Annotated in this window: 91 protein-coding genes (2 of these 91 cut by a window edge); 22 read left to right on the plus strand and 69 right to left on the minus strand. The window is 35.5% G+C overall.

Features of this window, described 5'->3' with window-relative positions; translation table 11 throughout:
* The 3 genes from ACFE0M_RS02910 to ACFE0M_RS02920 all read right to left on the minus strand — a co-directional run.
* Nucleotides 1–1,055, minus strand: partial view of a tetratricopeptide repeat-containing sensor histidine kinase gene (locus ACFE0M_RS02910; protein ID WP_434544238.1) — the 5' portion only. The gene continues 868 nt to the left of window position 1, outside the view; the window shows 1,055 of its 1,923 coding nt (coding positions 1–1,055); it begins with the start codon at nucleotides 1,053–1,055; its stop codon lies beyond the left edge, outside the window.
* Nucleotides 1,056–1,181: 126 nt separating this feature from the next.
* Nucleotides 1,182–1,673 carry a hypothetical protein gene (locus tag ACFE0M_RS02915; protein ID WP_434544239.1) on the minus strand — a complete coding sequence of 164 codons (492 nt, stop codon included), beginning with the start codon at nucleotides 1,671–1,673 and terminating at the stop codon, nucleotides 1,182–1,184.
* Nucleotides 1,673–2,197: an acyl-CoA thioesterase gene (locus ACFE0M_RS02920; RefSeq protein WP_013455213.1), complete on the minus strand. Its 525-nt coding sequence runs from the start codon at nucleotides 2,195–2,197 to the stop codon at nucleotides 1,673–1,675. The genes ACFE0M_RS02915 and ACFE0M_RS02920 overlap by 1 nt, the downstream gene beginning before the upstream one ends.
* Before the next feature lie 178 nt (nucleotides 2,198–2,375).
* On the opposite strand from ACFE0M_RS02920, the gene ACFE0M_RS02925 reads away from it, so the two are divergent.
* Complete coding sequence (locus ACFE0M_RS02925; RefSeq protein ID WP_434544240.1) at nucleotides 2,376–3,575, plus strand: PAS domain S-box protein; 1,200 nt, start codon at nucleotides 2,376–2,378, stop codon at nucleotides 3,573–3,575.
* On the opposite strand, the gene ACFE0M_RS02930 is transcribed toward ACFE0M_RS02925, so the two are convergent.
* The 3 genes from ACFE0M_RS02930 to rpsT form a co-directional block, all read right to left on the minus strand.
* Nucleotides 3,560–3,928, minus strand: a complete 369-nt coding sequence (locus tag ACFE0M_RS02930) for a hypothetical protein (RefSeq protein ID WP_434544241.1) — start codon at nucleotides 3,926–3,928, stop codon at nucleotides 3,560–3,562. The genes ACFE0M_RS02925 and ACFE0M_RS02930 overlap by 16 nt on opposite strands.
* 15 nt (nucleotides 3,929–3,943) lie before the next feature.
* Complete coding sequence (radC, locus tag ACFE0M_RS02935) at nucleotides 3,944–4,648, minus strand: RadC family protein (RefSeq protein ID WP_434544242.1); 705 nt, start codon at nucleotides 4,646–4,648, stop codon at nucleotides 3,944–3,946.
* Between the two features lie 111 nt (nucleotides 4,649–4,759).
* Complete coding sequence (gene rpsT, locus ACFE0M_RS02940) at nucleotides 4,760–5,014, minus strand: 30S ribosomal protein S20 (RefSeq protein WP_434544243.1); 255 nt, start codon at nucleotides 5,012–5,014, stop codon at nucleotides 4,760–4,762.
* Between the two features lie 267 nt (nucleotides 5,015–5,281).
* Between rpsT and ACFE0M_RS02945 the strand changes: the two genes are divergently transcribed.
* The gene (locus ACFE0M_RS02945) at nucleotides 5,282–6,265 is read left to right on the plus strand and encodes a zinc dependent phospholipase C family protein (protein ID WP_434544244.1); all 984 of its coding nucleotides are present in this window, start codon (nucleotides 5,282–5,284) and stop codon (nucleotides 6,263–6,265) included.
* 171 nt (nucleotides 6,266–6,436) lie between these two features.
* Entirely contained in the window at nucleotides 6,437–7,213 is a 777-nt protein-coding gene (locus ACFE0M_RS02950; RefSeq protein WP_434544245.1) for a DUF4382 domain-containing protein, read from the plus strand.
* A 62-nt stretch (nucleotides 7,214–7,275) separates the two neighbouring features.
* Here ACFE0M_RS02950 and ACFE0M_RS02955 read toward each other — a convergent pair whose 3' ends face one another.
* The 5 genes from ACFE0M_RS02955 to ACFE0M_RS02975 form a co-directional block, all read right to left on the minus strand.
* On the minus strand, nucleotides 7,276–8,727 hold the full coding sequence (locus ACFE0M_RS02955) for a S1C family serine protease (protein ID WP_434544246.1): 1,452 nt from the start codon (nucleotides 8,725–8,727) through the stop codon (nucleotides 7,276–7,278).
* A 166-nt stretch (nucleotides 8,728–8,893) separates the two neighbouring features.
* Entirely contained in the window at nucleotides 8,894–10,864 is a 1,971-nt protein-coding gene (locus tag ACFE0M_RS02960) for an outer membrane beta-barrel protein (RefSeq protein WP_434544247.1), read from the minus strand.
* A gap of 18 nt (nucleotides 10,865–10,882) precedes the next feature.
* Nucleotides 10,883–11,332: a carboxypeptidase-like regulatory domain-containing protein gene (locus ACFE0M_RS02965; protein WP_434544248.1), complete on the minus strand. Its 450-nt coding sequence runs from the start codon at nucleotides 11,330–11,332 to the stop codon at nucleotides 10,883–10,885.
* A 295-nt stretch (nucleotides 11,333–11,627) separates the two neighbouring features.
* The gene (locus ACFE0M_RS02970; RefSeq protein ID WP_434544249.1) at nucleotides 11,628–12,980 is read right to left on the minus strand and encodes an aminotransferase class I/II-fold pyridoxal phosphate-dependent enzyme; all 1,353 of its coding nucleotides are present in this window, start codon (nucleotides 12,978–12,980) and stop codon (nucleotides 11,628–11,630) included.
* A gap of 100 nt (nucleotides 12,981–13,080) precedes the next feature.
* Nucleotides 13,081–13,698 (minus strand): 2OG-Fe(II) oxygenase, encoded by a 618-nt coding sequence (locus ACFE0M_RS02975; protein WP_434544250.1) that lies wholly within the window; start codon nucleotides 13,696–13,698, stop codon nucleotides 13,081–13,083.
* A gap of 192 nt (nucleotides 13,699–13,890) precedes the next feature.
* On the opposite strand from ACFE0M_RS02975, the gene ACFE0M_RS02980 reads away from it, so the two are divergent.
* Entirely contained in the window at nucleotides 13,891–14,649 is a 759-nt protein-coding gene (locus ACFE0M_RS02980; RefSeq protein WP_434544251.1) for a hypothetical protein, read from the plus strand.
* Nucleotides 14,650–14,663: 14 nt separating this feature from the next.
* On the opposite strand, the gene ACFE0M_RS02985 is transcribed toward ACFE0M_RS02980, so the two are convergent.
* Genes ACFE0M_RS02985 through pfkA form a run of 3 tightly spaced genes read right to left on the minus strand, consistent with a single transcriptional unit; the run spans nucleotide 14,664 to nucleotide 17,526 of the window.
* The gene (locus ACFE0M_RS02985; RefSeq protein ID WP_434544252.1) at nucleotides 14,664–15,644 is read right to left on the minus strand and encodes an ROK family protein; all 981 of its coding nucleotides are present in this window, start codon (nucleotides 15,642–15,644) and stop codon (nucleotides 14,664–14,666) included.
* A gap of 49 nt (nucleotides 15,645–15,693) precedes the next feature.
* Nucleotides 15,694–16,551, minus strand: a complete 858-nt coding sequence (locus tag ACFE0M_RS02990) for a hypothetical protein (protein ID WP_434544253.1) — start codon at nucleotides 16,549–16,551, stop codon at nucleotides 15,694–15,696.
* A 3-nt stretch (nucleotides 16,552–16,554) separates the two neighbouring features.
* Nucleotides 16,555–17,526 (minus strand): 6-phosphofructokinase, encoded by a 972-nt coding sequence (gene pfkA / locus ACFE0M_RS02995; protein ID WP_434544371.1) that lies wholly within the window; start codon nucleotides 17,524–17,526, stop codon nucleotides 16,555–16,557.
* A 100-nt stretch (nucleotides 17,527–17,626) separates the two neighbouring features.
* Here pfkA and ACFE0M_RS03000 point away from each other — a divergent pair, with 100 nt between their 5' ends.
* From ACFE0M_RS03000 to ACFE0M_RS03010, 3 genes are all read left to right on the plus strand, one after another.
* Nucleotides 17,627–18,355: an NUDIX hydrolase gene (locus tag ACFE0M_RS03000; protein WP_434544254.1), complete on the plus strand. Its 729-nt coding sequence runs from the start codon at nucleotides 17,627–17,629 to the stop codon at nucleotides 18,353–18,355.
* 80 nt (nucleotides 18,356–18,435) lie between these two features.
* Nucleotides 18,436–20,256: an asparagine synthase (glutamine-hydrolyzing) gene (gene asnB / locus ACFE0M_RS03005; protein WP_434544255.1), complete on the plus strand. Its 1,821-nt coding sequence runs from the start codon at nucleotides 18,436–18,438 to the stop codon at nucleotides 20,254–20,256.
* A gap of 45 nt (nucleotides 20,257–20,301) precedes the next feature.
* Nucleotides 20,302–21,171 carry a flavin reductase family protein gene (locus tag ACFE0M_RS03010; RefSeq protein WP_434544256.1) on the plus strand — a complete coding sequence of 290 codons (870 nt, stop codon included), beginning with the start codon at nucleotides 20,302–20,304 and terminating at the stop codon, nucleotides 21,169–21,171.
* A 193-nt stretch (nucleotides 21,172–21,364) separates the two neighbouring features.
* Here ACFE0M_RS03010 and ACFE0M_RS03015 read toward each other — a convergent pair whose 3' ends face one another.
* Nucleotides 21,365–21,763, minus strand: coding sequence for a hypothetical protein (locus ACFE0M_RS03015; RefSeq protein ID WP_434544257.1), 399 nt, complete (start codon nucleotides 21,761–21,763; stop codon nucleotides 21,365–21,367).
* A gap of 145 nt (nucleotides 21,764–21,908) precedes the next feature.
* Between ACFE0M_RS03015 and ACFE0M_RS03020 the strand changes: the two genes are divergently transcribed.
* Nucleotides 21,909–22,319 carry a hypothetical protein gene (locus ACFE0M_RS03020; RefSeq protein WP_434544258.1) on the plus strand — a complete coding sequence of 137 codons (411 nt, stop codon included), beginning with the start codon at nucleotides 21,909–21,911 and terminating at the stop codon, nucleotides 22,317–22,319.
* A 41-nt stretch (nucleotides 22,320–22,360) separates the two neighbouring features.
* On the opposite strand, the gene ACFE0M_RS03025 is transcribed toward ACFE0M_RS03020, so the two are convergent.
* Nucleotides 22,361–22,912, minus strand: coding sequence for an acyl-CoA thioesterase (locus ACFE0M_RS03025; protein WP_434544259.1), 552 nt, complete (start codon nucleotides 22,910–22,912; stop codon nucleotides 22,361–22,363).
* 132 nt (nucleotides 22,913–23,044) lie between these two features.
* Between ACFE0M_RS03025 and ACFE0M_RS03030 the strand changes: the two genes are divergently transcribed.
* Entirely contained in the window at nucleotides 23,045–23,806 is a 762-nt protein-coding gene (locus ACFE0M_RS03030; protein ID WP_434544260.1) for a tetratricopeptide repeat protein, read from the plus strand.
* A gap of 2 nt (nucleotides 23,807–23,808) precedes the next feature.
* Here the strand turns inward: ACFE0M_RS03030 and ACFE0M_RS03035 are convergent, their stop codons facing one another.
* Entirely contained in the window at nucleotides 23,809–23,958 is a 150-nt protein-coding gene (locus ACFE0M_RS03035) for a hypothetical protein (RefSeq protein ID WP_434544261.1), read from the minus strand.
* 154 nt (nucleotides 23,959–24,112) lie between these two features.
* Nucleotides 24,113–24,508, minus strand: coding sequence for a TerB family tellurite resistance protein (locus tag ACFE0M_RS03040; protein WP_434544262.1), 396 nt, complete (start codon nucleotides 24,506–24,508; stop codon nucleotides 24,113–24,115).
* 282 nt (nucleotides 24,509–24,790) lie between these two features.
* Here ACFE0M_RS03040 and ACFE0M_RS03045 point away from each other — a divergent pair, with 282 nt between their 5' ends.
* Entirely contained in the window at nucleotides 24,791–26,005 is a 1,215-nt protein-coding gene (locus ACFE0M_RS03045) for a bifunctional alpha/beta hydrolase/OsmC family protein (protein ID WP_434544263.1), read from the plus strand.
* A gap of 205 nt (nucleotides 26,006–26,210) precedes the next feature.
* A complete protein-coding gene (locus ACFE0M_RS03050; RefSeq protein ID WP_434544264.1) occupies nucleotides 26,211–27,998 on the plus strand; it encodes a sodium:solute symporter family protein in 1,788 nt (595 codons plus the stop codon).
* Here the strand turns inward: ACFE0M_RS03050 and ACFE0M_RS03055 are convergent.
* Entirely contained in the window at nucleotides 27,982–28,302 is a 321-nt protein-coding gene (locus ACFE0M_RS03055; protein WP_434544265.1) for an Mpo1-like protein, read from the minus strand. The genes ACFE0M_RS03050 and ACFE0M_RS03055 overlap by 17 nt on opposite strands.
* A 277-nt stretch (nucleotides 28,303–28,579) precedes the next feature.
* Between ACFE0M_RS03055 and ACFE0M_RS03060 the strand changes: the two genes are divergently transcribed.
* Nucleotides 28,580–30,610, plus strand: coding sequence for a prolyl oligopeptidase family serine peptidase (locus ACFE0M_RS03060; protein WP_434544266.1), 2,031 nt, complete (start codon nucleotides 28,580–28,582; stop codon nucleotides 30,608–30,610).
* Between the two features lie 279 nt (nucleotides 30,611–30,889).
* Here ACFE0M_RS03060 and ACFE0M_RS03065 read toward each other — a convergent pair whose 3' ends face one another.
* From ACFE0M_RS03065 to ACFE0M_RS03090, 6 genes are all read right to left on the minus strand, one after another.
* Nucleotides 30,890–31,582: a hypothetical protein gene (locus ACFE0M_RS03065; protein WP_434544267.1), complete on the minus strand. Its 693-nt coding sequence runs from the start codon at nucleotides 31,580–31,582 to the stop codon at nucleotides 30,890–30,892.
* Nucleotides 31,583–31,714: 132 nt separating this feature from the next.
* The gene (locus tag ACFE0M_RS03070) at nucleotides 31,715–33,055 is read right to left on the minus strand and encodes an ABC1 kinase family protein (protein WP_434544268.1); all 1,341 of its coding nucleotides are present in this window, start codon (nucleotides 33,053–33,055) and stop codon (nucleotides 31,715–31,717) included.
* A gap of 2 nt (nucleotides 33,056–33,057) precedes the next feature.
* Nucleotides 33,058–33,708 carry a TetR family transcriptional regulator C-terminal domain-containing protein gene (locus tag ACFE0M_RS03075; RefSeq protein WP_434544269.1) on the minus strand — a complete coding sequence of 217 codons (651 nt, stop codon included), beginning with the start codon at nucleotides 33,706–33,708 and terminating at the stop codon, nucleotides 33,058–33,060.
* A gap of 76 nt (nucleotides 33,709–33,784) precedes the next feature.
* The gene (locus ACFE0M_RS03080; protein ID WP_434544270.1) at nucleotides 33,785–34,708 is read right to left on the minus strand and encodes an isoaspartyl peptidase/L-asparaginase family protein; all 924 of its coding nucleotides are present in this window, start codon (nucleotides 34,706–34,708) and stop codon (nucleotides 33,785–33,787) included.
* Nucleotides 34,709–34,960: 252 nt separating this feature from the next.
* On the minus strand, nucleotides 34,961–36,280 hold the full coding sequence (locus ACFE0M_RS03085) for a sugar porter family MFS transporter (RefSeq protein ID WP_434544271.1): 1,320 nt from the start codon (nucleotides 36,278–36,280) through the stop codon (nucleotides 34,961–34,963).
* A gap of 192 nt (nucleotides 36,281–36,472) precedes the next feature.
* The gene (locus ACFE0M_RS03090) at nucleotides 36,473–38,347 is read right to left on the minus strand and encodes an amidophosphoribosyltransferase (protein ID WP_434544272.1); all 1,875 of its coding nucleotides are present in this window, start codon (nucleotides 38,345–38,347) and stop codon (nucleotides 36,473–36,475) included.
* A gap of 228 nt (nucleotides 38,348–38,575) precedes the next feature.
* Here ACFE0M_RS03090 and ACFE0M_RS03095 point away from each other — a divergent pair, with 228 nt between their 5' ends.
* Complete coding sequence (locus ACFE0M_RS03095; RefSeq protein WP_434544274.1) at nucleotides 38,576–40,552, plus strand: ATP-binding protein; 1,977 nt, start codon at nucleotides 38,576–38,578, stop codon at nucleotides 40,550–40,552.
* On the opposite strand, the gene murI is transcribed toward ACFE0M_RS03095, so the two are convergent.
* From murI to ACFE0M_RS03150, 11 genes are all read right to left on the minus strand, one after another.
* Nucleotides 40,539–41,351: a glutamate racemase gene (murI, locus tag ACFE0M_RS03100; protein ID WP_434544275.1), complete on the minus strand. Its 813-nt coding sequence runs from the start codon at nucleotides 41,349–41,351 to the stop codon at nucleotides 40,539–40,541. The two genes, ACFE0M_RS03095 and murI, sit on opposite strands and share 14 nt — an antisense overlap.
* 52 nt (nucleotides 41,352–41,403) lie before the next feature.
* The gene (locus ACFE0M_RS03105; RefSeq protein ID WP_434544276.1) at nucleotides 41,404–41,859 is read right to left on the minus strand and encodes a hypothetical protein; all 456 of its coding nucleotides are present in this window, start codon (nucleotides 41,857–41,859) and stop codon (nucleotides 41,404–41,406) included.
* A gap of 32 nt (nucleotides 41,860–41,891) precedes the next feature.
* A complete protein-coding gene (locus ACFE0M_RS03110) occupies nucleotides 41,892–43,262 on the minus strand; it encodes a YfcC family protein (protein WP_434544277.1) in 1,371 nt (456 codons plus the stop codon).
* The gene (locus ACFE0M_RS03115) at nucleotides 43,259–44,098 is read right to left on the minus strand and encodes a cyanophycinase (protein ID WP_434544278.1); all 840 of its coding nucleotides are present in this window, start codon (nucleotides 44,096–44,098) and stop codon (nucleotides 43,259–43,261) included. The genes ACFE0M_RS03110 and ACFE0M_RS03115 overlap by 4 nt, the downstream gene beginning before the upstream one ends.
* A gap of 149 nt (nucleotides 44,099–44,247) precedes the next feature.
* Nucleotides 44,248–45,387: a PKD domain-containing protein gene (locus ACFE0M_RS03120; protein WP_434544279.1), complete on the minus strand. Its 1,140-nt coding sequence runs from the start codon at nucleotides 45,385–45,387 to the stop codon at nucleotides 44,248–44,250.
* 12 nt (nucleotides 45,388–45,399) lie between these two features.
* Nucleotides 45,400–46,587 (minus strand): PKD domain-containing protein, encoded by a 1,188-nt coding sequence (locus tag ACFE0M_RS03125; RefSeq protein WP_434544280.1) that lies wholly within the window; start codon nucleotides 46,585–46,587, stop codon nucleotides 45,400–45,402.
* A 33-nt stretch (nucleotides 46,588–46,620) separates the two neighbouring features.
* Nucleotides 46,621–47,964, minus strand: coding sequence for a RagB/SusD family nutrient uptake outer membrane protein (locus tag ACFE0M_RS03130; protein ID WP_434544281.1), 1,344 nt, complete (start codon nucleotides 47,962–47,964; stop codon nucleotides 46,621–46,623).
* Nucleotides 47,965–47,976: 12 nt separating this feature from the next.
* Nucleotides 47,977–50,952, minus strand: a complete 2,976-nt coding sequence (locus ACFE0M_RS03135) for a SusC/RagA family TonB-linked outer membrane protein (RefSeq protein ID WP_434544282.1) — start codon at nucleotides 50,950–50,952, stop codon at nucleotides 47,977–47,979.
* Nucleotides 50,953–51,191: 239 nt separating this feature from the next.
* Nucleotides 51,192–53,213: a cyanophycinase gene (locus ACFE0M_RS03140; RefSeq protein WP_434544283.1), complete on the minus strand. Its 2,022-nt coding sequence runs from the start codon at nucleotides 53,211–53,213 to the stop codon at nucleotides 51,192–51,194.
* Nucleotides 53,214–53,766: 553 nt separating this feature from the next.
* Nucleotides 53,767–54,093 carry a HesB/IscA family protein gene (locus ACFE0M_RS03145; RefSeq protein WP_434544284.1) on the minus strand — a complete coding sequence of 109 codons (327 nt, stop codon included), beginning with the start codon at nucleotides 54,091–54,093 and terminating at the stop codon, nucleotides 53,767–53,769.
* A gap of 16 nt (nucleotides 54,094–54,109) precedes the next feature.
* Nucleotides 54,110–54,517 carry a hypothetical protein gene (locus ACFE0M_RS03150; protein WP_434544285.1) on the minus strand — a complete coding sequence of 136 codons (408 nt, stop codon included), beginning with the start codon at nucleotides 54,515–54,517 and terminating at the stop codon, nucleotides 54,110–54,112.
* A gap of 132 nt (nucleotides 54,518–54,649) precedes the next feature.
* Between ACFE0M_RS03150 and mce the strand changes: the two genes are divergently transcribed.
* Nucleotides 54,650–55,054, plus strand: a complete 405-nt coding sequence (mce, locus tag ACFE0M_RS03155; RefSeq protein WP_434544286.1) for a methylmalonyl-CoA epimerase — start codon at nucleotides 54,650–54,652, stop codon at nucleotides 55,052–55,054.
* Nucleotides 55,055–55,237: 183 nt separating this feature from the next.
* Complete coding sequence (thiL, locus tag ACFE0M_RS03160) at nucleotides 55,238–56,272, plus strand: thiamine-phosphate kinase (protein WP_434544287.1); 1,035 nt, start codon at nucleotides 55,238–55,240, stop codon at nucleotides 56,270–56,272.
* A 334-nt stretch (nucleotides 56,273–56,606) separates the two neighbouring features.
* Here the strand turns inward: thiL and ACFE0M_RS03165 are convergent, their stop codons facing one another.
* From ACFE0M_RS03165 to accC, 4 genes are all read right to left on the minus strand, one after another.
* Entirely contained in the window at nucleotides 56,607–57,545 is a 939-nt protein-coding gene (locus ACFE0M_RS03165) for a CPBP family intramembrane glutamic endopeptidase (protein ID WP_434544288.1), read from the minus strand.
* Complete coding sequence (locus ACFE0M_RS03170; RefSeq protein ID WP_434544289.1) at nucleotides 57,542–58,120, minus strand: Maf family protein; 579 nt, start codon at nucleotides 58,118–58,120, stop codon at nucleotides 57,542–57,544. The genes ACFE0M_RS03165 and ACFE0M_RS03170 overlap by 4 nt, the downstream gene beginning before the upstream one ends.
* Nucleotides 58,086–59,390, minus strand: coding sequence for a DUF1015 domain-containing protein (locus ACFE0M_RS03175; RefSeq protein WP_434544290.1), 1,305 nt, complete (start codon nucleotides 59,388–59,390; stop codon nucleotides 58,086–58,088). The genes ACFE0M_RS03170 and ACFE0M_RS03175 overlap by 35 nt, the downstream gene beginning before the upstream one ends.
* A gap of 175 nt (nucleotides 59,391–59,565) precedes the next feature.
* Nucleotides 59,566–61,059: an acetyl-CoA carboxylase biotin carboxylase subunit gene (gene accC / locus ACFE0M_RS03180; RefSeq protein ID WP_434544291.1), complete on the minus strand. Its 1,494-nt coding sequence runs from the start codon at nucleotides 61,057–61,059 to the stop codon at nucleotides 59,566–59,568.
* Nucleotides 61,060–61,232: 173 nt separating this feature from the next.
* Here accC and ACFE0M_RS03185 point away from each other — a divergent pair, with 173 nt between their 5' ends.
* Entirely contained in the window at nucleotides 61,233–62,483 is a 1,251-nt protein-coding gene (locus ACFE0M_RS03185; RefSeq protein WP_434544292.1) for an aminotransferase class I/II-fold pyridoxal phosphate-dependent enzyme, read from the plus strand.
* A 102-nt stretch (nucleotides 62,484–62,585) separates the two neighbouring features.
* Nucleotides 62,586–62,762: a hypothetical protein gene (locus tag ACFE0M_RS03190; RefSeq protein ID WP_013453717.1), complete on the plus strand. Its 177-nt coding sequence runs from the start codon at nucleotides 62,586–62,588 to the stop codon at nucleotides 62,760–62,762.
* Nucleotides 62,763–62,932: 170 nt separating this feature from the next.
* Here the strand turns inward: ACFE0M_RS03190 and fbp are convergent, their stop codons facing one another.
* Entirely contained in the window at nucleotides 62,933–63,913 is a 981-nt protein-coding gene (gene fbp, locus ACFE0M_RS03195; RefSeq protein ID WP_434544293.1) for a class 1 fructose-bisphosphatase, read from the minus strand.
* A gap of 77 nt (nucleotides 63,914–63,990) precedes the next feature.
* Here fbp and ACFE0M_RS03200 point away from each other — a divergent pair, with 77 nt between their 5' ends.
* Nucleotides 63,991–65,265 carry an aspartate kinase gene (locus ACFE0M_RS03200; RefSeq protein ID WP_434544294.1) on the plus strand — a complete coding sequence of 425 codons (1,275 nt, stop codon included), beginning with the start codon at nucleotides 63,991–63,993 and terminating at the stop codon, nucleotides 65,263–65,265.
* An 84-nt stretch (nucleotides 65,266–65,349) separates the two neighbouring features.
* Here the strand turns inward: ACFE0M_RS03200 and ACFE0M_RS03205 are convergent, their stop codons facing one another.
* From ACFE0M_RS03205 to ACFE0M_RS03315, 23 genes are all read right to left on the minus strand, one after another.
* Nucleotides 65,350–65,760 carry a GxxExxY protein gene (locus tag ACFE0M_RS03205; RefSeq protein ID WP_434544295.1) on the minus strand — a complete coding sequence of 137 codons (411 nt, stop codon included), beginning with the start codon at nucleotides 65,758–65,760 and terminating at the stop codon, nucleotides 65,350–65,352.
* Between the two features lie 297 nt (nucleotides 65,761–66,057).
* Nucleotides 66,058–67,251 (minus strand): class I SAM-dependent rRNA methyltransferase, encoded by a 1,194-nt coding sequence (locus ACFE0M_RS03210; protein ID WP_434544296.1) that lies wholly within the window; start codon nucleotides 67,249–67,251, stop codon nucleotides 66,058–66,060.
* Nucleotides 67,252–67,369: 118 nt separating this feature from the next.
* Nucleotides 67,370–68,368 carry a choice-of-anchor J domain-containing protein gene (locus ACFE0M_RS03215; protein ID WP_434544297.1) on the minus strand — a complete coding sequence of 333 codons (999 nt, stop codon included), beginning with the start codon at nucleotides 68,366–68,368 and terminating at the stop codon, nucleotides 67,370–67,372.
* 36 nt (nucleotides 68,369–68,404) lie between these two features.
* Nucleotides 68,405–69,286 carry an endonuclease/exonuclease/phosphatase family protein gene (locus ACFE0M_RS03220; protein ID WP_434544298.1) on the minus strand — a complete coding sequence of 294 codons (882 nt, stop codon included), beginning with the start codon at nucleotides 69,284–69,286 and terminating at the stop codon, nucleotides 68,405–68,407.
* A 3-nt stretch (nucleotides 69,287–69,289) separates the two neighbouring features.
* Nucleotides 69,290–70,105 carry an endonuclease/exonuclease/phosphatase family protein gene (locus ACFE0M_RS03225; protein ID WP_434544299.1) on the minus strand — a complete coding sequence of 272 codons (816 nt, stop codon included), beginning with the start codon at nucleotides 70,103–70,105 and terminating at the stop codon, nucleotides 69,290–69,292.
* Between the two features lie 10 nt (nucleotides 70,106–70,115).
* A complete protein-coding gene (locus ACFE0M_RS03230) occupies nucleotides 70,116–71,573 on the minus strand; it encodes a SusD/RagB family nutrient-binding outer membrane lipoprotein (protein ID WP_434544300.1) in 1,458 nt (485 codons plus the stop codon).
* Nucleotides 71,574–71,577: 4 nt separating this feature from the next.
* Complete coding sequence (locus ACFE0M_RS03235; RefSeq protein WP_434544301.1) at nucleotides 71,578–75,009, minus strand: SusC/RagA family TonB-linked outer membrane protein; 3,432 nt, start codon at nucleotides 75,007–75,009, stop codon at nucleotides 71,578–71,580.
* 136 nt (nucleotides 75,010–75,145) lie between these two features.
* Nucleotides 75,146–76,057, minus strand: a complete 912-nt coding sequence (locus tag ACFE0M_RS03240) for a FecR family protein (RefSeq protein WP_434544302.1) — start codon at nucleotides 76,055–76,057, stop codon at nucleotides 75,146–75,148.
* Nucleotides 76,058–76,239: 182 nt separating this feature from the next.
* Nucleotides 76,240–76,812 (minus strand): RNA polymerase sigma factor, encoded by a 573-nt coding sequence (locus ACFE0M_RS03245; protein WP_434544303.1) that lies wholly within the window; start codon nucleotides 76,810–76,812, stop codon nucleotides 76,240–76,242.
* A gap of 91 nt (nucleotides 76,813–76,903) precedes the next feature.
* A complete protein-coding gene (locus ACFE0M_RS03250; protein WP_434544304.1) occupies nucleotides 76,904–78,013 on the minus strand; it encodes an alkaline phosphatase in 1,110 nt (369 codons plus the stop codon).
* An 83-nt stretch (nucleotides 78,014–78,096) separates the two neighbouring features.
* Nucleotides 78,097–79,053: an alpha/beta hydrolase gene (locus tag ACFE0M_RS03255; RefSeq protein ID WP_434544305.1), complete on the minus strand. Its 957-nt coding sequence runs from the start codon at nucleotides 79,051–79,053 to the stop codon at nucleotides 78,097–78,099.
* 11 nt (nucleotides 79,054–79,064) lie between these two features.
* Entirely contained in the window at nucleotides 79,065–80,897 is a 1,833-nt protein-coding gene (locus ACFE0M_RS03260; protein ID WP_434544306.1) for a family 43 glycosylhydrolase, read from the minus strand.
* The gene (locus ACFE0M_RS03265) at nucleotides 80,894–82,621 is read right to left on the minus strand and encodes a sulfatase family protein (protein WP_434544307.1); all 1,728 of its coding nucleotides are present in this window, start codon (nucleotides 82,619–82,621) and stop codon (nucleotides 80,894–80,896) included. Before ACFE0M_RS03265 ends, ACFE0M_RS03260 begins: the two co-directional genes overlap by 4 nt.
* Before the next feature lie 4 nt (nucleotides 82,622–82,625).
* On the minus strand, nucleotides 82,626–85,157 hold the full coding sequence (locus ACFE0M_RS03270) for a glycoside hydrolase family 2 TIM barrel-domain containing protein (protein WP_434544308.1): 2,532 nt from the start codon (nucleotides 85,155–85,157) through the stop codon (nucleotides 82,626–82,628).
* Nucleotides 85,157–87,442, minus strand: coding sequence for a beta-glucosidase BglX (bglX, locus tag ACFE0M_RS03275; RefSeq protein ID WP_434544309.1), 2,286 nt, complete (start codon nucleotides 87,440–87,442; stop codon nucleotides 85,157–85,159). Before bglX ends, ACFE0M_RS03270 begins: the two co-directional genes overlap by 1 nt.
* Nucleotides 87,443–87,563: 121 nt before the next feature.
* Complete coding sequence (locus tag ACFE0M_RS03280) at nucleotides 87,564–88,559, minus strand: metallophosphoesterase (protein ID WP_434544310.1); 996 nt, start codon at nucleotides 88,557–88,559, stop codon at nucleotides 87,564–87,566.
* Between the two features lie 5 nt (nucleotides 88,560–88,564).
* Nucleotides 88,565–89,353, minus strand: coding sequence for a prolyl oligopeptidase family serine peptidase (locus tag ACFE0M_RS03285; RefSeq protein WP_434544311.1), 789 nt, complete (start codon nucleotides 89,351–89,353; stop codon nucleotides 88,565–88,567).
* A complete protein-coding gene (locus ACFE0M_RS03290; RefSeq protein ID WP_434544312.1) occupies nucleotides 89,343–90,680 on the minus strand; it encodes a glucoamylase family protein in 1,338 nt (445 codons plus the stop codon). Before ACFE0M_RS03290 ends, ACFE0M_RS03285 begins: the two co-directional genes overlap by 11 nt.
* A gap of 111 nt (nucleotides 90,681–90,791) precedes the next feature.
* Entirely contained in the window at nucleotides 90,792–92,744 is a 1,953-nt protein-coding gene (locus ACFE0M_RS03295; protein ID WP_434544313.1) for a glucoamylase family protein, read from the minus strand.
* Nucleotides 92,745–92,828: 84 nt separating this feature from the next.
* Nucleotides 92,829–93,977: a LamG-like jellyroll fold domain-containing protein gene (locus ACFE0M_RS03300; RefSeq protein WP_434544314.1), complete on the minus strand. Its 1,149-nt coding sequence runs from the start codon at nucleotides 93,975–93,977 to the stop codon at nucleotides 92,829–92,831.
* Nucleotides 93,978–94,021: 44 nt separating this feature from the next.
* Nucleotides 94,022–95,560: a RagB/SusD family nutrient uptake outer membrane protein gene (locus ACFE0M_RS03305; protein WP_434544315.1), complete on the minus strand. Its 1,539-nt coding sequence runs from the start codon at nucleotides 95,558–95,560 to the stop codon at nucleotides 94,022–94,024.
* Between the two features lie 16 nt (nucleotides 95,561–95,576).
* Nucleotides 95,577–98,615: a SusC/RagA family TonB-linked outer membrane protein gene (locus ACFE0M_RS03310; RefSeq protein ID WP_434544316.1), complete on the minus strand. Its 3,039-nt coding sequence runs from the start codon at nucleotides 98,613–98,615 to the stop codon at nucleotides 95,577–95,579.
* A 262-nt stretch (nucleotides 98,616–98,877) separates the two neighbouring features.
* A complete protein-coding gene (locus ACFE0M_RS03315) occupies nucleotides 98,878–100,716 on the minus strand; it encodes a 7TM diverse intracellular signaling domain-containing protein (RefSeq protein WP_434544317.1) in 1,839 nt (612 codons plus the stop codon).
* A gap of 219 nt (nucleotides 100,717–100,935) precedes the next feature.
* Between ACFE0M_RS03315 and ACFE0M_RS03320 the strand changes: the two genes are divergently transcribed.
* The gene (locus ACFE0M_RS03320; protein ID WP_434544318.1) at nucleotides 100,936–102,402 is read left to right on the plus strand and encodes a hypothetical protein; all 1,467 of its coding nucleotides are present in this window, start codon (nucleotides 100,936–100,938) and stop codon (nucleotides 102,400–102,402) included.
* A 142-nt stretch (nucleotides 102,403–102,544) separates the two neighbouring features.
* The gene (locus ACFE0M_RS03325) at nucleotides 102,545–107,824 is read left to right on the plus strand and encodes an AAA family ATPase (RefSeq protein WP_434544319.1); all 5,280 of its coding nucleotides are present in this window, start codon (nucleotides 102,545–102,547) and stop codon (nucleotides 107,822–107,824) included.
* Nucleotides 107,825–107,896: 72 nt separating this feature from the next.
* Here ACFE0M_RS03325 and ACFE0M_RS03330 read toward each other — a convergent pair whose 3' ends face one another.
* The 3 genes from ACFE0M_RS03330 to ACFE0M_RS03340 all read right to left on the minus strand — a co-directional run bounded on the left by ACFE0M_RS03330 (nucleotide 107,897) and on the right by ACFE0M_RS03340 (nucleotide 110,172).
* Entirely contained in the window at nucleotides 107,897–108,391 is a 495-nt protein-coding gene (locus ACFE0M_RS03330) for a VOC family protein (protein ID WP_434544320.1), read from the minus strand.
* Between the two features lie 11 nt (nucleotides 108,392–108,402).
* A complete protein-coding gene (locus ACFE0M_RS03335; protein ID WP_434544321.1) occupies nucleotides 108,403–109,011 on the minus strand; it encodes a nitroreductase family protein in 609 nt (202 codons plus the stop codon).
* A gap of 291 nt (nucleotides 109,012–109,302) precedes the next feature.
* Nucleotides 109,303–110,172: an alpha/beta hydrolase gene (locus ACFE0M_RS03340; RefSeq protein ID WP_434544322.1), complete on the minus strand. Its 870-nt coding sequence runs from the start codon at nucleotides 110,170–110,172 to the stop codon at nucleotides 109,303–109,305.
* 129 nt (nucleotides 110,173–110,301) lie between these two features.
* Here ACFE0M_RS03340 and ACFE0M_RS03345 point away from each other — a divergent pair, with 129 nt between their 5' ends.
* Nucleotides 110,302–111,015, plus strand: coding sequence for a response regulator transcription factor (locus ACFE0M_RS03345; RefSeq protein WP_434544323.1), 714 nt, complete (start codon nucleotides 110,302–110,304; stop codon nucleotides 111,013–111,015).
* Entirely contained in the window at nucleotides 110,999–111,793 is a 795-nt protein-coding gene (locus tag ACFE0M_RS03350; RefSeq protein WP_434544324.1) for a helix-turn-helix transcriptional regulator, read from the plus strand. Before ACFE0M_RS03345 ends, ACFE0M_RS03350 begins: the two co-directional genes overlap by 17 nt.
* 98 nt (nucleotides 111,794–111,891) lie before the next feature.
* Here the strand turns inward: ACFE0M_RS03350 and ACFE0M_RS03355 are convergent, their stop codons facing one another.
* Together ACFE0M_RS03355 and ACFE0M_RS03360 are read right to left on the minus strand one after the other, a co-directional pair.
* Nucleotides 111,892–114,369 (minus strand): ribonucleoside-diphosphate reductase subunit alpha, encoded by a 2,478-nt coding sequence (locus ACFE0M_RS03355; RefSeq protein WP_434544325.1) that lies wholly within the window; start codon nucleotides 114,367–114,369, stop codon nucleotides 111,892–111,894.
* A gap of 157 nt (nucleotides 114,370–114,526) precedes the next feature.
* On the minus strand, nucleotides 114,527–115,343 hold the 3' portion of the coding sequence (locus ACFE0M_RS03360; RefSeq protein ID WP_434544326.1) for a ribonucleoside-diphosphate reductase small subunit. Its footprint extends 179 nt past the window's final position; 817 of the gene's 996 nt are visible here — the last part of the coding sequence; its start codon lies beyond the right edge, outside the window — the gene reads right to left on this strand; it ends in the stop codon at nucleotides 114,527–114,529.

The following is a 115,343-nucleotide window of genomic DNA, read 5'->3' on the forward strand; positions in this document are numbered from 1 at the left end:
TAGCGTGTTTTAATTTCTTCGAGCTGGCGGCTTCTTTCTGATGCGATCAAAGAATCTTTTTCTGAACTATGCAATTGATGGTATTCATAGGCCTTTTCAAACAAATCTTGTTTTGCATAATTTTCAGCTATTAATCTGTAAACCTTCTCTTTTTCACGCGATTCAGTGGTTTCATCCATCATCTTTAAAGATTTACCGTAATAATACAAGCCACTATCATAAGATTGCGTAAGCGTATGAATTTCCCCTAAAGTGTAATAACTATAAATTAAAACGGATTTGTATTGATGTTTTTCTTGAATCTTCACAGCCTGATAAAGCAGCTCCAAAGCTTCTTGATATTGACCTAACTCCATTTTAGGTTCAGCAATATTTCCAAGCGTTATCGATAGTTTGAATGTATTATCTCGCCTTTCATTAATTGCTAATGCCTTTTGATAGTTAAAGATTGCATCCTGATATTTAGCCTGAAAACAATCTACTATTCCCAAATATTCATAGTTAGCCGCTATATTAAAAGAATCATTTGACTGAATAGCATAACCCAACATTTTCTGATAAATGGACCTGGCATCTTCATATTTTTGAATACTTACATAAATCCCGGCTAATATATTAGAGGCTTCAATTAAGTTTGAAGTATCTTGAAGTTCTTCAAATATCTGAATCCCTTGCAAGATTTCTTTTATTGATCTCACATTATCAGTCATTCTCCATAAGGAATGAGCTATCCCAATCTGTGCCTTTCCCAGATAAAATTTATTTTGGCTTTCGATGGCTATTGATTTTAATACCTCATATTGTTTCAGGGCATTGGGATATTCAGCCGTTATATATAATGCATCGGAATAATTCAGTTGATATTTTAGTCTTTCATTATCAGATTCAAATTTCATTAAATCCGCATCAATACTATCATAATATTGAATGGCGCACTGATATTCTTCAACGGCTAAGCATGAATCGCCTTTTATAATAAACCCTCGATAATCTTTGACATCTTGATCAAAAATTATGTTAAAATTTAAAATGAGAAGATTTAATATTAATATCACAATAACTCGAAAAAGTAAAAAACACAAATTAAGTTATTGTGATTAAAATCTATAGGTTTTTGAAAATTTATTTTTAAAATCATTACTTACCTTTATGTTAATTGATTATAAATAAATCAATTTTATCTAAACAATTGTTTTAAGCAGATTCCAAAGCATAACTTTTTTAGAAGTGTCTTGATTAAGTTCAGCAAGATCATGTGCATAGATCGCATTGCCTTTATTTATTTTAAGAATTGAGTATTCGGAGGACTGTACAAACTGGTTATGAAAAGAAAGGAATAACTTCAAATGCTGAATAGCTTTCAATTGCTCTGGGTGCTCTTGAATGATTTCATATTGACCCTCTTCTATATTTATAGCTTTTAATAATTTATTAAGCGTATCTTTTTCATGACTACCTAAATTCTGATTCACCAAAATAACAATCTCTTTTTGTGTTTTCTTAGGATCTGCAACTTTGGGTTGTGACTTAATTTCACTTTGAGGCTCCTTAACTTCGTTTGAAGCAGGACTCTCGGTTTCCGCAGCATATACTACTTTATCGCTATCATCTTTGAAAACGTAAAGTTGATCACCATCAAATAGTTGAGCTAAGTAGTCTTTTTCTATTTCCATTATTCATCCAATTTAAAAATAGATTTTAATTCAGTAGCTTCTTCCGGCTTCATTCTTTTACCCAATACCAGTCTTAGCTGCCTTCTTCTTAAAGCACCATCAAATAACTCCTGCTCCTCTTCTGTTTCAGGAATTAATTCAGGAACATCAATTGGTCTGCCTGATTGATCAACTGCCACAAAAGTAAAGAAAGCCGAATTGGAAGGATATTTCTTTCCTGAAGGTATGTTTTCACCTTTCACTACTATATGTACTTCCACAGATGAACTAAAAGCACGGGTTACTTTAGCTTCCAATGTGACTACATCTCCTAAAGCGATAGGGTGCTGGAATGAGATATTATCAACTGAAGCTGTTACCACAATACGGTTGCAGTGTTTTTGAGCTGCTATGGCAGAAACAATATCCATCCAATGCATCAAACGACCACCCATTAAATTATTAAGCGGGTTGGTATCATTGGGCAATACCAGTTCAGTCATGATCGTATAAGTATCTTTAGGGTTTTTTGCTTGCTTTGGCATGTTTATTATGATTTGAAGCAAAGATAAAACATAGTTAGCAAACCGACTTGCTATTATGAGGATTTACTGTTTAAAAAAAGTACCGATATTCAGCTTATTATATTCATTAAATCCTTAGTAATTCTTATCTTGTGTATTTTAAATTCCACCAAAAATTAGAAGAAATTCTCTTGCATCTATGAAACTGGAAGAAAAAGACTGGGTTATTCCCCTCGTTTATTTATCAGCAGGAATTATATGGATTGGATTAAGTGACGCACTATTATTCTTTATTTCAGATGAGCTTAATTTCAGTCAAAATATAATCACCACGATCAGTCAATGGAAAGGCTTCTTCTATGTATTCATCACTTCAATTCTTTTGTATTACTTAATCAAAAGAAAAACAAACCTACTTTTATTAGTTAAAAATGACTTTAAGCGCTTATTTCAAGACAACCCCAACCCAATGTATATTTATGATATAGAATCAAAGGATATACTTTTGGCAAACAAAGCCGCTAGTGATCAATATAAATACAGCCTACAAGAATTATCTCAATTAAACCTTAATCACTTAAGACCTGATTCAGAAAAGGAAAAACTAAAAACGCACCTGGGAAATTTGACCGAAGATTTCAAAGACAGCGGTGAATGGTTACATCAAGACAAAAATGGTAAGTTGTTTTATGTCAATATATTCTCACATATAACTGTTTACAAGGGAAAAGCATGCAGAATTGTCAATGCCATTAATGTCAATAAAAAAGTTATGGCAGAACTGGAACGTGAAAATTTTGAAAAAGCTTTGGATAAAGCCGCTCTGGTATCTGTTACGGGAATTGATGGAAATATTCAAGAAGTCAATAGCGAATTCTGCAGGGTGAGTGGTTACGCCAAAAATGAATTAATTGGCCAACCCATTGAAATTTTGGAATCAGGAGAACATGAACCAATATTTTGGAAGGATATGTGGCAGAAAATTAAAGCTGGGGAAATATGGAGGGCTGATGTAAAAAATAAAAGTAAATCTGGAAAATATTATTGGGTAGATATTGTAATTAGCCCCATTAAAAATCATAAAGGTGAGATATATAAATTTATGTCGATCAGCTATGATATTACCGAAAAGAAAAATTTAGAGCTTAATCAACAAAAGCTATTGGACGACTTCACAGACTATGCTTTTCAAACCTCTCATGAACTGAGAGGCCCATTGACCAGCATGATGGGATTCACTTTACTCTTCGAAAAATATGAAGATCCAACTTTTTTAATAGATAAATTAAAAAACACAACAGCCGAGATGGATAAAGTGATCAGAAAAATGAATGACAACCTAAGCAGAATCGCCTTGGAACTTATTCAAGAAAAAAGAGATAATCAATCCTCTGGATAAGGTACATAAACGAAACTGGTCATATCAGTATCGATTACAAACAAACAACAAAATTCATCAGGGTTTTTGTATGCTTGCTTAAATTCCTCAACTTTATCTTCATCGATTATTTTTCTTTGAATGAATTCATCCAAATAGGTTATAAAATAATTCCATGTTAGGTTTAACTCGCCTGCCCCAATCAGTACCTGCCCAATAGGTTGTTCGGTTTTGCAAATAGGGAAAATCGGATATTCGGAAAAACCTTGTTTCCTGACTGCATAGGACGCCTCTTTTAAAGTTTCAGAAATGGCCACAAAATCCTCCGTGATGGTTCCTAAATATTTTCCGTTCAATTCGGGATTATTATCCATAGTTACATTTCAATTTTAAAGCATTGCTTCATCAGCAAAGCTATAATATTTATCTTCTGCAAAAATTATATGATCTAATACTGGAATATCCAGTATAGTGCCGCTTTCCTTCATTTTTTGAGTTAAACGAACATCCTCATTGCTGGGGTTTCGATTTCCTGATGGATGGTTATGTGCTAAAATCAAGCTAGAGGCCATTTGGTCTATCGCTTCTTTAAAAATAATTTTAACATCCGCCACGGTACCTGAAATACCTCCGCTACTAATCCTTTTCATTCGGATTACTCTATTGGCCCTATTCATCATAATCACCCAAAATTCCTCATGGTGCAAATCCAGCATGACAGATTTCAGCAATTCATAAGCATCTTGAGAAGAAACAATCTTTGGCTTTTCCTGAACAGCTGATTCTTTTCTTCTTCTGCCCAATTCCAAGGCCGCAATTATGGAAATGGCTTTTGCCTGACCTATGCCTTTAAACTTCATCAGTTCTTTCACAGAGAATTTAGCCAAATGATTCAAATCATTATTGACTCCAGCCAATATATTCTTACCCACATCTATAGCGGAAAGAGATTGAGTTCCTGAACCTATCAAAATAGCAATTAATTCCGCATCGGATAAGACAGTACGACCATGCGTCAATAATTTTTCTCGTGGCCGGTCTGCCTCCGCCCAGCTTTTGATGCTTGAAACTGCCGAATACTGTTCGTTTTCCATTTGGGTGTATTTAAAATTGAATTTATAATGCCCAAAAGTTATCAAATAAGTACAAACTAAAAAAGCCTCAACTGATCAAGTTGAGGCTCAAGACTAATGTCTTAAAAATTCTTAAGCTAATTTAGCTACGTACTTTGCTAATTTAGATTTGTTGTTATCCGCTTTTTTCTTGTGGATAATATTTTTCTTCGCTAATCTGTCCAACATTGAAGTTACAGTTTTCAATAAATCCTCAGCTTGCGCTTTGTCTTCTGTAGCCCTCAACTTACGGATATAAGTTCTAGTGGTCTTAGCCTGATATCTGTTTCTCAAACGTCTTGCCGCACTTGAGCGAATTCTTTTTAATGCTGACTTATGATTTGCCATATTGATTTATATTGAATGTATTTCTTGCTTTCTTTTTAAGGACTGCAAATTTAAAAGAATTTGTTTTACTAAACAAAGCCAATTCGTTTTTATCATGAGTTATTTTTATAAAAAATAAGGAATTCTCCGAAATCAACACCTTTTGTCCTAAAAAGCTTTGCAAAAATAGTCTATTTTATTAAAAAATAAGCTGTTTATTGAATTCTGAACCATGGCATTTTAAATTTCTATTTTTACATTAGAAATAAAATTAACCAAAATTATAAGATGAAGCGCTTTCTCCTCAATTGTCTATTTTTAATAATTTTTTTAAACTCATTTCAAGTTAATTCTGATAGAAAACCAAATTGGGGCTTTTTCGCTCACCAAAAAATCAACCGATTAGCGGTTTTCAGGCTCCCACCTGAAATGATTACTTTTTACAAACACCATATTCAATATATTACGGAGAATGCTGTAAACCCTGATAGAAGACGCTATGCTGTGGATTATGAGGCACCCCGCCATTATATTGATTTGGATGTATATGGCGATAGTGCGGTTTATAAAATGCCTAGATATTGGCAAGATGCCGTAGAGCAATATACAGAAGATACTTTACAAGCTTATGGAATTGTGCCTTGGCACGTACATTTGGTCACCTATCAATTAACAGAAGCTTTTAAAGAAAATAATGCAGAGGATATTTTAAGATATTCTGCGGACTTGGGGCATTACATAGCTGATGCTAATGTTCCTTTGCATACCACGGAAAATTATAACGGTCAATTAACTGGTCAATATGGCATCCATGGTTTCTGGGAATCTCGGCTACCAGAACTTTTTTCAGCGGAATATGACTTTTTCATCGGAAAAGCCCAATATGTGGACAATACGCAATTAGCTATCTGGGATGCGGTAAAAGATGCGCATTTAGCCTTAGATTCGGTATTTGATTTTGAAAAAAAATTGACCGAAAAAATGGCTGATGACCGAAAATATAGCTCAGAGCTAAGGGGAAATGTTAATGTAAAAGTTTATTCAAGGGATTTTTCCAAAGCTTATCACAGCCTTTTAGGCAATCAGGTTGAAAGAAGAATGCGGAATTCCATTAAAATGGTGGGGGATTATTGGTACACTGCATGGGTTAATGCAGGACAGCCCGATTTGGATATTTTAATTGATGAACGAGCTATTTTCAATGATGAAGAATTTATTAAGCAAGGCTCTGATGAAGAATTGAGGCGCCATGAAAGTGGGGTAAAGGATTAATTCTCTTGAATTCATAAACTTTTAAGCTCATCAAAAGATTATAACCACTATAAATGAATAGAGGGAGAGAAATAATTGAGTTAGTTTAAAATAAATTACCACTCTATTCGTCTTAGCTTAAATTCCTTTAATGGAATTAACGTGTTTGTGTATGAATAAAAAATCAAAATTATGAAAAAGAACAAATTAAAAAATGCTTTCAACTTTTGGGGATCAAAATTGATGGCAGTGATGATGAGTGCATTCTTTTTGCTATCATGTCAAAATAATGACGTAGAAACAATTCAAGAAAATACAGTCATAAAATTAAGTGCAGCATACAATAACCCAACTCAAAGAACAGCAAATGACATTGTGATTTCTTCTTTTATTATAAATATTGAAGAAATCGAGCTTGAAGTCGATGATGACGATGAATCTGAAGGACCTTTCGTAAGTGATATCGAATTAGACGGACCATTTGTTGTTAATTTAATTGATGGGAATAATGGAATAGAACAAACTTTAGCTGAGGTAGATTTACCAGAAGGAAATTACGAAGAAATCGAATTTACCATTAATGAAAACAATGACAGCAATAGTGAAATATTTGAAAAATCCTTTATTATTACCGGAACAATTAACGGGACTCCTTTTGAGTTTTGGCATGATGAGGATTTAGACTTTGAGATTGAATTTGAAAACGGGATGCTTACCCTTGAGGAAGCTTCCGCTACTCTAATCAATCTTCAATTTGATTTAAACAGCTTATTTTCATTGGTAGATATTTCTGGTGCTACTGACGGAAATGAAGATGGAATTATTCAAATAAATCCTTCGGATGAGGACGGAAACACAGACCTAGCTGATGATATAATAGATGCTATTGATGATATTGCCGATGCATTTGAAGACGAATTTGACGAAGATGATGATGATGACAATGATGACGATGATGACGAAGATTAATATTCTTTAAAATTTAAATGTAAAGAAGGCTGGTTCTAGTAATTTGAACCAGCCTTCTTCCTTTAAAAATAATAAGAATAATAACCTTTTACACCCTTTTTATTCACCCCTCTTACCACTACTTTTCCTTTAATTGATTCTAAAATATTAGATAGTTCTTTTGGACTATTAACTTCCTTTCCATTGATATCGGTGATAATAAAACCTTCATCAATATTAAGTCTTTTAAAAAATCCATTTTTGACATCCACTACTCTCACTCCACTTTTGATGTCCAATAAATTTCTCTCAACTAGAGGTACACTTTCAAATTCAGCTGCTAATGATTTAGAGAAATAAACATCTCGTTTCAGTAATTCGGTTGTATTTTCACTATTGGTTAAAATTAATTCTTTTTGAATGCTTTTACCATTTCTGTCAATCGTCAAATACAGTTTATCACCAGGAGAAAGCATGCTAAGCTTTTCTTCAAATTCGGCATGTGTACTAATATCCTCACCATTAAACTCCCTGATAATATCCCCCTTTTGAAGATTTACTTTATTAGCTGCGCCCTGTTCCTGAATATAACTTACCACTACCCCATCTAAATTTTGAGTGTTTAACTTATCGGCTACCTCAGGTGTTAAACTGGAGACTTCAGCCCCCAAAAATGCCTTTTGCACCATTCCATATTCAATAATATCAGTAGCTATCTTTTTGGCAATATCAATAGGAACCGCAAACCCGTATCCTGCATAAGAGCCCGTTCTTGACAGAATGGCGGTATTGATTCCTACCAATTCTCCTTGAGGATTTACCAATGCCCCTCCACTATTGCCCGGGTTAATGGCCGCATCGGTTTGAATGAAAGATTCTATTGGAAAATTGCTTTTCAGAATATTAAGTTCTCTTCCCTTTGCACTCACAATTCTAGCCGTTACTGTTGATGTTAAATTAAAAGGATTGCCTACAGCCAAAACCCAAGAACCTACTTTTAAGTCTTTAGAAGAACCAATGGAGATTGCCGGCAAATTTTTTTCATCAATTTTTAATACTGCCAAATCAGTGGAAGGATCACGCCCAACCAAGCTGGCCTTGTAAGTTTTCTTTTTCCTTACTACTTCTATTTCATCCGCCCCTTCAATCACGTGGTTATTGGTGATGATATAACCATCAGATTTGAAAATTACGCCAGAACCAGAGCCTACTTGTTGCATGCTTCCGCTTCCGCCTAACCACAGGTCTAACCAAGAACTTCTGCCATAGGCTTCTGAAACAGTTTTGATATAGACCACACTTTCACGGCTATTTTTGGATGCTTCTACAAAATCTAATTCAGGAATTTTATTGACGGAATTTGAAAAATCCTCTTCAAAATTTCGGTTGGCAACATTACTTATAGGGGCTTGAAAAGCATCATTACTTATTTCGGGTTTTTGATGGTTATCATTATTTGTTAAGTGAAGAATTAGTAAAGCGCCTATAACCCCTCCTAAAATTGCACTGATTGTAGTTTTCAAATATTGATTCATATTCTATTTAATTTATCCAATATCTATTTAATGAAATTATATGACATATATTGTACCGAATATTTTTACGGAAAAGAAAATAATTCTGTTTAAGGAAAAAAACAAAAAACGGCAGTCCCAAAAAGACCACCGTTTCACAGCTTTTATTGTTAACCTAAACTGTGTATCATCCTCCAGCCCTGTTTAATTCCTCTAAATTGGTATTTCTTTGTCGGGCTTTGAATTCTTCTCCTTTACTGAATCTATATCTTAATGAAAAGCCGATACTCTGTTGACCGAAATATTGACTTATTTCGTTGATATTGCCATTGAAATTAGAGCTTCCCTCAAATCTTCTGGTTCTGAAAATATCAGTTAAATTCAAAGAAGCATCCAATCGTTTATCTAAAAAGCTTTTCTTTATTGCAAAATCAATTCCCCATTGTGCTCCAATAGCATACAATCCCCAAACTGTATTAGATCTATAATCACCATTAAGCTCCAACTTGAAATCATTTGGCAACATGAAGGTATTTCCCGCTCTTGCAAAAGCAGAAGTAGCATTATTTTCCACTTGGTTCCCATTCAAATAAGTAGTGAACTCTTGATGAAATACTGAAAGATTTGCATTGATTGACCACCATTTGAATGCTTGGAAAGGGATTACGGCTGTTGCACTATAATTCACTTGGTCATCAATATTCTCTTGTATAAAAACGGTTGTTCCATCTTCAGGATTTTGGGTTGGAACCTCCGCGATAAAATCACTGGTTAATCCATAATTCAACACTAAATTATATTGCCCAAAAATTGTTTGAGTAACCGACATCGAGTGCGTAAACTGTGGTCTCAAATATGGATTTCCCTGTGCCCAAGTATAAGGATCTAAATACATTACAAATGGGTTCAGATTACTATAATTGGGTCTGTCAATTCTTCTGCTGTAATTATAATTTACTTGATAGTCTTTAGCTACATTGTGTTGCAAGAAGAAACTAGGAAATAGATTAAAATAATTTCTTTCATTAATGGTGTTAAGTGTTAATGACTCTCCTTCTGAATAGGTTTGTTCTGCTCTTAACCCTAATTTATATGATAGTTTCTCACCTAAATTTCCAGCAAAGCTACTGTAGCCAGCAAAAATCTGTTCTGTATAAACGAAATGATTGGATCTATTGGGATCAAGTGTTCTTTGGTTATCTTCCAACTCATAAAATTCAATTTCATTATCAGAAACTACATGACTAGCTTTAAGTCCAGCTTCAACTTTAACTTTTTCAAATATTTTGCCTTCAAAATCTACTTGGGCCGAGTAAATATCATAAGCAAATGGGTTTTCGTTTTCCAAACGCTCAACTGCATTTGGTTCTGCATTGCCTTCCTGAAAGTATCTATTGGTAAATGTGGAACCACCATCATTAATTAATTTCACATAATTAAAATCCGTTGTGATTTTGGTTCCGTTGGTATCTAATTTATGAACATAGTGTAAATTAGCCTGAGTATTTAAGAATTGATACTTTATCTGATTATCAGAATTGATCTTGAAATTATTAGCACCCTGCTCCAAATCAGTATCAATATTAAAATCATGATGAACGTCCTGACCATAAACATTGACCATTATGCCAACAGATTGTCTATCATTAAAATCGTAATCTGTTCCGATTCTCATAGAAGGGATGACCCTGTTTACCAATTCCTTTCCTGTTTGATCAAAAATTGTCGTGACACCATTGTTTTGAGTAATTTCTCTGTAGAAACCCGCATCTCTGATCCTTCCTCTTTGGGATAAATCGGCATTTACGAAAGAATTCCAATTACCTTTTTTATGATTCAATTGCAATCCAGTATTATAGTTTTGCATTTCATTATATCTATAGCTGGCATTTACACTTCCATTAACTCCCTGAATATTATTTTTCTTTAATGTGATATTAATGATTCCGGCATTTCCTTCAGCATCATATTTAGCAGATGGATTATTAATGATTTCTATAGTTTTAATATTATCCGCTGACATGCCCTGCAACATATTTTGCAAATCAGTGGCTGATAAATAAGATCTCCGTCCATCAATCATCACCTGCACACCTGATTTTCCATTTAGCTGAATATTTCCATCCTGATCCACAAAAACACCCGGGGATTTCTCCAATACCTCATAAGCAGTTGCTCAAGCTGCCATGGCAGTTCCTTCGACTGACACCACCATTTTATCTGCTTCCACAACAACTTGCGGACGCATAGCCTTAACTTCCACCGCATCCATTACTTGCACATCTTCTTGCAATTGAATCGTTGAGAAATCTACAGTTGAATTACTTTCATTTACAGTTATACTTTTAGAAAGATAGGATTCAAAACCTACTGCTGAAATTTTCAAATAATAATCACCGTATTTCACATTGATATTAAATTGGCCTTTAGCATCGGTGATGCTTCCAGTCAATAGACTTGAATCCGAAGATTGATAAACCGCCACATTACTATAAGGAAGCGGTGCCTTCTCGGTGTCGGTCAAGACACCTCTGATCGAGCCAGTTTGCGCTTGGGCAAAACTGCTTAAAAAAAGTGTGAGCATTAAAAAAGTTAAAATAATTTTCATATTCTTGAGCGTTTGCATGTTCTTGTTGTTTAGTTAGTAGATGCATTCATGCTAGCTCTCGATGCACGTAATGTGCCATTTTGTGTAAGTGGCTTATTCTGGGTTTAGAAGGTGATTTGTAGGATATTCTGTAAATATTATGTACGATTGTGAACACGTACCAATTTCAGAAATGAACAATCGTACAAAATATCCATGAAAAAAAGAGGATCAACAAGTGGGGTAAAAGTAAGATAAAAGAGTGTTTATACTTGTAAAAATAAATCACAATAAGAATTAAGACCCTTACCATGATTTATTAAAACGAGGTTTTCTAAATTATTCCCAATTCCCTTCCAATTTCTTCAATTTGATTCAAAGTGTAATCTAATTGCTCGAATGAAAACCCAGCGGTCACTGTCATTCTAACTCTGGTCAATTTTCTAGGAACTGCAGGATATGGGACAGGATTTACAAAGATATTTCGTTGGTGCAACTTGTAAGTCATTTCTTTAACTTTATTGTCATCACCAATAATGATTGGGAAAATGGCCGTTTCGGCATTTCCGATATTAAAGCCTGCTTTCAGTAATCTATCCTTCACATATTGAATATTATCCCAAAGCTTATCTTGACCCGCTTCATTTTTCTCAATCAATTTTAAGCCTTCTAAAGCGGCCGCAACCGCAGGCAAATAAGGAGAAGTGGAAAACATATAGGATCTGCTACTATACTTAAGGTAATTGATTAGCTTTTGGGAAGCAGAAACAAAACCACCCACTGCACCAACGGATTTACTTAATGTGCCTGTAATAATATCCACTTTGCCTTCCAATCCGAAATAATCAACGGTGCCTTTACCATTTTTACCAATCACTCCGGTTGCATGAGCCTCATCCACTAAAACCCAGGCACCATAATAGTGCGCTACATCCAGTATCTCGGGCAAATTACATATATCACCGTCCATAGAATATACACCATCCACCACCACTAATTTATTGATAAATTTATTCTGAACGCTCTTTAGAACCTTATCCAGTGAAGCAGGGTCGTTATGCGCAAAGAACTTTTTATTGGATCCTTTACTGCCATCTATCAAGCTGGCATGAGAAAACATATCATAAATCGCTATATCCTTATGGCCCAGTAAACCTGAAATAGTTCCAATGTTAGCAGCATAGCCAGAAGTATAAACAATGGAGGCTTCCATTGCCTTCATTGTAGAGATCTGCTCTTGCAGTTCTCTGATGATACCCATTGTACCACTTAATAAAGGAGCCCCACCTGCACCTCCTCCATATTGACTAACTACTTCATTAACCTTTTCCCATATCCTTTTATCCTGGGTTAGGTTCAGATAATCATTGGAAGCAAAATTGAGCATTTCCCTTACCTCACGTGTTTCTGGATCAATTACTTTTGAAACCACTTTTGAGCCATCAATTGATTCCCTTTCATATAGAAAACGGTTGCTTTTCTTCATATCAGAAAACCAACTGTTCATCATATCCATTCGGCTATCCCATTCGGCATATTCCAATTTTGGATCTCCCGTAAAGTTATATAGAGAATATTTATTAGCATCTATTTCCCCAGCAGGAGAAATATCAAAATACATGTGGTCTATTTGATGGTCATCGAATAGATGATAGTGCTTCTTTGTAGGGATTGATTTTAGTGACATACCGTAAAGTTTTGGTTTAATAAAGTTATCAATTTAAGGCAGGAAATATTAAAATTCAAGCCTTAAATGCTTAATAAAATAATTTTTATTCATAACTAATTTAGGGGAGAAATGTTAAACTCATGTCTTTGTCTAACATCCAGCCTGTTAGGCTATATCGAGTTTTGTAAGACATTAAAACTTCATGCTCCAGTTCACTCCTAAAAAGAAGTAAACGACCAGCTAAAGGAGCCACCTTCTCGATTTTATGATCTAAATAATTTGCCAATTCCCCACCATGATCCTCTTTCCAATTTTCATTAAGATACAATACAAAAGAGATCACCCTATGGGCATTTTGCTGAAATCGATCTACATGTTTTTTGTAAAAAGTATTTTCAGGATAAATGGCAAAATGAGTTTCAAAATCCTTAATACCCAAATAGCAAGTTTCATTTAAATTGTTTTTTAACAACTCAATTTGATCTAAAAATCTTTGAACAGATTCATGATTGTTTTTCCTGTCCAACCATTGGATATAATCTCCCCTTATGCTTTTATCTAATTGAAAAAGCGCTTGTTTACCTATTCCTGCTTTTTTGAAATCACCCGAATGCTTGCCTTTATTGGCTATTGAAATTAGCGTTTTTATCTCTTCTTTGGAAATGAAATCATCCCAAACAAAATAACCGATTTCACTCAACTGATCTATTGCGTGAAAAAGTGTATTATTATTCATATTCATCTTAGCGCAAAAATAGAATAAATTATGTTTAAAATTGAATTTAAATTATCCTAGCAGTAAATTTTTCATTAAAAAACATAGACCTACTTTTAACGTATTGTATTTTTAGGTAGGTTTATAAACCGCTTAATAAATTTATAATTCAACCATCCCTTACGCTTTTTAAAAAGTAAGAAATTTTTGTTTATGATTTCAAAGAAAGAGGGAGCAGTTTTAGTTTTTGATTTACATTTTAAGCTAATCACCACTACTGACGGGATAATTGCCTTTTTAAACCAATTCAAAAATGCTGAAATAAACCAAAGTGAGTTTTACGGAAAAGTAAAATTCCAAACCATTATGGATATCCTAAACCATAACAAACATCTAAAAGGAAAGGAAGAGGCATTTCAGAAGGAATTGGATGGAATGTTTTGTGAAATAAAATTGGAAATTTGCAGAAGAATGCGGGCATTACTTGCGTTTGAACAATTAAGCAATGCATTAAAAGAAGATTGGCAAAAAATTAAAGTTTTCAATTCTATTTTAATCGATCTAAAACAACAAGGGTTGTTTAATATGATTGAAAGCTTAATGAAGGAGAATAATATCAATCTGGGGAAAAGATTTTCATTTGATGAAAAATATAAACCTTTCACTCCAAATTTGAACGGTAAAAAAAATCAAAATCACTTTAAATCAACCCTGAAGTCCAATTATGAAAAAATCAATTTTAATCATGTATTGTGGTTGAACTCATTGGAGTATGAAAAAGCATTTAAAAATGATCATAAATCAAGGAAAGAAATACCAGTAAATGAACTGCCGGAAGATTTAATCTACGAAAAGATTATTCCAAAAATTATTGATAGAAATTCTTTAGACTTCAATGTGAAAGAAAATAGTATTAATAATTATCAAGAGAATTTTAATCTTGATAATTACTGTTTAATTAAACAGGAATAAAATATTGAGGATTTCTACTTATTCTCAATCAATGTAATTTCATCTTTCTTTAATTTGTCCACTATCAAGCTACTCGCTCCAATGATTGGAGCAGATTGATTTTGCAACTGAGAGGAAATTACCCTTACCTTTCCTTTAAAAACTGGCATTAAATTTAATTCCAAGTGCTCTTTAACTGGATTAAAAATTAAATCTCCAGCTTGTGATAGGCCTCCAAATATAAAGATTGCTTCCGGGTCGGTATGAATAACCGTATCAGCCAATTTGGTTCCCAAAATTCTACCCGTATATTCAAAAGCTTGCTTGGCTATTATATCACCTTTCAGCGCATATTTAGTAATCATTTCAGGGCTCAGTTCATCAAAACTAACAGACCTTAAAGCACTATCTTCTGTATAATCAGCCAATAATTTATAGATGGTTCTTTTGATACCTGTTGCGGATACATAAGTCTCTAAACATCCTCTTTTTCCACATCCGCAAAACCTTCCGTTTCCATAAGTAACCGTAGTATGACCTAATTCCCCGGCAAAGCCATTGGCTCCATTAACCAATTGTCCATTACAAACAATTCCAGCACCCAAGCCAGTGCCTAAAGTGATGACAATAAAATCTTTCATTCCTTTAGCACCTCCAAAAATCATCTCTCCGACAGCGGCCGCATTGGCGTCATTTGTAACGACCACTGGCACGCTAAATTCATCTTCCAATGTTTTGGCTAAAGGCAAAATTCCTTTCCATCTTAAATTAGGCGCATGCTCTATGGTTCCTTTGTGATAATTAGCATTTGGAGCACCTACTCCAATCCCAATCAATTCATGTTTATCATGATCTAGCCCTTTACGGATTTCATTTGACAAAACATGGATATAATCTGTAAAAACAGCCTCTGTTTGAGTTGGAATTGCTCCTTGATACAGAACTTTGCCATCTAAAGTCACTATACCAAATTTTGTTCCCGTACCCCCTATATCGATCCCAATGCTAACTTTCATACCAATAATATTTATAAACTACTTTGCTACCTATCATGAGGCCACAATACTAATCCCTATAATGTTTTTTAATTAAATAGCTCACCAACAAATCAATAGGCTCCTCAACAAAAATCCCCTTCTTCAATTGATGCTCTTCTACTACTTCATTAACTATCTCTTCAAAAAAGTAAGGGACAGAACCAACAAAATGAACTGGAAGATTTTCATAATTTTTTATGCTACATATATACGTTTCCACAAAGTCTGAAACACTTTGCTTTACCATATCGTGCAGGAAAGGATTTTCAATTCTTTCTTTAATGAATTGACTAAAACTGCTCAAATAAACATTTGCATAAGGTTTTATGTAAACATTTAATAAAATCTCTTCCTTATTTAATTGAAATTCACGTTCCAAATCACGCAAAATTTCATCCGGCAATTGCTTTTTTAAGAACTTACTTAATAAAAGTTTTCCAAAATGACTTCTGCTACCTTCATCCCCCAAGATAAAATCCATACCACTGACTTCCTGACGTACTATGTCCCCATCAAAATGGCAAGCATTAGAGCCTGTGCCCATCAGAGCGGTAATAGAAGGTTCACCATTGTAGGTGGCAAATGCTGCTGCCACGATATCTTCCTTTACGTAAAGATGGGATTTGCTGAAAACCATGGATAGTCCTCTTTCCACCATGGCCGCAAAATGCTTGCTTGAACAGCCCGCACCAAAAAAATATACTACTTCAATTTCTCCTTTATGATCAAGAATATCAGACCCAAGGGATTTTACGATATCGCTGATGGCCACATCATCCATAAAAAAAGGATTTATTCCCTTGGTGCTTTTACGTACCAAAGATTTCTGAGCATCTACCAACTGCCAATCACATTTAGTGGAACCGCTTGTGCCTATTAAAATCATAACTTAAATTGATAAAATTTTAGCAATTCTTAAATCATCTTTGTGAATATCTTTTGGTTGATTCATGATATCATCAAATTTATTAAAAATAATATCATGATGTCTGATACCCACCATTACATCTGTTTTTCCCTGATCCAAACCTTCTATTGCCGCAACCCCCATTTTACTGGCTAATACTCTGTCAAAATAAGTGGGAGTCCCTCCTCTTTGCAAGTGACCTAATATAGTCACTTTCGTGTCAAAATAAGAAGACTTTTCTTTCACTTTTTGTGCAATTTCCATGGCAGAACCAGACTTTCCTCCTTCGGCCACAATCACTAAACTTGATGTTTTCTTTTTCTTTCCTCCTCTATTCAACTTCTCCACCAATTCATCTATTGAAGTCTCTTCTTCCGGTATAATAATTGAAACCGCACCCCCCGCAATTCCACTGCTGATGGCAATATATCCTGAATCTCTGCCCATCACTTCAATGAAAAACAGCCGGTTATGAGATAATGCAGTATCCCTAATTTTGTCGATGGCTTCCACAGCTGTATTAGTAGCCGTATCATAACCAATTGTATAGTCTGTTCCCGGAATATCATTATCAATGGTGCCCGGAATACAAATATAAGGAAGGCCATGTTCTAAAAATAAATGATGCATACCTGTGAAGGATCCATCACCACCAATACCGATCAAGCCATCAATATTATGCTTTTTCAGCTGTTCAAATGCCTTTTTCCGACCTTCCGGTGTCCTAAACTCCTTGGACCGAGCAGATTTCAACATGGTACCACCTCTTTGCAAAATATTCGCTACAGAGCGCACATCCATCTCTTCGAAATCACCCTCAATCATTCCTTCATATCCTCGGTATATACCTACTATTTCTTTATTATAAAAAATACCTGCTCTCACCACGGCTCTTATAGCTGCGTTCATGCCTGGGGCATCACCACCTGAAGTAAAAACACCAATTCGATTCATCTTATTCATCTAAAAAATTATTCGCCCGCCAAAGATAGTGTAATGAGTACACTTAGCCAATACTATTTTATTATCTTTGCAATACTAATTGAATAGAAACATGTCAGAATTCCATTACAATCCGCATATATCGGTCGACTGTGTCGTTTTTGGCTTTGATGATGAAAAGATCAATATTTTATTAATAAAGAGAAAGCAAGAAGGAGAAAATGTTTATGCATTACCCGGAGATTTAGTCCAAAAAGGTGAAGATTTAGATGTTGCCGCTAACAGAGTGCTTTTTGAGCTAACAGGTATGGAAAATTTATACCTTGAGCAATTTAAAACATTCGGGTCTCCAGATCGACTCTCTGATCCGGTTGATGTGGATTGGATTAATTCTATTAGAGAACATCCTGAAGTAAGGGTAATCACTGTGGCTTATAATTCATTAGTTAAAACTGATGATTTCGAATACAGACCTTCTTCCTTTGCCGAAGAGGTGCTTTGGCATCCAATAGAAAAACCCCAAAAATTAGGATTTGACCATAATGAAATTGCCAATACGGGTTGGGCAATGTTAAGAGAAAAAATAAAAAGAGAACCCATCATTGCTTTTTCTCTACTGCCTGAAAAATTTACTTTAAGACAATTACAAACACTTTATGAAGCCATAGTAGGGCAAAAATTAGATAAAAGAAATTTTAGGAAAAGGATGCTTCGAAATAAATTCTTAGTGCCCATGAACGAAAAGGAAACAGGCGTTTCTCATAAACCTGCCCAGTATTATCGTTTTGATGACATCAAATACAAAGAAGATTTTGCCAAAGATCAATGGTTCTTGTTTTAAAAAAATTGACTAAATTGAAATGTAATTCTTTACAAAGTACATCAAATTAAGCCAGATAATATTTCCAAAATTTTTTAATTATGTGTGGGATAGCAGGGGTTTGGAGAAGAGAAGAAGCATTGAACAAAGCTCAATTTGACAATGCATTAAATCTCATGCAACATCGTGGCCCTGATGCAAGTCATTCCATCAAAACAAAAAATATAAATTTAGGAACTCAAAGACTAAAAATTATTGGGATTGATAATGGTCATCAACCGCTCAGTGATGATTCGGGAAATCATCTCGCTTTTAATGGCGCAATCTATAATTATCCTGAAATAGCCGAATCTCTTGATTTCTCCTCCAAATCTGATACGGAAATATTATTCCAACTTATTTTAAATAAAGGAATTAAAATAGCATTAGAAGAAATTAGAGGAATGTTTGCTTTTGCTATTTATGATGAAAAGGATGATGTATTTTATCTGGCACGTGATAGAATGGGACAAAAACCATTATATTATTATCAGGATAAGGGCATATTACTTTTCGCATCAGAATTAAAGAGCCTTAAAAAATTAATGCAACTGAATGAAATAGCTGTACGAATCAATCAGAATGCAATTTATCATTATTTGTGTTTCTCCAACATTCCCGAGCCAGAGACCATTTATGAAAATGTATTTGCTGTTCCACCCGCTCATTATTTGAAATTTCAGCATGGTGAAATTGAAATTTCTTCCTATTGGAAGCACGAATATTTGCCAAAAGAGAATATTACATTTTCTGAAGCGAAAGATAAAGTCCAATACACTATTGAAGAGTCTGTAAAAATCAGATTACGAGCAGATGTCAAAAAAGGATTATTCTTATCCGGGGGTTGGGATAGTTCGGTAATCGCGCTGGAAGCATCTAAACATGAACAAAATTTGCAAGCCTTTACGGTTGAATATCCTTTTCAAACCAATCAAAATGAAAGTAAGATTGCGAGTGAAACAGCCCAAAAATTTGGCTTAAATCACGAAATCATTAAAATTGATAAAAACCCTCTGTCATTATTGGTACAATCAATCAGCACTTTTGATCAGCCTTTGGCCGATAGTAGTGCTCTGCCCAATTTAGCCATTGCGGAATCTGCTTCCAAGCATGTGAAAGTGATGCTGAATGGAGATGGAGGAGATGAATTGTTTGGTGGCTATAGAAGGTATTTTACCGCAAAAAACATTCGATATTTAGCCTTAACAAAATATTTAAACAATTTAATTCCAAATGGTGATAGGCGTTCCAATTTAGGCTTTCTTAAAAGAATTTCAAGAATCACTAATTTACCCGCAGCTAAAAGATATTTGCTTTATACAACGGATATGTTCCAAGATGCTGACATTTCTGATTTTTGGAATCAGAAATTGGGAATTAACTCCTCAAGTCTTTTGAAATCCCATTTCAATAAAGATTTATCGGAATTAGATCAATTGATGCATTGGGATCGAAATTTCAATCTGCTTTCGGGAATATTGGTAAAAATGGACAGGGCCAGTATGGCTTATTCTGTTGAAGCTCGATCTCCTTTTTTAGACCACAAATTATTTGAATTAATGAATCAATTTCCTGATTCCTTTAAAGTATCAGGTTTTGATAGAAAGCATATTTTAAAATCCATTTATGCTGAAAAACTACCCCAATCCGTAACACAAGCATCCAAAACTTCTTTTGAGGCACCACTTGAAAATTGGTTAAAAAATGATTTTAAAGCACTCACTAGAGATTTACTCTTCAATCCGCAAGCAAAAATTTATCAGTTTGTAAACTTTACGGAAATAATGCTGATGATGAAGGGCGTGAAATATCAGGAAAGAAATACGCATTATATGATTTATAGCTTGCTGATATTAGAAATGTGGTTGCAAAAAAACGACTAATGAAAATTCTCTTGAATATTCGGAAAACTTTAACAAAATTCGAGCATGAGTTATAAAGAAGTAGATCCGAAATCCATTAAAACAGCTGAATTGCATGGCTTATTATTGGGAGCCATAGCCCCAAGACCAATTGCCTTCGCCAGCACTATTGATAAAAAAGGAAATGTAAATTTAAGCCCTTTTAGTTTCTTTAATGTATTTGGAGCAAACCCTCCTATTTTAATATTTTCTCCAGCCAGAAGAGGCAGAAATAATACTACCAAGCACTCTTATGAAAATGTGAAAGAAGTAGCAGAGGTGGTCATTAATATTGCCAACTATCCAATGGTAGAACAAATGTCATTGGCCTCAACGGAATATGATAAAGGCGTAAATGAATTTATAAAAGCAGGATTTACAGAAGCCACATCTACAAAAGTCAAACCACCAAGGGTTGCAGAATCTCCTGTTGCATTCGAATGTAAAGTTAATCAGGTAATAGAAACTGGTGAAGATGGCGGAGCTGGAAACTTAGTAATATGCGAAGTAATCCATATCCATGTAAATGAGGATATACTGGATGCAAATGGGAAGATTGATCCCGTAAAATTAGATCCGATTGGCAGATTGGGAGGTAACTGGTATAGTCGATCAAAAAAAGCGTTGTTCGAAGTTGAAAAACCTCTGCAGAAGCTGGGAATTGGCGTTGATAATTTACCTGCAGACATTAGAAACAGCAAGATTTTAACAGGAAATGACTTAGGGAAACTGGGTAATATTGAAAGAATTCCTGATGCTGAAAATTTAAAAGCTTTTTCAACACCTGAAAATCATCAAGAAGCTGTAAATGATATGAATAAACTCCACGAAATGGCTCATCAATTATTGAAAGAAAATAAAATAATGGAAGCCTGGAAAGTGCTTTTAAAGGTCTGAAACCTATTGAATTCTACTTTTATAAACAATATAAAAATAGAAGCAGTTAGGGTAATGTTCTGTATTGCAGTAGGTTTACTCCCCTTTCCTTTTCACTTGAAAGTATTAATGAGATGGAATAAGCCGGCAATGTAATTGTTTAATTTAAAACACCGAAAAAAGGGAAATGAAGTAACCAAGCCAAAACTGGATTTTATTGATTAGACTTAAAAGGATATTTCTTGAATTGAATTCTTGACTGACCGTCTTTTATGACATAGGCAATACAATAAGATTGAGCTTCTTGATTTATACCATTCATACTAAGTTTACCTCTTGAATTCTCAAAATCATCTTTCATAAAATAGTAAACTTCAGTACTCCCATATTTGGTATGAGGTAATAAATCAGCATGTTTTTTCATTTCTGACCATAAAGTATCTTCAATTGAAAAAGCATAAACCCGTTTAATTGGGCCAGTATTATTTTCGTTTCTTTCAAAGGCCAGTTCCCTGAAATCTCCTTCCAATGAATTAATATTCTCTGAGGTAAAGAGAGAATAAAGTATTATAGCAATTATAATGACGGCAACTGTAAAAATTATTTTTCTCATAGACTTTTAATATTATTAAACGGTTTATATAAAATTACCGCCCATGTATTAAACATTTAAAAGTTCAACAATATACCATTTATAATTTTAGTTTATTTGATGAAAATATTATTTTAAAGCATGTTTAAACAAAAAATTTATTTCAATGAAATTTAATACCAAAAACAACCTTGACAGAGTAATTTGTAAGACTGAGTATCAGGAAGAAAACAACTGGATTTATTGCGATTGGGAAGGTTATGCCAATGTTGACGCCATCAAAAACTGGGGATTGGAGTTTGCTGACCTTATCAAAAAAACCAAATGTGCCTACTTACTGAATGATGACAGTAAATCAACAGGCCCTTGGACACAAGCAATGGATTGGATAGAATCAGTTTTAATCCCAAAGGTTATAGAAGCTGGATTGAAATATTATGCTCATGTCGTTTCCACCAATACTTTTTCTGAGATGTCGGCAAAAGAGCTTAATATGAATATTGGTGGACAACTGGAAATGGCCACTTTTAAAACAGTGGAAGAAGCAAAAGAGTGGTTGAAATCTAAACAATCATAATTTATTTCAGTAGTCTTTTAAAATCCTTTAAAAGACTACTTTTATTCCTCCATTTTTACTTCACAACGCTGATTATCAATTAATTCTTTTTGCTTTTCAATCGTAAAAGCAGATTTCTCACTTTCCATTTGCTCCTGATAACTTTTTCTTAATTGTTTCCTTTTCACAGCTTCGGCAAACCTTCTCACATCATCTTTTGATTTAAGAATCAATTTTGGAACAGTTTTTAAACTGCCATCCTCATTTTTTGCCACCATGGTGAAATAACTCGTATTGGTATGTTTAACCAAACCAGTTTTTACATTTTCAGCAATTACTTTAATGCCAATGATCATACTGGAATTTCCCACATAATTTACGGATGCCAACATGGATACCAAATCTCCCACCTCAACGGGTTGAAGGAAATCAACATTATCAACTGAAACCGTCACACAATAAGCCCCACTATGCTTAGTGGCCGTTGCATAAGCCACTTTATCCATTAAGGAAAGAAGAATTCCTCCATGGATCTTACCTCCAAAATTGGCATAGGACGGTATCATTAATTCTGTAATGGTAGTTCTAGAGCTTTGGGCTGATTTGGCTTGCATATTCTTTAGAATTGATAAAGCCTCAATTTACTTAATTTTTAATAAAGCATAATCATAAAACCCCTACTCAACAAACAACATTTTCATTCGTTATCGATGCAGAATAATAAAATCAATAAAATTTAGCTTTAAATGCGAATTATATTTTTTTCATTAGTATTCATTCTTTTTGATCAAATCAATATTTTTTCTCAAAGTAATATAGAGGCAGCTGAAGATTTTTTCAATAAGAAATATAATGTCATAGAAAACGAAAAAGCCAATAACCATAACATTGACCAAGCAATTAAATTATTCAAAAAAAGTGATGTTGAACCGGATAAAACTATTGGTTTACTTAAAAGCTATGAATTTAAAGCTTCTTGGACTGATATTTCAGAAGATGAAAAAAGAAAGCTGTATGAAAAAGCCATCGACCTTGCCAAAAATAAATTACCAGAATACCCACAAAACGGTGCTATTGCCTATTGGTATGTTGCCAATTATGCCCGCTGGGCTGATTTGATTGATATTACTGAAGCAGCACAAGAAGGGGTTTTAGATAAAATTAAAAATATGGCAGAGAAGGCAATTGAGCTCGATGAAGAATATAATCAAGCAGGTGCTCTTCGGTTGTTAGGAGGATTGCATATGGAAGCTCCCAATATTCCTTTGGTTTTAAGTTGGCCTTCTAATAAAATGGCTAAGAAATTTTTGAAGAAAGCTTATAAGATAGCTCCTGAACATGCTGCTAATGTCTATTTATATGCTAAAATCCTATATGTTATCGGAAAAGAAAGAAAAGCTAAAAAAGTATTGGAAGAGCTAATAAACAGAGACGCTAGAAAAGATTATTTATTAGTGGATAAGAAATACATACAAAAAGGAGAAGAATTTTATAATAATCACTATTAGAGTCAGTCTCCTAATGAATTCTTAGTGACTATGTAGCGGTATGCTACTATTGCCTTTTCCCATTTCTTGAGCTTGGTCAAATCCTTTTTAGCCATACTTGGCAATATTAATTTATTGATTTTTGCAAGCGCTTTAAAAAAAGTTTGTTTCATGTGTATATTGTTTATTATCAACGGTCACATGCCCCAAAGGGATCCCTAAGGGAGAATTCAATAAATTTTATTCAACCTCGGGTGGTATGTTAAGGATTCTAAAATTTATGCTCATTTCATAAAAAATTAATGCCCCATAAAAAGGGGCATTCAATTACTTTGTTGAGTACTTTCTTAATCTGGTTTTCAGTTCGTCCCTATCACTTGTAATGCTAGGATCGCTATAAATACTCTTTGATAGTTCAGCAACTGCCTTCTTTTTGTAGCCCAATTTTTCTGCAATATGTTGGCAAAAGACTATCTCGCTTTTATATACCTTACCATCAATCTTCATCAACTGAATAATATTATACAAATATTCAAACCTCTGATCTTCTGATAAAGTATCTAAGTTTTTCATTGGTTCAGGATTTTTCATCATTTGATAAATTTCATCCTCTGTAACCCCATTAGCCTTTCCAATTTTTTCAATCAAGTTTGCTTCTTTATCGGCCAACTCATTATCAATTGTGGCTAATTTAATTAAGATTTTTAGCTGTTCTTTTAACATGGTTTGAGTTTTAGACTTTTAAGTTTTAGTATCTATTTATGGTGTTAGACGAGTAATATGAACAAATAAAACCCTGTCTCTAACTAACTGTAATTTTATTATTCGCATCTAAAGTTAATAATACTTTTGAATAATCACATTTTTTTATCCGCTAATGTAATTATTCAATACTTTTTAAAGTAAAATTTGAATTGTCTGCAAAAAGTCATTAAGTCTTTTCTTACTATTCAAATCCGATTCATTTTCATAAATTAGAAAGTCCTATTATAAACCATAAATTTCATGAAAAAGGAAAATATTCAATTTGAAGGTTCAAGAGGTGATAAACTGTCGGCAGTAATTCATTTTCCTGCAGATGACCACCCCCATAATTATGTCATATTCGCCCATTGTTTTACTTGCAATAAAAACCTTAATGCTGTCAGAAATATTATTTTAGGAATGACTAAAAAAGGATTTGCAGTGCTAAGTTTTGACTTTACTGGATTAGGACAAAGTGAAGGCGATTTTTCTGATACAAATTTCTCCTCCAATATTGAGGACCTAATTAAAGCTTCAAATTATTTGAAAGAAAATCATAAGGAAGCCAGCATGCTAGTAGGGCATTCTCTTGGTGGTGCCGCAGTTCTCATGGCTGCGAATAAAATTGATTCTATTTCAGCAATTGCTACCATCGGTGCTCCTGCTCAAGCTGAACATGTTCTAAATTTAATCGAAGATAAAAAAGAAGAAATCCAAAAAAATGGAGAGGCGAAAGTAAACATTGGAGGAAGGCCCTTTAAAATTAAAAAGCAATTTTTAGACGATCTTCAAAGTAAAGATAATCTCAAAAAAATTGAGAATTTAAGAAAATCAATACTCATTCTACATTCCCCACAGGATCAGACTGTGGGCATCTCAAATGCAGCAAGCATCTATGAAAAGGCCCATCATCCAAAAAGTTTTATTTCTTTGGATGGGGCGGATCATTTATTAAGCAATAAAGAGGATTCAATTTATGCGGGAGAAGTTATTGCCACTTGGGCCAATCGGTATATCGAAAAACCAGATAAACAAAAAATATCTACTGAATCGCAGACAGTAGCATTTATAGGTAAAAAAGAAGATCAATACACCACACAAATTGTAGCAGAGGGGCATCATTTAATTGCAGATGAGCCCGAAGATGTAGGCGGAAATAATTTCGGCACTTCTCCATACGGTTTATTAACCTCAGCATTAGCTGCCTGCACAGCTATTACATTGAGAATGTATGCCAATCGAAAAGATTGGGATGTGGATGAAATTTTAGTGCATGTCGATCAAGATCAACGCTATGATGAGGACAGCCAAGATTGTGAATCAGAAAATAGTAAAATCACCTTCTTTGACAGGAGTATTGAGATTAAAGGCACTTTAGACGAAAAACAAAGAAAAAGGCTTATTGAAATAGCTAATAAATGTCCAGTTCATAAAACTTTAGAAAGTAAAATCAAAGTAGAGACTAAGGAAAAGTAAACAGTTGACAATAGACAATAGACAATAGACAATAGACAATAGACAATAGACAATAGACAATAGACAATAGACAATAGACAATAGACAATAGACAATAGACAATAGACAATAGACAATAGACAATAGACAATAGACAAATTAAAAAAAGTAAATTTAAAAGACCGACAAACTTTTCTATATTCAAGCAAATTTTTACGGCTTTACTATGATTTTAAATACCATTGACTGGGTTATTCTTTTTGGTTTTTTATTAATTTCCTTAGGAATAGGTTTTTGGACTTCCAGAAAAAATAAAAGTGCCTCCGAATTTTTTGCAGCTGGAGGTAAAATGCCATGGTGGCTTTTGGGTGTTTCAATGGTGGCCACCACCTTCTCAACTGATACCCCAAACCTGGTTACGGATATTGTGCGTCAAAATGGTGTATCAGGAAACTGGGCATGGTGGGCATTCTTATTAACCGGAATGTTGACCGTTTTCGTTTATGCAGGTTTATGGAAAAAATCAGGTGTTTTGACTGATGTTGAATTCTATGAATTAAGATATTCGGGCAAAGCCGCTCGATTTTTAAGGGGATTTCGAGCCATCTATTTGGGATTTCTTTTCAATGTAATGATTATGGCTTCGGTAAGTTTGGCCGCTATCAAAATAGGAGGTGTTTTATTGGGGCTCAGCCCTGTAGAAACCGTGGTCATTGCAGGAGTTATAACGGTAATCTATAGCAGTCTGGGCGGATTAAGAGGTGTTTTATTTACTGATTTCCTACAATTTTTCCTCTCTTTAGGCGGAGCTCTAATAGCTGCATACGTAGCCTTGAATCATCCTAAAGTAGGGGGATTGGATAATTTATTAGTACATGAAAATGTAGTGGATAAATTATCTTTTTTTCCTTCATTCTCAAATCCTGAAATGTGGGTCATGCTTTTGATTATTCCATTATTGGTACAATGGTGGAGCACCTGGTATCCGGGTGCAGAACCTGGCGGTGGTGGATACATTGCACAAAGGATGTTTGCCGCCAAAAATGCTGATCATTCCATCAAGGCAGTATTATTTTTCAATGTAGCGCATTATGCCATCCGTCCCTGGCCGTGGATCATTGTGGCCTTATGTTCTATTATCGTATTCCCTGATTTGGATAGTTTTGCAAAAGCCTTCCCCGCAGTAAATTCAGGTGTTGCCACTCATGATATGGGTTATCCAGCTATGTTAACTTTTATTCCTGCCGGATTACTAGGTTTGGTGGTCACTTCATTAGTAGCGGCTTATATGAGCACGATTTCTACCCATTTGAATTGGGGCTCTTCTTATTTAGTAAATGATGTTTACAAAAGATTTATAAATCCTAAAGCTACTGAAGGCAAACAAGTTTTATTAGGACGATTACTAACTGTGGTTTTAATGATTTTCAGTATGCTAATGGCCTTAGTTTTGGAAAATGCCTTGCAAACTTTTGAAATACTATTGCAAATCGGAGCCGGCACTGGTTTGATTTATATTCTCCGCTGGTTTTGGTGGAGAGTGAATGCCATCAGTGAAATAGTTGCTATGGTAGTAAGTTTCTTAATCGCACTCTACTTTGCTTTTGCCGATCAGCCATTTGGATTTGACGAACTATTATCTTGGCAGAAATTAATTATAGGAGTAAGTATCACAACTGCAAGTTGGGTAACGGCTAGTTTTATTACTGAAAAAACAACTGACGAACAATTAGCTAATTTTCTTAATAAAGTGAATCCCGGTGGCCCTGGTTGGGAAAAGATCATGGCAAGATTATCTTCAAAAGGATTAATTCAACCTAAAGAGCAAAAATGGAAAGTGCCAACCGGAATCATTTGCATGATAGCGGGCAGTATGGGTGTTTATGGCTTTTTATTTAGTACAGGATTATTTATATATGGGGAATTCTTAAGAGCGAGTGCCTTATTATTTTTCAGTATTTTATGTGGAGTCGTGATATTTAAATTATATCCGAAAATCATCGCTGAGGATTGAGCGGTTGTTTTCCTAATAAAATCTGAAAGAACAATTTAAAATCCGAGGCTAAACTCCAAAGTGGATAGGTGAAAGTAGCTGGTTTGTTTTTCTCATAAAAGAAATGCCCAACCCATGCAAACCCATAACCTACAACAGGAATCAAAGCTAAACCCCAATAGGTTTGGGTAATTAAAGCCCAGGCTAAAACACCAAATAATAAAGCGGTACCCGTAAAATGTAATTTCCTACAAGTAGAGTCTTGGTGTTCGGTTAAGTAGTATGGATAAAACTCTTTAAAGCTTTTATATTTTCTCTCTGACATAATCTCAAATTTGTTATTAATTTAAGTAAAATGTACAATAATTGAAAATTACAGCTTATTTAATCATTTCTAAATTTATTTCGATTTACAAATTTCCCTAATCCTCCTGACCCATTTTCAATAAATCCGGCATAACTGAGTTCCAAACATAAGCCTTCATCATCATTCATTTGAATTCAAATTAATTTAGCCTTATTGTACAATCATTGATATAATTTCTGCAAAATTAATTGAATAAATTCCTATCTTGAGATATACAACTATAAAATTCAAAACTATGAAGAAAATTCTGCTATTAACATCATTCCTATGTTTTGTAGGGATGATTTCCTATGCTCAAGAAAAAACGCCATTAGAATATATGGATATTTTCGATTTACAATATGTCGGTGATCCCCAAATTTCCCCTGATGGTGAAAAAATAGTATATGTTCGAAATCAATTTGACGTGATGACTGATCGAAAATACACCAATTTATGGATTATAGATTTTAGCAGTGAAAACCATCTTCCGCTCACATCAGGTAAGGCAGGTTACAGACAGCCAACTTGGTCCCCTGATGGTAAAAAATTAGCCTATGTCTCTGCTGAGGAGGGAAGTTCTCAAATATTTGTTAGATGGATGGAAACCGGGCAGACCGCATCCATCACCAACTTAACTTCTGGGCCTGGAAATATCACCTGGTCACCCGATGGGCAATATTTGGCTTTTAATATGAGCGTTCCTAAACAACAAGAAAGTTTTGGGCAATTTCCTTCCCCTCCAAAAGGAGCAGATTGGGCATCGCCTGGAAAAGTAATAGAAGAAGTATCTTATAAAGCAGATGGTAATTTTTCATTCTTAGAACCAGCCTACAATCATATTTTTATTGTAAATGCTGAGGGTGGGGCTCCTCGCCAACTTACTAGCGGTGATTACAATCATGCGGCCCCATCATGGACTGCTGATGGAAAACATTTGGTTTTTTCAGCTAATCGATCTGAGAAGGCAGATTTAGAACCCAATAATACTCACATTTTCAAAATCAATTTGGCGACACAAGAATTAACCCAATTAACGGAAGGAAAGGGGCCTCATAATAGCCCAATAGTTTCTCCAGATGGTAAATCGATTGTTTATTTAAGTTATGAAGACCAGTTTGTGGGTTATCAATTAGATCATGTTTTTGTCATGGATATCAATGGAAAAAATGTTAAAGAATTGGATCATGATTTAGACCGCGATTTCAAAAACTTCACCTGGGCAAAAGACAGTAAAAGTTTATTCGCTTATTATGATGACCATGGGAGTGGTGTACTAGCAAATCTAAAAATGAATGGAAATGCTGTTACGATCACAAAAGGAATCGGCAATGGATCTTTTGGAAGACCTTATGCTGGTGGGAGTTACAGTATAGCTAATAATGGGAGATATGCTTATACTGAAGCTAATGCGCAACGACCTGGTGAATTATCCATTGGTCACTTCCCTACAAAAATGGCCAATAGAACCATTACTGATTTAAATGGTACTTTTCTTCAAAATAAGAATATCGGAACAGTAGAAGAGGTTAATTTCAAATCCTCATATGATGAGAAAAACATTCAAGGCTGGATTGTATATCCTCCAGATTTTGATAAAAATGTAAAATACCCATTGATTTTGGAAATTCATGGTGGCCCGCATCTGGCCTATGGCCCTCATTTCAGCCCTGAATTACAATTAATGGCATCAAGAGGCTTTGTAGTTTTATATACCAATCCTAGGGGTAGTACCACTTATGGTGAAGAATTTGGTGGCTATATCAACCACAACTACCCCAGTGAGGATTATAATGATTTAATGTCGGGAGTGGATATGATGGTCGAAAAAGGATATATCAATGAAGATAGACTATATATCACTGGTGGCAGTGGCGGTGGAGTTTTGACAGCATGGAGCATAGGGAAAACCAATCGTTTCAGAGCTGCAGTGGTAAGCAAGCCGGTAATCAATTGGTACAGCTTTAGTTTAACAGCTGACGGCTATAATTATTACCCTCAATATTGGTTTAATAAAAAACCATGGGAAGATCCTCAGCAATATTTGGACCGCTCCCCTATTTCTTTAGTGGGCAATGTAAAAACCCCTACTCTTTTGGTAACTGGTGAAAATGACTACAGAACACCTATGAGCGAAACGGAGCAATATTATGGAGCATTAAAACTTCAAGAAGTGGAAAGCAAAATGGTAAGAATTCCTGGTGCAGGCCATGGCATTACAGCAAGACCAAGCAACATTATCAGACATGTAGCCTATATTACAGGCTGGTTTGAGAAATATGAATAATCCTATTTAGTTATAATTGTTATTTTAAACAAACATATCTGATTTTGTAGAGATAAAAGAAAATAAATTCACCCCGCTTTCAGGTGTTTTCACCTGAAAGTTTCGTGAGATAAAATTAGCCAACTAGCAGATGTTTAGGTGAAAACACCTAAACATAGTGAAGTTAGTACCTTAATCTAACAGATTTTATCTCTACAGTTAACTCAATCAGAAGGCTTAACAAGCTAAAATTAGGGAAGGCTAAATATTATATCCTTCCCTAATCATTGTTCTAAAAGATTAAGTATTATCAACTATTTTATATTGAGTGCTCAACACTTCCACCTCTTGAATTACAAAACCTTTTAATTTTAGATATTTTATTGGTTTACTGTTCAATTTTCTTTTGACAAAATGAATTCTAGGTAATTTTGCAAGATTAGATTGCCCCGCTTTGAAAACCTCTTCATCTAAAGCATCATTGAGCTTATCAACAGCATCCTCCAAACTATAACCTGATAGAATAACTCTTTTTTTGAGGTCAATATTCAAAATAGCAGAGGAATTATTTGAAGCATAAATTTCAGCTTCTTTCGGTTCTAAATCTATGAAATAGGATAGTTCATATCTCATTTCCTTTACTTTGGAAGTTTCTATTCGAAGATTGCTCGCATTAAGAAAATGTTCTAAAATTTCTTCCTGAATAAGTTTTATTTCCTTTTCGCTCGTTAAATGTATTTTATAAATATTTTCCTGCTTTATTTCAGATTTAATATTTTCCTTATTCAAAAACAGTTTGATAATTTCCTCAGGAGTTGCAATCATTTTCAAAGAAAATTCATCACTCAAAAGGGTTTCATAATTTATAATACTTTCTACTTGTGAAATTTCAAGCTCATAGGTATCATTCTTTAAATATAATAAGGTTTCATTTGCCATGGCATTTGAAACAATTAAAACAGCAATAATAAAGGTTAGTAATGCTCTTTTCATAACGTAATTTTAGTTGGTTTCTAAATAGATGAAAGAACTGTAGAAAAGGTTGCTTGACTTACCAAGGGATATCAAAAAAAAAATAGCCATACTTCCGTACAGCTATTTTAAAAAACCAATATAATACTATTTTTAAGCCACTTTCTCAGTGCTTCCCTTCAACCAATCTGGCTTAGTGATTTTTACTTCTGCATCCAATTGGTTCAACATATTGTACAGCCCAAAATAAGTTCTGTTTACATATAAACCATGCTTAGACCCTCTGGCTCCATTGCTGTTTCGTACTTCTTTCATTTTGGAAACTCGTTCTCCCATTGCATATATTTCTTCGAAGAAAGCATTGTTCCCGAAATTAAAGACGTCATATTGAAAAGGTTTGCTTAGCATGCCTATCATTTCAGTAAATACACCACTAAATATTTCTCTTTCAGCTGGAGTATCCTTTTCATGGAAAAAATCCAAGGCTTTAAAACGCTTGTCAATTTCTGTTTTGTCTTGCAAAAACCCTGGTTTAAGCAATGCAAAATAATTTTCATAGAAATCATCAGGTATTTCCTTGATACATCCAAAATCAATAATGCCCATGGTGCCATCATCCATGAACATGAAGTTGCCGGGATGCGGGTCTGCATGTACTTGCTTTAGTTCATGGAATTGGAAATTGTAAAAATCCCAAAGTGCTTGACCGATTTTATTTTTTGTTTCTTGAGATGGATTGGTGGCCAAAAATTCTTTCAAATGAACGCCATCCAACCAATCCATAGTAATCACACGACCTCCAGAATATTCTTCATAGTATTTAGGAAAATACAGCCCTTCAATTTTTCCAGCTAATGCTTCCGTAATCTCTTTGGAACGCCTTAATTCAAGATCATAATCAGCCTCTTCCATTAATTTGCCTTCCACTTCGCTCATGTAATGATCCAATTCGGCATTGCTCATATTAAATAAACGGGTAGCAAATGGTCTTACTAATCTTAAATCGGAACTGATGCTATCTGCAACACCTGGATATTGAATTTTGACAGCATATTTTTTACCGTCCTTAATTGCTTGATGAACCTGCCCCATTGAGGCTGCATTCACTGCATTCTTGGTAAAATCATCAAAAATCGCTTCTGGACTTTTCCCCAAAGTTTTCTGAAAGGTCTTTACTACTAAGGGATAAGACAATGGTGGAGCACTGTATTGAGACATGGTAAATTTCTCCTGATAAGCGGGTGGCAATAAATTCCTGTCCATGCTTAACATTTGAGCGACTTTCAATGCACTTCCTTTGAGTTCACTCAAAGATTCATAAATATCTTCAGCATTATCCAAATCCAATTGGGATCTATCCATTTTAGGATTGAAAGCTTTCTTGGAATAATGTTTTATATAATTTCCCCCTACTCTTGCACCTGTAGAAACAAATTTACTGGCACGTTGAATTTTGGAAATAGGAATCCGGGATTGTTCTTTTCTTTCACTCATGATTATCGGTTTTGGAAAATGAATTTGGCAAAATCAAACATTGAATCTAAAGGGCTTTTCCCCATTAAATCGTATGCAACATTCACCGCTTTTTCGATTGCCGCATCAGTTTTTTCAAAATCCTTACTGTCATCATTCGACCAAAACTGAAGGATAAAAAGTGTTTGAATCCATAATCCTTCCGCATATCGATCTCCGATTACAGGTCGATCAATTATTTCTTCTGTTTCCTTTCCTTGGAGCAAAATTTCATCCACAAATTTGTAAAAATGTTTTTTGAAAGCTTCCAAAAAGACTGGCTTCAAATCACCTTTGCGCATTTTTTGTAAATCCATCATGGCGTAAGATCTATTGGCCTTTAATACCTCTATTAAGGTAAAATAAAGTGCCAATAATTTCTCACGTGATGAATACTCCACGAAAGACTCTTCTGCATGTAGATTTTCGATTGTTTCATTCAGAAAATCCACCCATATATGTTTTTTCAAAGCTTTGAAGGAATTATAATGATTATAAAAATCAACTTCCTTCATTTTTAAATCCTTTGCAAATTTGTAGATAGAAGCAGGTTCTTTTCCATTTTCTAATACAAAATCGATATACGCTTCCTTTATTTTTAAATCAACTGGTTTTGCTGTTTGCTTTTTTGCCATAATTGAAATTCTAATTATGGTGTTGTAACAGCCTGATAATAGGAAAGGTTTTAGGAAATGAAAAAGAAATTAAATTCTACTTATAGATGTAGGTTTTCAATGTCAAATCTGATCCCACAATCCCCCTATACATTCCTTCGGAATTGAAACTGAATTCATAATTACCTGCCGCATCCAGAGCAATAAGTCCGCCCTCTCCTTTCATTTCCACTAGCTTTTTCATCACTACCTGATCACAAGCTTCTTTTAGGCTTAGTCCTTTATATTCCATCAAACAAGAAACATCGTAAGCTACTATTGCTCTTAAGAAAAATTCCCCATATCCCGTGCAAGAAATGGCACAAGTATTATTATTGGCATAAGTACCGCTACCGATTACCGAGCTATCCCCTATTCTACCATATTTTTTATTGGTCAGGCCTCCTGTGGAAGTTGCAGCGGCCAAATTCCCATCTAAATCCAAAGCTACAGCACCCACAGTACCAAATTTTTTATCTGCATCATGATCTAACAATGCTTTTCCTTGACCCTTTGCCGCCAACCACTGTTCTTTCCTAAATTGTGTGTGAAAATATTCATCCGCTACTTTTTCCAATTTTCTACTATCCGCATATTCTTCTGCCCCTTTTCCAATAAGATAAACAAAATCATCATCGAAAAGTATGGATTTAGCCAATTGTATTGGGTTTTTAATATTTTTTACTCCTGCGATTGCTCCAGCTCTTAAATTCTCTCCTTCCATAATGGAAGCCTCCATTTCGTTTTCTCCACTATTAGAATAAACCGAACCTTTTCCCGCATTGAAAAGTGGACTATCTTCCATGGTGCTAACCGCAACAGAAACTGCCTCAATTGCAGTCCCTTTTTTATTTAATATATCATTTCCGGCCTCTAAAGCTTCTCTAAGGGATTCATGGTAGGCATCTTCTTTTTCGGTGGTCATATTTTTCCTGAGAATAGTGCCAGCTCCACCATGGATGGCCAATACAAATTTCTTCATTTTTTGAATTTGATGTAATTAAGAATTATTTCAGATGAGAAGAGTCGTGTTACCAAAACTCTTTTGAGGATGAAGAAAAGTGTAAACTAACAGTCAAATATTGGCTGTAAATTCTGTAACTCAAACTTTTTGACTTCCAATTGAGGTATTGTTTTTTGAGTAGAATTTGAAATAATAATATATTTTAGATTTTCCACATTCAATAATAGTATTTTCTTCACTTAATGCCAAATTATTTATTGAACCCTAACACTATTTTATATCTTCCAATTCTCGTCCTTTTGTTTCCGGCATCACAAAAATAGCCCATAAAAGCTGTATAAACATCATGATGGCAAAAAACCAGAATATGGCCGATGAACCAAATGTGTTGGCGAAAAATGGAAAAACATTAGCAATGATAGCGGCAAAAAGCCAATGGGTGAAACTACCAATAGACTGTCCGTGAGCCCTAAGCTTATTAGGAAATATTTCTGCTATAAAAGCCCAAATAATAGAGCCACTGCCCACTGCATGTGCGGCAATAAATAGAAATACGAAAAATGGAAGGAGGTTAGAAGGAATTATATCTCCGCTAAAACTGATTGCCATTAAACTTAAAGAAATTAAATATCCTCCCGAGCCCAAATAAAGCAAGAATTTTCTTCCCATTTTATCGATTAAATATAGTCCAATCATTGTAGCAATGACATTGATAAATCCAATCCCCATGGTGGAAAGCAATCCGTTTTCAGTACTGATGCCTGCAGATTCAAAAATTCGTGGAGCAAAATAGATAATGGCATTAATTCCGGAAAGCTGATTAAAAAAAGCAATCAAAATCGCCATAAAAGTGAATTTGAAATATTGCTTTTTGAAAAGCGCAAAGAACCCTTCCTTTTTTTCCATTTTAGCTTTCTCCTTTTCAATGTTTTTGATGATATGATCAACATTTTCGGGGTCGGTCTTGGTTAAAACCATTCTGGCATCTTCATAATCGTTTCGGTTGGCGATCAACCATCTCGGGCTTCTAGGCAAGCGAATACTCAATAATGAATACAATAAAGCGGGGATGATCTCTACCCCCAACATCCATCTCCAGCTACTTTCCAAATCAGCCAAGGCAATTAAATAATTGGAGAAATAGGCAATCAATATTCCCAATACCACATTGAATTGAAACAAGGCCACTAACATGCCTCTTTTACCGGCAGGAGCAATTTCACTTATATACATTGGTGCAATCACTGATGAAGCCCCAACTCCTAAACCACCCAAAAAGCGGAAAAACATAAAGGCGTTTACATCCGGTGCTAAAGCAGAACCTAAAGCCGAAACCGTATAAAGAACGCCAATTAATAACAACATGGGTTTTCTTCCAAAGCGGTTGGCAGGATAACCTGCGGCCAAGGCGCCTATTACCGTTCCGTATAGTGCAATGGCAATAGAAAAGCCGTGCATCCAATCGGAAAGTTGCCATATTTCTTGTATTGCTTGTTCAGCTCCTGAAATTACGGCAGTATCAAAACCAAATAAAAAGCCGCCCAAGGCAGCCGTAAGCGAGATGAAAAATACGTATGAGTTTTTAAGCATGCTTTCCTTTATCAATTAACGTCCGCTAAAAATAGGAAAGTATTTTGAGAATGGAAAGTGGGCAAGTGTTGATATAGCCCCCTAACCCCCGATGGGGGGATTTGGTGAACTTTGATTATTAAACAAGAATGGAAATAGTAAAATTAACGTTTATCAAGACATATCACTTGAAAACTTAATCACTTATACACTTTAATAAGCCCTTACTTCCTTTCCCTCCATGAAATTGACAAAAGCCTTATTCACTACTCTATTTCCTCCTAGAGTTGGGAAATCGCCAGTAAAGTACCAGTCTCCCAAATGCTCTGGACTTGCTTTATGAAGGTTTTCTACGGTTTGATAAATTACTTCCACTTCAGCTTCAATGGTATCTACTTTTACTAACTCAGCGATTTTTTGAGAAATCTGTTCATAGGAAAAAGGTTCGAAAACCATTTTCACATAGTTTTCAGAATTATCTCCTGACAGACATTTTTGATATGCCTCCTCTAAAATATTTTCTTGTTTGGTCTCTTTCAACAAAGCTAAGACAGCACGGAAAGCAATAAAGTCCTTCATTTTACTCATATCGATTCCATAGCAATCCGGGAATCGGATTTGAGGGGCTGATGAAACGATGATGATTTTCTTTGGCTCCAATCTATCCAACATTCTTAGAATACTTTTCTCCAAAGTGGTGCCTCTCACAATAGAGTCATCAATCACCACCACTGTATCCACTTTCTTTTTGATTACCTCATAAGTGGTGTCGTAAACGTGCGCCACCAAATCGTCTCTATGGGCATCATCTGTAATGAATGTCCTAAGTTTGGCATCCTTAATGACCAATTTTTCTACTCTTGGGCGAAATGACAATAGCTTTTCCAAAGCATGATCATCTTCTCTGGCACTTCTTAACTCTTTTAATTGTCTTTTTGCCAAATGTTGCTCCATTCCTTCCATCATTCCTAAAAAGGAAGTTTCTGCCGTATTGGGGATGTAAGAGAAAACTGTATTTTCTAAGTCATAATCAATAGCCTCAAGAATTGTAGGCACTAAAAGTTTACCCAGCTTCTTTCTTTCGGCATAAATTTCCGGATCTGATCCTCTTGAAAAATAAATTCGCTCGAAACTACATGATTTTCTTTCCAAAGGTTCAATAAATTGTTCCATTTTGTAGTCACCTTTGGTATTAATTACTAAAGCATGTGCAGGCTTGATTTCCTGAATATCTTCGTAATTTACATTAAATGCTGTTTTAATGGCCGTTTTTTCAGAAGCCACCACCACTACTTCATCATCAGCATAAAAATGAGCTGGTCTAATGCCAGAAGGATCTCGCGCTACAAATGAGTGGCCAGCACCTGTTATGCCTGCCATTGCATAGCCTCCATCAAAATCACGGCATGCACGTTGCAACACTTGCAATAAATCCAGTTTTTCCTCAATTATTTGAGTTATTTCAGCATTGGTATATTCATCTTTATGCTCTTCAAAAATTCTTTGGTTTTCCTCATCTAAGAAATGGCCTATTTTTTCCATCACCGTAACGGTATCGACTTTCTCTTTAGGATGCTGGCCCAAGCCTGTTAATATATCAAAAAGTTCCTCAACATTGGTCATATTGAAATTTCCCGCTACCATCAAACTTCTGTTTTTCCAGTTATTTTGACGTAACATTGGATGGCAATTTTCAATAGCATTTTGCCCGTGCGTACCATATCTTAAATGCCCTAACCATACTTCTCCGGTAAAAGCACAATTTTCTTTTAACCACTTTTCTTGATTAAACCACTTGCCTCCTTCTTTTTTAGCCTTTTTATATTTCTTTGAGATTTTCTTGAAAATATGGGTAATGGGTTGATTATCAACGGAACGATACCTGCTGATATATCGATGGCCTGGCTCCACATTAAGCTTTACATTTCCAACACCTGCGCCATCCTGCCCACGATTATGTTGCTTTTCCATCAACAAATAGAGCTTGTTCATGGCATAAAGCGGGCCGTATTTATCAATGAAATATTGGAGAGGTTTTCTTAAGCGGATAAGGGCAATTCCGCATTCGTGTTTGATGATATCGCTCATGATTTTTTACTTAAAGTGCAAAGTTAAGTTTATTATAATTGATGTTCAATCTTTTTCTTTGATTAAGACCGAAACTAAAAATAATCCAAGTAAGATATTCGATAGAAGTATGGTTTTATTAGGATGAAATTACTTAATTGCTAAAGGTTAAGTTTAAAAATAATCCTATTTTTGAGTTTTACTTTTTGATGCGATCAGCCTCAAAGCAAGACAAAACCAAGCAAAAAAGTGATAAAGACTGTTTTAGTAAAATTGCTCTTGATTTTTTTAATTGTAACTGAAGGGATTTCTCAGGACATTTCTATTGATTCTTTATTTCAATATTATCAGTATGAAATTAAGAAAGAAAATTCAATAGGACTTAGCGAAGATTTCTTAACAAAGGAAATTAATAAAATCCAAAATCAGAAAATCACCTCTTTTTCAAAATTCACAAATCATCTGGAACTAATTGCTCTTGTAGAAAGCAATCAACAAAACGAATGGGGTATTAAACTCATTTCAAAGTTAATTCCATTAACTAAGTCCACAGATGAATTTCAAGCCTTCCTGTATTTTAAACTGGGACAATTTTATTACAGAGAAAAAAGGCTCGTTGAATCATTGGAATGTTATTTAAAAAGCTCCACTATACTTGAGAAACTTAATGCACACTCTTTTCTTGCAGGGGTTTACAATAGAATCGGGAGAATTAACATGAATGGATGGAATAATGAGATTAGCATTGAATATGCCAATAAAGGCCTAGAAACCATTGAGAAGGTAAATATTTACAATCAATCAGATTCTTTTAATCTATTGGGGTTATATGAAATAAAAGGCATTGCATTCAGAAGGATTCACCAATTTGAAGATGCATTGGAAAACATTGAGCGTGCAGTAGAATTATCAACTGCTTTGAATGATTCTGTTCGTTTAGCACTAAACAATGGAAACAAAGCTACTATTTATTATGAAAAAGGGGATTATGAGCAAGCCATACCTCTTTTGGAAAAAGATTTTGAAACTAGCATAAGTGCAGGTGTTTACAATAGCGGTATGAATGCTTTAATTTATTTATGCTGGATTTATCTTAATATGGAAAAGCAAGATTCGGTAGTTAAAAAATTTGAAATAATGCAGGATATTGCTAATCAATATCCTATTACAAATCCAAAATCAAAGGCAGAATATTTGAAAGTGGGAGCTAAAGTGGCGGAAATAACAGGAGATACTGCAAAAGCCAATCAATATTTGAGAGAATACATAGTTCAGGATAAAATAAGGGACTCCATTAACATGAGCAATGATGTGGCTAGTCTGCATGAAAGACATTTGATGGAACAGGAAATTAGTAAATTAGAGTTACTCCAAAATACAAATCAGCTTCAAGCCTCCCATCTAAAATTAAGAACAGCCCTTTTAGTAATTATCGCTTTCACTTTACTAGTAGTCCTTTGGTATGCGTTCACCCTAAGAAATAAAAACAGGAAAATCGACAGGTTAAATGAGATGCTGGAGGCGAAGGTCTCTGAAAGAACCGCTCGATTGCTTGAAATTAATAAAGAATTAGATACTTACTTATACAGGGCCTCTCATGATATAAGAAGACCGATTCGAACACTTTTAGGTTTGAATAACATTGCGCAAATTAATGAGGATCCTAAACACATGAAAGAGCTATTTGGCAAAGTACATGCTACAGCCATGAGTATGGACAAAATGCTATTTAAACTGCAGATGGCTTATGAACTCAATAACTCTCATGAAATTGAAAAAGTTGAAATTGAAGAGCTGCTAAATGAATGTATTGAGGACATGTCGATGGAAATTGAACAGCATAACACAAACATCGATATCAATATTAACGAAAATGCCACATCTGTTCATGCAAACAAATCACTTCTGAGGATAGCGATCGATAATATCATTGAAAATGCTTTACTCTACCAAAATGAAGAGCGAAATGAAATAGAAATATTTACTGATGTGGGAAATTATTATTTTTATATCCATGTGAAAGATAATGGTGATGGTATTCCTGAAAAATATTTTGAAGATTTATTTAAGCCTTATTTTAAAATCAGTAATAAGACGCAAGGCTCTGGATTAGGCTTATTTCTTGCGCATAGGGCTGTGTCATTTTTGGCTGGTGAAATTTCTGTGAAATCTACCGTAAACGAAGGTTCACAATTTACCTTGAAAATCCCGGTCAATCCCAAATAGGAAATTTCTCCAAATGCACTTCCTCATGAAAGAAAATCTTGGCAGAAGCCTCAAAGGATGCCGTAATATCAGAAACCAAGAACCTATCCTTCCTTTCTTTTTTTGCTGAAAGCAAATCATTCTCTTTCAAAAACTGCTCTAATCTTTTGACTACTATGCTAGCAGAATCTAATATATCTACTTTTCCATTGTAAAATTGATCAATTTCATTTTTGATTAAAGGATAATGTGTACAGCCTAAAATTAAAGCTTCAATACCCATTAAATCTTCATGATGAAGGTAGGCTTCAATAATGTCATGACTGATTCTGTTTTCAAAAAAACCTTCTTCTATCATGGGTACTAATAGCGGAGTAGCCAAACTTTTTAGTTCAATATGCGGATTAAGCTGCTTTAATTTGGATTCATAAGCATTGGAATTTACCGTTTGTTTAGTACCGATTAATCCCACTTTTTGATTATTGTAATTCTTTGCTACATGTTCAACCACAGGATCAATCACATTAAATACTTTAGCCTTGGAACCCACATATTCCCTTACCAATTCAAAAGCAGCGGAAGAGGCTGAATTACAGGCTATCAATATTAATTTACATCCTTGTTGCAACAAAACATCCGTTACCTTAATGCTGTAAGCCTGAATAGCGGCCGCAGATTTATCGCCATAAGGCAAATGGGCTATATCACCAAAATAAACCATGCTTTCATCAGGCATGATTTCCTTTACCTTATGTGCCACTGTAAGTCCGCCAATGCCAGAATCAAAAATACCTATGGGAGCCGAATTATCTTTAATCATAATGCAAAGATGGAAAGATGTTGATATATTTTAGAGAATCAGGAGTAAAATTCTACATATCCACATTTAATTGCCTGCCAGCTGATTTGATCTCCTTATCCTTTTGAGCACCAATGGCCACACCAATAGCTAGACCTACGCCTATCCCTGATCCCATGAAAGCCATATTATCCAATGCCATACCAAATATGGCTCCAAATGGAATTCCAAAAACTGCCATTCCGATAGCCATCCATTTGAAAGTATAATGGTTTTTAGCTAGCAAACCCAAATCTTTTTCTGCAATCTTTAATATTTCTTTATAAGATTTTGCTAATTGAGCAGTCAATAAAGCTTTGGTTTCCGACTGATTGACTTTTTCAATTTCCTCATTAATTGAATTTTCTACTGTTTCTGGAATTGATTTTTGGGCCAAACTATCTATTAAGATTTGAAATCTTTTAATTTGCTTTTCCAAGCGCTTTGTTCGTGTTCCCTGATAGCTTGAATTGAATTTAGTTTGTGGCATTTTATCTATTTATTTGCTCTAAACTATTTAATTCATGCCCAATTAAAAAATAAAATAGGAGGCAAAAGCAATAGCATTGCCAATATTGAAAAAATTATTATGATGGGAAGGGCCCATTTCAGCCATTTTTCATAAGGGATTTTAGCGATGGAAAGTACTCCCATGGTTACGCCTGAAGTAGGAATAATCAAATTCGAAATACCGTCCCCAAACTGAAAAGCCAAAACAGCTGTTTGCCTGCCAATTCCTAAAATATCGCTCAATGGAGCCATAATGGGCATTGTGAGTGCTGCTTGTCCGCTACCAGAAGGTAGAAAGAAGTTCAATGCGCTTTGAACAAAAAACATGACTTGAATAGAAGCATAATCTGGAATTCCTTCCGACAAGGAAGCTAAACTATGCAATATGGTATCAATAATATTTCCATCAGTTGCCAAAATCAAAATCCCTTTTGAAAGGGCTACTACCAGTGCCGCTGGCATTAAATCTCTGGCTCCTTCCATGATTGCATCTATCGTTTTTTGCATACCTAGTTTGCCAATAAACGCAGCTAGAATACCCAAGCCAACAAAAAGTGCGGCAATCTCATTGATATACCAGCCCCAACTATTTACGCCATATATCAGCATTAGAAGTGCAAGTGCAAATGCCATAAGAATCAGTTTTTGTCTTCCATTAAAATCCGCCTTTTCCGATGGTGTTGTGAATTTAATATTGGTCAAATAATGCTTTCGCTTTCCTTTGTCTAATAAATAGCAATACCGAAGAATGAAAACATTCACTGCTAGCGTAAAGATCAACCAAACCACTAATCGGTACTCCATCCCACTAAATGGTGCCAATTCAGCTATACCTTGTGCCACTCCAATCGTAAATGGATTGGCAAAAGCACCGGCAAAGCCTGCTCCTGCACCCAAAAAAGGAATAGCAACGCCTACCAATACATCATAGTTTAATGCCCTGGCTAACGGAATGGTAATCAAAACGAATACTAAAACCTCCTCACTCATCCCAAATGTAGCGCCCGATAAAGAAAATAAAGTGATGATAATGGGCAGTATCCATTTTTTACTTGTTGGATACTTCAGGCTGTATTGCACTACGTATTGAAGGGCGGCATCTATAGCTCCTGTTTTATTAATGATGGCAAAAGCGCCACCAACTAAAAGTATGAAAGCAATAATTTGAGCGGCAGACTGGAAACCTTCTATGGGTGCTTTTAATAAATCAAATAAACCTTGTGGGTTTTGTTCTGAGTAGGAAAAAGTATCTGGATCGATTACTTCCCTGCCGTTGACTACAACCCTTTCATAATTGCCAGCCGGAATTATCCAAGTAAGTAAAGTGAAAACTATTAAAATGAAAAAGATAATAACGAGCGTATCTGGAAGCTTCTTAATCATTGCGGAAGTTTGAATTTTTCATTGGGAAGGTAAATGTTTAATTCAATATTTTTAGCACCTAATAAACCGTTTTGACTTTTTGATTCTTGATTTTTATTTCGAAAACTGACGACTTGCCATTCACCAATCACAGTAGCGGAATCATTATGTATATATAAAGCAGTTGATTCATCAATTCCAAACCCTATATGTTCTGGGTTTTCCAAAACTGCTGTTAAAAGCCTATTATAGCGACTTCTATAAATAAAATGCTGGTCAATAATGATGTTATCAGGAAGCAAACCTAAACCTTCATCAAAAATAATATTGTCTTTTTCTATGGTTCGGAAAGTGGGATGATATTCGGGATGTTTCTTTTCATCTCCCGTGATCATTTTCTTGCTCATTACCGCTGCACCCGCACTTGTTCCTGCAATGACAGCTCCCTTCTCATAAGCATTGTAAATGGCCTTACGCTCTTGCGCACTCAAAACTTCCATGAGCCGTCTTTGATCTCCCCCAGCCATGTAAATCAGAGCTGCATTTTCAATGGAATCCAAGAGTTGAGTTCCTCCTTTTGTGTAGTCTTTTAAATCCGATAAACCTTTTTCCGAAAACTGTTTATTGGCATAATAATAGGCTGAATCATCAGCAGAAGCCATTGGAAGCACATAGCCGTAACCATTTTTCAAATCTGATAATTTGATCAGTTGGTCGATCATTTCAGAAGGGCGAGAACCTCCACCAATGATGAACAACCCTCCTTTAGGGGATTCTTCAACAGCTATTTCATTTTGTTGTCCAGTCTGACAAGAGATACTGAAAAAGGTGATAATGATAAACAGCAACCGTTTCATTTATAAGGAGATTTACTTTAAAATAAATAGTCTTAGTGAGTAAAAGTAATAAATTTAAAAATACTAAACAGAAACAAAGCAAGGTCAAACTGTGCAGAAAAAAAATAAGCCGGAGACACTACCCTCCGACTCATAACCTAAATACAGAATTAAAAACTCAAAGCAATCCCACGAGGAGATCCTTCTGCTACTAACACTGTTTCCACACCTGAACCATCTAAATTGGCTGATTTAATTCTACCTGCAGAACGATCCGTCCAGTAAATTTTATTCTCAGCAGTATTAATACCAATTCCATAAGTTCTGCTACCATTTGCACCGATTGGTTCTATTGTAGCAACAGTTACTATATCAGAATTGTCATTCAAATTGACACTTTTAATCCTGTTATCTTCTGGATCATCATAAACTGCTTGGTCTCCGAAATATAGCCTTTCATTGACGGGATCTACAGCCATTCCATAGCCCCAACTACCGGCTACGAAAACTTCTAAGCCTGAACCATTGGTATTAGCCACGTAAATATTTTCACCCACAGGAGGAACATTTACATCAGAAACATAAATCTTACCATTATGGACAGCAATGCCTTCAGGTAAATCTAAGCCTTCAATCACAGTCTCCACACTGCCTGATCCATCGAGATTTCCTCTTTGCACCACCCCATCAGTCCGATTTGTCCAGTAAACTTTTCCTGATTCTGAATCTACGGTAACACTGCCAATTCCAGTTAAGCCATCAAAAAGCACTTCAGGATTACTTCCGTTCAGGTTTATACTATTTAAGGTTAGATTATCATCATCAGCATAATAAAGTTTCCCTCCTGCTCTGTCAATGGCCAATCCATTTCCAAATCCGTTAACACCAGCATTCACATTCTGCTGACCTACGCCAATTAATTGAAGCATATCAGTATCCATGTAAAAGAGCGTAAAGTCAATATCAACAGCTTGAAGTAAGGCTAACTCTTGTGAAGATTCCTTAATCTCGCCACTTGCAGATGTCAATACCACTAATTTTACTTCATACTCACCAAATTCCTCATACGTATGAGTGGGTGATTCTTCCGAAGAATTAGTGCCATCGCCAAATGACCAAGTATAAGTTGCTGAACCTGCATTTTCAGGAACAATAGATTCATTATTAAACTGAACAGATCTTTCGTCTTCATCCAAAACCTCTAATGAGAATTTTGAAACTGTGCTTGCAGGGGGCACCGGAAACTCATCATCTATGGATGCACAAGCCCCCAGCAAAACAGTAAAAAGAATTATTAAAATATATCGCATAGAAATTAATTTTTAATTAGTGGATACTACCACTAAGCCTCTATTGGTTCTTACCTCATCTGCCGAAACTAAAGTCTCCACTTCCGAACCATCTCTGTTCGCTCTTTTCACACTACCATCTCTGGTTGACCAATAAATTTTAGAAGTGACATAATCAATTCCAATTCCATAAGTGTAATCATCTGTAGCTACTACTTCACTAATATCAGATCCGTCAAAGGCAGAAGAAAGCAAATTATTAGTATCTGCATCATCAAAAATCAAAACATCGTTTTCGGTATCTACAATAACAGAATATCCAAAACCTGCATCTCCATAATCCAATAATCTTTCCACACTTGAACCATCGGCAGAAGCTTTCCATAATGTTTCAGCATCAAAATCAACGCAGGTGAAGAATAATTCTCCATTATGGAATGTTAAACCTTCAGGTAGAAAAGCAACAGGTTGAAATTCTGCATCGGCTATTGCATTGGCTAAATCAGTTGAATCATATAAAACTGTTTTTTCTCCAGTTGATAGGTCAAATGATAAAATCTCATCAGCCCCTCTATCTGCCACAAATAATTGAGTAGCATCATCATTAACCGCTAAACCTCTTGGCCCAGCAATATCTTCTGCCACAATTTCTTGCTCACTTCCATCAGGATTCACTCTTACTACCTGCCCGTTATCATCATCACTATAGTAAATTTTACCATTATTCTCATCGTAAAAAACTTGAATGGTATAACCTGTAGTCTCAAAAGCAGTTTCAACAGTAGTTTCCAATCCTAAACCTGAAATTTTTTGCATAGTGAACACATCTCCCGTATTGTCTGCAAAATAGACCTCAACAGGATCAGCTTGTGGTTCAGGTTCTGCAACTGTCACGGTTTCCTCCACGGTTACATTTCCCCCCTCGCCAGAAGCCACCAAGGTGACCGTAAATTCACCAGCCGACTCATAAGTATGAACCGTATTTTCACCAGTAGCTGTACCTCCATCACCAAATGACCAGCTGAATGAATTTGCATTTTCTGAAGTACTTGTGAAAGAAATCTCTTGTCCTACTTCCGGGGCATCGGGACTAAAAGTAAAGCTTGCGGTTGGTTCAGGCGTTGGATCTTCTTCATCGCCATCATCACAAGCTGTGAAAAACAAAATACTTAGCCCTAAGAACAAGGCCCATAATTTCGAATAGTTCAATAAATTTTTCATAATTATTTAGTTTAAGGATTTTTAAAAATTGATTTAGTAATCTTCATTCTGAACCATGTCAGGATGTTTATTGGTATCTATTTCAGATTGGGGAATAGGGAATAAAAGTTTATTGGGATTACTGATTTCCAAAACAGCTTGAGCTTGATTGGTTCTAACCAAATCATGCCATCTATGACCTTCAAATGCCAATTCCTTTCTTCTTTCCAAGGCGATGGCATCTCTTAATGATTCTTGGTTAGTTGCTACAAGATTGGTGATTTCATCTAAGCCTGCCCTATCCCTGACTTCGTTTAAAAAATCAAATGCTTCGGAATTTGCATCATATGCTTGCTCATTAATGGCTTCAGAAGCAATTAAATACATTTCTGATAATCGGCTTACAATGAGGTTATCGACATCATTTTGTAACCCAGCGTATTTATTGCAGAAAAAATCACCAGCTGCATCTCCTACAGAGACTGAGGCTCTCAAATCTTGATTATCATAAAGATTGTAAACCTCTTCAGTAGCGGCTGCTTCATATCTTCCAGAGGCCAAAAGCCATCTCGCAATGGTATTGACATCATCATCATTTAAGAAATCGATCTGAAATATAATTTCATTACTGCTATTGGCCTCATCAAAAATGGAAGCATAATCTTCGACTAGCTCATAGCCGAAATCATTGATGACACTTTTTGCATAAGTCTCGGCTTCAGTCCAATTTTCTTGGTAAAGGTGAAGTCTTGCCAGAAGCGCTTTTACGGTAGGTTCATCAATTCTAACACTATTACCTCTTCCAGCTCCTTCCAATAAGTCCTCAGATATTTCTAAGTCATTTTGTATGAATAGATAAGTATCCAACTCAGATGCCCTTCCTATAAAAACATCTTCTTCCGAAGCACCAGATATAGCCGACTCTCTTAGCGGAACCCCGCCAAACATTCGGACCAAATTAAAATAGCAAATAGCTCGGATAGTCCGCATTTCAGCTTCTGCCCTATTGACTTCAGCATCTGAAATACCCTCTACATTACCAATATTATCCAAAATATTATTGGCTCTGTTGATTACATCATAATGTGCATTCCATACAGCTTCCACATAAATATTGGTACTAAATGGATCGTTATCATTAATTGTGATATAATCAATTTTTGAGCCCACTGCTTCTAAATTATCTGCAGCTAAATCGGACATCACCAAATAATCCAGTACTATGGCTCCACTCTGCATTCCGTCATATACCCCGTTTATGGCGGCATCCAACCCTCTTTTATCAGATATGGCGTTTTCTGCCAAAACTCGGTCGTATGGTGGTTCTACATCTAGAATCTCACATGAAAAGAGTGATATGATGAATGCGTATATAATTATGTTCTTTAAGTTTTTCATCTTCATATAATTTTAAAATGAAATATTTATACCTGCAGTGTACATTCTTGGAACTGGGAATGTGAAAAAGTCCGTGCCTTTACGAGTTGCATCAGACCCAGAGTAATTAACATCAGGGTCCATACCTGAGTAAGATGTCAGCGTCAATAAATTCTGAGCGCTTGCATATACCCTAACTTTGGTCAGCTTATATTTTGAAATTAGATCTATTGGAAGGTTGTATCCCAATGTGATATTTCTTAATCTAAAAAAGGAGCCATCTTCAATGTAATGAGAAGTAATCTCGTTATTAAATCTGCCATTTATTTTAGGTACATTGGTGATATCACCCGGGGCTCTCCACCTTCTCATTATTCTAGTGGTTTGATTATCATTGCTTCCCAATGTCATATTTTCTGTGTACTGACGAGTACCGTTAAATATATCATTACCGTAGCTAAATTGACTTACAACAGATAAATCGAAATTTTTGTAATTCAAGTTCGTACTAATACCTCCGATAAAATCAGGGTTTGGATCACCTACTATTTGTCGATCTGCATCGGTAATATTTCCATCACTGTTAACATCTTCCATTACCAATTCTCCTGTTGACGGATCGACCCCCAATGATTTAAACATATAAAAAACCCCTAATGGCTGACCTTCAATTATGGCATTATTTCCCCTTCCTATATTGGTGATGGGCTGTCCGTTATAAAGTGAAAGAATTTTATTTCTATTGAGAGACAGGTTTCCATTCAGCGACCATTGAAAATCATCATTTGAAACAAGGTTTGCATTCATTGCAAATTCCAAACCTTTGTTTTCCATTTCCCCTATGTTTTCATCATATCCCCCATATCCAGAAGAGCCTGGTAAAGGACGGAACTGCAAGAGATCGGTGGTAATGTTATAATAAGCATCAGTAGTGAAATTAATTTTTCCACCTAGGAAAGCCATGTCAAGACCAGCATTATAATTAGTAGTTACTTCCCATTTCAAGTTAGGATTAGGAATTTGAGAAGGTATGATTCCCGGATTGCCATTGTAATTATTTCCTGAACCATACAATGCCAAGAATCTTCCTCTCCCAATTTTATCATTGCCTAATTTTCCGTAACCTAATCTCAACTTAAAGTCACTGAAAATGCTTTGAGTTTGCATAAAACCTTCTTCTATCATTCTCCAGCCCAGAGAAACACCAGGTAGTAATTGATAGCGATTGGCATGCGCAATATTTGAACTTCCATCCGCCCTTAGGTTTAGGGTTAGGATATATTTATCCTCAAAGGCATACATAAATCGGCCGAAATAGGAATTAATGGCATATTCACTTCCACTAGCATCTGCTGTTTCAATATTTCCTGCTGAAGAGAGATATCTTAAATCGTTGGATGGGAAATTATTGGCGCGCATAAAATCAAATCGATCATTAATTAATTCAAAACTTGAGCCTACTAAGGCTGTGATATCATGTTGATCGTTTATATATTTATTATACTCAAGCGTAGAGTTTTGAATGAGTTTAGTGACTCTTGAATTAGCATTGATTCCAATTCCACCACTTTGTGCACCTCTTCTTGTGGTAGTGGGCTCATATCTTCTTTCCATTAAATGGGAATAATCAACCCCCCACTGATTTCTAAATTTCAGATTATCGGTGATCCTATAATCCCATCCAATGTTGAAAAGGGTTCTAAATGATTCCGCTACATTATCTGTTTCTGTTCCATTGGCAACCGGATTGTCCCAGAAACCTTGCTCCACATAATTATTATTTTCATCATAAATAGGATGAACAGGGGGCTTGGAAATAGCATTAGGCAAAACCCCATTGATAGTTTGATCTCCTGGAACCCTATTATTTTCTGAAAAGCTTATATTAAGCTTGGTATCAATATTCAATTTATCATTTACCTTATGGTCCAAATTTAATCTACCGCTATATCTTCTGTAATCAGTCCCTATAACAATACCTTCCTGATCAAACAAAGATGCAGAAGCATAGAATTTGGTTTTGTCATCACCCCCTGATGCACTTATTTGGTGATTTTGGATGGGAGCAGTTCTTAAAACCGCATCCTGCCAATCCGTATTAATTGAATTATCATTCAATTGTTCTTCTGAATAAGGAGGGGCTGCACCTTCATCAGCAGTAATATCATTTACATATCGCTTGAATTGTCCGGCATCCAATAGGTCCAATCTTTTATAAATCTCTTGCGTGCCATAATATGATTCCAAATTGAATTTGGTTTTACCACTTTCACCTGATTTAGTGGTAATTAACACTACTCCATTTGCGCCCCTAGCACCGTAAATTGCAGAGGCGGAAGCATCCTTTAAAACAGAAATCGATTCAATATCATTTGGGTTCAAATCAGATATTGCACTGATGCCCTGTCCTTCATATCCTATTTGTCCAAAATTACCAGATGAAATAGGTACACCGTCCACAACATAAAGTGGTTGGGTCCCACCCGATATACTATTTTGGCCTCGCACTTGAATGGAGAGTGCAGCGCCCGGTGTTCCAGAATTCTGATTGATCTGAACACCTGCAACCTTCCCTTGTAAGGCAGAACTTAAATCTGGGTTAACAGTATTGGAAAGCTCTTTTGATTCTGTTTGCGCAACAGATCCTGTTAACAGTTTTCTATCAACTGATCCATAGCCCACCACCACGACTTCAGATAGTTGAGAAACATCCGAACCCAACACAATATCAATGGTACTCCTTCCATTTACCGCTACTTCTTGGGTTTTCATGCCAATAAAAGAGAAAATCAAAGTGGCATTTTTATCTACTTCAAGCTGATAGCTACCCTCTACATTTGTGGTGGTGCCAGTTCCGCTGCCTTTTATCATGACATTTACACCAGGTAGCGGTAAATCATCTTCATCGGATGTTACAGTACCTTTTACAAGAATTGATTGCGCATTAATATTAAATACAAACGTACACGTAGCCAGAAAAACTACGAGTGCTTTAGTAAAAGTTCTCATAAGAAAAACATTAAATAATGATATAAGAAATAACCTAAAAGGTTAATTTAGAAAAGCCTTAATAAAATTAAGGAAGCAATAAAATGGAAGTGAACTAACAATCAAATATAGGCTGCAAATTCATTAAGGTTAATGATTTGCGCGCTTGCACCGGGATGGGCTTGCTTGACCTGTATGTTTTTATGAATTTCATGTTATTATCTCAATATTAAATAAATGATATGTAAAACGCAATTATATTAATTGGTTTTTACGATATTCAGCAAATATTTTTTATGGCTCAAAACATCTTCCACAATAAGAATGTATCGTGATTCGGGTAAATAACCCACATTAAATTCGTTGAAACCGTTATTTTTCAATACCCTTTCAAAAAGAGGCTTCCCATCAACTGATAAAATTTGAAGATTAAAATCCTGGGTTGACTGCTTATTTAATTTTAGTTTATCGTTAATCGGGTTTTGCAATAAGCTAACACCCAAGTCTCTTAATTCAATAGTGGACAGAATCTCTTCTGCCTCCTCAAATTCATAATCCTTCTGTTCTTGAGGAGTGACCTCACCAATTTCATATTCAGTCCCCTTTGTTATTCTATAACTTAAACTATCGAAGGCATATTGCAACCTACTTATACTGCCTGATACAGTTTGATCAGTTTGGGCAAAACGTGTTGATGAATTTTCAATCAAAACCGAAGATAAATCACCATCCATTTTTATGAGTGCTTGATCAGCTTCATTTATAGTGTAGGAGAAATATGTGTTCCCAGTTAAGAAAACCCCATATTTCAAGTCTTCATTTAGTATTCTGTCCACAACGGCAGAAGAAATATTCTCATAGTAATCTTTATCATCAAGACCATAGGCTTCAGTGATAATACTAAAATCATTTAGTAAAGCTAAGCCCTTGCTAAATTCTAAATCATTGTAATAGGCATTAAATGGGTCTTGGTATATATTATCAGCATAACTTGCCCCTAATTGATTGGCAACATCTCCCAAAAACACATTGGTAATCTTATTTCTAGTCATGTGCGATTTCAATAATTCTCCTGTTGGGCCCGAATTTAAGTAATCATTTAAATTATGAGGTTCCAAAAATAGCAATAAGCTAGTTTTACGAATATTGTTACGCAATGCAATCTGTTGTTCTTGATCTTCTGTGGCTGAAATATCTAAAAATACTACCTCCGAAGAGGAATTCTCCTCTAAAAATGCGGTATAAGATGATATTTTACTATTAGTGGAGTTGCTTATTAAAAGTATATTTCCATTGAATAAATTCTTAGAAATCACTTCTTCCAACATACCCTTGTTTCGGCTCAATACTGCTTCGGAAGTAGCATAAACCTGATAGTAAGGTAAATTCAAGTTAGGTTCACTTTGGTTGGCTAAATCCCTTTCGGAAGTTTCTCCATTGTTTAGGTTGTAAGATTGGGTATGGGTTATCTGAATTGCATTTACATTGCTATGGATGATTTTTCCATCCTGAATTTGAAAATCTTGTGGATGGTAAATGGAAGCTGCTCCCGTTCCATAAACCGTTCCAATTCCACTCTCATTTATACAAAGAGCAGTTCTATCATCTATCCCAATTCCTTTTATGAGTTCTTCTTGTTTATTATACCAATTTGCCAAGAAACCAATCAGCCTTGAAGTCCTTCCTCTTTCTATAAAATGAGTATCAAAAATATAATCGGGATAAAATGAAAGGAAGTCATTTTCCAAGGTCATATACTGGCTATTAATATCACTTAGCGCATCATAAGGATAGGCTGATCCTTCAGCAGCAGTAAACATAACTCCTGAAAGAATTGCCATACCAGCACTAGTTCCGCCTATCACTCCTCCTCTATTATAAATTTCTTCTATTGCAGTTTGTACAGCAGTATTCCTATAATATTCGTAATACCTACTTTGATCTCCACCTTTAAAAAATAAAGCATCATATTGATTAAGGCTGTCTAATATATTGGTTTGGTCCGCTAATTCCCTTGAGTCAATTTTAATATTGGTAGCTTCAGTAGCACCTAAGCTGACAAAATAATCTGGCAACCAATTATCAGCATCTGAATAACTTATAATGCCTATTTTCTTATTCTCTGCATTATCTACCATCCATTGGTAAGGCGTGTCACTCCAGCCACCATCAGATTCTCCTCCACCACCCACAAGCATTAAATTGCCTTGGGCGTGTAAAGCTAAAGGGCTTAGACATATAAATAAAGCAAGAAGAATTCTAAAATTAGAAGTAAATATCATGGGTATTGAATTAATTGTTAGTAAAGTTTAATGGGCAAATACCCCATAACTAACAATCAAAGATAGGTTGCAAACCTAGTAAATTTAGGCTTTTGCAAGGGGCTTCAAGAGTGTTGAAGCTTATGTGATATGATTGATTTTTAGAAATCATTTCATCAAATAAATAAAAAACCCTTGACATTTGCAAATATCAAGGGTTGGTTTAAATAATCTGACCTTAAAGAGTTTAATTAGATTAAACTCAGATTCCGATCGGTGTGCCACCGACTAGGGGAGTCTATATCTATGGTTGGTGGCACTCTGCCATTTTGATTTCACTGTAAGATTTTTTTAACTCCATTATTTAGCGATTAGACGGTTTTAACCCTCAAACCGCAGGTTATCTTCCCTTTTCGGTCTGACGGTTTTTCTCTATATCTTTTTTGATGCTCTGACTATAAAACTTCAATTCTTATTCGAAGTGATAAAATCGTCTGACCGATTATCCTACTTTACAACATATTGGTTTTAATCCAATAAAAATTTAAACCTTAAATTTGACCTGAATCTAATCCTATATAGAAAAACTTTCTCCACAACCACAGGTTCTACTAGCATTAGGATTGATGAATTGAAATCCATTTCCATTTAATCCATCCGAGAAATCCAAAGTAGTTCCCAATAGGTATAGCATACTTTTTTTATCAACTAGTAATTTTACGCCTTTATCTTCAAAAACTTCATCTCCATCTTTGATCTGATCGTCAAAGCTTAAATCGTACATTAAACCAGAACATCCTCCACCTTTCACGGACACACGAACATTGCTAGCATCACTGTGTCCCTCTTCAATTTTCAATTTCCCTAATCTGTCTTTTGCTTTATCTGTTACAATAATCATGACTGTAAATATTTATTTATGATACCGGATTTAACACTACACTAAAAACGGTAATGGTATTACGATCTCTTCCGTAGTAAAGTTTGTCTAAACTATCCAAAATATTGCTTGCCCTAAAATAGGAGGTATGCAATTGCTTGTCATCTTTTGTCATCCACTGAATGGTATAAGAACTTTCCCTGTCCCGATAGTTTTTGACATAATCCATCATTTTTTTCAAGGCTTCCAATTTGTCGTAGCCTGATTCCGAATGAAATAAAAAAGATTGATTGTGCCTTGGATTGATAGTAATTAAATCCAATTTGACCTTTCCATCTTGAGAGCCAAACTCAAAAACCAACTCACTGCTATTTAAGCCCAGATAGTTTTTGATTTCTTTCTGGACTTTGGCACTTTCTACATGTATATCTGCTGATGTTTCCATCCTTTATTATTTCCTTTTTGAAATTTAAATAATGATTTTGAGTATCCCAACTTTTTTATCCATGGAAAAGTTTCTGCATTTTTGCATTCTCAAATGCAAAGTTAGTCATTTAGTTTCGGAAAATTCAAAAGCATGTTGAAAGTAGAACATATCGGTATTGCAGTAAAAAATATGGAAAGTGCTAATTCACTTTTCAGTAAGTTATTCAATAAACAACCTTATAAACTTGAAAAAGTGGAAAGTGAAGGAGTTGCTACCTCTTTTTTCCAGATGGGAGAAACTAAAATCGAATTGCTGGAAGCGGAATCAGAGGATAGCGCCATTGCAAAATTTATTGAGAAAAAAGGCGAGGGCATCCATCATATAGCATACGAAGTGGAAAATATAGAATCAGAAATGAAAAGATTGGAAACAGAAGGCTTTCAACTAATCAATAAATCCCCTAAAAAAGGGGCTGATAATAAGTTGGTCTGCTTTTTACATCCAAAAAGCACTAATGGCGTATTAATAGAACTATGCCAAGAAATCAAAAATTGATTATTGGTGCTGAATGGAATTATAATACTTCAGCTTTTTCTTTCCTTTTCTGGTTTGAAAAGAACTCTTCTGACAGGCGGAAAAAATAAATGCCCCTAACAGCAAGAAAATGAATGTCTTAAATAGTTTCGTTCGCATAATACAAAAGTAAAGAATTCAATTTAGAAACTCAAAATATTTAAAATGAGCAATCAAAATAGAACAGAAATTAATAAACTTGGTGAATTTGGATTAATCGATAAAATCGCAGAAAAGTTCAGCAAACAAAATAATTCTACTCATTATGCCATTGGAGACGATGCCGCGGTGATTGATGCCGGTGATTATTTTCAGTTAGTTTCAACGGATATGTTACTGGAAGGCGTTCATTTTGACCTTTCTTATTTCCCATTACACCATTTGGGTTTCAAGGCGGTGGCTGTAAATGTTTCCGATATTGCCGCCATGAATGGGATAGCCGAACAGATAACGGTTAGCTTGGCTTTAAGCAATAGATTTTCACTGGAAGCGGTAGATGCATTTTATGAAGGAGTTAAAGCCGCTTGTGATGCCTATAAAGTGGATTTAGTAGGTGGCGATACAACGGCTTCTCCATCAGGTCTCATGATTTCCGTTACGGCAATTGGCCGAGTTGATAAAGATAAAATCGCCTATCGTTCAGGGGCAAAAGTGAATAACATTGTTTGTGTAACCGGTGATTTGGGCGCTGCTTATATGGGATTGCAAGTTTTGGAAAGGGAGAAGCAGGTATTTTTAGAAAATCCTGATATGCAACCTCAATTGGATAAATATCAATATATAGTGGGAAGACAATTAAAGCCCGAAGCTAGAATGGACTTGGTTCACGAGCTTTTGGATTTAAAAATAGTGCCTACATCCATGATTGATATTTCTGATGGACTGGCCTCTGAATTGCACCATATTGCCAAACATTCGGATGTCGGTATTAATATTCATGAGGATAAATTGCCTTATGCAACCAATATGCAGGAAACTGCCATTGAGTTCAAATTAGATCCCAATACGGCCATACTGAACGGGGGCGAGGATTATGAATTGCTATTTACCATCTCACAAGATGATTTCGAAAAAGTAAAAAAACATCCTGATATTCATTTCATAGGATACATCAATGAAAAATCAAGTGGCTTGAATTTGGTTACTACCAAAGGCAACCCTATTCCTTTAAAGGCTCAGGGCTGGGATCATTTTGGTTGATATATAACCAGAGCAAACCGTTAAAACGGTTTTAGTTCGTATTCTGTTGAACCACGGTTAAAACCGTGCTTTATGTTTTTCTTTTATCACCAAACTGGTGCGAACTCAATGTCGTTAATTTAAGCTATTATTAAGCCTCACCCTTATTTTTAGTGACAGGACGTATGCTGCCTTCCCTTGCCCCTGGTTGTGTCTCCACAACCAGTTTGCTGAATATTGCTATGCTTTCCTGAATGCATTTGTGAAGACACAAATGCTGGCGGCAAAAGAAAAAAGCATGCCTTAAATTAACGACTTTGGATGCGAGCTTTCCAGCTCGTACCCATACCATTTACTAATTAAAGACCTTCTGCATCCAAGCAGCCAATTCCATTAATAAGGCTATGCCCATATGTACCACTATACCTCCCCAAATGTTTTTACTTTGATAGGTCAGAACACCTAAAATATAACCACCAAAAAAAGATCCCATCGTTTCCCCCAAAGGTTTCCCATAATGAATTGCAACATATAATCCTACCATAGGTAAAATTGCCCTAGGTCCTAAAAAAGCAGTAAAGGCAAGTACCATAAAGCCACGAAAAAGAAATTCAGTAGTTAAAAAATCCCATGCATAAAAAATTTCAAAAACCACTGCCCGTAGCTCAACTGACCAATCCATAAATTGATATTGAGAAGAAAATCTCGGGTAAAAGTTTCGAAAACTCTCCTCAAATGAGGCTCCGGCAATTAATGGAATCATTAAAAGAATCAGAGGGAAATATTGACTGATTTTTCGCATGGAAGTGCGTAAACCATAAAAATTACCATTACTTTTTTCATACTTAATATAGTAAATGTAAATCGGCAATAACATTACAAAAACACTGGTAATCTGTCCGATAACTTTATATAAATAATATCGGTCTTTATATTCAAATAGCGCACTTATGATGACTTTATGATACTGAAAGCAAACATCAACTGTTAGTACTACCAACATAAACAGACTCTTGACCATAAATGCCTTATCTTTAAAAAGATTAGGTATCGTCTTAAAACGATAGCACAGAAAAATTATACCATAATAAATAAATGAAAACAATATAAAATGTGCTAGATAAGGTAATGAGTCGGGTTTTAACCTGTCCATCCATTTTTCGAACCTTATATCCATAATAAGATAGTTGAAGGCCGTAAGCAATGCTATAAAAATAGTAATGGAAATATACAAGGCAGGTGGGTGTTTAACTTCCTTGTGAAAATCCGTAAAATAACGCCAAATTGTTTTCATTTTTTAAATTGAGATAGAGCCTGATAAACCTTGTGAATTGGCAAACCCATGACTGTAAAATAAGAACCTTCCAGTTTTTCAATATGGGTTAAGCCAATACCTTCCTGAATGCCGTAAGCCCCAGCTTTATCAAATGGCTTATGATTGCGGATATAATCCCAAATGACTTTTTCCTCTATCGGATTGAAATAAACTAAAGTCTGATCGGAATATTTTTCAAATTTTCCATTTAGCAAGACGCAAAAGCCGGAAACTACTTGATGGGCTCTGCCGCTTAGTTTGCTCAACATGCTAAAAGCCTCCTCCTCATCTTGAGGTTTTTCCAATAATTCATTATCGATTAGGACCGTAGTATCGGCTGTCAGGATGATTTTACCGATATATTTTTCATCTTGTGCAAAAGTTTTTGCTTTCTTTTCTGCTAAAAAAGCCGCCACTTCAGTATGAGGCATATCTATAGGATAAGATTCTTCTGTATCCTTAGCTTCGGTAGTAAATTCAATGCCTGCTTTGGTTAGTATTTCTTTTCTTCTGGGCGATTTAGACCCTAAAATAAGGGGGTAGTTCAAATTCATCTTCTTGTATTGATCCAAATAAAAATCCACAAATGGTTTTAGGATAGAAATAAGTTGATTTCTGTGGCATAGTATAGCCAGTATTGCATACTTTCTTCACCTGCTCCATGCTTATTTCCTTTGTAATGAGGGCACATTGTACTTCATCTTTCAACAACTTGCGAATACAAGCCGTGAAATTCCTTTCAAATTGAATGGATTCCGAACTTCGCTGCTCTTTTCCTTTTATCCCTAAAATTTTCTCTATAAAAAAGTAATGCAGCACAGTTAAATCCAAATGTTTTACTTCATCAGGGAAATTCCATTTCAATTCTGAAATCTTCTCAGGCTTTAAGCGTATTTTATAGGTATTCTCCTTGAAAAGCATTCCAAAGGCCCACATTTTTCCTAAAATAATTTCATGAACATCTTCTGGGTTTTCCAATGTTTTGATGATAAAATCTTCCTCAAGGGCTTTCAATATCTCCTTTTCTGAAAAATCAGGAATATCTTTTATTAATCGGTGAGTGGGCAAAATCCTTAAGTCATCGGAATCAGCATTGGTCAAATACATCATGTGAAAATTATAGCCTTCCTGACCTGTATGATTCGGATTTTGCTCCATCATTTTTTTCCTATAAAGCAATGAACCTTCATATCGATGATGGCCGTCTGCTAAAATGATTTGCTGAGGGGCAATTTTAGCTATAAATTTTTTAATGATTTTAGCATCATGGATAACACTAACTACTTCCCTTACACCTTGGTAATCTTCCAATTCACCTAATGGCATCTCCATACTCTCATCCATATAAGGCTCCAATTCAAATTCCGGATCAGAATAAAGACCGTGAGTAGCACTAACATTCAATTGGGTTTTATCCAACAAATCAATGCGGTCATTTACTGACTTTGGAATGGTATTTTCATGCCTTAGAATGACCTTTTCCTCCCAATCATAAGCCTTGATAAATGCGATAAATCCTTTTCTAACCCGCTCACGAGTTGAACCTGGCAAAGTAAAATATTGATAATAGACATATATGCCTGGCAAAGGATCCTGTTTGATGATTCCTTCTGCTTTCCATTTCGCCAATCGATCCGCAGCCATATCAGCAGATTCTTCGCCACCTTTAGGCACGGAAAGATGAATGCTATTTAAAGGGTTTTTATAGAGTGCCTCCCTTTGTTTAGGTGAAACCACATCAAATAGTGGACTGGTCAAATTTTCAATTTCTTTTTGAAGCTCAGGATTATATCGCCAAGCTTTAATAGGCTTAATTTCCGCCATTATATGGATTTATAAATGAATCAAACTAAATATTTTATGGTGTTGAATACTAATCCTTCAGATTCCGGTCGGTGTGCCACCGGCCGGGGATCGGTGCCATGGTTGGTGGCACACCAACCATTTTATGTTTTAATTTCTGTAATAAACTTAATAAAGTAAGCATTACATACCTTAGCTATAACCTATTCTTTTTCCACAAAGAGACCTTTTTCCCATTTTCTTCTTGCGCAGTTTGTTTTTTCTGTCTTTCAGACCATAATTTTACTGCCAAAGCCGCTGCAATTTCTGTTTCTATATCACTTACTTTTTCATCTAGGTCACTTGGCTTGAAATGATTTTCAATAAACTTGGTATTAAAATTTCCACTGGTAAAAGCCTCATGTTGCAACACATATTTACAGAAACTAAGTGTAGTTTGAATTCCCACGATTTCATATTCCTCAATAGCACGAAGCATTCTGCTAATGGCCTCTTTCCTATTGTCAGCATAGGTGATTAATTTTGCTATCATTGGATCATAATGAATTGGGATATCCATTCCCTGTTCAAAACCATCATCAACACGCACGCCAGTTCCTTGGGGTCTTTTATAAACCTTTAAATTCCCAATATCGGGCAAGAAATTGTTTTGCGGATCTTCGGCATATACCCTTACCTCCACTGCATGTCCTTTGATGGTTAAATCCTCTTGTTTGATGGATAAGGCCTTTCCCTCTGCAATTCTAATTTGCTCTTTTACCAAATCAACACCAGTGATTTGTTCGGTTACAGGATGTTCCACTTGCAAACGAGTGTTCATTTCCAGGAAATAAAAATTCAATTGATCATCCACAATGAACTCCACCGTACCAGCACCATAATAATTGCAGGATTTCGCCACATCAATAGCCGCTTGCCCCATTTGTTCTCTGATTTCGGGAGTCAAAACACTTGAAGGTGCCTCTTCAATCACTTTTTGATGCCTTCTTTGTATAGAACATTCCCTCTCAAACAAGTGAATCACATTTCCTTTTTGGTCCCCTAGGACCTGAATTTCTATATGACGAGGTGAAGTCACGAATTTTTCAATAAAAACAGCTCCGTTTCCAAATGCATTTTTAGCTTCACTTACCGCCCTGTCCATTTGCGATTCAAAATCAACTGGATCTTCCACTATCCTCATTCCTTTACCACCACCACCGGCACTGGCTTTGATTAATATAGGATATCCAATTTCATCTGCTTTCTCTTTAGCAAATGCAATATCAGTTATGGCCTTATCCAAACCAGGCACTAAGGGGACATTTCTTTTAAGCACTGCGGCTTTTGCAGAAAGTTTATCCCCCATAATTTCAATGGATTCGGCAGAAGGGCCTATAAAAATAATACCTGCTTTTTCCACTTTTCTGGCGAAATCGGCATTTTCAGAAAGAAATCCATATCCGGGATGGATAGCATCGACCTTCAGCTCTTTACAGGTTTCGATTATTTTATCTATTCTTAAATAACTTTCAGAAGAAGCTGGAGGCCCCACACAAACAGCTTCATCAGCATAGCGTACATGCAATGCATTTCTATCCGCTTCACTATATATTGCTACAGTTTTAATACCAAGCTCACGCGCAGAACGCATCACTCTAAGCGCAATTTCGCCTCTGTTGGCCACTAAGATTTTTTTAATATCCGGCATATCAATTAGTCTTACAATATCAAATAAAAATTGAAGTACAATGCTACATAATTATTGTCTTTTTTACTAAAAAATAAGGCTTTAAAGCGGGGGAGCTATTTTTTCAGTAAAACCTTTTTTGTTACCTTTGGTTTTTGATTAGAATAATTATAGATATATTAAAATAGATAAACGTGGATTTATTTGAGAAATTGAAAGTGGATCGTGGTCCTTTAGGTAAGCATTCCAACGTAGAAGAAGGTTATTTTATGTTCCCTAAATTGGAAGGAGAATTATCTCCTCACATGAAATTTAGAGGAAAAGAAGTTTTGACCTGGAGTTTAAATAATTATTTAGGATTGGGCAATCACCCCGAAATTAGAAAAGCAGATGCTGATTCTGCCGCTAAATGGGGATTGGCATATCCAATGGGTGCCAGAATGATGTCAGGCAATACTTCACAACATGAAGAATTGGAAAGACAGCTAGCTGAATTCATCAAAAAAGATGAGGTAATGCTGTTAAACTATGGTTACCAAGGAGTACTTTCTATTATCGATGCGGTAGTGGGCAGAAAAGACGCTATTGTATATGATGCCGAATGTCATGCCTGTATTGTTGATGGTGTTCGATTACACATGGGTAAAAGATTTGTCTATCCACATAACGATATTGAAAACTTAGAAAAGCAATTACAAAGAGCTACTAAGCTGACAGAAGAAACAGGTGGTGGTATTTTGGTTATTACCGAAGGAGTATTTGGAATGACCGGAGCTATGGGAGACTTGAAATCTGTGGTTGCCTTAAAAGAAAAATATAACTTCCGTTTATTATGTGATGATGCCCACGGTTTTGGAACTATGGGAGAAACTGGAGCCGGCACTGCAGAGCAACAGGGTGTAATGGATGAAATTGATTTATATTTCAGCACATTTGCAAAATCCATGGCATTGATTGGTGCCTTTGTGGGTGGTGATCCTGATATCATCAAATTCTTGAGGTATAATATGCGTTCGCAGATATTTGCAAAATCATTGCCAATGCCAATGGTGGAAGGCGCATTAAAAAGACTGGAATTATTGCGTGACCAGCCTGAGCACAAAAAGAATTTATGGAAAATAGTGGATGCATTGCAAAGTGGCCTACAAGAAAAAGGCTTTAGCATTGGATTAACTCAATCACCAGTAACCCCTGTAATGTTAAATGGTACTGTTGGAGAGGCTGCGGCTTTAGCTTATGACCTAAGAGAGAATTTCGGTATCTTTTGTTCAGTAGTTATATATCCGGTAGTGCCAAAAGACACTATTTTGCTAAGATTAATACCAACAGCTTCTCACAGTTTGGAAGATGTTGACCGTACAATTAAAGCATTCGAAGCAATAAAAGATAAGCTGAAAGAGGGTCATTATAGGGAAAATGAGCTTGCAAAAGCATTTAAAGAGTAATTTTTTAGGAAAAATATCACTCTAATTGTTGTTTTTATATGTTTTTGCCTATATTGCTTTCAATTAAATAATTTATTTAGTCAACCGTAAACTAAAATAAGAATGAAAAGATTCGAACAAGTAAGAGACCTTATCATGGGTCTAGAAGGTGATTTTGAAAAATTCTACGACAAAGAGAATCAGGCAGCTGGTACTCGCGTAAGAAAAGGAATGCAAGAGTTGAAAAACTTAGCGCAAGAAATCAGAATTGAAGTTCAAGATATCAAGAACAAATCTTAATTAGAATTTGAACGATTTCGAAAGAGGCTGACAAAAAATGTTAGCCTTTTTTTATGTCATTTTTTAGGTTTAGTAGTTATTTCTTAAAAAATACACACAAATACCCAGCCTGCTAACTACTTATCAGAGCGCATTAGTGCACATACTTTCCTAGAACTAAACCCAAGCATTTATTTCATAGCTTCTTCAACCATTTTCTTAGAGCCCACATAGAACGGAACTCTTTGATGCAATGATTCCGGTTGTATATCTAAAATTCTGTTTTTCCCATCTGTCGCAATTCCACCTGCTTGCTCACAAATCATTGCCAACGCATTACATTCGTAGTTCAATCTCAATTTCCCAGAAGGGGTTTTTTCACTAGCAGGATATATATAAATACCCCCTTTCATTAAGTTTCTATGAAAATCTGCAACAAGAGAGCCGATGTAACGAGCTGTATATTTTTTATCCTTACAGTTTTCAATGTATTGCTGTACTTTTAAATCAAAGCTTCTGTAACCACCTTCATTGATAGAATAAATCTTCCCGTCCTCAGGAATTCTCATATCTGCATGAGATAGAAAAAACTCACCCAGTGAAGGATCATAAGTAAATCCATTCACACCTCTTCCGGTCGTATAAACTAACATGGTGGAAGAACCATACAATAAATATCCGGCCGCTACCTGTTCAGAGCCTTTTTGCAAGACATCTTCCTCCGTTACTTTACTTCCAACCGGTGAAACCCTTCTGAAAATTGAGAAAATTGTTCCAATTGAAACATTTACGTCAATATTGGAAGAACCGTCCAAAGGATCCATGGCTACTATATATCGACCGTCCTGATTGTTCAAATCTAAAATTTCATCATCCTCCTCAGAGACTATTGCACAAACTTCCCCGCCATTTTTTAAAGCCCTGATGAATCGTATATTGGCAATTACATCTAACTTCTGCTGTTCCTCTCCCTGAACATTTTCGGTTCCATATGCTCCTCCAATATTCAATAAGCCAGCTCTATTGACTTCTCTATGGATGATTTTTCCTGCCAAGGCAATATCCCGCAGCAATTGAGATAATTCACCTGAAGCAAAGGCAAAATCATTTTGTTTCTTCTTGATAAATCGGTCTAAAGTGATACCAACAGAGGTGGCTAATTTAGTTTGCATGGAATATTTATTTGTATTGCCGCTAAATTATGAAAAAATTGTAGCTTATTTTGCCAATTCTTATAGAAAAGGAACATATGCAGGTATTTAAATTTGGAGGAGCATCCATAAAAGATGCAAAAGCAGTACGTAATATGTCGGAAATTTTGAAAAGATTTCCCAATGAAAATATAATTATTGTGGTTTCGGCTATGGGCAAAACCACTAATGCCTTGGAAGAAATTTTACATTTAGAACTAAATGGGCTCTCAACTGATACTTCTATCCAGAACCTCTTTGAATATCATGCTTCACTTATCTCCTCCTTATTTGATAAGAATCAATCAAAGCCCCTTCAATTATTGGAAGGTCTTTTTGATGATTTGAAAACAAAACTATCTGTGATCAATAAATCCCGATATGATGAATCCTATGATAGCATCATTTCTTTTGGAGAAATGATCTCTTCCAAAATACTTTTAGAATTTTTGCAAAAAGAAGCTTTTTCTATCTCCAAGATTGATGCAAAAGATTGCATTATAACAGATGACAGTTTCAGAGATGCTTTGGTGGATTGGGAGAAAACCGAAGACATAACAAAGAAAACTATTGAGCATGAATTTAACCACAGCCAATTAATCATTACCCAAGGATTTTTAGGTGGGACTCAAGATGGTAGAATTACCACTTTGGGCAGGGAGGGATCTGATTTCTCCGCTGCCATTTTTGCTTATTGTATCGATGCAAAAGCGGTAACCATTTGGAAAGATGTTCCGGGAATATTAAATGGAGATCCGAAAAAAGTAAAGGATGCGATTTTATACCAAGAACTATCCTATCAAGAAGCAGCAGAAATGACCTATTATGGAGCATCCGTTATTCATCCAAAAACCATAAAACCACTGGCAAATGCCGGTATCCCAATGCATGTGCGTTCCTTTAGTTCACCCGAGAAAGGGGGTACTATTATTCATGAATGCAATATTATCCATCAAACCCCTTGTATCATTATCAAGGAAAAACAAAGTTTGATTACATTCAAATTGCAAGATTTTACTTTCATCACGGAAGCATTGATCGGAAAAATATTTGATGCATTAAACAAACATCATATCAAAATTAATATGATGCAAAATACTGCCATTTCTTTCTCTATTTGCGTGAATGATGATTTGCACCGCTTAGATCAACTCATGAAAGATTTAAAAGAAGACTTTTCTATTTTCTATAATAAAGGCCTAGAATTACTCACCATCAAAAATTTTGATGAGAGCCTAATCAGCAGGATGACAAATGGCAAAGAAATTTATATGGAACAAAGAAGCAGAAAGAATTACCAGGTGGTGGTGAAGGAGGATCTGATGAGCTTCTAATACCATAGCAAGCTAAAACTCTAAACCTTTTGATTCTACCACAAAGTAACAAAAGAGAACAAAAGAAAATAATCAAGATTATTTTTAAATCATATTGCTGAAATATTCATTTACAAAGGTCCTTTGTCCTTCATTGTAAAGGTTATAAACATTAAAATTAAAAAGAATACCCTTTGGGATTTTTAAAAGTTTCATATATGATAATAATTGCGCTTCATGTACTGGCATTATTTCTTTAACTGCCTTCAATTCGATGCAAATAGCGTTCTCAACTAGTAAATCACATTTTAAATTTACATCCAATTCCAATCCTTTAAAATCAATTGAAATTATTTTTTCAGTCTGGATTTCTATATTCCGATTTTGAAGTTCATGCGCCAAACATTTTTGATATACACTTTCTAATAAACCTGGCCCTAATTCCTTGTGGACTTCAATTGCTGCACCATTTATTTTATAGGTTAGTTCGTTAAGATAGGCCTTACTGTTTTTCATTTTTTATGGGTTTGGTTGAATTGTTTAGTATTTCAAATGTATTATTTATGATGTATTCTTCCAAAACTGCAACTTTAAAATAGAAAATTTAAAACACTCAATTTCGCTTTATGAATTGCCTTAGGCAATTCAACTTTTGTTTTCTTTTTTTTTGTGGTTAAAGCAAATCACGAAGTGTTTAAACTATAAGTTTTTAAATTTTATCAATCGATTTTTAGGTGAAAACACTTAAAAAAGGAGCTATAATTTACGAGGAAACAAACAATGTTCTTGGTTCTAGTATCTAGTGTCTATTTCCTAAACTACCCTTAAAACCAATCCTTTTAAATACTCTCCTTCCGGGTGGAAAATATTGATAGGGTGATCTGCTGGTTGATGAAGTTGATGCAGAATTTGAACTTGCCTTCCTGCTCTGGCCGCAGCAGAAAATATCACCGTCCTGAATTGCTCTTGATTGACTACTTGCGAACAACTAAAAGTAAAAAGTACTCCACCCGGCTTCATATTTTTCATGGCTTTTTCATTGATCGTTCTATATCCTTGCAAGCCATTTTTCAATACTTTTCTGTGCTTGGCAAATGCTGGCGGATCCAAAACGATCACATCATACTGCTCTGGCATTTCATTTAAGAAATTAAAAACATCAGCTGTGAAAGACTGATGATTTTGAGCATCCGGGAAATTCAATTTCACATTTTGATCAGTTAAATCCATTGCTCCTTGAGAACTGTCCACACTATGGACCAGTTCTGCACCTGCCTGCAGAGCAAAAATGGAGAACCCTCCAGAATAGCAAAAAGTATTGCAAACCTTCTTGCCTTTGCTGTAATGCTCCAACAATTTCCTATTTTCTCTTTGATCTATAAAAAAGCCAGTTTTTTGACCCGTAACCACATTGATATTGAAGATGTTGCCATATTCCTTTACCAGCCACTCTTCTTTCTCTTCTCCATAAATAAATGCATCCGTGGTTTCCAGTTCTGCCTTGAAAGGAAGTGTATGATTACTTTTATCATAGACTGATTTCAACTGCTCTCCCAATAGATCTTTCAGGGCTTCTAAGAACACTTCCTTAATCTGGTACATTCCGACAGTATGCGCTTGGAAAACCACACAGCCGTCATAATAATCGACTATAAGCCCCGGGAAACCATCTCCTTCGCCATGCACCAATCTGAATACATTGGTTTCTGGATTATCCCACAAATTTGCCGTCTTTCTTAATTCAATAGCAGTCTGTAATTTCTTCTTCCAAAAATCCTGATTGATTTCCTCTTTTTGGAAAGTTAGCATGCGAACTGCAATGGAGCCCACTTGAAAATAACCAATCCCGATAAATCTTTTGTCTTGCGTATGGATCTCGACAAAATCGCCTTCCTTTACTTCCTTTGGCACAGGATGAATGGCACCTGAAAATATCCAAGGATGGAATCGCTCTAAAGATTTTTCTTTTCCTTTTTTGAGGTTGATGATGGGTAATGGGCTTTGCATAGTAATCTAAAATATATTGCAAATATGAAGAAACTATTTTTCATTAAGAATTTGATTATAATAAAAAAAAGCCGCTCATATTAATGAACGGCTTCAAAATAACGAATAAACGGCTAATTTATTCAGAAACTAAAACATTGGCTATACGCAAGGCTGTAGAACCAAATCTCGCATTACTTGCTCTATAAATAAATGCAATGGTTACCGTTTGACCTGCATAAGCAGACAAATCCAATTCACCAGTATTTTCTATATCATCAGCATCAGGATTGTTGGCCTGCATGGCTGAAACTCCCGCTTCGAATACTTCCCAATTAGCAGATTCAAAATTGGATCCATCATAATCTGTTGATATTTGAATTCCGTAAGCTAGAGTATTATCATCTATTGGAGCATCAAATCTTCTGTCCACATCAAAACTTAAAACTGGATTTTCAGCATCTACTAATCCAACCAAAGGAGTCAGCATCCATACTTCCGTATAGTCAGAATCCTCATTTTGAGCATCTGGGCTAAATGCATTTGCTTGAATACCAGTTACACCTTGATTGTTGTAACAAGCAAAACCACCTGTTTCAAATGAATTTTGGGCTACAATAACTTGTTCCCAGCCTTCAGGAGGAAGTTCACCACTACCATCGGCTCCACATACATCAAATGTTTCTGAAAATGGCAAACCTGAACCTTGTTCTTTGTTATTCACAATCGTAAAATCAAAAAACCGCCCATCGAACTCTTCTGTGGACAATCCATCACCTACTGAAACGATTTCAAAAGAAATCTCAATATCAGCAAACAAAATTCCCTCTTCATTTGGGATAATACTAAATTCCGCACTTTCAGCCCCAGCTGACACCGGGATATCAATTTGACCGCCTGATTCTGCAGGGTCAGTGGTAAAAGTTTCTCCATAAGCGCCATCAGTTACTATTATTGAAATATTAGAATTTGATGGAGCTGCCGGGCTTATATCAAAAGATACAGTCACAGGGCTTAAATCATCAGTGGTTATTTCCCCAGTTGTTTGACTGAAAGAAACCACAGAGTTTACTGTTTCCTCCTCGCAAGCAAAAAGAAATGCTAAGCCCAAAAGGGCTATCCATAATTTGTTTTTCATTGTTTTCATAGTTTATTATATTTAAGTTATTGATTTTTAATAATTTACAGGCCTATACTCAATTTTTGAAATTACTGGGAAATGATCTGACAAGAACCTATTGTTAACAACAGTACTGACACTTTCATAAGTCATAGGCTTAAATCCTGTCGTGAAAATAAAATCTATTCTCCTATTGTGTGATCCGTCTAAATTAAATCCATTATAGGTTCCAGTTGGACCAAGTTTCAAATCACTTTCATAACTATCTGTCATGAATTCATTGAATACTTCATAGGGTGTCGATCCTGGGACTACATTAAGATCACCGGTCAAAATTACTCTTACACCCTGATCTATTTTAGTTTGAATACTATCTCTAATCAAACTGGCACTACGTAATCGTGCAGTTCCACCAACATGATCAAAATGTGTATTATAAAAATAAATTTCTTGATCTGATTCAGTATCGAAAAGACGAACATAGGTACAAATCCTGTTAAGTACTGCATCCCAACCAATTGATGGGACTTCGGGAGTTTCCGAAAGCCAAAAATTGCCACTATCGAGTAAATTAAACCTGTTCGTGTCAAAATAAATAGGCGCATATTCGCCTGCTTGCTCCCCGTCATCCCGGCCAATTCCTACTCTTTGATAAGTAGATAAGTTTTCATCCAAAAATTTAATCTGAGAATACAAAACTTCCTGCATGCCGATAATATCAAGCTCTTCAATAAGTAGGAAATTTAATACATCACCCCTCCTATTAATCCACCGATTACTACCATCTGAAGGATTATCAAATCTTATATTAAAAGAACTTACCTTCAAAGAAGGTGTGGAGATTATTTCATCTTCTACTTCTTCTAAGGGCTCATCATTGCATCCCCACAGGAAGAAGCAAGCAAAAACCAAATGGTATATTTTAATTCTATACATATATTATTCTAATTCAACTAATACAGGGAAATGATCTGATAAAAAGGTATCTTTTATTCTCATACTATAGTTATGATAACTTTTTACTTCGAATCCCTCATAAAAAACATAATCTATTCTTCTATCATAATTCTTTCCGATTTGAAAAGCATTATATGTACCTACTGGGCCCAAATTTATATCCGCTTCATAAGCGTCATTCAATGTAGATTGAAATATTTTTTGAATAGGAATTGTTGATGGCTCTAGGTTGAAATCACCCATCAAAACCACTTTATTTGTCGTTTTCAATTTTTCAATTTGTGTTAATATCAAATCAACACTTTTTTTTCTTGCCTCTTTACCCACATGATCAAAATGAGTATTAAGAAATAAAATTGATTCCCCTGATTTTTTTCCTTTCAATTTTGCCCATGTGCAAACTCTAGGTAGTGCAGCATCCCACCCTTTTTCAGGAACATTAATATTTTCACCTAGCCAAAAAGTACCACTGTCCATTAAGTCATAAACATCTTTGTTAAAATATATAGGTGAATATTCTCCGGCCTTTTTTCCATCATCCCGACCGACCCCTATTTTTTGATAGTTCGGCAATGAAGTATTAAAATACATGATTTGGCTATGCAAAACTTCCTGCATACCCACAACATCTGGTCGCTCCAACTTCAAAAATTGAACAACACTTTCCTTGCGATTTTCCCATTGATGGACTCCATCTCTGGGATTTTCAAAACGTATGTTAAAAGTGCACACCTTGGTTTGAGCCAGCGCCTCTACTGTCAAAAATGTTGATATAAAAAGTAGGAATATTTTCTTCATGATTTACAGTTTATTCGTGTATAGACCACATTTCACCATTGATATTATCCCCAGCAGGATATTGTCTTTGAATGGCATCTTCTAGGTTTTCTTGATTTTGATTGATCTCTGAAATTGGATACATCCACCTTTTTGGCACTCGACCATTGTTCAGAATTCCTGCTCCACTCACATCAAATTCAGGAAAACCAGTTCTTCTATTATTATAGAAAGGCTCCCAGCCGGAATTTAGGAACATAGACAAATATTTTTGAGTCATTATTTGTTCTAACCCCTGTCCTTGTTGATACCCTATAGTCGATTGATTTAAGTAATTAGAAATTGAATTTTCATCTATTCCATAAAAATTTAAAGAAGCCCTAATACCATTTTCATAAAATTCACTAGGGTTTCCGGAAATCCATCCTCTATGAGCTGCTTCCGCTAATGTAAAGCTAAGTTCAGCATATCCCAAGGCAAGATTCTCTTCTGCTTCCGGATCTTCAATATATCGCTCATCTAAAGGAGAACCTTCTCCATTACCTAGACGGGTGGCATTATCATTTATAGGAGCACTTCCACTAAAACCAGTATAACTATCAAAAGATAGTGGATCCTCACCGGAGGAATTAGCATCAGGATCGGCTAGTACAAACAATCTTGGATCATTAAATTCCTTTAACTTTTCTATAAAGGACTCTTCTAAAATGTAGGACGTGGTTATGGAGGCACTTCTCCAAAAAGGATAGGTGTTTCCAGTTTCTTCGGAATAAGTATATCGACAATTATCAGCATTAGATTCCATCAGCGGATATTCAGATGGATTACTGAAAATGGTGTTGAATCTACTGGCTAGATCTAAATCAGGATCATTTTCTTTAATGGAAAGACTCATCAAGACCCGTAAATGATAAGAATTAATTAACTTCTTCCATTTTAGTAAATCACCTTCAAAAACTACATCGCCTGTAATACCTGATTCGTTTACATCCAATAATTCGTTTGCTTCTTCCAATAATGCTAGAATTCCCAAATACACTTGTTTTTGTTCATCATAAGCGGGGGTAATTACATCCTGCTCAGCCTGTAAAGCCTGTGAAAAGGGTATATCCCCAAACTGACGGGTAATTTGCTCAAAAACAAACGCTCTGAAAAACTTCGCAATGGCTAGATAATTAGCATTATCGAAATTTTCGGATTCTTCTTCCATTTTCTGAACCTGCCTTAGGGTGTTGTAAAAACCAAAACCAGCTCTATCCCAGTTATAATATTGAAAATCATTCACTAGGTTTACATTAACTAGATATCGGCATGCCATCGCAGCATTCAAATCAATTGAATTAAATGTACTGATTTCTATATTGGTTAGCAGTAATCCAGGATTAGCATCGGTAGTATTATTGGGGTCTACCTGAAAATCTTCGTAATCTTTACAGCCCATCACTAAAATTAGGACTAAAAAACTTATGACTAATTTATAAATTCTCATCTGATTAAAATTTAAAGTTGAAGTGCATCCCTACATTTCGCATAGAAGGAGTTTGCATATTTTGATCACTACCGGAGTCTGGATCCAAATAATCAATTTTTGCCCAGAGCAAAAGGTTTCTTCCTATCAGCGAAACGGAAGCCGAGTTGAAAAATGTTCTCTCCAATAAAGTAGTTGGGAAATTATAACTTATGCTTACTTCCCTTAGTTTAAGGAAGGTTTGGTCATAAAAATGGTTGCCGTATGATTGCGCATGATAAGTAGTAATGTAGTTTTCATAATTGACTACCTGATCATTAGGAGCATAGGTTCTGGTGTCTCGAATGATATTGCCTTGCGTATCATATTCAACACTACCATCAGTTATCACTACACCATCGGCTACATAATTACTAACCCCTCGTGCGGAAGCTGCTCTGAATTTATTGATAGATTCAGGATGAACCCCAGCCCACCACATATTTCGTAAAGTTTTACTTTCCATCAAACCTCCAATCCTCCCATCAAAACCTACAAACGTGGTGAAGTTTTTGTACCGAAAGTTATTTAGAAACCCATAAACGTAATCAGGATTTGCATATCCAATGTGTCTATCAAATGGATCTCTTACATTTATTCCATTGTCTCCAATAATTGGTCTTCCATCTGGAGTTTCTAACCAAACCGTACGAAAGATCTTATCAACCCTATCTCCTTCAACTCTTTGATTTATATTATCTCCGATATCAATAGACTTAATATAAGTTCTATATTGACTTAAGTTTGCTGTTATATTCCAATGGAAATTTTCTGTCCTAATAGGATCCCCAGTCAAAATAAGCTCAAAACCTCTCTTTTCAAACTCATTGGCATTGATTGAGCGCGAAGAATAACCTGAACTAACAGAAATAGGCACATTCGTGATGTTATTATAGTCAAGTGTATAAATATAATTAGCATCAACAGTGATCCTATCTTGTAAAAAACCAACTACCAAGCCACCTTCAAAAGCAGAAGAAGTTTCTGGTTGTAAATCTGGGCTAATCAAATTACCTGGAAAAGATAAAGAAGCATTATTCTGCCAGTTTATACTACTGTTATAAGTTGGAATGTGCGCGTATGCACCTCCAAAACTCCCATTCGATACTTCTGCCCAACTTCCTCTCACTCTCAAGTTAGAAATTAAATCAGGTAATTCGAACATTTTGCTTGGAACATAGCTCAATGAAACGGAAGGGTAGAAAAAGGAATTATTTTCTGCCGGCAGTGTGGTTACCCAGTCATTTCTTCCCGTGAACCCTAAGTAAATTGAATTTAAAATTCCAAAATCCAAAGTCGCATAAGCAGAGCTAATCCTCGATTCTGAGAATGAATTCCCGCCAGATATGGCATTTCTTGAGTTGGCAATATTATAAAAATTAGGAACATTTAACCCATTAGTGCTGACATTAGAAAACCAACCGTTTCGGTAATTATTAGATACTCCTACCGTAGATTGAATATTGAAATCACTATTGAAGGTTTTCGAATAATTCATAAAAATATCAGTGTTGATATTAAAACTCGAATTATATGATTGAGAATAGTTACCATCTGTTCTATTAAAATTTCTCACGAAACTAATGGGTTCCTTTTCAGTCCTATTCAATGAGAAAAAATTAATCCCATTCCTCATATTCAAAGTTAAATCTTTTGTTAAATCGTAGCTTAGGAATAACTGTCCGTAGGTTACATCTCTGTAATAGCCTCTGCTATACTCATTAGCCAAGAAGTACGGATTGTTATAAAAACTCGTACTATAATGTCTCTGCTGAAATCCTTCTCTTCCGTCCACCCAGTAGTCTTGAAGGTCATTGACATCAATATTCGGCCCCATCCATAAGGCGAGGTTATAAATAAAACTTTGCGAGCTCCAAGCTACTTCAGGAATATTGTCCGATTCTTGACGGTTATAATTGATGGAAGCATCTACTGATAATTTTTTATAGATATATTTTCCTGCCACACTGAAATTAGATGAACCCAATTCGGTATTCGGAACAATTCCTCTTTGAAATTTATGACTTGCCGAAACCCGAACGTTTCTCTCCATATTACCTGCTGTTACAGCCACAGTATTATTACTTATAGCACCATTCCTGAAAAAATCATCCAAATTATCCGCACCGCGGGAAATCCAAGGTAAAGGAATTCTCTCTCCAGTCTCCGGATCAATCGGGCTATTATACTGCACAAGTTCAACAAATCCGCTTGGGGTACTTGGATCAGGCTGATTTAATCTAGGACCCCAGGAAAAACCCGACCCTTCAGGACCTGCTCCAGTCCCATCAATATAACGATACATTCCATTTCTTCCCGAACCGTATTGATTTTGGGTTTCAGGGATTCTTAGAAAATCAAACTGAACCATAGTGTTTGAGCTGACTTCTACCTGAAGACCTTCCTTTTGGCTTCCTCTTTTAGTAGTAATCATGATAGCTCCATTTCTACCTAAGGAACCATACAAGGCTGAGGCAGGAGCCCCTTTCAAGACATCAATCGATTCAATATCGTTTGAATTTAATTCCCATAAGTTAGTTTCGGTATTTGGCACCCCATCAATCACAATTAACGGACTCTCGCCTCGAAGCGTAAATGAATTATTTGCAAAGAAATCGGTACTGTTGAAAACTGTTAAACCTGCAACTTTCCCTGTCAAATTGGCGACTATATTGGGTTCTTGAGCCTTGGTTATTACAGAACCATCTACTTTTTGAGTGGCATAACCAATTTTTTCAGGGGACTTTTTTATAGCTAAGGCCGTTACGACCACTTCCTCAAGTGAGGAAACATCACCTACCAAAGCAACATTAATTTCAGATCTGCTCCCTATTTCAACTATTTGAGATTTGTATCCAACATACGAAAAGCTCAATTGCTCTGCATTTTGGTTTACAGAAATTTTATAATTACCATCAATATCAGTAACGGCTCCATTATTAGTCCCTACTACTTTAATGGTTACCCCAATTAAAGGCTCCTTCGTATTATCATCAATTACTTTTCCTTGAATTACCCCTGAAAAGTCATTTTTTGCTGACTGATTATCGTTGCTTGGATTACTTTTTTTACTTAGTGAAATTTGCTTACCGGCAATTCGATAAATGATATTGCCTTGTGACTCCAAAATATTTAAAACATCCTGAACTGACATATTTAGCATTTCAAGCTTTATGTATTTTGATAAATTAATGAGATTGGTGTTATAGGCAAAATCGTAATTTGTCTGACTTTTTATTTCTGTAAGGACTTCCTCCATTGACAAGTTCAGATTTGAAAAGGTAACCTCAGCCTTACTTAAATTTTTGCTTTGAGCAAAAGCCTGAGATAGGAACCCCGCAAACAGAGCCATCAGTAAAATGGTCTTTACTTTTTTCAAAATGATTGAAATCCATTTAAATTGATAGTAGTGTTTCATGTGTATATAATAGTTTTAAAATTGTCACATGGAATAGTCAAAGTTCAAAACTTTAGGTAGCCACTCTTTACAAATCTGTAATATTCATTTCGGTTGGTATGCCTGGTTTATGACTATTTCATAGTAAGATCATTATCTAATTACATCTTCCGCTTAATACATATTGATTCTCATTTATGGGATTGAAAGAAATTTTGTTGACGAATGAAATTACATCTAACACTTCTTTTAAAGCCATTTCATTAATAGTGATTGAAATTGAACAATTCTCATATTGCCTCATATCATATTGGAGATCAATATCATATTGCCATTCTAAAAAATCTAAAACATCTGGGAGCGGTTCATTTTCAAACCTAACTTCTTTAAAGTCAGCACTTTCAAAGCTTAACAAGAGGTAATTATTGGTTTTCCTGTCCCAAAACCATTTTTCATTCGGTTCTAGTTTTTGTGTATAGCCATCTTGAGTAATTTTAACACTGCCCTCTTTTAAAGAAATTTGAATCCCTTTATTAGATTGTTTAATATTAAATTCAGTACCCAAAACAGTGGTATTTATCTCCTCTGTCTTTACAACCAATGGACGATTTTCATTTCTGGTTACTTTAAAACTTGCTTCTCCTTCCAATTCAATCTGACGTAATTCTTTGGTGTACAAGACACTTATCCTACCGTTTTGATTTATATTCACTTCTGTGCTATCAGACAAAAAAACCTTAGATTGTTCAGCACCAGAAAAATATTGAATTTGCTGACTAGGTTCTAAATTAAAATACAATACACCCGCTGTTAAAAAAACAAGAATTAAAGCAGCGGCCACCCACCATTTTCTAAAATCATTCTTTTGATTTTGGAATGTAGGTGATTGCAAGTCAGGTATATTGTCAATATTTACATTTTCAGTTTGCACTTTTTCAAAAGTATCCAACCATTTTTGTTGTGTTTTATGGTGCGCTTTCTTCAGCCAAAGTCTGAATTCTTCCTTCTCCTTATCAGAAAGCCTGCCTTGAGCCAATTGCTCTAAAAAATGACGGTTAAAATATTTCATTGCTGTCTGGTTGTGTATAAGACTTCTTTTAGAATAAAATGGTACCCTCTATTTTGAAAAAAATCAAAATAATAAAGAAGCAAAAGTTTGAGAAAGTAAAAAATGTTAGTGAAAACTACTTTAAAGCTTATTAAACACTGTTTTTGTAATTGTTAATCAGAAATTAATGGTAGTCAAACTTCCTAAATAAAAATCAGGACAGATAGTATTATTAATTCAATATCGATATAGGGTTGTAATTTTTGGCGGAGTATGCCAAGTGCTTTCATCATTTGTTTTTTTACAGCTACTTTTGAAATACCAAGCTTTTGACTAATTTCTTGATAGGATAATGCTCCTTCTCTGCTCATTAAAAAGACTTTTCTTGAGGTATCACTTAAAGAATAAAGTGCATGCTGTTTAATTTTTTCGAGCTCATTTTCTTCATAATAATACTGGGGTGATTTCTTTTCTATTGACTGTACAGATAAAGATTTCAATTGATTATTTTGATATTGTTCATTTTTGAAATGATCTAAAAGTAAATTTTTAGAAATCTTATATAAATAAGATTTTATGTTAATTACATTATTTAATTGTTTTCTTCGATTCCATAATTTTATGAAAGTGTCTTGAGTGAGGTCTTTAGCTAACTCCTCATCTCCCACTATACTATATAAGTAGTGGTAAATTGGTTTTGAATAGGTCTTATGCAATTCTTCAAAATATGATTTTTGAAGATCAAAACTGTCTCTATTTTGATTTAATGATAACATTATAACTCTCTAATATCAAGTATTTTATACTCTTTTAATATAATGAATATTTTTTGATTACCCAGTAAAATATCTAACAAAAATCCCCGCTTTATTCTCCCACTAGCTTAATTAGTTTATTGAATATCTCCGTGTTTTCGTAAATTCCTGTAAATCTTTCTGCCCCAATACCATAAGCCAAAACAGGCACCATAGTCGCACTATGTCCACCAGTGGAAAAAGAAGGGCTGATTACATTATAATCTGTATGTCCTTTTTCATTTTTCCCAGACCTTAAAGTGTAGCCACCTGTTTCGTGATCGGCTGTAACAATTACAATGGTATTTCCATCTTTTTTGGCAAAGTCCAATGCCTTTCCGATTGCATCATCAAAATCAATCATTTCACCCACTAAATATTCATGGTTGTTGTCATGGCCACCCCAATCAATTTGAGAACCTTCCACCATTAAGAAAAATGGTTCACTTTTTTGATTTAAAAATTCTGTTGCTATTGTGGTTGCGTTGGGCAAAAATCTATCCCTGTCATCAATTTTCTTAGGCATGGCACCATTTTGCAATAAAAACCCATATTTTTTGTCTAAAGGCTTTCCATTTAAAGAAGTCAACTGATTGGTATCTATTACAAATCCATTTTGAGACAGGCTATCCAAATAATTATTTCCATCCCTTCTTTTATTAAAATGCTTTAATCCGCCTCCGGCAAAAAAATCTACATCTGAATTATGCATTTGAGATGCCAAAAAATCTTCCATATTTCTTGAAACGGCATGTGCGAAAAAAGAGGCTGGCGTTGCATGTGTCAAAGTAGAAGTAGCTATTATACCTGTATTGTAGCCTTTTTTGGACAAGATTTCCACTATATTTTCAACTCTATTTGTATCAACATCGACTCCTATGGCACCATTGTAGGTTTTCGCACCTGAAGATAATGCAGTACCTGAAGCACCAGAATCTGTAATTTTTTGTGTGGCAGAAGATGTTCTGGCAAATCCTGTATAAGAAAATCTGTTAATTTGAATTTCCCCTTCCTTGAAATAATAAAGTGAAGACAATTGTGACATCCCCATTCCATCCCCAATCATAAAAATAATATTTGGCTCTTGACTATTGCTTTTTGTGTTTGTAGCTTCATTTTCTGAAAGCTCTTGACAAGCACTGGAAAGAATTAAGGGAAGTATTACTAATTTAATTATTTTCATATCTAATTGACTATTTTAAAATTACCTGATAATGATGGGGTTTAATGGTTTTTGCTATTGCTAAATCTTTATCATTTTATTTACTAATCTTCACAAACAACTGGTGCGTCCACATACTTACAATTATCAAAGACTGAAATGATCTGGTGATGTTGTCTGAATTTTTCAAGGACAACATCATGATATATAAAATCTGCGATCTCTGCTCTAAAATATTTAAAAGGCTTGCCTGCCCAAGAGTGGTTATCATTACATCCTGTAATTATATAATATCCTTCATTGATAGCATGTAATTTTTCCCTAATGGCTCCCGGCCCATGTAGCATCAAATAACCTGTATCCTTTTCTTCACAATAATGATGGGGTGCGGAACCATAGGGAACTAAATTATCACAAGTACCGTGAAAAAACTGCATAGGTATTGCCGTTTCTTTGTTAATTAATTCCAGGTTATAAATTGCACCTGCCATGGAAATCAACCCTCCATATTGAAAATCATCAGGCAAAGGAGAATTTGCTTCGGGCCAAAAAGCGGCATGAAGAACGGCCTCTGCCCCTGCACTACTTCCTGCTAAAATCATTTTATTAGGATTGATTTTCAATTCCTCTTCATGCGCCAATAAATAATTTGTAGCATGAGAAATTTCCAAACCCACTTGCTTGAAAGTATTCATCTTATTTTTAGCGGCTTGATCGCAACTAAATGATTGCCCTTTCATCACTAAAGTATAAGACATACTTACCGCCACGATTCCTCTTCTGGCCATATTTCTGCAAAACTCCATAATTTCTAATTCGTTTCTAGCGCCACCAGCAAAGCCGCCTCCATGCACAAATAAAACCACAGGTCTTTTCTCAAGACTATCCTTTTCTGCGGTATAAATATCCATCTCAAGACTTTTTTCATCAGTATCGATGTATGCTACTGTTTTCATATTGACTTTGTCGAAAATCTGACTCTCATATCTCTGTGCGTATGAATTGACAGACAAAGAAAGTGTTATCGCGATAATTAATATATAGTCTAGCTTGTCTTTCATTTTCTTAAATTTTATTTAGTGTGCATTATCTCAGTTCTTACAGAAATTCCATTTTCATTGAATGCCTCTACTTGATAGTAATATTCCTGATCAGTATTCAATGCCCTTAATTCGTAAGAAGATTGGTCGTACATCAGAGCTGATAGATTTAATTTGTCTTTTTCAATACCCCAATAGATAACATAACCTGTTGCGCCCTTAACCTCATCCCAAGTTAAATCGGCATTTCTTCTGTCATCTTGTCTTTCCACTTTAAAATTATCTGGGGTTTGAGGTTTATCATTTAACCCTTTGCCAAAAACACGAAATTCTGAAATGGATAAGTATTTATTGGTACAATATTGATGATCGTATTTTATATACCTATAATCAGCTGATTTTTCTAATTCAATATAAGCATGTGGCATATCTTTATCATTATCAGATAAATCTGCTAAAACTTCCCAATCTTTACCATTCTTAGAGCCTAATATTTTGAATTGTTGTTTTAAAGTATCAGGACGACCAAAAATTTCACTATTAAAATCCTGAAAATTAATCTGCAACGCCTTTACATTCATTAGATCGCCTAAATCCACCTGCACATAAATTGAATCATGGTTGGCTTTTGACACCCAGTAAGATCGAATTTCCTCATCGTTAATTTTATTAATATCAAATTCTCTGATTTGTTCTTGCATGAAGCCAGAACTACTTTCATCCACCACATTAATACTATCTTCTACTTCTGTGGAATTAGTGCTTACCTTTTTATTATAGGAAAGGAGCATCCAACCCGTAAATCGGTTTTTGTGGTTTTCCACTTCAGTATCGGGCAAAAAGTGAGGATAATCACCATAAGCTGTATTCACATACATTTGTCCATTATCTTCTTCAAAACCGGCTGGATACATGCCAATTCTTCTTTCAAATTTATAATTGACGGATATCGCCATAGTGGCGTAATGCCATAAATTTCCATGCTTATCCTTCACGGTGCTCCCATGACCTGATCCTTTTAAGAAACCACCTGGTTTGTAGGATATTGGATTATATGGGGCATATTTAAATGGCCCTAACGGACTATCACTTGTATAAACACCATCTGCATAAACATTCCACTGCGTTCCCGGTGCTCCATACTCCAAATAATAAGTGTCATTATGTTTCATCATCCAAGGGCCTTCTATATATGGGTCAATATCTGATTTATGGTCTTGACCGAAGCGTTCCCACCCGTGTTTTTCTGGAATTAGCTTAAATAAATCTTTTTGCTTCCCTTTAGGTACAAAATAATTTTCAGGATCTAATTCGACACCTCTGATCGGCCATTTATTGGAGGACTCTTCATATAAATAAACTCTTTCATCATCATCGACAAATAAAGCGGGGTCTTGGATACCATGTGGCATGTTCAATACTGCAAAGTTGGTTTCCCAAACGCCCAATTCAGGATTATCCGTCTCAATGATAGGTCCTCTACCCGATGGGTCTCCGTAAGCGATGATCTTATCTTTATAAACTGCTGCAGAGGGCGCATTGCTTCCCTTAAAATACCAGCTTTGAGGTCTGATAAATTTCCAATTGCTCATGTCATCGGAAACCCAATAACCATGGGAGCGGGTCACAAATAAATAATATTTTTCTTTATAATTAACTACCGCAGGATCTGCCCCTGAACGATATGAAACATTATTGTTCGCACGATAATGTGACATGTAAGAGTAATCTATGTCAATAGGGTTACAATAAGTTTTATAGTTTTTAGCTTGTGAAGTCTTTTGAGAATTTTTACTTCCCTGAGATTGGTCTTGTTCACAGGCCATTAAAAAACTCATCGCAAATAAAAGTACTAATGGTCTCATAAGCATAGTTTAATGTCTTTATCAAGAACAGGATTATAAGCAGTGCCCGTATTTCCCCTTAATTTTTCAAATTGTTTGTAAGCTTGATCTACTTTTTCTTTAGGCGTTTTCTCAAATTCTTTATCGGTAACTTTATATAATTTCTGAAGGGAGTCAAGTTTCACTCTTAATTGGGCTTCAATTTGATCATATTCAGGATTATCAATTTGATTATTGATTTCACTTGGATCATTTTTTAGATCATACAATTCCCAAGTATCAATATCATCATAAAAATGTATCAATTTATAGCGATCTGTTCTCACTCCATACTGTCTTTTTACCATATGAAAAGCCGGGAAATCGTAATAATGATAGTAAATGGCATCCCTAAAATCTTCTGATTTGACTGTGCCTTCTAGTAGTGGTCTAAAAGATTTCCCTTGCATATCATTTGGAATTTCAGCTCCAACAAAATCTAAAAAGGTCTGGGCAAAATCTAGGTTTTGAGTTAATCCGTCCACTACAGTTCCAGCTTGTATTTTTTCCGGATACTGAATTAGTAAGGGCATCCTGAATGATTCTTCATACATATAGCGTTTATCAAACCATCCTTTTTCACCTAAATAAAATCCTTGGTCTGAAGTATAAACTACTATTGTATTTTCGCTTAGGTTGTTTTCTTCCAAATAGTCTAAAATTTTTCCCACTCCTTCATCCACCGAGGCAATAGTAGCTAGATATTCTTGCAAATACCTTTGTCCCTTCCACTCGGCTAACTCCTTGCCTGATAAATTGGCTTCATGAAAAGCATCATTTTTGAGTTGATATGCTTGATCCCATTTGGTTCTTTGTTCTGCCGTCATTCTGTTAAAATCAGTTTTCCAGGGATTCCATGCTAGTTCAGGACTGCCTTTTTCCTTTGTCATTCTTAAGTCATGGCCTTCATACATGTCTTTATAGATGGTTTGCTGCTGTTCTTTTGATGCCCTAGAACCACCATGATCAGTAAAATAAGTGTCCGGTAGAGGGAACTTCACTGAGTCATATTTATTTGCATGTCTCAAAGAAGGCATCCAATTACGATGAGGCGCTTTGTGATGCACCATTAAAAAAAAGGGGGAATCCTTATCTTTATTTTCATCTATGTAATCTATTGCATAATCGGTAATTAAATCTGTAGCATAACCCTCCACCACAGTAGTATCAGGTAAATCAGCCGTCCAATGTGCGGTGGTATCAATTTGTTCTTTGTTGATGTTTACTGTGTCTTGAGGTTGAATAAATTGAGGATTATAATAATTACCCTGATCATTTAGAACATTCCAATGATCAAAACCTTGAGGATAACCGTGTAAATGCCATTTCCCTACTATTCCTGTATTAAACCCAGCTTTTCTAAGCAACTTTGGTAAGGTTTGTTGTGAACCGTCAAATCGTTCGCCATTCATCCTGAAGCCATTTATGTGACTGTGTTTTCCCGTCAGGATTACCGCTCGGCTCGGACCACAAATGGAATTGGTACAAAAATTATTATTGAAAATAGCCCCGTTTTTAGCGATTCTGTCAATATTTGGTGTTGGTGCTATTTTACTGATAGGATGACCATAGGCACTAATGGCTTGAAATGCGTGGTCATCAGCCATAATATATATTATATTGGGTCTTTTATTTTGCTCTTTTTTTTCTCCATTAGTACAAGAGAAAATAAATAATGATATGATCAAAAAGTATAAATTCTTCATAATATCAAAGTTTTCGTATTTCAATTGCATTTAAAATAGGCTCTCCCTTTTTAGCGCTAAATGAAATAGCTAATCCCCTATCTTCTACTTGAGTGATGATTTTTTTACTATAAGCAGTAAACTTTTCTATTTGTCCCAAATCGAAATCCTCCAATACCACTAAATCATTAAAAAGAATATCAAAAATTCGACTCTTCTCTTTATTGTAGTTTTTATCAATCTCTGCGAAATGAAGAACTACTACGTATTGACCCTCAGTCAAATCAAACTTATACTCTCCGCCCACTCTAGCTGTCTGATAAAGTGGATCGTTTTGAGTAAGGAAAATTTGTCTATCTGTTCCAATACCTCTATCTCTAGGTTGAAATATTTCCCCACCTTTGTATCCGAACAGTTTATTTTGAAAGGCTTTTTCGGGTTGCCATGTTACATTTTCAATTGGATCATTAAAAAAGAAATTTGCCCCGCAATTTACCAATAGCGTATTGCTTGAAATCCATGTAGAATCAATCAAACTAAAATCAATAATGTGTTTTTGCGTGATAATAGTATCTTGGAATTTAGCCTCCGCTTCAAGTGTATTGATTCCATTTTGTAGATTCACTTTCCATTCTGCCAAATGATTTTCAAAAGATTGAACATTGACTTTCTGATTGTTTACCGTCAGTTGAATTGAATTCCCATTGGTGAAAAACTGAATAGGTTGAGTTGCTTCAAAAGCTTCTCTTCTAACCCAGTCACAGGATGCCATTTTTAGATAGGGTTCATTTTTTAACCAACTTTGATATAGAAAATAGGAATTTTTGGGCTTTCTATCAAATCCTATTAAGCCTTTACTATTGATTTTAGGCACTGCATCATTTCTATTTTCAGAACCGAAATCTGCTAAATTCCAGACGGCAGCACCCGCAACAAAAGATCGTTCCATAATATCGATTAGGTTTTGCTGATGATATTGGATTTGCCATTCAATAGAAAAATCAAATCTGAGAGGGTTAAAGGAATGGATTCTTGGATCAGCTCCTGCTCCGAATTCTGTTATCAACATGGGTTTATCGGGAACTAATTCATGAAAGTCATCCAGAAAACTTCCTGCACCCAATTGTTCTTCATACCACCCAAAATATAAATTCCATCCCACTAGCATTGGGATTTCAGTTAGGCCTGCTTCATGATATAATTGAAGTGCACCATGGTTTGGAATCATGGTATAGCGTGTACTATCTTCCTCACGGGTTAAATCTTCCAATACTTGTGCGAAATCCACAATTTTGGTGATGATTTCCTTATCTCTATCTGATTGCCTGCCCAACAACATTTCATTCATATAAGCCCAAATTATGATACTTGGATGATTATAATATTGTCGAATCATCTCTACCATCATGTGTTTGGAATTTTCATAAAACACCTCTGAGTCCGTGATGTCATGGTCTAAAGGGATTTCCATACTTACTAATAAGCCTAGTTGATCTGAAGCCCTTAAAACTGCGGGGTCTTGAGGATAATGGGCCGTCCTGAAGAAATTACTTCCCATAGCCTTAATCATTTTCACATCATTAATATGTCTTTGATCGGATAAGGCATTTCCTTTGGAGGGATAATCTTGATGCCGATTAGTCCCCATCAACTTTAGATGTTCACCATTGATAAAAAAACCTTCATTAGGATCAAATTTAAACCACCTCAATCCAATTGGGATGATTTGATGATCTAAAATTTGGTCTTGCTGATCTAAGATTGAAATCTCCAATTGATAAAGATTTGGACTATCGGGATGCCAAAGCTGTGGGTTTTCGATTTCTGGTAAAGCATGATTGAAGGTTTGCTTTCCTGCTTTAAGAGTAAGCTCGTGCTTTTCATTGAAAATTAGTTCTTTATCAGGACTTAAAAGTTTATAGGAAATTTTAGATTTCGAATCCTTATTGGAAATTATTGTGGATTTCACCTTTATCTCCGCTAATTCTTCTGAAACTTTAGGAGTTGAAATAAAAACTCCAAAATCTCCATATTCACTAAAATTAAAGTGAGTTTTTGAAGTAGAAATGAGCCATACATCCCGATAAATACCTCCATAAAAATTAAAATCACCTTTTAATGGAACAATATGCTCATCATAGCTATTATCAACTTTAACCTTTAATTCATTCTCACCTTCTTTTAATAAATCTGATATGTCAACATTAAAAGCTGTATAGCCCCCAATATGCTTTCCTGCCAAATCTCCATTAACATAAACTTCTGCAACTTGATTTACGCCTTCAAAATGCAGAAACCATTTTTTACTTTCATTTGACTTAACTTCCAAAGACCGAACATACCAAGACTCTCCTCTGTAATAGCCCTTTTCCTCATCAAATGGATCTTTTATATTCCAAGAATGGGGAAGATTAATTCTTTCCCCATCCGAACTATCAGAGAATTCTCCTAAATGAAAAGTCCAGTTATCATTTAATGATTGTTTGAACCTTCCTTTTTGGGCATTTAAATCATAATTGAATACTGAAATAAAAATAAGGACAAGGAGAATTCGCATTATTTTTTGGCTTTCAATTCAAATTCATCCTTTAAAACATTTTCCGAGCTTGTTCCCACAAAAACTTTGAATTGCCCCGGTTCAGCATAAAAACTCATATCCTGATGATAAAAACCAAGTTCTTCTTTACTTAAGGTAAATTCAACGGTTTTAGTCTCTCCTGCTTTCAATTCAATTTTTTGAAAGCCTTTCAGTTCTTTCACGGGGCGTGTAACTGTACCCACCATGTCACGAATATATAATTGAACAACTTCTTTACCGGTAACATCCCCCGTATTGCTTACTTCTACCGATACCGTTAAACTTTCATCCATGCTAATACTTTCCGTGCTTAGGCTTAGGTTATCGTATGAAAAATTAGTGTAACTCAATCCATATCCGAAAGGAAATTCCGGTTCATTGGACACATCCAAATAATTGGTTTTGAATTTCTGGAACCACTCTCCCTCAAGAGGACGGCCTGTGTTTTTATGAGCATAATAAATTGGAATTTGTCCTACATTTTGAGGATAGGTCATGGTGAGTTTTCCAGAAGGGTTGACATCTCCATATAAAACATCTGCCAATGCTAATCCAGCCTCTGAACCTGGGAACCAAGCATTCAATATGGCATCTGAATCTTCCAATATTTCATTTAGCACTAATGGCCTTCCGCTTAATAAAACAACCACTACTTTCTTGCCGGTGGCTTTTAGTGCCTTTAATAAATTCACTTGAATATCAGGAATACTTATATCCGTTCTACTAGAACTTTCACCCGAACTTTCCGAAGCTTCACCCAAAATTGCCACTACCACATCGGATTTTTGTGCTAGCTGTACTGCTTCAGCAATCATAACTGATTCAGGTCTATCGTCACGATAAGTATTTTTACCAAACATACCGATCCTCTTTTCTAAGTCTGGATCTGCCACCAAATTAGATCCTTTCGCATATTTTATATTTTTAGGATTGGTAGAAACTTCTTTAATGCCATCATAAATCGAAATGGATTTGCTGATATCAGAACTCACACTCCAAGTACCTACCATATTCTCCTTATTATTGGCTAATGGGCCAATCAAAGCGATTTTCGCTTCTTTTTTAAGCGGTAAAACATCATCATTTTTCAATAAAACCATGGATTCAGAAGCTACTTTTCGTGCAACTGCTCTATTTTCATCGGAAAATATTTTAGCAGCCCTTTCTTCATCCATATATCGGTAAGGATCATCAAAGAGACCTAATTGAAACTTTGCCTTCAAAATCAACCTGCAAGCATTGGTGATGGTTTCTTCTGATACTTTTCCTTCCTCAACCGATTTTTCCAGTGTGGTTAAAAAGCCTTCACTTACCATATCCATTTCCACCCCAGCATTGATGGCCAATGCAGATACTTGTTGAAGATCGCCCATTCCGTGGGCAATCATTTCGCTTACGCCTGTATAATCACTGACTACAAAACCATCAAAGCCCCAAGCTTCACGCAAAACATCGGTCATCAACCACTTATTACCAGTTGCTGGAACTCCATCTATTTCATTAAAAGAAGCCATAGCAGTTCCCACACCGGCATCAACTGCTGCTTTGTAAGGTGGGAAATAATCATTATACATTCTCAAACGGCCCATATCTACCGTATTATAATCACGGCCTGCTTCTGAAGCACCGTAAAGAGCAAAATGCTTTACACAAGCAAGCAATGTGTTTTCTGCAGACAAATCATCTCCTTGATAACCTTTCACCATGGCCTCAGCAATTTTTCCACCCAAATAAGGATCTTCTCCGCTACCTTCTGATACTCTACCCCATCTCGGATCTCTAGAAATATCGGTCATAGGAGAGAATGTCCAGGCTATGCCATCGGCTGATGCTTCCTCAGCGGCAATTCTTGCGGATTTCTCAATCAATTCCAGATCCCAACTGGCAGAAAGCCCGATAGGAATAGGGAAAGTTGTTCTGTATCCGTGAATGACATCTTTGGCAATAATTAAAGGAATTCCTAATCTACTTTCCTCAATGGCTACTTTTTGAACCGCACGGATTTTATCCAAACCATTAATGTTGAACAATCCCCCTACTTTTCCTTCTTTAATTTGCTTGGCTATTCCTTTATTGGTACTAATTCCAGTACTCACATCACCAACAGATGGCAAATTCAATTGACCTATTTTTTCTTCAAGGGTCATTTCAGATAAAAGGCTGTCCACTTTTTGATCAATATCATTACTACTCTTTTTTTCCTGACCTTTATTACAGCCAGTTAAAATGATGACGAAACTTAGGATCGATAATAAATATTTCATTTTTATATAATTTTTATTTAAACAGTTAGGTATCCATAAGAAACCTATTGATTACAATTGACCTTGTACGCTATTCATTTCTTCCATATCAAATTTTTTGCGCCACCTTAAAATCACAGTTTCATTCAAGTATCACATTATTGATGGTGAAAGATTGTCCTTCAACATCCATATATTGATCCAGATATGGCGAATAAGTATCAACTTTCATTTGATTGCTTTTAAAATCCAATTTTAAAATTCTGAGATAACCGTTTCCACCGTTTTCAGAACCCTTGACTTCCGATTGATAATTTGCCAAAAATTGATACACATGATTTCCTGCATCATTGATGCTAATCAGACTCCCAATACCGGTGTTAAGAATATGTCCTGAAAAAACGAATCTTACATTTGGTTGCTTTCTTACAAATTTTTGCCATATCTGTTCTCCATCATTTACGGTTTTGGTGGAATCTTTACCTATTCCGTAAGCTTGTGGTCGCCAACTGTCTCCTAAATTTTGCCTTGTACTATCGGAATACATATAACTATGTGTATTGAGAATTACTGTTCGCTCCGGATGTTCCTCAACAATTTGATTAGCCCATTTGAGCACATCATCAGAGGGTCCAAATTCAAGAGACATCACTAACCATTTATGGTTACCCGCCTCGAATTCATAAAAAACATTATCCATATTTCCAACTGAATAAGTGCCTCCGAAACCTCGCATTTCCGACATTTTATCGTAAGGAAAATAATGATTATACATATCCGTATTGCGAGTATCGGCAAATTTCCCCGGCTGGCTACCCATGTCATGATTTCCTACTGCTAACATATAAGGTGCTTCATTATTCAGTTTATCAAATGCTGATTGCACCAATTGCCATTCTTCCTTATTATTATTTTGAGTCAAATCGCCTTGATGAAGTACAAAATCGATACTGCTTTTATTATCTAAAATCCAATCCACTTGGCTCATCAAAATATCAGGGTATTTCTCTGCATAATATTGTGTATCAGGCAGCAAAACAATAGTTGCTATTTCTGATTTCGAAGTACACGCCCCATTTGAAAGTATAAATGGAATTAAATAAATGGAATTGATCACTATGGATTTCAAATACCTCATTTATTTTATTTTGAATTGGAAAATAACCAAGAGAGTAATTCAGGCTCAGCAAATGCTGGATCCCAACTGTTATGATTAGCATCTGGGTAAAGTGTAAATTTCACTTTAGCTCCCGCCTCTTCTAGTGATTTCACCATTTCTTTTGAATAAGTTGGCTCCACCACATCATCTTTTGCACCATGGAAAACCCACATATTTACTTTTTTGGCATAATTCCCCACTGAATAGGGATTACCCGCACCACAAATGGCAAAAGCAGCTGCAAAAGTATTGGGCATTCTATGCAGTATTTCGAAAGTGCCCATTCCACCCATAGAAAGTCCCCCAACATATAACTTGGACTTATCAATGAAATGGTTTTGACTATAATCTTTTACCAATTCCATTACTAGGTTCATGCTGCTATGCGGTTGCTGTGAATAATCAAAGTCAAAAGTATTTCCGCTCTCAGCCCTAACAATATCAGCTTTAGCCCAATATTCTGTTGTTGGGCATTGTGGGAAAATTACAACTGCAGGAAATTTATTGCGGTTTTCTTGATTGAGAAATAATGAACTGCCATGAACAAGCTGTTTTTCGTTTTCACCTCCTCTTTCACCTGCGCCATGCAAAAACAGGACAAGTGGATATTTTTCGGCAGGATTAAAATCTTTAGGGTAAAGAATTCGGTAACTTAAAGTATCCTCACCTTCAATTAATTTTGCTTTTAGAAATTCAGATTTATCCTGTGCATTTAAATTTACAGCTAAGGCTGTTAATATAAAAACAGCACAATATTTCAATTTATTCTTCATAGTAAAATCCAAGTTTAGAAAGCCCATTTTCAATTTCTTTATTCTGCATAAAAAGCTCCCAAATCAAGCCTGATCGATGGTTTTCGATCATTACTGGAATTGGACCTTGGTCAATTGCCAAGTAGCGCGGGACATACCAATCATTTTCAAATGAAAAAGCATCATAAGGCCCGTAATTCCCTATCAAGCTATCTCTTTTAGGCTCATATAAGAATTTTAGGAATTGCATACTTTCCTTTGGGGTATAAGGAAAAGAAGAAAGTGCTGCAGTTGGTGAAACCACACCTAAATCATCATCAGGATTATGTCCCGCATACCCTTTCATAGAATAGCTAGAAGTTAAGCCCCATAGATCTTCTCCATAACCCTCGAAATCATTAGGATTTTCTACCGCATATCTGTATTGAATCAATGCATGATTCTTATTCAAATCCCAGTAGTCTCCATATTTATCATTAAGATTTTTAGGATTTAAACCCAAATAAGAATAATGAGCCCAAAACAATGGCCCTACTGCTTTATCAGCATGTTCGTAGTGATCTAAAATGGTAGGCAAACCGTATGCAGTAGTATCATTTGCAATAGCACCATCTCTTGCCCAACCTTTGTGATAAACATCAGCATCTATTGAATGAGTAGGAGAAGAAGCCGCCAACACATACATAATTAAGCATTCATTGTAACCTCCCACGGGAAAATTCATATCCCATTCATAGTTGGGAGACCAGTGCCAGTAAAGAACATCTTCTCCTTTTGTGTACCAATCCCATTCTACACCTTCCCAAATGTTAGTAATTCTTTGTGCTAGTTTTTTCTTAGATTCAATTGATGCATCCAAAAACTGCCTTACAGTTAGAAGTCCCTGAATCAGAAAAGCCGTTTCCACTAAATCTCCACCATCATCTTTTTTGCTAAATGCCTTTACTTCTCCCGTTTCACCATTTAACCAATGTGGGTAAGCACCATGAAAACGGTCAGCTGTCTCCAGAAAATCCATTATTTTTTCAAATCTTTCTATGGCTTGATCTCGATCAATAAAGCCTCTTTCCACTCCTACTATGATTGCCATTAATCCGAATCCAGATCCTCCAGTCGTTACGATATGCTTATCATTAGAAGGATAAACTTCATCCTCGTGAAACCTTTCTCTGGCCAATCCAGAATTAGGCTCTGCCCCATCCCAGAAATATTGGAATGTCTGATATTGCACTAAATTCAAGAGTGAGTCATCATCCATTTTATTCGTGCTTGCTTTCTTTTCTTTTTGGGGTGAAGAACAAAAAGAGAAAAGAAGTGCCGTAGTAATTAATAAGAGTAAATTTTTCATTTCAAATCATTTATATGGAATCCAAAAATTAATTTCAAAAATATTTATCATTTGGTACTAACTATCAAAGAGATACAATTTTCTCTCAAGTAATTGCCTAATAGGCTCTATTTAAAAAGTAAATCCTAAATCATTTAATCCTTTTTGTACATCTGGGTCCTGCATAAAAATATCCCAGATCAATGCCGTTCGGTGATTTTCAATCATCGTAATAATTGGGCCTTGGTCTATTGCTAAATAAGAATCCGCATACCAATCTTGGGTCACATTAAATGCATCATAAAAGCCATATTCACCCCATAACCTATCTCCTAGCAAATAATAAAAATGCCTGATAGCCTTCATAGATTCTTCGGGAGTATATGGAATAGAGGAAATAGCGGCAGTTGGTGTAATTACGCCTAAATCATTTCCAGGCGAATGGGCACTATACCCCTGATGATTATCACTAGCCGTTAAGCCCCAGCATGCTTCACTATATCCTATGAAATTATTGGGATTTATAGTACAATGCGCCTGATTAACCAAAGAATGAGCTTGATTTTGCTCCCAATAATTGGCGTATTGATCTTGCAAATTGCGAGGATCTAAACCCAAAAAGGAATAATGTGCAAAGAATAATGGCCCTCCAAGGGTTTCCCCTAACGGCATATTGATCTCATAGACACTGCTTCCATTTATAATTCCTCCGTTTCTTGCCCAACCTGCATCATAAACTGATTTTTCAATAGGATGAGTGGGAGAAGAAGCCGCCAAAACATAAATAATCAAGCTTTCATTCCAGCCTCTAATGGGTAGATTCATGGCCCATTCATTTTCGGGCGACCAATGCCAATACAATACATCCTCGCCTCCTTTAGTAAACCAGTCCCATTCTACCCCTTCCCATAGTGTGGTGATCTGATTGATAATGGCCAGTTCTTGCGCATTTGATTCATCTAGATATTGCCTTACTGCCAATAGGCCTTGGATCATGAAGGCGGTTTCGACTAAATCTGCGCCATCATCCAACTCGCTGAAAGGAATTGTATTACCCGTATTTCCATTCATCCAATGAGGCCATACGCCATGAAAACGGTCGGCATCCGAAAGAAAATTCACTATCTTTTCGAAGCGATCTATTCCTTCTTGTCTTGTAATAAATCCTCTCTCAATCCCCACGATTATGGCCATCAGGCCAAAACCGGATCCACCAATCGTCACTAAATCACCAGAGGTATTTCTTTCCCTCGCCAATCCGCTATTGGGGTGAGCAAAATCCCAGAAATATTGGAAAGTTTGCGCTTGAATTTTGGTTAAAAGTGCCTCATCAGAAATTTCATCGAATTTATAGGTGGAATCTAATCGGGTAAAGAAGGTTTTGCTAAAACCATCAAAATTTTCACCTAGCGCTCCAATATCTCCATTTTCTAAATTAATCTGATATTTCTTTAAATAACTTAATTCTTGTTGAGGCCTGAAATCGACAATAGTATTGGTTTCATTATATTCGAATACTAAATCTTCATTCCCAATAGAGATTGCTTCCTCAAACTTTTCCTGATCGATAGCAGCAGAAAATTCAATTCGTATATCTGTATCTACCTGAACATTTTGAAGAATTAGGTTATTTAAATTAATAACTCTACCATCTATATTCAATTCATGAATTCCCAGCTTTTCCAATTGAGTAAAAAAATTAATGTTTTGCCTTATTGCGTCAGCTCCTGAGGAAGATTTCAATTTCTCCGTAATTTCAATTTCATATTCTGAGGAATAAGTCAGAGAACCAGAGGGGAAAATAGAAACTGAATTTCCATTCACATTAATGGAAATATTTACAACCCCCTCGTTGATCTTAGTTAACAGTAAACCTTCATCCACAGATGATTCATCAATTTCTTGAGAAAAGACAAGGGTAATAATTTGATCAACCGGAATTTTCAGAGGATTTTCTGACCCCCACGTGTATTCCTCATTTCCAATGAAAATTTTATTGAGCTCGAATTGACCTTCAATATTCTCAACTTCTTGACAAGCAGAAAAGAATAATGTAAGAACATAAAATATGTAAGAATACCTCATTTAATAATAATATAGGTAAAAAACTACAGCTTTTAAGTAAAAAGAAACCGCCAACAGTAGGGTAGCTGCTGACGGTCTTAATTATCAATTAGGATTGTTTTCTTCAAATTGTGCTGTTACCTCTGCTTCTGAAATAGCTCTATTAAACATTTTAAATTCATCTATTCTTCCAGTAAGGTAACTGGCCCAAGGTTGCGAACCGGTCGCAGAAGTCAAACTAGGGTCGGTTTGAAACTGAACGCAACCTAAAACCATAGGGCCTGAATCGGCAAAATTGAAAGTATCGCCCCAAGTGGTTACTACTTCTGTTCTCAACTCACCGTTTATGTAGTATTTAAAGGTATTGGACGGGTGGTCATAGGTAATTACCTGATAAGACCAAGTATCAAAAAATCCTTGTACATCATTCACATTGGTAATCCATGTTTCAGTTGCTGAACTATTGGTAAAATGAAGTCTCATATCAGCTCCATCGGTAGGATTACTACCATTTTCCACAAAAAGATCCACATTACCCCAGAACCTTCCTGTATTCGATAGACCAATTAAACCTAATACTCCATCAATTCCACCATCATTATCTTCATCTACAAATTCTGGATTTACCCAATAAGAGATTGTAAAGCTCTCAACATTTAAAATATTTTCAGTAGGGTCAAATAAAACATATGATTCTTGAGCTCCATTTAATCTCATTGAGGAACCGGATACACCTGAAGCAAATGTCACATCACCATTTGGGGTTCCTTCTGTATTATCGATTAAATTTATTATAGAATTACCTTCAAATGGCATATACAAAATTTCCCCATTAAGAGCCTGATATTGATTACTTAACGTGAACTCGACTGACTCTTCGGAAGATTTGCCAGCCAGGTCAGTAGCTACTACAGTTAAAGTATGATCGCCAACTTCAACATTTTCTATGGCATACGTGGTGGTAAATCTTCTGTAATCGATAAACTCGTTAAAAGTCACCAATTCTTCTCCATCAAAGGAAATGCTTACCTCTCCTAATTCGATATCGTCAGTTGCTTCTAATTCAACTTCAATAGTAGATTGATTTTCGTCAAACGGAATGGTGATATTGCCGGAAGGACTACTTAATTCCAATATAGGATTCTCCTGGTCACTACCTGGGTCAACTTCACTTATATCATCAATGTAACCATCTTGACAAGCGGTCATGACAAAAAAAGGAGCTATTATCAATATATATATTAGTCGTTTCATAATTAACTTTTTTAAAGATTATTTAAATTGTATAGGATAGTCTATCAATTTAATTGTGATAAAATATCTTGCTGTGCTAGTGGATAAGGTAAAAATCTATCTTCAATTGGAGAATAATTTCTACCGTCATAATTCAATTCATCAGTTCTATCATATCGGACTAAATCATAGAATCTGATTCCCCATTCCATGCCAAACTCTGCAAATTTCTCATCTAGTACCACATCTAAATCAACATTGCTGATATTAGGTAATCCTGCTCTATCTCTAACTAAGTTTACAGCTTGTGCCGCTGAAATACTATTGGAATTACCTCCATTGACTAAAGCTTCTGCATGCATTAAAAGGATTTCAGAATACCGGATGCAAATAAAATTTTTATTCGTTCCATAGGATGTTCTGCCTGGTGTAAGTTGATTGGAAGGCAAATAGTGCTTCCCACTAGAAAAAATAGCTCTAGGATTTGGTTCACCATCCGTTCTACCTATCACATCTCCATCACGAGTGGTATTGGAAACAAAGTCAGGTAAATCCGCATACTGAGGATCAGACTGGATTGACTCAATTCCTTCTTGAGTAAATAAGACACTGGTTTCTAACCTTATGGTTTCCTCTCTATCTAACATGAATTTTATATATTTTTCAGTCGGTTCCCAAAAGCCCCATCCCGGACTCGCACCACTAACAGCTGGCTCCCAATTATTAGGGCCAAAGAAAGCATACAGATACGCTCTATTTTCCCCGGTTGCTTGACCAAAATCAGAATACTGCAATTCTAATAAGTTTTCATCATTTAGTTTCCCAGGAATTTTAAATAGATTATAATAATCAGTCTCTAAACTAAATCCTCCATTATTGATGATTTCACCAGTAGCTTCAGCCACCTCATCATATCTTCCAATTTCAAGATTAGCCATTGCTTTTATTGCTAGAGCTGTATATCTAGTTACCCCTCCAGGCAACTCCGCTCTCTCATTTGGTCTCATATCTAAAAGCAAAGGAATGGCTTCATCCATTTCTTCGGATATATAAATCATAACATCCTCGAAAGATGAGAGTGGTTCATTGTATAAATCCTCAGATCTTGCAGTTCTAGGAATTAATATTTCCCCCCATAATCTAGCTAATTGAAATAATTCAAATGCTTCCATTACTTTTATCTCTGCAATATATTGATCAGCTATTGCAGGATTATCGGCAAACTCTTTGTATCTCTCAATTTCTTCTATAGCAGCTTTCCATGAAAAAATATCGCCATATAAGTTCTGCCATGCAGAATTATACATCCAAAATGAAGGTTCATATCTAAATTCATCCGTCTCAATTAATGGGAACTGATCGCCCTCCGCATTAACATCATCTCCTCTTACCCCTATCACTGGAAAGGTTTCCCATTGCAAACTGTAGAAACTTGAATAAGCCCCTACTAAAACAGAGCGCATATTTTCTGTTTGCGTATAATCAACATTTTCTTCTAGGAAAGTAGCTGATAAAGGCTCCTCCAATTTGTCATCGCAAGCCGGTGTTATCAACAAAATAGGTATGATTCCTAAGCTCAAAATTAATTTCTGTAAATTTTTCATAATCTTAGTTTTTTAATTAAAATTTCATTCTTAAGCCGGCAGAATAAACAGCAGAAATTGGGAAATTTTGTCTATCAATTCCATTTGCCACTTCAGGATTAAATCCGTTATAGTCAAAAACGGTTAATGGTCTTTCAGCTGTGAGGTAAACAGTAATGTCCGGTATTTCAGTTCCCATAATTGACTGATCTCCAACTTGATAAGAAAGTCTAACGTTCTGAATTCTGAAATATGATCCGTCCTCAACAAAATAATCACTCAAATTTTGGTTCCATCCCTTTCTTAAACCAGCTGCTGATGGATATCTATTAGATGACCCAGGTCCATCCCAAAGATTTGTAGCTAACTCAGCATCAATGTTAGTGTCGGTAGTAAAAATAATTTCACCTCTCTTTCTATTAAGAATAGAGTGACCAGACTGCCCTTGAATATTGGCTGACAAATAAAATTTACCGTATCCAAGACCAAGATTAGCTCCGTAAGTGAGACTAGGTAGAAAAGAGCCTAATACTACCCGGTCTTCGGAATCAATTACGCCATCACCATTTTGGTCTTTATATTTAAAGTCACCTGGTACTAAGTTGTTATCATCTATAAATTCCTGATTATACCCGCTGGTAGCAATATCTCCTTCTGTTTGGAATACACCTTCAACCTCATAGCCAAAAAAAGCATTGATTGCCTCTCCTACAATAGAACGCTGTCTAAATTCTGCAGAGCCGGCATCCAAATATCTTTGTCCGCCTAAACTCAATACTTCATTATTTAGAGTAGCAATATTACCTCCAATATTATAAGTGAATTTATCTCCTATTTTATCACTCCAATTGATGCTTGACTCAAATCCAGAATTTCTAATTTCAGCTAAATTCCGTCTAATGATATCACGCTGAGCTGGTAAAAGAAGTAATGTAACTCCGTCTTTAGTATCCCTTTGGTAATAATCAGCCTCTAAAGATAATCTACCACTAAGAAAATCTGCTGTTATACCAAAATTGGTTTCCTCAACTGTCTCCCATTTTTCTACCAAATCAAATGTATTGTCCACTATTACTCCTGGCGCTAATTGATCATTAATTGCTGTGGTGGTGGTTGACCTGGTAGGTTGTCCCACTGCTGCATTTACTGCATCATTACCTAACCTACCCCAACTTCCTCTCAATTTTAGGAAATCGACAAAATCAAAATCAAAGAAAGATTCCTCTGAAACGACCCATCCAGCACCGAATGTTGGAAAAGTTCCAAATCTTTGCTGAAACTTATTAGTTCCGTCCCTTCTAACAGTTGCATAGAATAAATATTTATTATCAAAACTATAGGATAACCTACCAAAATAAGAAACACCAAATTCTTGAGATCCAAAATCACCTGAACCATCAGAATTGATAGAAGCAGTAGCATCACCTAAAGAGATAAACCAAGTAGTTTCCTCATCAGGATCTAATAAAGACAAACTATCACCTCTAACAAATTGCCCCTCTGTTACCTCACTTCTGTATGAATACCCGCCTAAAATCGTAAATTTATGTTTTCCGATTTGGTCTTTATAGGTCAAAGTATTATCCCAAATTTCATTTAATTCGCTTCTTGAATTTCGGGATAGGGAGTTGGGATTATTGGTGACTCCATCTGAAAATGAAAATCTAACATTCCGGCTATCTATATTAATATTTGAGTAATTGTAGGCCATTTTGAATGACAATTTATCAGGTATAATATCATAATCGAAATAGAAGTTACCCACCATTTTTGAGATCTTATTTCGATTATCACTGTATAAAAGGTTATAATAAGGATTTTGAGAACCTCTATAGCCTAATAATTGAGCATTGGATAGACTCTCCGGCCTTGCTGCCTCATTCTGTTCATCATACACAGGCAGTATAGGCACCGCAAAGTAGGTTCTGAACCATACTCCATTGTCAGCATCATATCGAGTGGCATTACTAATGTTCACATTAGCTCCCACTGTAAGCCGATCACTAACCCTACCATCTACCTTAGTACGGAAATTCGTTCTGTCATATTCACTTCGAGTATTTTGCACTATTCCATCCTGTCCAAAATAACTAGCCCCAACAGAATACTTAATATTATCAGTTCCTCCCGTTACATTAACCGTATGATTTTGCATGGGAGCAGGTTGTAAAACTTCATCATACCAATCAGTATTTACTGCTGGAAGATTAGGATTTGTTCGGCTTCTTCCGAATCTATTGAACGCATTATTAATAAAAGAAGCATCAGCTGATGAACCAGTGGCTAGAACATAATTTGTGAATTGCTCAGTATTAGCCATTTTAAGGACATTTTGGGGATTTTGAATCCCATAATAACCATCATAAGTTACCTCTGCTTTTTGATTATATTTCCCTGTTTTAGTCTCGATAATCACTACCCCGTTAGCCGCCCTTACACCATATATGGCTGCTGCGGAAGCATCTTTCAAAACGGACATACTTTGAATATCTCCAGTATTAAGGAAATCAATATCATCGAAAAACATTCCATCCACAACATATAAAGGACTGGAATCACCGAAACCTGGAAAAGATCCCAATCCTCTTATTCTCACTGTAGGCGAACCGCCTGGAGCACCATTACTAACAATTTGGACACCCGCTACTTTTCCTTGCAAAGCTTGCATGGCTTGGCCAGTAGGTGTTTTCGTGATCTCTTCGGAATCAACTGTAGTAATAGAAGAAGTTAAATCTCTCTTTTCTTGCGTACCATATCCAACCACCACTACTTCTTCCAATGCAGCCACGTCTTCCTCCATAGCTATGTTAAGTGTACTCTGCCCAGAATAATTGATTACTTGTGTTTTATAACCAATAAAAGAAAAAATAATCTTATCATCATTCTCAACTTGTAGTTCATACTCTCCATCAATATTTGTAACTGTTCCTTTGGTAGTACCTTCTATCTGAATAGATACACCAGGCAAGGGATCATTATCTTCCGCAGAAGAAACTTTCCCTTTTACAAGCATTTGCGCATGACCCAAGGAGCCAATAAAAAACACTAAAAGTAATAGTAAAAATAGTCGTTTCATAAGCCTTTTTTTAAAGTGTGTGATTATACCATTTAATATAATTTTAACTCAAGCTAGTAGTATTTTAATTTAAAATCAAAATTTAAAAATAGAAATTTTTATATTATACAATTGAAAAAAACGGCTATTTTTCAACTTTTATAACGCTTTAAAAACATAAAATATATTTAGATAAGAATTAATAAGTGTATAATTTAATTTTGTTATCCTGTTAAAAAAACAATAAAAATAATTTTTGATTAATATTAGAATATTACAATTATTACCTAACTTCTACAAAGTTTGTCAGTCTTTCGTATCCAAAGTGGAGCAAGTTGTTGAGATATGCCTTACCGTTATTTTCTATTTCTTCTTCTACTTTCTTTTTGAATTCCCAAATCGTATTTCTGCGCATGTCCATAATTGCAGACAATTCATCAAGTGTATATCTGTCCTCATTAAGATGAGCATATACAATAAAAAATGCTTTTGGTAAATCGAATTTAATGCCTTTGAAGATTGTGTAGGCAGTTGGGCTTTCATTATAACCGCACTTGGTACATCTTCTGGCTAAATTCTGATCATTGAGATGATATTTAGTATTATCACATCTTTGACATTCATACCCATTCTTCCATTTGAAAGAAGCTAATATTTCAAGGCATTGATCTTTGGTATTAAAAATTTCAGTAAATTCATCGAAGTTTAAATTCTTATTCAACAGTCTTTCGCGCTGGATTTTTTTAATGTTATTTTTCAACCGCCAATTATCTAAATCAAGCATGGAGTTGATTTCTGCAATTTCCCTTGACTGCTTGTTGATTTGTTCGTTAGACTTTTCAAGTTCAATATTCTTCTCATTTAGGTCTTTGGTTCTTTCTTCTACTTTCTTCTCAAGTCCTTTATTGATTTTATTGATGACCTTTACGTTCTGTTCATGTTGCGTTACAATCCTTTTCAATGCTCGGTCTCTATTAGCCTTCAAAATTCTTACTCTGTCAGATAGAGCAAATGTTAAAAACAACATTTCAAGTATAAAGCCTATATGAAGACTATAATAATTAAAAGTATTAAAAGGAATTACAGACCAATTGATCAAAGCACGCATCAAAAAGCCTAAAAACAGAATTCCGTAGGCAACCACAAAGAATCTTGCAGGTTTATAGCCTCTTCGGAAGACGAAGATGCTACTTACGAAAATTATGGATAGTAAAATGATCTCCAGATTCCGGAATCTAAATATAGAAGGATCAAAAAATAAAGCATAAATAAAAAGTAATGATCGGGCTATCAATACCCCCAATATCAACTTATGTAGTCTTGGTGCCCTGATTTTGGTGTTCAAAAAGCGTATTGAGAATATAGTGGACCAAAGAATTATAGAATATAAGGCCACTCCATAGGCCAATTGGTTCCAATTAGGTTGTTCTGGCCATAAATATTGATAGGCAATTCCGTCAATACATAAAGCATAAAAGCCTACACTTAAAATATAAAATGTATAATAAATATACTTTATCTCCCTGATAGCCAGATAAATCAATAAATTATAAAGGGAAATAATCAAAATCATCCCATAAAATATCCCGTAAAGGAAATATTCATTTAGACTATATTGAATGAAACGGTCTATTCTCTTGATGGCAATTCTTATATCTGCATATTGAGAGTTCCGTACCTGTATATAAGCCTCATATTCGCTGTTAGCATCCAAAGTCAGGTCAAAATTCTTATGCTTGATTGATTTGCTGCTAAATGGATAGGCATCTCCCAAATTATACTTTCTATAGACCCCCTTATCCTGCCTGATAAAAACATTGATACTGTCAATGGTTTGGTCATAAAATTCTAATATGTAATTGCCGTCATATTCCGGTAAACTGAAATTAAGTTTTACCCAATAAGTAGAGTTTCTATTATAATCATCTGGTTCAAAATTCGGCTTTTGAGTAAAATTTGATTGGAATGAAGGAGATTTCACATCCGAAAAAGTGAGTTGATTGCTCTTATCCTCAAATGAATATAATTCCTCCATGCTGAGGATTACCTCTTGCTGGCCTTGTTCTATTTCAAGGGGATTTATTAGGATTTGAAATGACAAAATGAAAGTGTATAGCAGCATTTTTTAAAGTTTACAATACAATTTAAATTTTATTATTTTAAAAAATTAATTATTGATATTTTATCCAAAAAATATCAAATACAACCCCACAATTATCATAAATTATAAAGCTTATTTATTATGATTTTTTTCGGAATTATATAATTAATCTTATATTACATTTTTAATATATATATTCTTACAATTACACTTATGTTTAAATCAAAACCTTTACAAGCAATGACTTATTGTTGCATTGTTGCCATTTCATTATGTTGGTATGGATGCTCTTCTCAAAAGACAGAATATCAAGCTAAAGATTCTAACTCTACACCTGTTCTAGAGCCTTTTGCAGAAAATAATGGAGAATATCCACCTGACTCTATCTATTCAGGCCCATTTTTTAAAGCAAATTATGAATATCCTGAAAGTGTAGCTTCAAAAGTTTATCCTTGGGAGAAAATTACGGCAGGCCAACCCATCTCTCAAGAAAATGCTTCGGACTATATCATGTCAATAAGAGAATACATAAAGGATGCCATGAAAGTAATGATCAATGAACCCAAAAAATGGCCTTCCAGCAAATTTAGAAAAGATTGGTACAATATGGCTTGGAGCGCACAGGCATACGATACAACCCAATGGGAAGGTTTGGAAACTATTTATGGCACTATGACCGGTCAGGTTTTGAAAAATGATATTTTTAAAGATTATGGTTTTGAAGGTCCTATGCAAAACCATGCCTTAGTTTATTATAATGATGTAGCTTCCCAAACTTTAAATGAACTATGGAAATCTAATGATGAAAGTGGCTTTTATCCGGAATACACTACAAAAGCTGCACAGTTTAAGCAAAATGCCATCATCATTAAAGCCGCGGGTACTACTGCCACTCAAGAGGATTGGGATTTGATGCAAGGAGCCGGTACTTTTCCTATTTATAGGGAAATGGCATTCGGTCCAATGAAAGATAAAGGCCCCATTCTACAAGAATTAGCCTGGATTCAATTTGACATCATCATTAAAGATACTATTGCTGCACCTGAAACCGGTTGGGTGTTTTCCACTTTTATTTACGATAAAAAAAGTGAGGGCAAAACTACTTTTGATCGCTTAGAGCTTTTAGGGGTGTCATGGGGGAATGATCCTGGTCAATTGGACACAACCAAATCATTATCCGAGACTTACTTAAATCCTAATGCTCCAGAATACTACAAAGCTAATATTGGCTATGGAAACCGACTTTCAGGCCCCATTGATGTTGCAATGGTTGGCGGAATAAAAGCAGACGGAAAACCAGATAGTGTTTTTGTCCTAAATGAAAATGGAAAAGCATCTGGTGGTAAATCCTATTTACATTTTAGGGCTTCAGCTTGTATGAGTTGTCACGGTACTGCTACTTTCCCTCCACAAAACGATTTTTACCCTTCTCCTAAGCAAAATCTAGTTTATACCGACACTCTTTATAACACTGAAAGCAAAGGCTGGGAAAATTACTACCAAAACAGGGCTGGCACAGAAATTATGCCTGCCTTAGATGGAAAACAAAAATCAATAATGGCATTGGATTATGATTTATTCATGCAGTTTGCACTCAATAACTCGCGCTTAGGAGGTAATTATAATAAAAAGCCTGAAAAACCAGCTGGATATAAAGAACTTCATCATGAAAAATATCCAGCATTGTACATGCCTAGGTCTAAATAATTTAGAATTGGGAAGGCTCTTATCGATGAAATGTGGCCTCCCGTCTTAAATATGGTACTTGGATTTTTTTTTAGTTCAGATAGATGGATATTTGCTGTAATAGGGGATTAATTATAATGGAGGAAGTGTATAAAATAGGAACATGGAAGGAGAATTAATTTACAATTCATCATCAACCAATATTTTTAAGACCAAATTGCCAAAATACAAAACCGAGGTTTTGGTGAAGTTACTTAAAAAAGACCATGAATCGGATAAAAAAATAAACCAATTTGAAAATGAGCTGTATATCAGCAGTAAATTAGAAAGCAGCGGATTTAGAAAAGCGCTAGACAAAACATTTATTGAAGGTCAACATGCCCTTATTTTGGAATATGTTCCGGGCACTCCTTTATCAAATCTTTACACAAAACCTGCAGGCTTAATAGATTTTTTTAATATTGCTATACAGGCAACCTCACTTTTAGGGAAGCTACATCAAAAGCAAATAATCCATAAGGATATTAACAGCAATAATATACTTTATGATAAAAGTGATAAGAAAATCTCCATTATTGATTTTAATATTTCATCTGAAATAAATTTAAAATCAAACCATTTAGAGAATCCTGACCGATTAGAAGGTACTTTACAATATATTTCACCGGAACAAACCGGTAGGGTAAATCGGATTATTGACTATCGATCCGATTTGTATTCTTTGGGCATAACATTCTATGAATTATTATGCGGACAGCTTCCTTTCATATCAAATGATTCACTCGAATTAATTCATTTCCATATTGCTAAAAAACCGGTTGCTCCACATAATTTCAATGAAAAAATACCAGAGGTATTATCAAAAATAATTCTCAAATTGCTCTCAAAAAATGCAGAAGACCGTTTTCAATCAGCAGAAGGTTTGCTGCATGACTTACAAAAATGCCAAGCGGAATGGGAGAAAAATTCGCGTATCCCGGATTTCAAGATTGGATCTGAAGACTTTTCCAATCAATTTAGCATTCCTGAAAAACTCTATGGAAGAGACCATGAAATAAAGCAATTGATGGATGCCTTTGCTCGTGCAAGTAATTCAAATAAAGAACTAGTATTGGTTTCAGGAGCTTCAGGAACAGGTAAATCTGCTTTGATTAGTGAGGTAAACAAACCTATAACAGAGAAAAAAGGAGAATTCCTTAGTGGTAAATTTGATCAATTTCAACGAAACAATCCTTATTTTGCCATTAGTCAGGCCTTTAAAGGATTAACTCAATCCGTACTTACCAAAGAAGAAAGCCAATTAAAAAATTGGAAGGATAAGATTCAAAAAGCTTTAGGGGAAAATGGAGATGTATTACTTGAGATAATACCTGAAATGGAACTCATTATTGGACCACAACCAGCCTTACCCACACTTGGGGCATCAGAATCTCAAAATAGACTGAATTTTGTGTTTCAAAATTTTATTAAAGCCATAGCTCAGCCAAATCATCCGTTAGTGCTTTTCATAGATGATATGCAATGGGCAGATACTGCATCCTTAAATTTACTGCATGCTATTCTTTCTGATAAGGAAATAGAAAACCTTTTGGTTATTTTATCATACCGAGACAATGAAGTAGCTGAAGCACACCCTTTTCAATTAATGTTGAATAGTATAAAGCAAAATGAGCTAGCGATCAACAAAATTAAACTTGAAAATTTAGCTACCACCTCCATTATTTCTTTATTAGAAGATGCATTGCTAGATAAAGGCGAGCACATTAAAAAACTAGCAGAGCTTATAAAAAAGAAAACGGGAGGTAATGCCTTTTTTGTCAATCAGTTTCTGAAAAATCTTTATGAAGAAGCTTTTATCACAGCTAAAGCAAAGGATAAGAAATGGAGCTTTGAATTAGAGAAAGTAAGCAGGATGGGATTCAGCGATAATGTGTTGGATTTGATGATGAAAAAAGCAGAAAAACTTCCTGTTGACTTACAAGAAATTCTTAAAACAGCTTCTGTAGTAGGAAATACTTTCAGCTTACAAGATTTGACAAAACTTACGCATAAAGATTATAAGGAGATAATCCCATTATTAAAGAATGCGTTACAAGAAAGTCTTATTATTCCGCTTAGGGATAATATCGCATTATTATCTTCTAATGAGATTAAGGAGGAAATCCAATTTAAATTCGTTCATGACAGAATACAACAAGCTTTTTATGAACTTTTAGGTGAGGAAAAAGCACAATCACTACATTTGGCAATTGGCAGAATGATCAAATCTAATATTGATACCCAACAAGAAAGCCAGTTACTTTTTGATATGGTCAATCATTTCAACCAAGCCTTACCCTTAATAACGGATTTAAATGAAAAAATAGAAGTATGCAAACTGAATGCAAATGCATGTGAAAAAGCCATTTTAAGTGCTGCTTATGATTCTGCCCTAAGCTATGCCAAAAATGGTATGGTTTTAATTGCCGATGAACAAAATGTTAATGAACCAGCGCTTTTATACCATATTAACCTTAGGAGAGCAGAAGCCGAACATTTATGCGATCAGGATGAAGCAGCCAATCAGTTTTTTGATAAAGCCGTTGAATTGGCCAAAACGAAAGTCCAAAAAGCCAATGCTTATGAGAAAAAAATCCATTTCTATACCAATATAGGGGATTTCAAAAAGGCATATGCCACTGGTAGTGAAGTATTAAAACAAATATTTCAAATCAATTTACCACAAAATCCTCCAAAACCGGCTCTAATCGTCAATATGCTGAAAACCAAAAGTAAATTCAAAGGACAGCCTATTCGGGATTTTGTGAATCATAAAACAGCTGAGGATAAGGATATCATCATGGCTGTTAAATTAATGGCCGCCATATTAAAATCTGCTTATCAAATTAAGCCTGAGTTGGCAGTTGCTAATGCCATGGTGATGGTAAACCTTTGCATGAAGAATGGAAACACTCCAGAAAGTGCAATCGGTTATTTAGTATTTGGAGGGATTTTCATGGGCGGTATTCTGGGAATGAGAAAGACCGGACAGCAGTTCGGGCAGTTAGCCAGAGACCTTAATGAAAAATTCGGCAATATGACCCAAAGAAGTGAAGTCCTCTTTGTGAACGGATATTTTGCTACTTCATGGTTAAATCCTGCCCTTGAAGCAGAAAGTTATTTTAATAAAGCCTATGAAACTGGTTTGGAAACGGGTGATTTATTTCATACCGGATGTAGCTGTTGTGCAATTCTACAGCACCAGTTGATGCGAGGAGTACCTTTGAAAGAAATTGAAAAGAAAGCGACTGCATATCAGGAATTATTGGAAAACCTATCTAATAATCAAGAACTCATAGGGACAGTAAAAGCCCTAAGACAAGCCGTTTTATGCTTTCAAGGAAAAACGGATAGGGCTACTTCTTTTGACAATGCAGACTTTTCAGAAAAAGAATATGCAGAAGAAACTAATGATTATGTATCTCAACATTTCGCTCATTACTTTTTCATCAATCAATTATTAAATCAATACTTAAATCGGGATTTTGAACTGACTGCTGACACCATAAAGAAATCTAAAAGTTTAATGGATGCTTCTGCTGGCATGTTGCACAGCACTGAACATTACTTTTGGGCAGCTTTGAATAATGCCATCATGTTGCAGAGATCAAGCGGTAAAAAATCCACTTTAAATATCGCCATTAAAAAGTTTAAAAAATGGAGCAATCAAAATCCTCATAATTTTCAAGCTAAATATTTATTCCTAAAGGCTGAAAAAGAATTCATTGAGAAAAAATATTGGCAAGCCTCCAAAACTTATACTCAAGCAATAGAGAGTGCTAGAAAATACCATTTTCATCATTTACCGGCTATGATACACGAAAGGATGGCCGAACTAATGGATATTGAGAATAGGCACGAAGAGGCAAAATATCATTTGAACAGGGCAATCATCATTTACAGCAAACAAGGCTTTCAAAACAAAGCCGAACAGCTACAGAAAAAACAAAGTACTGTTTATGGTGGTAATGATATTACCTTATCTACTCAAGCCACTACCACCGCAAAAATGACGGAGTTCAATTTTGATGGGGCCAATACAATTGATATCAATACCATCATTAAAGCCTCTCAAACATTATCGGGAGAAGTAGTTTTATCCAAGTTATTGGATAAGGTCATGCATTTAGTCATAGAAAATGCAGGGGCTGAAAAAGGTTTCCTCATGTTAAAAAATGAGGAAACAAATGAATGGTATGTAGAGGCAAGTTGCAATGTTGAAAATACAGAAGTTGAATTGTTGCTGCATGTCCCTATAAAAGACATGATGCCAAGGGGTAAGAATCCTCAAATTTCGGCTGGAATAGTAAATTATGTGATGCGCACTGAAGAAAGTATCGTGCTTAATGACGCCTCGAAAGAAGGGAATTTCACCCAAGATGAACATGTGCTCATCCATAATCCAAAATCTATTTTATGTATTCCTTTGGTATATAAGGGTAAGTTACTTGGTATTCTTTATTTAGAGAACAATCTATCTTACGGGGCTTTTAATGCCGATAGAATACGAATTTTAAATATGCTTACCACACAAATGGCCATTTCTATTGAAAATGCCATGCTTTATGAAAATTTGGAGGAAAAAGTACAAGCCCGAACGGCTGAAGTGGTAGAACAAAAAGAAATCATTGAAAAGAAAAATGAAAATATCACGGCCAGTATAAAATATGCGGAAAGAATTCAAAGTGCTGCCTTGCCAACCAATGAAAGCATAAGTGAATCTCTCAAAGAAAACTTTATTTATTTCAAACCTAGAGATATTGTCTCAGGTGATTTTTATTGGTTCGCAAAAACTGAATATAAAATATTTATCGCTGCTATAGATTGCACTGGTCATGGTGTACCAGGAGCTTTTATGTCATTAGTGGGAGAATCACATCTAACCAGCATTGTCAAACAAAATAATATTTTGCAGCCTGGAAAAATTCTTGACCATCTTCATGACGCTATCCAACGATCTTTAAAACAGGACGAAACCAATAATCAAGATGGAATGGATGCTGCTCTTTGTGCCATAGATATTAAAGCCAACACTTTAGAATATGCTGGTGCTAATAATCCTTTGGTAGAAGTGGACAAAGAAGGTGAAATGAAGATCATAAAAGCCAATAAAATGGCCATAGGTGGTAAAAGAAAAACCCGAAAGAACGATCGATTCACCAACCATAAAATAGATTTGACGAAAGGAAGTACTTATTACATTTATTCTGATGGCTATGCTGATCAATTTGGTGGACCAGATGACCGTAAATTCATGGTGGGAAAAATGAAGAAGCTTCTTCAGGAAATCGCACATGAACCAATGGAAAAACAAAAATCCATTTTAGATGACCGCTTTGAAAGCTGGAAAGGTCAGCAGTCTCAGGTTGATGATGTATTGGTTATTGGATTTAGGGCTCTGTAAACCAAGGTTTTTGATTAATAAGTGAATTCCCCCTATTGAATTATTAAATAGTTGTATTAGGTTTTTTGATTACTATTCTACATCCAATTCACTTAGCAAATCTTCAATATTGAGTGGCCGTGTGTACATATCTATATCTCCGTTCGTATTTTTTGGCCATTCTTTCTTTGGTCTGTCCCAATAGAGCTCTACCCCGTTTCCATCAGGGTCATCCAAATACAAGGCCTCTGAAACCCCATGATCGGCTGCTCCAGTAAATGGATAATGAGCTTCTTTCAAACGCACAAAAATTTCGGCTAATGCTTTTCTGCTCGGGTAAACGATAGCAGTGTGGAATAGACCAGGGTATTTCTTGGGCGCTGGATCTGACCCTTTACTTTGCCAGGTGTTTAAGCCGATATGATGGTGATAACCACCTGCAGAAATGAAAGCTGCTTGATCGCCCAATTTCTGTATGATTTCAAAACCCAATAAGCCATGATAAAAATCCAAGGCTCGGTCCAAATCAGAAACTTTCAAATGAATATGTCCGATGCGCGTTTGTGCTGGGATCTGATAATTTTCCATGATTTTTACTTTCAAAATGAGCTTTCACCCCAAGACTTGTCAAAAACAAACTCAGTTAGGGGCTTTCTAGTTCGCTCTTTCATTTCTCTAGCCTTTAATTCTTCAGGTACCTCTTCAATGTCTTGTCTATAGCCTAATGCAATAGCCGATACAATTTCAAAATCATCCGGAATGTCAAAATCCGCCTGGATATTTTCTCTTACAATACCGGCCATTTGATGTAAATACAAATCCATGGCGGTAGCTTGCGCAGACATATTTCCTACTGCCAAACCAAGATCATGCATATAGTGCATATTAGGCTTCCCATTCTTATCAAAGGTTTTCTTGGCGAAGGTGAGCATCAATACCGGAGCATTTTGAGCCCAAGTTTGGTTATGCGGATTAATGCCATTCAATACCTTCTTATAAAGAACTTCTTGCTCTTTCCGAGCCACTATAAATCGCCAAGGCTGTTCATTAAAACAGGATGCTGCCCAACGTGCTGCTTCAAATAGTTGCTTAAGTTGATTTTTGCTAACTTCCTGATCAGAAAAAGCTACCGGACTTTGGCGTTTTTTTATTAAATCCAGTTGAATTTGAGCTAAGTCCTGAGATGTATCTATTGTTTGATTTTCCATAATTATATTTTTCAATAAATACGGAAATTCAAATTACATGTTGCTACATGGATTTTTATTAGATAAAATTATGCAGTTCTCCCCGATTAATAAAACTAAACTAGAATGTGGTGAAAAGGCAATAAATCAAGACATCCCTAATCCTATTCAGTTGAGCAACTAATGATTATAGAACATCTCTTTCCGATTGGAGATGAAAATTGCCTTAGTTAAAAGAGGTTTAATTTTTGCAATCTTAAATTAAGATTTGTGATTTAAGACAAGTGTTAACTAAACAAAAATGACAACAAACTATTCCTTTCTAACCCCATATAAATATCGAATCCCTTCATATAAACCATCTACTGTAGTTCCTGCATGTCCTCTATCCTCAAATATTTCACTATGAATATTAATGTTTTCAGCACTACTATTTTCTATAATAGCCTTCCATTCTTTCCAGTTTGCGATCATATTTTCACTTTCCGAGGCTCCCACAAATGTGACAATATCAAGGTCTGAATCCTTCCATTTCTCTTCCTCCTTTAAACTCTCAAATATTATTTTGTTATCCCAAAAGAGCGATGGACTTCCAATAATTAATTTCTCAAATAAATCAGGATATTCAATTGCCAAATACACACCGAAAAGCCCACCAATTGAATGACCATAAAAAGCTTTATCATCAGCATCAATCGTATAGTTTCGATCCATATATGGGATGAGATTCGCATCTAAAAATGACGCAAAATCTTTCGCCTGTCCTGAATTTTCTATTTCTTTTGCAAAAGTAGGGGTCATTTCTGTAATCCTCGCCCTTTGCGCTTCTACAAAATTTCGCTTTGTATAATCTATACCCACTACAATCACTTCTTCTACTTGATTAAATATCCACATAGCCGTAAAAATCCCAACAGATAGGTCAAAAGAATAAAAATCATCCGTCAACACAAGTAGTGGATATGTTTTATCCTTTACTCCATAAGCAGGAGGTAAAAAAATAGAAACCTTATAGGGTATGCTATCTTCTTCATCATATAAATACCTTACGTCTATTGTCCCTTCATACTGAGGATCCATTTTTGAAAACATTTCTTTGACTTTATCTTTTTCCTGTGAATAAGACAAATTACAAATCATACATACTAACATAGCGCTTGTTAAAAAATATCTCAATTTCATAATCAATAGTTTTTATTTGAAAAAGTGTTTACAATATCCCGTAAACTTTTGATTTCCAAGTTAATAGTTGCATGATTTGCACTCAATACCCATTTTTTAGTAAATTGATTTTAACAGACTTTTTTTCTTATGATTGACCCTATCAATTATTCGAGATATCAAAAGCGAAAAATCTGTATCCAAAACAATTTGAATGATTGGATAGAACAAATTATCCTAAGGGAATCCAATAAACTGGTAGGCTTTAAGAGTAATTTTAGCATGTACACGATCGATCCTTATCAACCGATTTACACAACTGCAGATAAAATTGAAAGGCTGGATCTTGTACATTCCAGCAATACATCTGTCAGTCGTGACATTATTTCTGATACTGAACTAAAAATTATAGAAAAATTTGTTTCCCGTATATATAATTTCCCTTACCACCAGTATTACCTTAATCCATTCAATTTATCTTTTCAATTGCTTTGTCAGGGGAAGATTCCCTCAAAGCAAAGTGGTAAAATATTATTCAATTTTGAAATCCTAGCATTAAGCAAACAATTGACCCCTAAGATTATATTGCAGCGTAATACCTTTATCAGTTCATTAGGTTGTAATCAATACTCAAATCCATTATTTACAATCTTAAATCGCAAGACTGGGTCGATAATCACAAAAGAGACGACTGATATAGGCATGCGAGAAGCCCAATTCACTAAACGCGAACTGGAAATAAAAAAACTATTGGCTAACGGCTTATCGAGTAGGGCAATTGCCATCAACTTAGGTTTAAGCAAAGAAACGGTTTCTACCCACCGAAAAAACATTAAAAGAAAAGAATATGCAGCTACCCTTTAACAAAAAGAATAGCGAATACCTTTATAATTTAATGGATGTGGGAAAAAGGCATATCAATCAATGTGACACAAAGGCCATATTGCACAACCTAAATAATTTAATCAACCTTTACAGTAATAAATTTGGCCCTACCTATTATTCTATAAATGACTGTAGTACAGGACAATACCTATACATATCGGAGAATTGCCAACAAATTACTGGGTATCCCCAAGATTATTTTTACCAATTTGGACTGAAAGGATATCACGATTTCCGGGCGCCTGAGAATGATAAGTTTTTGAAAGAAATGATTATTTCCAGTTGGAATTATGCTCATAAATTGCCCAAAAATGATAGATTGAATTTGATCACTAATTTTGATTATTGCATTATCACTGGAGATCATTACAAATTCAAAAGAATTTTAGATCAATTAATAACTTTATCACTTGATAGGGATGGGAAATTTCGGATATTATTAGCCATATCACAAGAAATAAGTCATATTAAAAAACCAGATCCAATTTTACTTCCTGGAGCATCTATTCATTTGAGAAGGAATGGAAGTCACCATCTGTATAATCATTTCACTCAAGATTTTATAGATATGGATACTCTGACCGAACGTGAACATGAAATTTTATCTTGTTATGGAGTAGGCATGAATAGCGGTACTATAGCAGAGTCTTTATTTATCAGTCCCTTTACAGTTCAATCCCACAGAACTAATTTGTATAAAAAAACTAAATGTAAAAATATAAATCAATTAAAAGCTTTTGCACAAAGTATTCACTAAAAAAACCACCCAGTTTCCCAGGTGGCTTTCGGTTATGAATAAACAGTGCGTGTTTATTATCTTCTATCTACAATCTAGGTTCTAGACTCTAGTTTCTTTTATGACCCGCACATCTCGCAATCATCCGGATTATCCAATGAGCAGGCTACTTGTGCTGCTTTTAAAGCTGCCACATCATCTTCATTGCTGGCTTGTGGCCCCTGACCCTGAGGCGGAGTGCTTGGTCGGTTCACTTTGGTATCCGTATTTTGGGTGATGTCCTGTTGCGGTTGAGCTTCAGGTTTCGGCTCGCCCAATTGGCTTTTATCTACTGTAAACTGAATCGCACTAGTTGCCGCTTTCGATCTCAAGTAGTACATACCTGTTTTAAGTCCTTTCTTCCAAGCATAGAAATGCATAGAAGTCATTTTACCAAAGTTAGGATCTTGCATGAACAAGTTCATACTCTGCGATTGACAGATATAAGCTCCGCGATCTGCCGCCATATCGATAATGGATTTTTGAGATATCTCCCAAACTGTTTTATAAAGCTCTTTCAAATCAGCAGGGACTTCCGCAATATCCTGAACTGAACCATTGGCCGCAATCAGTTTATTTTTCATACCGTCATTCCATAAGCCTCTTTCAATTAGGTCACGCATGAGGTGCTTGTTCACTACCACAAACTCTCCAGATAATGTTCTTCTAGTGTAAATATTGGAAGTATATGGCTCAAAGCACTCATTATTACCCAAAATCTGAGAAGTAGAAGCGGTTGGCATTGGCGCTACTAACAATGAGTTACGCACACCGTTTTTCTTCACTTCTTGCTTCAATGTAGTCCAATCCCATCTGTCCGTTGGCTCTACATTCCACATATCAAATTGGAAAATTCCTTTTGATACTGGGGAACCCTTATAAGTTTCATAAGGGCCTTCTTTTACAGCCAAATCTTTAGAAGCCGTCATAGCCGCAAAGTAAATGGTCTCAAAAATTTCCTTATTCAATTTTCTTGATTCTTCAGAATCAAATGGATATCGCAATAACATGAAAGCATCTGCCAATCCCTGTACACCCAACCCAATAGGTCTGTGTCTCATATTGGAAGTTTTAGCTTCCTTTACAGGATAATAATTCACATCAATAACACGGTTCAAATTTACTGTAGCAGTATAAGTAATATCATATAACTTATCGTGGTCAAAGAATTTCTGACCGTTTTCGTCTTCTTGCACAAACATTGGCAATGCAATAGAAGCCAAGTTACAAACCGCCACTTCATCCTTAGAAGTATATTCTAAAATCTCAGTACATAAGTTTGAAGACTTGATCGTACCTAAGTTTTTCTGATTCGATTTTTTGTTGGCCGCATCTTTATACAACATATAAGGCGTTCCAGTCTCTATTTGAGATTCTAAAATTTCGAACCACAATTCTTGTGCTTTTACGGTTTTTCTGCCTCTTCCTTCTCGCTCATATTTCTCATAAAGCTTTTCAAAATCATCTCCGTAAGCTTCATCCAAGCCTGGAGCCTCATTCGGATCAAATAAAGTCCATTCTGCATTGGCTTCCACTCTCTTCATGAATAAATCTGACATCCACATGGCGTAGAATAAATCACGTGCACGCATTTCTTCTTTTCCATGGTTCTTTTTCAAATCCAAGAAATCGAAAATATCAGCATGCCAAGGCTCAAGGTAAATAGCGAAACTACCTTTTCTTTTTCCACCACCTTGGTCAACATATCTAGCGGTCATGTCGAAGTTTCTCAACATCGGCACAATACCATTGGAAACCCCACCGGTTCCTTTGATGTATGATCCTGTTGCCCTTACGTTATGAATGCTTAGTCCGATACCCCCGGCCGATTGAGAGATTTTAGCCGTTTGCTTTAAGGTATCATAAATTCCGTCAATACTATCTTCTTGAATAGTCAATAAGAAACATGATGATAATTGTGGTTTAGGAGTACCCGCATTGAAAAGTGTTGGTGTAGCATGCGTAAACCACTTTTCAGACATCAAATTATAAGTTTTGATGGCTGATTCAATATCCTCCCCATGAATACCAATCGCCACTCTCATCAACATATGTTGCGGACGCTCTACAATTTTACCGTCCACCTTCATTAGGTATGAACGCTCTAAAGTTTTGAATCCAAAGAAATCATAGCCAAAATCACGGTCATAGATAATAGCAGAATCTAATTGGGCCGCGTGTTTTTTGATGATTCCATAAGTTTCAGTAGAAAGCAAAGGTGCATTTTGACCTGTTTTTGCATCCACATAAGTGTAAAGTCTTTTCATAGTATTGCTGAAAGACTTACTAGTGGTTTTATGCAAATTAGAAATGGCTATTCTAGCAGAAAGCTTAGAATAATCCGGATGCTTAACCGTCATAGAAGCAGCGGTTTCAGCGGCTAGGTTATCCAATTCTTGGGTAGTTACGCCATCGTAAATACCATTGATTACTTTTCTAGCCACATCAATTGGCTGAATGTAATTAAGATCTAAGCCGTAGCATAGTTTCTCTATGCGGGCGGTAATTTTATCGAATTTAACGGTTTCTCTCCTACCGTCTCTTTTTACAACTAACATGCTATTTTTATTTTATGGGGTTCACGTCCCCCGCCCAGACGGGGAAACTCTCTTTTAGTTTTATGGTACTTATACTCTGTTCGGACGAGATTCCTGCTTCCGCAGGAATGACGCCTTGAATACAATCTATCTATGCGTTAAATTTTCTGTCATTTCCTTAGAAGTCTTCGTCTAAAGAAAATTTAGCTTTGTCGCTATCTTCTTCTTTCTTCATTACACCTGCTTTTTGGTAATCCCCTACTCTTTTCTCGAAGAAGTTGGTTTTACCTTGCAGTGAAATCATTTCCATGAAGTCGAATGGATTACTGGATCCATACACTTTATCACATTCTAATTCGGACAATAACCTGTCTGCCACGAATTCAATGTATTGGCACATTAAGTCTGCATTCATTCCGATTAATTTTACGGGTAATGAATCAGTAACAAATTCTTTTTCGATTTCCACCGCATCAGTGATGATGGAGGTTACTTTCTCTTTGGATAATTTATTTACTAAATGATTATTATAGAGTAAACAAGCAAAATCACAGTGCAATCCTTCATCTCTTGAAATTAATTCGTTGGAGAAAGTCAAACCCGGCATCAAGCCTCTTTTCTTCAGCCAGAAGATAGAGCAAAAACTTCCAGAAAAGAAAATGCCTTCCACAGCGGCAAAAGCAATTAATCTTTCGGCATAATTTCCTTCATCAATCCAACGCAAAGCCCAGTCCGCTTTTTTCTTTACACAGTCCATGGTTTCAATTGCATTGAAAAGACTACTCTTTTCTTTATTATCCTTTACATAAGTGTCAATTAATAAAGAGTAGGTTTCAGAGTGTACATTTTCCATGGCAATTTGAAAACCGTAGAAGAACTTAGCTTCCGTATATTGAACTTCTGCTACAAAATTCTCTGCTAGGTTTTCATTTACGATCCCATCACTTGCTGCGAAGAAGGCCAAAACATGCTTTATAAAATGTGTTTCTCCATCC

It is taken from the genome of Marivirga sp., from assembly GCF_051117495.1.
Taxonomy (GTDB): Bacteria; Bacteroidota; Bacteroidia; order Cytophagales; family Cyclobacteriaceae; genus Marivirga.

Excerpts from the sequence above, each read along its gene's own strand:
- ACFE0M_RS02915 (WP_434544239.1), bottom strand. The coding sequence starts at position 1,673 with ATGGAAATAGAAAAAGACTACTTAGCTCAACTATTTGATGGTGATCAA.
- ACFE0M_RS02920 (WP_013455213.1), bottom strand. The coding sequence starts at position 2,197 with ATGCCAAAGCAAGCAAAAAACCCTAAAGATACTTATACGATCATGACT.
- ACFE0M_RS02925 (WP_434544240.1), top strand. The coding sequence starts at position 2,376 with ATGAAACTGGAAGAAAAAGACTGGGTTATTCCCCTCGTTTATTTATCA.
- ACFE0M_RS02930 (WP_434544241.1), bottom strand. The coding sequence starts at position 3,928 with ATGGATAATAATCCCGAATTGAACGGAAAATATTTAGGAACCATCACG.
- radC (WP_434544242.1), bottom strand. The coding sequence starts at position 4,648 with ATGGAAAACGAACAGTATTCGGCAGTTTCAAGCATCAAAAGCTGGGCG.
- rpsT (WP_434544243.1), bottom strand. The coding sequence starts at position 5,014 with ATGGCAAATCATAAGTCAGCATTAAAAAGAATTCGCTCAAGTGCGGCA.
- ACFE0M_RS02945 (WP_434544244.1), top strand. The coding sequence starts at position 5,282 with ATGAAGCGCTTTCTCCTCAATTGTCTATTTTTAATAATTTTTTTAAAC.
- ACFE0M_RS02950 (WP_434544245.1), top strand. The coding sequence starts at position 6,437 with ATGAAAAAGAACAAATTAAAAAATGCTTTCAACTTTTGGGGATCAAAA.
- ACFE0M_RS02955 (WP_434544246.1), bottom strand. The coding sequence starts at position 8,727 with ATGAATCAATATTTGAAAACTACAATCAGTGCAATTTTAGGAGGGGTT.
- ACFE0M_RS02965 (WP_434544248.1), bottom strand. The coding sequence starts at position 11,332 with ATGCAAACGCTCAAGAATATGAAAATTATTTTAACTTTTTTAATGCTC.
- ACFE0M_RS02970 (WP_434544249.1), bottom strand. The coding sequence starts at position 12,980 with ATGTCACTAAAATCAATCCCTACAAAGAAGCACTATCATCTATTCGAT.
- ACFE0M_RS02975 (WP_434544250.1), bottom strand. The coding sequence starts at position 13,698 with ATGAATAATAATACACTTTTTCACGCAATAGATCAGTTGAGTGAAATC.
- ACFE0M_RS02980 (WP_434544251.1), top strand. The coding sequence starts at position 13,891 with ATGATTTCAAAGAAAGAGGGAGCAGTTTTAGTTTTTGATTTACATTTT.
- ACFE0M_RS02985 (WP_434544252.1), bottom strand. The coding sequence starts at position 15,644 with ATGAAAGTTAGCATTGGGATCGATATAGGGGGTACGGGAACAAAATTT.
- ACFE0M_RS02990 (WP_434544253.1), bottom strand. The coding sequence starts at position 16,551 with ATGATTTTAATAGGCACAAGCGGTTCCACTAAATGTGATTGGCAGTTG.
- pfkA (WP_434544371.1), bottom strand. The coding sequence starts at position 17,526 with ATGAATCGAATTGGTGTTTTTACTTCAGGTGGTGATGCCCCAGGCATG.
- ACFE0M_RS03000 (WP_434544254.1), top strand. The coding sequence starts at position 17,627 with ATGTCAGAATTCCATTACAATCCGCATATATCGGTCGACTGTGTCGTT.
- asnB (WP_434544255.1), top strand. The coding sequence starts at position 18,436 with ATGTGTGGGATAGCAGGGGTTTGGAGAAGAGAAGAAGCATTGAACAAA.
- ACFE0M_RS03010 (WP_434544256.1), top strand. The coding sequence starts at position 20,302 with ATGAGTTATAAAGAAGTAGATCCGAAATCCATTAAAACAGCTGAATTG.
- ACFE0M_RS03015 (WP_434544257.1), bottom strand. The coding sequence starts at position 21,763 with ATGAGAAAAATAATTTTTACAGTTGCCGTCATTATAATTGCTATAATA.
- ACFE0M_RS03020 (WP_434544258.1), top strand. The coding sequence starts at position 21,909 with ATGAAATTTAATACCAAAAACAACCTTGACAGAGTAATTTGTAAGACT.
- ACFE0M_RS03025 (WP_434544259.1), bottom strand. The coding sequence starts at position 22,912 with ATGCAAGCCAAATCAGCCCAAAGCTCTAGAACTACCATTACAGAATTA.
- ACFE0M_RS03030 (WP_434544260.1), top strand. The coding sequence starts at position 23,045 with ATGCGAATTATATTTTTTTCATTAGTATTCATTCTTTTTGATCAAATC.
- ACFE0M_RS03035 (WP_434544261.1), bottom strand. The coding sequence starts at position 23,958 with ATGAAACAAACTTTTTTTAAAGCGCTTGCAAAAATCAATAAATTAATA.
- ACFE0M_RS03040 (WP_434544262.1), bottom strand. The coding sequence starts at position 24,508 with ATGTTAAAAGAACAGCTAAAAATCTTAATTAAATTAGCCACAATTGAT.
- ACFE0M_RS03045 (WP_434544263.1), top strand. The coding sequence starts at position 24,791 with ATGAAAAAGGAAAATATTCAATTTGAAGGTTCAAGAGGTGATAAACTG.
- ACFE0M_RS03050 (WP_434544264.1), top strand. The coding sequence starts at position 26,211 with ATGATTTTAAATACCATTGACTGGGTTATTCTTTTTGGTTTTTTATTA.
- ACFE0M_RS03055 (WP_434544265.1), bottom strand. The coding sequence starts at position 28,302 with ATGTCAGAGAGAAAATATAAAAGCTTTAAAGAGTTTTATCCATACTAC.
- ACFE0M_RS03060 (WP_434544266.1), top strand. The coding sequence starts at position 28,580 with ATGAAGAAAATTCTGCTATTAACATCATTCCTATGTTTTGTAGGGATG.
- ACFE0M_RS03065 (WP_434544267.1), bottom strand. The coding sequence starts at position 31,582 with ATGAAAAGAGCATTACTAACCTTTATTATTGCTGTTTTAATTGTTTCA.
- ACFE0M_RS03070 (WP_434544268.1), bottom strand. The coding sequence starts at position 33,055 with ATGAGTGAAAGAAAAGAACAATCCCGGATTCCTATTTCCAAAATTCAA.
- ACFE0M_RS03075 (WP_434544269.1), bottom strand. The coding sequence starts at position 33,708 with ATGGCAAAAAAGCAAACAGCAAAACCAGTTGATTTAAAAATAAAGGAA.
- ACFE0M_RS03080 (WP_434544270.1), bottom strand. The coding sequence starts at position 34,708 with ATGAAGAAATTTGTATTGGCCATCCATGGTGGAGCTGGCACTATTCTC.
- ACFE0M_RS03085 (WP_434544271.1), bottom strand. The coding sequence starts at position 36,280 with ATGCTTAAAAACTCATACGTATTTTTCATCTCGCTTACGGCTGCCTTG.
- ACFE0M_RS03090 (WP_434544272.1), bottom strand. The coding sequence starts at position 38,347 with ATGAGCGATATCATCAAACACGAATGCGGAATTGCCCTTATCCGCTTA.
- murI (WP_434544275.1), bottom strand. The coding sequence starts at position 41,351 with ATGATTAAAGATAATTCGGCTCCCATAGGTATTTTTGATTCTGGCATT.
- ACFE0M_RS03105 (WP_434544276.1), bottom strand. The coding sequence starts at position 41,859 with ATGCCACAAACTAAATTCAATTCAAGCTATCAGGGAACACGAACAAAG.
- ACFE0M_RS03110 (WP_434544277.1), bottom strand. The coding sequence starts at position 43,262 with ATGATTAAGAAGCTTCCAGATACGCTCGTTATTATCTTTTTCATTTTA.
- ACFE0M_RS03115 (WP_434544278.1), bottom strand. The coding sequence starts at position 44,098 with ATGAAACGGTTGCTGTTTATCATTATCACCTTTTTCAGTATCTCTTGT.
- ACFE0M_RS03120 (WP_434544279.1), bottom strand. The coding sequence starts at position 45,387 with ATGCGATATATTTTAATAATTCTTTTTACTGTTTTGCTGGGGGCTTGT.
- ACFE0M_RS03125 (WP_434544280.1), bottom strand. The coding sequence starts at position 46,587 with ATGAAAAATTTATTGAACTATTCGAAATTATGGGCCTTGTTCTTAGGG.
- ACFE0M_RS03130 (WP_434544281.1), bottom strand. The coding sequence starts at position 47,964 with ATGAAAAACTTAAAGAACATAATTATATACGCATTCATCATATCACTC.
- ACFE0M_RS03135 (WP_434544282.1), bottom strand. The coding sequence starts at position 50,952 with ATGAGAACTTTTACTAAAGCACTCGTAGTTTTTCTGGCTACGTGTACG.
- ACFE0M_RS03140 (WP_434544283.1), bottom strand. The coding sequence starts at position 53,213 with ATGATATTTACTTCTAATTTTAGAATTCTTCTTGCTTTATTTATATGT.
- ACFE0M_RS03145 (WP_434544284.1), bottom strand. The coding sequence starts at position 54,093 with ATGATTATTGTAACAGATAAAGCAAAAGACAGATTAGGGAAATTGAAA.
- ACFE0M_RS03150 (WP_434544285.1), bottom strand. The coding sequence starts at position 54,517 with ATGGAAACATCAGCAGATATACATGTAGAAAGTGCCAAAGTCCAGAAA.
- mce (WP_434544286.1), top strand. The coding sequence starts at position 54,650 with ATGTTGAAAGTAGAACATATCGGTATTGCAGTAAAAAATATGGAAAGT.
- thiL (WP_434544287.1), top strand. The coding sequence starts at position 55,238 with ATGAGCAATCAAAATAGAACAGAAATTAATAAACTTGGTGAATTTGGA.
- ACFE0M_RS03165 (WP_434544288.1), bottom strand. The coding sequence starts at position 57,545 with ATGAAAACAATTTGGCGTTATTTTACGGATTTTCACAAGGAAGTTAAA.
- ACFE0M_RS03170 (WP_434544289.1), bottom strand. The coding sequence starts at position 58,120 with ATGAATTTGAACTACCCCCTTATTTTAGGGTCTAAATCGCCCAGAAGA.
- ACFE0M_RS03175 (WP_434544290.1), bottom strand. The coding sequence starts at position 59,390 with ATGGCGGAAATTAAGCCTATTAAAGCTTGGCGATATAATCCTGAGCTT.
- accC (WP_434544291.1), bottom strand. The coding sequence starts at position 61,059 with ATGCCGGATATTAAAAAAATCTTAGTGGCCAACAGAGGCGAAATTGCG.
- ACFE0M_RS03190 (WP_013453717.1), top strand. The coding sequence starts at position 62,586 with ATGAAAAGATTCGAACAAGTAAGAGACCTTATCATGGGTCTAGAAGGT.
- fbp (WP_434544293.1), bottom strand. The coding sequence starts at position 63,913 with ATGCAAACTAAATTAGCCACCTCTGTTGGTATCACTTTAGACCGATTT.
- ACFE0M_RS03200 (WP_434544294.1), top strand. The coding sequence starts at position 63,991 with ATGCAGGTATTTAAATTTGGAGGAGCATCCATAAAAGATGCAAAAGCA.
- ACFE0M_RS03205 (WP_434544295.1), bottom strand. The coding sequence starts at position 65,760 with ATGAAAAACAGTAAGGCCTATCTTAACGAACTAACCTATAAAATAAAT.
- ACFE0M_RS03210 (WP_434544296.1), bottom strand. The coding sequence starts at position 67,251 with ATGCAAAGCCCATTACCCATCATCAACCTCAAAAAAGGAAAAGAAAAA.
- ACFE0M_RS03215 (WP_434544297.1), bottom strand. The coding sequence starts at position 68,368 with ATGAAAAACAAATTATGGATAGCCCTTTTGGGCTTAGCATTTCTTTTT.
- ACFE0M_RS03220 (WP_434544298.1), bottom strand. The coding sequence starts at position 69,286 with ATGTATAGAATTAAAATATACCATTTGGTTTTTGCTTGCTTCTTCCTG.
- ACFE0M_RS03225 (WP_434544299.1), bottom strand. The coding sequence starts at position 70,105 with ATGAAGAAAATATTCCTACTTTTTATATCAACATTTTTGACAGTAGAG.
- ACFE0M_RS03230 (WP_434544300.1), bottom strand. The coding sequence starts at position 71,573 with ATGAGAATTTATAAATTAGTCATAAGTTTTTTAGTCCTAATTTTAGTG.
- ACFE0M_RS03235 (WP_434544301.1), bottom strand. The coding sequence starts at position 75,009 with ATGAAACACTACTATCAATTTAAATGGATTTCAATCATTTTGAAAAAA.
- ACFE0M_RS03240 (WP_434544302.1), bottom strand. The coding sequence starts at position 76,057 with ATGAAATATTTTAACCGTCATTTTTTAGAGCAATTGGCTCAAGGCAGG.
- ACFE0M_RS03245 (WP_434544303.1), bottom strand. The coding sequence starts at position 76,812 with ATGTTATCATTAAATCAAAATAGAGACAGTTTTGATCTTCAAAAATCA.
- ACFE0M_RS03250 (WP_434544304.1), bottom strand. The coding sequence starts at position 78,013 with ATGAAAATAATTAAATTAGTAATACTTCCCTTAATTCTTTCCAGTGCT.
- ACFE0M_RS03255 (WP_434544305.1), bottom strand. The coding sequence starts at position 79,053 with ATGAAAGACAAGCTAGACTATATATTAATTATCGCGATAACACTTTCT.
- ACFE0M_RS03260 (WP_434544306.1), bottom strand. The coding sequence starts at position 80,897 with ATGAGACCATTAGTACTTTTATTTGCGATGAGTTTTTTAATGGCCTGT.
- ACFE0M_RS03265 (WP_434544307.1), bottom strand. The coding sequence starts at position 82,621 with ATGAAGAATTTATACTTTTTGATCATATCATTATTTATTTTCTCTTGT.
- ACFE0M_RS03270 (WP_434544308.1), bottom strand. The coding sequence starts at position 85,157 with ATGCGAATTCTCCTTGTCCTTATTTTTATTTCAGTATTCAATTATGAT.
- bglX (WP_434544309.1), bottom strand. The coding sequence starts at position 87,442 with ATGAAATATTTATTATCGATCCTAAGTTTCGTCATCATTTTAACTGGC.
- ACFE0M_RS03280 (WP_434544310.1), bottom strand. The coding sequence starts at position 88,559 with ATGAGGTATTTGAAATCCATAGTGATCAATTCCATTTATTTAATTCCA.
- ACFE0M_RS03285 (WP_434544311.1), bottom strand. The coding sequence starts at position 89,353 with ATGAAGAATAAATTGAAATATTGTGCTGTTTTTATATTAACAGCCTTA.
- ACFE0M_RS03290 (WP_434544312.1), bottom strand. The coding sequence starts at position 90,680 with ATGAAAAATTTACTCTTATTAATTACTACGGCACTTCTTTTCTCTTTT.
- ACFE0M_RS03295 (WP_434544313.1), bottom strand. The coding sequence starts at position 92,744 with ATGAGGTATTCTTACATATTTTATGTTCTTACATTATTCTTTTCTGCT.
- ACFE0M_RS03300 (WP_434544314.1), bottom strand. The coding sequence starts at position 93,977 with ATGAAACGACTAATATATATATTGATAATAGCTCCTTTTTTTGTCATG.
- ACFE0M_RS03305 (WP_434544315.1), bottom strand. The coding sequence starts at position 95,560 with ATGAAAAATTTACAGAAATTAATTTTGAGCTTAGGAATCATACCTATT.
- ACFE0M_RS03310 (WP_434544316.1), bottom strand. The coding sequence starts at position 98,615 with ATGAAACGACTATTTTTACTATTACTTTTAGTGTTTTTTATTGGCTCC.
- ACFE0M_RS03315 (WP_434544317.1), bottom strand. The coding sequence starts at position 100,716 with ATGCTGCTATACACTTTCATTTTGTCATTTCAAATCCTAATAAATCCC.
- ACFE0M_RS03320 (WP_434544318.1), top strand. The coding sequence starts at position 100,936 with ATGACTTATTGTTGCATTGTTGCCATTTCATTATGTTGGTATGGATGC.
- ACFE0M_RS03325 (WP_434544319.1), top strand. The coding sequence starts at position 102,545 with ATGGAAGGAGAATTAATTTACAATTCATCATCAACCAATATTTTTAAG.
- ACFE0M_RS03330 (WP_434544320.1), bottom strand. The coding sequence starts at position 108,391 with ATGGAAAATTATCAGATCCCAGCACAAACGCGCATCGGACATATTCAT.
- ACFE0M_RS03335 (WP_434544321.1), bottom strand. The coding sequence starts at position 109,011 with ATGGAAAATCAAACAATAGATACATCTCAGGACTTAGCTCAAATTCAA.
- ACFE0M_RS03340 (WP_434544322.1), bottom strand. The coding sequence starts at position 110,172 with ATGAAATTGAGATATTTTTTAACAAGCGCTATGTTAGTATGTATGATT.
- ACFE0M_RS03345 (WP_434544323.1), top strand. The coding sequence starts at position 110,302 with ATGATTGACCCTATCAATTATTCGAGATATCAAAAGCGAAAAATCTGT.
- ACFE0M_RS03350 (WP_434544324.1), top strand. The coding sequence starts at position 110,999 with ATGCAGCTACCCTTTAACAAAAAGAATAGCGAATACCTTTATAATTTA.
- ACFE0M_RS03355 (WP_434544325.1), bottom strand. The coding sequence starts at position 114,369 with ATGTTAGTTGTAAAAAGAGACGGTAGGAGAGAAACCGTTAAATTCGAT.